Raw genomic sequence first — 115,343 nt, forward strand, 5'->3', positions numbered from 1 at the left:
GGGATCGAGCCCAGCGCCGCCGATCTGAGTCGCGGTCAGGCTGATGGAGTAGGCTCCGACGGTGAGGTTGGAATTGCTGAGATAGCTGCAGCTGGTGCCGGTGTAGGACTCGCTACCGACCATGACGTACGCTGGTTGGGGAACATTGGTGAAAGTGAGCGACGCCGTGGTGCCGTTGGCAGCGGTACAGCCGTAGGTGAGGACGCGGCCGTTGGCGTCGAGGAGCGAGATGTTGACGCGGCCGGGGCCGGTGAGTGCGACCGGCAGGGAGAGGGAGACCGTGAGGTTGCTGGCCCCGCTCAGGCCGAGCTGGAAGTAGTCGCGGTCGCCGGCGGCGCTGAGGGCGGCCGTGAGCGTCTGGCCGCTCGCGAGCGGCGTGGCGGTGGCGATGGTGTTGTTGGGTTCGAAGATGGGATCGAGCCCAGCGCCGCCGATCTGAGTCGCGGTCAGGCTGATGGAGTAGGCGCCGACGGTGAGGTTGGAATTGCTGAGATAGCTGCAGCTGGTGCCGGTGTAGGACTCGCTGCCGACCATGACGTACGCGGTCTGGGGAACATTGGTGAAGGTGAGCGACGCCGTGGTGCCGTTGGCGGCGGTACAGCCGTAGGTGAGGACGCGGCCGTTGGCGTCGAGGAGCGAGATGTTGACGCGGCCGGGGCCGGTGAGTGCGACCGGCAGGGAGAGGGAGACCGTGAGGTTGCTGGCCCCGCCCAGGCCGAGCTGGAAGTAGTCGCGGTCGCCGACGGCGCTGAGGGCGGCCGTGAGCGTCTGGCCGCTCGCGAGCGGCGTGGCGGTGGCGATGGTGTTGTTCGGCTCGAAGATGGGGTCGAGCCCGGTGCCGCCGATCTGGGTCGCGGTCAGGCTGATGGAGTAGGCGCCGACGGTGAGGCTGGAGTTGCTGAGATAGTTGCAGCTGGTACCGGTGTAGGACTCGCTGCCGACCATGACGTACGCGGTCTGGGGAACATTGGTGAAGGTGAGCGACGCCGTGGTGCCGTTGGCGGCGGTACAGCCGTAGGTGAGGACGCGGCCGTTGGCGTCGAGGAGCGAGATGTTGACGCGGCCGGGGCCGGTGAGTGCGACCGGTAGGGAGAGGGAGACCGTGAGGTTGCTGGCCCCGCCCAGGCCGAGCTGGAAGTAGTCGCGGTCGCCGACGGCGCTGAGGGCGGCCGTGAGCGTCTGGCCGCTCGCGAGCGGCGTGGCGGTGGCGATGGTGTTGTTGGGTTCGAAGATGGGATCGAGCCCGGCGCCGCCGATCTGGGTCGCGGTCAGGCTGATGGAGTAGGCGCCGACGGTGAGGCTGGAGTTGCTGAGATAGTTGCAGCTGGTACCGGTGTAGGTCTCGCTGCCAACCATGACGTACGCGGTCTGGGGAACATTGGTGAAGGTGAGCGACGCCGTGGTGCCGTTGGCGGCGGTACAGCCGTAGGTGAGGACGCGGCCGCTGGCGTCGAGGAGCGAGATGTTGACGCGGCCGGTGCCGGTGAGTGCGACCGGCAGGGTGAGGGAGACCGTGAGGTTGCTGGCCCCGCCCAGGCCGAGCTGGAAGTAGTCGCGGTCGCCGGCGGCGCTGAGGGCGGCCGTGAGCGTCTGGCCGCTCGCGAGCGGCGTGGCGGTGGCGACGGTGTTGTTGGGTTCGCACTCCGTTCCGGCCGCACAGGAGTTAACGACGCCCAACTGCGCGCTGCCGGAAATGCCATCGACGGTCGCCGTGATCGAGGCCTGACCGGCCGCAAGTCCCAGGACAACTCCGCTCGAACTGACCGAGGCGACCGACGGGCTACTGCTCCGCCACGTAACCGTACGACCGCTCATCGCACTCCCGATGGCGTCGCGCGCTGTCGCCGTCAGCGTCGCTGAGGCTCCGACTGCGAGCGAGAGCGACGTCGGGGCTACCGTCACGGAAGAAGTGGTCGACGTCAGCTGCACGTTTCTCACGTTGCTGGTGCTCGCCACAACCTGCACCGGACTCTCCGTCTTGTTCGGGAATCCGGTGCGCCGCACCAGGAGCGTGTACGTCCCTGCGGAGATCGCATTGAATCGGTACTCGCCTGCCTGACGAGTTGGCGTGGCCGTTGCCACCGTTGTGTCGGTGGCGATGGGCGTCCCGCTCACCACCCCCGCTCCGAGCCGCAGCTCGACGATCGCACCGCCGACGGGTACGGCGCTCGAGTTTGTGACGGATCCGCCGAGGTTGCCGGCCTGCTGTACCGGCTGCAAGCGGATCGTGCCAACGCTGTTCGTGGCGATCTTGACATCGACGTTAGGCACGCTCGCCGACGTGACCCCTGCCGCTCGCGCTGTCAGGGTGTAGATGCCGGTCGGGACGCCCGTGATGCGGAAGGTGCCGTCCGTAAGCGACTTGCCGATGGCGATGATGGATGCACCCTGCGCGAGCTCGATGTCGGCCCCCGCAAGCGGCGCAGAGGTGGCGGCGTTCACGATGGTGCCGGCGACATCCCCCGTGGGACGAACCGCCGAGGCAACGAAGGAGAGGATCGTCCCAGGGACCGACAGCGTTGTGGCCGATACTGACTGGTTGCCCACGCTTCCACCGAGGGTCCACGTGGCACGCGCACGGCCGTCGACGCCGGTCGGTACCGACGCAGGTGCGACCGTACCGCCCCCGGTCGCCACCGTGAAGCTGATCGGAATGCCAGCGACGCCCGCGTTGTTCTGATCCAACACCCGCGCGACGAGTGATCGAGGGAGCGCCGAGTTGGGGGGACCCGACTGGTTGTTGCCGTCGTCGATGACAAGCCGCAATTGCTGGGTCACGAGCGGTCCGCTGCCATTGCACTGCGGCCACTTCGTCTGGAAGAACGGATCGGCGGGACGATAGGTCCACTGGGCGAGCGCCCAGGAGAAGATCTGCACGTTGAACTGCAGTCCGACGTCGATCGCACTGCTGCATTCGTCCTTGTACGAGTTGTTCGAGATGGTGCGGCTCGCGCGAATGAACGGTTCCGCCCACACCTTGGGCCCAAGCACCTCATACAGGATGAGCTCGGCCTCGACCTTGGCGCCCAATTTGGCCGATGCGGCGAGGGTGGCGTTCGCCGTGAGCGAGGGCGAGAAGGCGGCCGTTGCGTTGCTGAGCGAGGCCCAGTTCCCGCGCAGGTATCGCGCGCCGGCCTTGATAGTGGCCTGGCTCGTGAAACCGGCGTTGACTCCGACTGCGCCGGAGACGTCGGCATCCATTGTCAGCACGTAGTTCAGCTTCACGCGACCAGCGACGGGCCAGGTGCCGATGAACGCGACGAACGGCTTGCTCAAGGTGAACAGCTGCTTCTCGAACGCGAAGAGCGGGTAGGAGCGGTTCATCGTGAGGGCGAGCGTGGCGTCGAAGTTCGCAACGCCAGAGGCCACCACTTCGAGCGAATCCAGCTTCCAGTTCTTCAACTCGGCGCCGAAGGCGAGGCGCGGAGAGAACTTCAACCGCCCGTCCTTGATCAACAGACCGTTCTGCGAGTCGCCCCAGAGCACCACGTTGTCGAACTCGAGCTGACCGTCGGTGGCATTGTAGACCACTCCGGGGACAGCGGACTGCAGGGCCGTCGCGCCCCATCGAATGCCGCTGACACCAGTCGAGATGTTCGAGTTGGCGAGGTCGAGGGTGACGGCGTCCGAGAATCGCCCCGATTGAACGGCGTCCGTGAGCGATGCCTCCGCCGTCTGCACGGTGAGCGTGCTCCCGGATCGCGTGGCCGAAACGACCTTTCGCAGGTAGCCGCCAGCTTCGGTGCCGGCGAGCACCGCTCCGGGCGCTGGCGTCGGCTCGTTGGCGGCGACCTGAAAGACGTACGTTCCTGCTGCCCTCTGACCGCTATCGCTGACGAGCTTGGATTTGGTCGAGTCGAAGACGACCGGGGTCGGCACCAACGGTACGGTCGGCGTCGACGCGCTGGAGAGGCCGGTTGCCGAAGCCGTCAACGAAAAGGTGGGCGCCGCGCCGTTGACGATGATGTTGGAAAACGTCGCCAGACCGTTGACCGGGGTCACCGTCGTCGTGCCGGCCAGGGTGACGCCGGAGACGCCCGGCGCCGGCGCGAGTGTCACCGCCGTCGTCGCGCTCGTGATGACCGCACCGCTTGCATCCTGGAGTTGTACCTCGAAGCTCGGCGCGACCACCTGTCCGGCCACGATGCGGTCGGGGACGGCGCTGAAAACGAGCTTGGTGGCGGTCGGCGCTGGAGGTGGTGGAGGGGGCGGGGGGGGAGGGGCGGGGGGATTGGTCACGCCGCCGGTGGCGCCACCCTTGTCACCACCGCCACCGCACGCCGAAAGAACAGAAAGGGCGACCGCCAGGGCGAAAGTCGCAGAAACTCGCAGGGATTGTGATCGGCACATCGTCGCAGCTCCAACGGCTATCCGGACGGCTCTCCCGTCCGAGATTTCGTGGCGAACGATGCATTCAGCGGCGTCAGCCGTGCGTCACATCCCAGAGGCGCGAGACGGGTTGTCGCTCACCTGCCACACGCTGGCCACTGTCTGCCCCCCTCGTTACCGTAGCCGCTGAGGCCGTCCGCGTTGGACGGCGAGACCCACTCAGCAGGCACCCTCGTGGCCAAGCGATCCACCCGCTCCAAGAAGACCGACACCTCCGCCAACCTCGGCTTCGAAGCCAAGCTCTGGGCCGCCGCCGACGCCCTGCGCAACAACATGGACGCGGCCGAATACAAGCACGTCGTCCTGGGGCTCATCTTCCTCAAGTACATCTCCGACGCCTTCGAGGCGAAGCACGCGGAGCTGGCGGCGCAGGCGGCCGACGGGGCCAATCCGGAAGATCCCGACGAGTACCGCGCCCACAACATCTTCTGGGTCCCCCCCGAGGCACGCTGGCAGTACCTCAAGTCGATGGCGCCACAGCCGACGATCGGGAAGCTGATCGACGATGCCATGGACGCCATCGAGCGCGACAATCCGTCGCTCAAGGGGGTGCTCAACAAGGAGTACGGGCGTCCGGGGCTCGACAAGCAGCGGCTCGGGCAGATCATCAACCTCGTCAGCGACATCGCGCTCGGCAGCGCGGCCGACAAGGCGAAAGACACGCTGGGGCGCGTCTACGAGTACTTCCTGGCGCGCTTCGCATCCGCCGAGGGGAAGAGCGGCGGGCAGTTCTACACGCCGTCGAGCGTGGTGCGCGTATTGGTGGAGATGCTCGCCCCGTACAAGGGGCGCGTGTACGACCCGTGCTGCGGCTCGGGCGGGATGTTCGTGCAGAGCGAGAAGTTCATCGAGCAGCATCAGGGTACGCTCGGCGACATCTCCATCTACGGGCAGGAGTCCAACTACACGACGTGGCGCTTGGCGAAGATGAACCTCGCCATCCGCGGGATCGACGCGCAGATCGGCCACGGCGACACCTTCCACAACGACCGGCATCCCGACCTCAAGGCCGACTACGTCATCGCCAACCCGCCGTTCAACGACAGCGATTGGCGTGGTGAACTGCTGAAGGACGACAAGCGCTGGGTGTACGGCGTGCCGCCGGCGGGGAACGCGAACTTCGCGTGGGTGCAGCACTTCATCCATCACTTGGCGCCGAGCGGCGTGGCGGGATTCGTGCTGGCCAACGGCTCGATGTCGTCGAACCAGTCGGGGGAGGGGGAGATCCGCAAGGCGATCGTGGAGGCGGATCTCGTTGATTGCATGGTGGCGTTACCGGGGCAGCTCTTTTACTCGACGCAGATTCCGGTTTGTCTCTGGTTCATGGCGCGGAGCAAGAAGAACGGGCGGTTTCGCGATCGACGGGGAGAGACGCTGTTCATCGATGCGCGCAAGATGGGGGCGCTGGTCGATCGCACGCATCGTGAGTTAAGCGGGGAGGACCTAACGAGGATCGCCGGGACGTATCATGCCTGGCGGGGCGATCCGGGCGGTGGCGCGTATGCGGACGTGGCGGGGTTCTGCAAGAGCGCGACGCGCGACGAGATGCGGAAGCACGGGCATGTGCTGACGCCGGGTCGGTATGTGGGGGCGGAGGTGGTGGAGGAGGATGGAGTGGCGTTCGAGGAGAAGATGAAGGAGTTGGTGGCGACGTTGCGCGAGCAGATGAACGAGGGGGCGCGGTTGGATGCGGAGATTGTGTCAGCGATTGTGAGGCTCGGCTATGGGCACTGAAGAAGTGCCTTTCTCGCAACTTCTGTCGCATGTCGTTGACAACAGGGGACGGACATGCCCCACATCGGATTCGGGTATTCCGTTGATCGCAACGAACTGCATCGACAACGCGCGCCTGTATCCCTCGTATGAGAAGGTGCGCTTCGTTTCTCAAGAGACGTACGACAGTTGGTTTCGAGGTCACCCGCTGCCGGGTGATATCCTCTTCGTGAACAAAGGCACGCCTGGTCGAGTCGCGTTGGTTCCGGACCCCGTCACTTTCTGCATAGCGCAGGACATGGTCGCGGTCCGTGCCGATCCGGCCCGAGTCTATCCTCGCTACTTGCTGGCCGCGCTTCGATCGGAGGTGGTTCAGGAGCGAATTGGGCAGCTGCATGTCGGTACGATGATTCCACATCTGAAGAAGTCAGATTTCGATCGACTGATGATTCCGATTCCTCCGAGCGATCAGCAGCAGCTCATCGGAGATTCTTACTTCAGTTTCTCCGCGAAGATCGAACTAAACCGCCGCATGAGCGAGACGCTGGAGGCGATGGCGCGGGCGCTCTTCAAGTCGTGGTTCGTGGACTTCGATCCGGTACGGGCGAAGGCGGAGGGACGGGAGACGGGGTTGCCGGAGGAGATTGCGGGGCTGTTTCCGAATGAGTTTGAGGAGTCACACCTCGGAGCGATTCCTGTCGGCTGGGCAGTCCGGGCGCTCGACGAAATCGCGGACTTCACTCGGGGGCGGTCCTACAAATCAGCGGAGCTGAATGAATCTGACACCGCGTTGGTGACTCTCAAGTCGTTTGCAAGAGGCGGAGGATATCGCGCCGACGGACTGAAGCCATTCGTTGGCCAGTACAAGCGCACGCAGGTCGTTCAACCTGGTGAGATCCTCATTGCCTGTACCGACGTGACCCAATCGGCAGACGTCATTGGGCGTGCGGCAATGGTTCGGGAGACATCGAGGTTTCGGACACTGGTTGCGTCTCAGGACACGATGATTGTGCGACCGCGAGATCGGATGACGACACGATCATATCTCTATCTTCTGTGCAGAGACGCCGCCTTCGTGTCGCACTCCCTTTCACACACAAGGGGAACCACTGTACTGCACTTGGGGAGTCAGGCGATTCCCAGCTTTCGGTTCTGCGAACCGCCGCGAGCACTCGTTCAGAAGTTCGACGAGATAGCTGGCAATGTCCTATTGCGAGCGCAGGACGCCCAGTACGAATCCGAGATTCTAGCGGGCTTGAGGGAAATGCTGCTGCCAAGACTGATGACCGGTTCTATCGCGATGACACCATTGCAGGTGCCCTAACAACTGAATCATGACTCAAGTTGAAGCACTCGCAGCGCTTCGAGCGCCGGAGCTAGCAGACGCCCTTCACAGATTGGACAACCTGATAGGTCACGGACAGAAGTGCTTTCTGCTCGGCGCCGGCAGCAGCCGATGCGCCGGACTTCCTCTGACCGCAGAACTCACTGAGGAGCTTCTTCAGAGCGCATCACTTGATGAGCCAAGCAAGCAGTTGCTGAATGCCGTGCGCACGCAGTTTGCCGACGCGAGTAACGCTACTTTCGAGGACTTCCTCAGCGAGATCGTTGATCTGCATGCAATCACACAGAGGCGTGATGCCCGTGCGTCCAGCATCAGAACGGTGAATGTCGGAGGCGTGGACTATGACGGTGCTCTCTTGCAGACGGCGATAGACAAGATCAAGCTCGGCATCTCTGCCATCATCGGAGAGAAGCGTACGATTGAGACGCATCGATCCTTCGTTCGCGCTACACACCGGAACACGCGAGATGGGCGATCCACTGGAGTGGTTGACTATCTTGTACTCAACTACGACACGGTGCTTGAGGATGCGCTTGCATTCGAGCGCATTCCCTACGCGGACGGTATCGACGGGGGCGCCTCCGGTTGGTGGAATCCGCTCGTATTTGACCGAGAGGGCCTCGGAGCCCGTGTGCTCAAGCTGCACGGGTCAATTGACTGGGTCGAACAGGGCGAGGATGTGCTGCCTCGCCGCATCGGTTCCTTCGTTCAGGGCGGAGATGCTAGCTCCCGTCGAATCCTCATCTGGCCCGCGTCGACCAAATACCGTGAAACCCAGCTGGATCCGTACGCTCAGATCTTGGCACGAGCGAGAAGCGTTTTGCGCCCGAACTTTGGAGAGCAGCGTGTGCTCACAATCTGTGGCTATAGCTTTGGTGACGCGCACATCAATGTCGAACTCGACAGAGCGCTAGGTGAGTCTGCTGGCAGTCTCACCGTTCTCGTTCTCACGAGCGAGGATCAGCCGACCGGCCTAGTGAAGCAGTGGCTGGACTCGCCAGCTATTCGGGACCGAGTCTTGGTGTACGCGAAGCGAGGATTCTTTCATGGCGGCCGCTCGCTGACGGTAGACACCGATCTCCCATGGTGGCAATTCGAGGTCTTTACACGTCTGCTTGGAGGGGAAAGGTGAACGCGGAGCGCCTGCCAGGGGAACCGATCGCGAATCTTGCCATCGGTAGAATCATTGAAGTGGACGGCTCTCATATCGTCGCTGAACTGGACAGGGGACTGATGGAACTGTCTCGCCTATTCGAAGGTGAGATCTACCCCATCGGTCAATTTGGTTCGATTCTCCGTGTGCACTTCGGTCGTCGCTTGATCTACGCGTTCGTTTCGCGTCTTCGCATGAAGGCCGAATATGACGCCGAACGGGGCCTCAGTACGACATCCAGTGCCGACGAGCGCATTGTAGAGGCGGACCTCTTCGGCGAGGGCGAGTGGACCCGAGAGTCTAACGGCGCACCGCACCTCCGCTTCGAACGAGGCGTTACGACGTACCCGCTTCCACAGCAGCTCGTCTATCTCACTCCGAAGGCGGAGTTGCGAGCGATCTATGGTGCCACAGATGGGAAGGTAGTCATTCGTCTCGGAGAGCACGTTGGCTCCGGCGGAGCACCGTGCTATGCAGAGATGAATGAGCTACTTGGAAAACACACGGCCGTCTTGGGCTCTACGGGAGCGGGAAAGTCCTCGGCAGTAGCCGCCATTATTCACAGCGTGCTTGATAGGGGGCTGGACGCGCCGCATTCGACATGGTGCCCGAGGATCATTGTGCTGGACCCTCATAACGAGTACGGAGCGGCGTTTCCTTCGCACTCACGTCTGTCAACAGATGATGGAAGTCTCTCGCTTCCCTATTGGCTGCTTAGTTTCCAGGAGACAATCGCGCTTGTGGTCGGCAAGACTGAGTTCGTTGCCACGTCTCAGGCGAACATAGTCAAGAAGGCGCTTCTCGAGGCGCGACTCGAGGGTTGCGATGTTCTTGGCCTGAAGAAGGCGGGCATCACGGTCGATTCACCGGTTCCTTACAAGTTGGCAACGCTGCGAAGCTTGATTGAAGCAGAGAAGAACCTCTTGACGGCGAGCAAGCAAGACTCGCACAACGGAATTCTTCAGAAGCTTGAAGTGCTTGCCGCTGACGCGCGCCTGCAGTTCTTGATGGCTGATTGGAACGGAGCAAGCTCGGATCCTTTCCCCGCCGTCATTCAGAACGTTCTCGGCGATGAGAGGCAACCGCGTGTCATTGATCTTTCGGGTGTCCCCAATGAGGTAGCAGGAATCTCAAGTGCTGCTATCGCGCGATCACTGTTCAACCTTAAGGTGTGGCAGACTCCGGAAGAGCGCGCGTGCGATCCTGTGTTGTTCGTTTGTGAGGAGGCGCATCGGTATGTACCCAATAGCGGCGAGGCGCAGTACGAGGCGGCTCAAGACGCGGTTCGACGTATCGCGAAGGAGGGTCGCAAGTACGGCATCGGTCTGCTGCTTGTGTCCCAGCGTCCGAGCGAAGTCGAAGCCACGGTGCTGTCTCAGTGCAATTCATGGTTGGTGCTGCGCATCACTAACGGGACCGACAGAGAGCACGTGAAGTCGATTCTACCTGACTCGCTGAGCGGCCTGACTAGCATGCTGTCGGGACTGCGACGGCAGGAGGCAATCTTCGTCGGCCAAGCGGCGATGCTTCCGTCCCGCATTGTCATTCGCGACTTGTTGCCGAGCCAGCTACCGAGATCCAACGATGTTGACTTTGATCAAGGATGGCAGAATGTCCCGATGACTGCAGCGCAGCTCGAAGATGTCGCGAGACGTTGGCGCTATCAAAGTAGATAAGGCTGGTGCACCTCTGACCTGGTTGTTGGTGACTGATTGTTGACACTTGGTCAGGAGCATCTGGCGTTCGACACATGCCAGACGACACCGACCGAAACCGAACGCTGACGCTCGCCTGCAGCATCGAATCCGTCGGCCCCCTTAGTGCCCGAACTGCGGCGCATTCACAGCATGGACGCTGATATCGTGAGCACGCTCGCCGCCTCCGGCGAATCCGAGATGCTGGAGTTCAAGCGCTCGACCGGGCAACGCACCGACGTGGCCAAGACCGTCTGCGCCATGCTGAACAATCGCGGCGGGAAGGTCCTCATCGGCGTAGAGCCCGATGGGTCGGTGATCGGGCAGGACGTCGGCGACCAGACCATCGAGCAACTCGTGCAGGAGCTGAACCACATCGATCCTCCTGCCTTCCCCGGCATCGAGCGCGTGACGGTATCGCACGGGCGCGAAGTTCTCGTGGTTTCGGTCGCCGGGGGGCGCAGTCGTCCGTACACGTACCGCGGGCGCGCATATCGTCGCATCGGCAGCACCAATCACGAACTGAGTCGCGACGAGTACAACACCGTCCTGCTCGAGAGACTCCACGGCGAGCAGCGGTGGGAGATCGAGGCGGCGTCGACGTTCACGATCGCCGACCTGGATACGAACGAGATCGTCGTCACCGTGGAGGAGGCGATTCGTCGCGGCCGTCTCGAGGATCCCGGAACGCGCGATCCCGCGAAGTTGCTGCAGGGGCTTGGATTGCTTCGCGCCGGAACGCTGCTTCGCGCGGCGGCGGTCCTGTTCGGTCGTCCGGAACGCTTGGAGACCGACTATCCGCAGTGTCTGCTCAAGGTCGCTCGGTTCCGTGGCACCGATCGCACGGAGTTCCTCGACAATAGGCAGTTTCGCGGCCACGTGTTCGACCTCTTGCGGAGGGCCGAACGCTTCGTGCTGGAGTCGATCCCGATCGCGGGGCATATCGAGCCGGGACGGCTCGAGCGGGTCGACCAACCGCTGTACCCGCTGCTCGCCGTGCGTGAGGCGCTCGCCAATGCGTTCTGCCATCGCGAGTACTCCTGGGCGGCGGGCTCTGTTTCGGTGGGGATCTATGATGACCGGCTGGAGGTGACGTCGTCGGGATCGCTGCACTTCGGGCTGACGCCCGAAGCGCTCTATGATCCGCACGAGTCGCTGCCGTGGAATCCGCTGATCGCTGGCGTGCTCTATCGCCGTGGGATCATCGAACAGTGGGGACGGGGGACGCTCAAGATGTCGGAGCTGATGGCGGCGGCTGGGCTTCCGAGGCCGGAGATCGAGGCGATTGCGGGGGCTGTTCTGGTTCGGTTCAGGCCGGGGCGCTACGATCCACCGTTACGCGTTGGGATCGACCTGAGCGACGTGCAGCGGGCCATCCTTGCCTTGCTGGCACAAGAGCGAGCAGGCGTGTCTCGGCACGACATCGCAGCTCGTCTTCAGCCGCCGGTGACAGCCCGGCAGGTGAAGGGCGAGTTGGCCGCGTTGAAGCGACTCGGCTTGGTCGACTTCTCTGGCCGCACCAATCAGGTTCGCTGGAAGTTGTTGTCATGATGCCACTTGGCCGAGTTGGGCCGAGTTGGGCCGAGTTGGGCCGAGTTGGGCCGAGTTGGGCCGAGTTGGGCTGGGCCGTGCCGATCTAGAGTATGGTGCAAAGAGCGCTCAAAGCCGAGATTGGCACCTTCGCTGCGATGCGCCATGAGCGGCGCAGAATCGAAGGTGAATTGGCGGTCCAGTTTCGCCAGTTCGGGGACACGGGGGGAATCTGGGCGTGACGCGGACTGAGCAACGGACTGAGGAACCGACGTGAACTCCAGCTTCACGGAGTCCGTCGTCGAAGACGCCGCCCTCGCCTGGCTCTCAGCCCTCGGCTACACCGTCGCCCACGCCCCGGACCTTGCCTACGGCATTCCCGGCGCTGAGCGCACCGATCCCGCCTTTCGCGACGTCACGCTCGACGCGCGCCTGCGAACCGCGCTCACCCGCCTCAACGCCAAGCTCCCACCCGACGCCATCGACGACGCGTTCCGGAAGCTGACGCGGACCGAGGCCCCGTCGCTCGTCGAACGCAATCGCGCCGTTCATCGCCTTCTGGTCGACGGCGTCCCGGTGGAGTACCGCCGCCCCGACGGCTCCATCGGCGGCGCGCAGGCGCAGGTGATCGACTTCGACGAGCCCGCGAACAACGACTGGCTCGCCCTCAACCAGTTCACCGTCGCCGACGGACAGCACACGCGCCGCCCCGACATCGTGCTCTTCGTCAACGGGTTGCCGCTGGCGGTGATCGAGCTCAAGAACGCGGCCGACGAAGAGGCGACGGTGTGGAGCGCGTACCAGCAGCTCCAGACCTACCAGGCGCAGGTGCCCGCGCTCTTCGCGTACAACGCGGCGCTCATCGCCAGTGACGGCGTGCAGGCGCGCATCGGCGCGGTTGGGGCGGGGAAGGAGTGGTTCAAGCCGTGGCGCACCATCACGGGGCAGACGGTCGCCGACGGATCGCTCCCCGAGTTGCAGGTGATGCTGCAGGGCGTGTTCGAGCACCGGCGCTTCCTCGACCTGCTGCGCTACTTCATCGTCTTCGAGGATCAGGGGGCGGGAAAGCTCTCGAAGAAGATGGCGGGATACCACCAGTTCCACGCCGTGAACGTGGCGGTGGAGGAGACGCTGCGTGCGGCGCAGCTACCGCGAGCAGTCGCGGGCGCCACCGGGCGCTATTCAGCGAGCCCGCAGCCGGGAGGGACGCCGGGCGACCGGCGCGTGGGGGTGGTGTGGCACACGCAGGGATCGGGGAAGAGCCTGACGATGGCCTTCTACGCCGGGCGCGTAGTGCTGCACCCGCAGATGGAGAACCCCACGCTCGTCGTGCTCACCGACCGCAACGATCTCGACGACCAGCTCTTCGCCACCTTCGCCCGCTGTCGTGAGCTGCTGCGGCAACCGCCGGCGCAGGCGAGCGATCGCGCCGAGTTGCGCGCCAAGCTAGCCGTTGCCTCTGGCGGGGTGGTGTTCACGACGATCCAGAAGTTCTTCCCCGAGGAAAAGGGGGACCGGCACCCCATCCTGTCTGAACGCCGCAACATCGTCGTGATCGCCGACGAGGCGCACCGTTCGCAGTACGACTTCATCGACGGATTTGCCCGACACATGCGCGACGCGCTCCCCAACGCGTCGTTCATCGGCTTCACCGGGACGCCGATCGAGCAAACTGACGCCAACACGCGCGCCGTCTTCGGCGACTACATCAGCGTCTACGACATCCAGCGCGCTGTGATCGATGGGGCCACGGTCCCGATCTACTACGAGAGCCGACTGGCGAAGCTCGAACTCAAGGACGCCGAGCGCCCGAAGATCGATCCGGAGTTCGAGGAGGCGACCGAGGGAGAGGAGGTCGACCGGAAGGAGAAGCTCAAGTCAAAGTGGGCGCAGCTTGAGGCCGTCGTCGGATCGGAGAACCGCATCCAGCTCATCGCCCGCGACCTCGTCGCGCATTTCGAGAGCCGGCTCGAGACGCTCGACGGCAAGGCGATGGTCGTCTGCATGAGCCGGCGCATCTGCGTGGACCTCTACGAGGCCATCGCCGCGCTGCGCCCCGCGTGGCACCACGAGGACGATGAGGGGCGATGAAGATCGTGATGACCGGGTCGGCGACAGACCCGCTCCCGTGGCAATCGCACATTCGCAGCAAGGCGCGCCGAGAAACACTGGCTGGACGCTTTCGTGATCCGAAAGACGGTTTCCGTCTCGTCTTGGTGCGCGACATGTGGCTGACGGGGTTCGACGCGCCATCGCTGCACACCATGTACGTCGACAAGCCGATGCGCGGGCATGGACTCATGCAGGCCATCGCGCGGGTGAACCGCGTGTTCAAGGACAAGCCGGGTGGGCTGGTGGTCGACTACCTCGGGCTCGCCGAGGAGCTCAAGAAGGCGCTGGCGACCTACACGGAGAGTGGTGGGACAGGGAAGACCGCACTCGACCAGGACGAAGCGGTCGCGGTGATGCTGGAGAAATACGAGATCTGCCTCGGCCTCTTCCACGGCTTCGACTGGTCCAAGTGGACGAGCGGGAGCGCGACGGAGCGTCTCGGCCTCCTTCCCCCTGCGCAGGAACACATCCTGGCGCAGGAGGAAGGGAAAGCAGCGCTGTCTGAGGGCGGTCACCGACCTCGGGAAGGCCTTCGCGCTGAGCGTTCCGCACCCTGAGACCATCCGCATCCGCGACGACGTCGGCTTCTTCCAGGCCGTGCGCGCAGCTTGCGAAGGGGAACGCCGACGTCACGCGCAGCGACGATGAGCTGGACCGCGCCATACGCCAGATCATCTCCAAGGCCGTAGTGGCCGACGGCGTGATCGACATCTTCTCGGCGGCAGGGCTCAAGAAGCCCGACATCTCGATCCTCTCCGACGAGTTCCTGGCCGAGGTGCGGCACATGCCGCACCGGAACCTCGCCGTGGAGCTGCTGCAGAAGCTCCTGAAGGGAGAGATCAAGGCGCGCGGGCGGCGCAACGTGGTGCAGGCTCGGTCCTTCTCGGAGCTGCTGGAGCAAGCGGTGCGGAAGTACCAGAACCGCGCGATCGAGACGGCGCAGGTGATCGAGACGCTGATCCAGCTCGCCAAAGACTTACGAGCCGCCAATGCGCGCGGGGACGCGTTGGGGCTCACGGACGATGAAGTGGCGTTCTACGACGCGCTGGCGGCCAATCAGAGTGCGGTGGAGGTGCTGGGTGAGCCGCAGCTGGCGGTTATAGCGAGGGAGCTGGTGGCGACGGTGAAGAAGAACGTCACGATCGATTGGACGATGCGGGAGAGCGTGCGGGCGCAGTTGCGGGTGCTGGTGAAGCGGATCCTGAGGAAGTATGGATATCCGCCGGACATGCAGGAGAAGGCGACGGTGACGGTGATTGAGCAGGCGGAGGTGTTGTCGGAGGGGTGGGTTGGGGTGTAACGGTTCGCCCTCCGCTGCCAATAGAACAGAGCGCGAAACCAGCCGAGGATGGGATTATGCAATACGGTGACGTGAGCAGATGACTTCCTTGATTGCGTTCTACGACAAGCTCGATCCGTTCGTGTTCGTTTACGCCGTGATACTGCTGCTCGCGGCGATCGTATTGGGCTTTCGAGTATTCCTAGAGCAAAGGAGAACCAGGTGGGCACTCGCGCGATTCCAGCAATTCGTGGACGGTCTGGCGAAGCGCACGCCCGCGGACGTTCGACTGCGCGGCTTGACGCTTGGCGCGATCGACGAAGTCAGAGAACTGGTCACGAAGCAATCCTCCGTGACGCAGGAGTGGTGGCAGCGGATTGAGCATGGCCTTCTCTCTTACGCTGGCCCGCGTTCAGAGGCGGGGTACTTCCTGGATCGCCCGGTCGAAGAGTTGCTCGGAGAATCGGTTCTTGTCGAGAACACGATGAATGTGCGCCTCGCTCGCGCCCTCCCTGGCCTCTTAACGTCCGCAGGACTGCTGGGAACGTTCATCGCCATTCTGAATGGACTACTCCCTCTGAAGGTCGTAAACCTTCAAGTGACGAACATTGACACCCTAATCGAAAATCTGGCCGGAAAATTTCTCACCTCGATTGTCGCGATATTCTGTGCAATCGTCCTTTCATCCTTGGAGATCGGTTGGTTCCGTCGCATTCGCGCACTCCAACACGCGATCTATCGCGATGTCGACAGGCTATTGCCGCAGCTTTCGCAGATCGTGCTGCTGCGCGATCTGCAGCATGACGCGCTTCAGCGCACAGTGTCAATTTCAACTATTTCGAGCGAGGTAGTCGATCGCTTCGCGTCTGTATTCTCTACGAGCTTGCTCCCTGCGTTCGCCGAGAACGTCCGCGGCGAACTCGAACCGACTCTCGCACGACTATCTGAGTCAATGGACAGTATGCGCGGGGCCATTCAACGTCTGGAGGGGCAGAAGCAGGAATCGGTGGTTGGCGAATTCCGAATGCTGGCGGCCGGTATCGAGACGACGCTCCGCACGTCCATGGAGCAGATGGGGCGCGACTTCACGGCGTCGCTTTCTGGATCGGCTTCTAGCGAGTTCGACAGCGCCGCCAAAGCCCTCGGCGCCAGCGCCGAAGTCTTGAGCGGACTGAACTCAAGCTTCACCCAGATGCGCGAGTCGCTTGATCAGGTCGTACTCGAAGCTCGGCGGGCGACTGAGGAGCAGTTGACCAACGGCACCCAGCGCGCGGAGGCGCTCAATACCCTGGTGGAGCAGCTATTGCTGCGGTTGAATGATTCGGCGACTGGCAGCGCGGAACGAATCCATCGACTGCTGGCCGAGTCGGTTGGGAACATGCAGATACAGCTCGGGCAGCTGAGTGAGCAACTCGACGGCCGTTGCGGACGCGACGGCCAACGCCACTACGGCGTCCACTTCGGTCATGGAGAGCGCGACAGCGGCGGCGAAGCTGACCGAGTCTGACGCAGCACTGCTCGCCAGCCGGCTTGAGAGCGCTTTGGAACGCATGGAGGGAGCTGGGGATTCCCTCGGCGCGGCACAACGAACAGTTCGGGAGACGATTGACCATAGTGGTGCCGTGCTCAAGCAGTACGAGCACGTCTCAGCTGATTTGCGAATGAGCAGCGTGGCACTCGCAGGCGCAGCGGCGAGCGCTCGTGAGGCGCAGGAGGCGATGCGCGGAACCATGGGCAAAGCCGGGGAGTCGATTTCGCAACTCGACGCTCTTGCTAGGCGCCAGCAGGAAACGTTGGAGCGTCAGGCGGCGACTCTTCAGCAAGTGCACACCATCTTCGATGGTCTGGACGAACAGCTCTCTGCGGTACTTGGGGTCGTGACGGAACGGTTGCAGCAGCACAACCGATCACTAGAGCAGAACTTCGAAGCGATTCTCCGCACAGTAAATAAGGAGGTGCCCAAGGTGAGCAACTCGCTGTTCAGTGCGACTACCGAGTTGTCTGAGCAGGTCTCGGAACTTAGCGGCGTACTGGACCAACTCCGGCAGGCACTTCGCGACAGGGACAAGAAGTGACTGAAGACGAGGAGAGAGGTGGCCTCGGCGCGTCGTTTACCGATCTGATGACATCCCTGGCGGTAATCTTTGTTTTGCTCACGGTCGTTTTCATCAATCGAGAGGTCGGCACAGCGAAGGATGTTCGCGTTAGCGTGGTGAAGGCGCTGCAAGGATCGCTTACGGCTGCTGGCGTTCCTGAGAGCAGTGTCCGCGAAGACTCATCGTCCGTAGTTGTCATTCTACCTGATTCGGCGTTCTTCGGCGTCGATAAGTCAGCGCTCCTGCCGCTGGGTCGGTCGATCGTGCAGCGCTTGATGCCGGTACTCGCCGACACTTTGTGCAATGATTCGTACCGCCCGCTTCTAGAAACGGTCGTAGTGGAAGGACACACCGACGCGACGAAACCAGCGGACAGCACGGAGGCCGGTGGCCGCCTGTACAACTTGGCGCTTAGCCAGCGGCGCTCCATGGAGTTTGTTACTGTAGCGACCAATGCACTGCTGACGCCGCGCGATAGTGGAGACGGGCGAAGAACCAAGGTCTTCGACTGTTTCGTCGGCCTTGCGTCCGCGACCGGTCGAGGGCAGGAGCAATTGCTGAGCGGGACTGGTTTGACAAGAACGTCTGCGGCGCAGCGTCGCGTGATCCTTCGCATTCGTCTGAAGACTGCGCGCGTGGAGTCGGTCGTTGGCGGAGTGCAGGACGCCCTGCCTGCAGCAGCACGGTGAGAGCGAACAGTGTTTGAGAAGCTCTCCGCGGCGATGTCTCGAATGGTGGCCTATCAGGCGACGCTCGCGTCGGATGATCCTTCGAGTCGGTGGCGGACCGAAACCCGGGTTGAAGGCCTCGCCGAAGCAGTACGCGCTCTCGAGGCGAGGGTGAGTGGTCGCCCAGTCGTTGCGCCGGCTGTGGATGTACGGCAACGCGCTCAGCGCGACTGGGAGCGGGTATCGCCAGATTTCAGCGCCCTATCGCGTCGAGCCATTCGCGTGCTGACTTCCGACGCGTCGTCGCTCATGCAGGACGCTTTCTGGGACGGTCTGCGACAATCCGAGATTCTGAAGAGCTCGCGAACACTCGCTGAGCGGCTGCTTGAAGCCTACGACACAGGATGGACACCGCAGCTCGCGGAGAGAATCGGCGCAACGCTTCGTGACGCGCTCGGGGCACACGAGCAATGCTCGGTCAAAGCTAGAGTCTTTCGTGACCAGCGCGGCTTCATCGGATCCAACGCGGGAAACGAGATTGCCGACTTTGTGGTGCGCGAGCGCATCGATCCGGCGGCGTCTCCGGAAGTCCTGCACCTGGCTAAGGATGGCGCGCTGCTCGAAGCGGTGAGGGATAGCGTCCTCTTCAAGTGGGTCGAGCGACTACGACGCGCCCGTACACTCTCCGATCGTCGAACTCTGCTTGAGTACGGTTTTGCAGTGCTTATTAAGGGCACCGGCACTGAGGGGCCGGTGCGCGCCGAGGCACTCACGGCAGCCATCGAAAGTGTGAACGATCATGAGAGCGAATTGATTGCGTTCCTGCGAAGCACGGTGCTCGGCGGCGCGCAATTCGGCGATCCTCGCAAGCCTGCCAACAGCAGCAAGTGGTCGCTAGTCGCGAAGACGGCGGTGCGTCGCTTCGTCCAATGGCTCGCCAAGGAGGACCTCCGGTTCTTCTTCGAAACGGTCATGGAGAACACCCCAGATCCGCATGGCCGTCAAGCGTTCTGGAACGCGTGGCTGGAGCACCCGCGAATGGTGAACTCCTGTGTGGCACTCTCAACCAGAGATCTTCTCTTCCTTCGTTCGCGCGGCGTGCTCCCGAAGGACGCGGCATTCAGTCGTGTGAGCGGCGGCGCAGACGATGTCAGTGCTTTCCTTCTTCGATTCAGTACGGCGACGGGCGATCTCATCGCCATCGAATTTAGCCAGGTCGGGAACGCGGCCTACTTCCACCACGGCGAGGCATTCGACAAACGAGTGGGGGGGCTACACCGTCCGTTGTACGACCTATCGCGAGACTTGAAGAACAAGTCCACCGAGATTCGCCCCCCTCGCGGCCTGTCGGCCCATTGGGATTGGCACACGACCGGCTGGCAGGATCGATTTAGTAGCGCACTCAGTCTCTTGCTTCGATGACGAACTTCGAACTGGGCTCGCTCGGCCCTGTGCACCTTCGTGCGGCCGACGATGGCATTCGGGTTTTCGCCGGGGGGCTCAGCTCCGCTGACCTCATGTCACCGAGCGCGTGGCCCGAGTTAGCCCTCGCAGCTGCCGGCGGAGCCGAATGCGCGATGGACCTCGCGATGCTCGCTGAGTCGGACAGCCTCGACCTCGACGGCGACGAGGTGATTGTCCCGTTTGACGTCGTCCTCCGATTCCTCGTTGAGGACAGAACGCTCGTCACGAGGTGGGCACCAGTAGCCCCGTTCCTGCTTACGATAGATCGATCGGGCGATCTAGCGACTGCCGGGTTCAGTTACCGTGTGGGTTGGCACCTCGGTGCCGATGCGGTCCCGCTTGAGCGCGCGGGGGCGTACGTGCGGTGGCCACCTCGCAATCAGATCTTCCGTCTGGAGCCGAGAACAGCAGCGATCGTGGAAGCGATGGAGCGCTTCAACGCGACGCCGCCATCGGAGCGTACGCGAAGCGCTGCCTGGTCGACATTCGGGAGCGTACGAATGGAGGCAGAGCGACTCGGTGTGGAGCTCGACGCCGCTCTTCGAGCGAACACGGTGGTGGTGCCATCCGCGGTTGCGCTCGAAATGGTGTGGCACCCCGACGCGACACTGAGCTTCGCCCCACGCATTCCCGAGCTCGCGGGCGATGAGTTCCGCACCGCGTTCTTCAACAATCGAGATGTTCAGGAGGTCTACTCGATCTCGCGGCCAGATGGATCGCGAGTTCGGGTCCTGCTCTCGGATCGCCAGCGAGAAGTTCTTCGACGAATGAAGTCGGTCACCGCGCGCCGTGGTGAAGCGGCGAAGAAGCTCGCGACGCAACCGGAGGAGGTGTTCGACGGAGTACTCGGCGACGTTGAGCTTCATTATGGGGCGCGAGTCACGGGAATCGGTCCAATCGATTTTGGTCCGTCTCCGATCGACCCCGCTTCCGGCGGTGTCGTTGGTCGGCTCGCGGGCCCCCGCGAGCAATCGACGACGTCGCCGGAGGAACGCGCCTCACGGACGCCGCCAGATTCGGTCGAGGCGGAGACTGACGAAGGCGAGCGAGTTGTGCTTCCACTATGGTCCGACGGCTCACGCGAAGCGATGCACGAAGCGGTGGCTGCGGCACTTGCCCGAGGAGATACCTCCGCTCAGATCGAGGGACATCGCGTCCGACTCGACGCCGAGCTCCTAGCAAGTCTCTCGTCTGGCGCAGCGCGGAAGCGAGCGACGGAACGAGCATACCTCCTCATTCGCGAGAACGAGGAGGAGGGTGACACGTTTGACTTGGGCGACCTCGCGTCGGCCAAAGGCGACGTCGCGGTAGTGGAAGATTCGCTTCCAGCGGCTCTCGAGGAAAGCGTCGATCTCAAGTCGCACCAGCTCTCCGGCGTGCAGTGGCTGGCACGTTGCGCATCTATCCCAGGTCGTACCGGGGTGCTGCTCGCGGACGACATGGGTTTGGGCAAGACGCTTCAAGTGCTGACTTTCCTGGCCTCCGCCATTGAACACGGACGTACGGACGACTCGGCGAACACAGGACGCGACGGACCCTTCCGTCCGATTCTGATAGTGGCGCCGCTCATGCTCGTCGACACGGGCACGTGGACGCGCGAGATGGAGCAGCGCTTTCGCTGGCACGGAGCCGTCTTTCGTCCATGGCACGTGCTCCACGGACATGGCATCGCCGAAGTACAGCTCGATTCAGACGTGCCAGATCCGCTCGGTCGGGTGCGTCGGGCTCCGAAGAAGCTGATGGGGTTTCGTGTCGTGATCACGACATACGAAACAGTCGTCAACTACCAGCACTCACTTGCGCAGCAGGTTGACGGTCGCCCGATCTGGAGCATGGTAGTGACGGACGAGGCGCAGGGATACAAGGCGATGCGCACGAAGAAGAGTCATGCGATCAAAGCGCTGCAGCCACCGTTTCAGGTCGCCGCCACCGGGACACCGGTGGAGACGCGACTCCTCGACCTGTGGAACATCATGGATGCCGTGCAACCAGGGCTCCTCGGTTCTGCTCGCGAGTTTACGCGCCGATTTGAAACACCTCTCGTCAGCGAATCAGCGGCCGAGAGTACGGTCCTAGCCGAGCTTCGCCGCGAACTCCTTGTCGGACGACCAAACACTTTCCTCCTGCGGCGCGGGAAGGAAGAGCTTACGGACCTGCCGCCGAAGTACGAGCGCATCCTTAACTGTCGTATGGGACCGCTGGAACTGGAGCACGAGCAGCGGCTCATTCGCGATCTCGGCGCTGGTGCAGGGCGACGGTCGCTCGGAGTTCTACAGGAATTGGCGGCGCGCAGTCAGCACCCGCTGTTTGGAGGAGGAAGCCTATCGCTTTCGTCAGCAGACGATCTCGTGTCGACCTCCGTCAAGCTCCGCGAACTCGTTCGCGTACTTCGCGAGATCGCGGCCGCCCGGGAGAAGGTTCTGATCTTCGCCCTGCGCGTCCCGATCCAGCAGATGCTGTCCTACGTCATCGGCAAGAAGTTCGGCATAGACGTTTCGATCATCAACGGAGAGACAGGGCGCGCTGCGGCAGGCAGCTCCACCGGCGCGCACAGGCGACGACTGCTGGATCGTTTTGAGAAGTCAGATGGCTTTGGGGCAATCGTCCTTTCTCCGTTCGTGGCCGGTGTTGGTCTGACCATTACTGCGGCGAATCACGTGATTCACTATGGCCGATGGTGGAACCCTGCCGTGGAAGGCCAAGCGACAGATCGAGCGTATCGGATCGGCCAGGCAAAACCAGTGACGGTCTACTACCCCATTCTCCGTGCTCCAGAGGATGCTCTGCCCGGGGGGACATTCGACGAAGCACTGCACAGCCTCATTATGCGACGCAGGGCGCTCGCGCGAGACTTCCTGCATCCCGAGGCCGGCGAAGGTGAATTGGCTACGGAACTGGCGAGCAGTTTGGCGGGAGGATCACTCGCCGAGGGAGATCGGTCAACGCCACCTTCCGACGTTGCGGCTGCTCTCGCGGCTTGGCACAGGAGGGAGGGTGCCGTACCGCTTCTGGTTGCTGGTGTGGGTCATGCAGGTGCAGCCGCGCTGTTTGTGTATGGTCGCTCCGTCTTGGTTTGGCCCTCCAATCCAGCGCAGATTAGTGCAGCGGTGAGGTGGAGCGCGCTTCTACCGGGTGCAATTGTGCGACGCGCGGAGGCGCTGTCGGTCGTTCATTCGGTCACGGACGGCGATGCAAGGGCAGAGCGAACGCGAGAGATCGACAACCCAGCGATGGTCATCGAATTGGCGCGCAGAGCGATTCGCTAGGGTGATGCACATCGGAAGAAGCAAGGCGTTGGCACTCGCGCGCGAGATTTCCACCGAAACGCTTGCGCTGTGCAAATCTTGATGGGTCAGCGGTGCGACCTCCAGCCTCCGACGGAGCGTCGGAGCTGGGGTGGGGCGCGAGCACAGGCGCGTACTCCATGTCGGTGGTAGAATCGCGCATGTCATAAATGCTCTTTGTCGAACTCACGCCGCCATCATTAAAGCGCGCCGGGCGTGGCGCCGCATCCTTTAGGGGATGCGCGTCCGAAGATCTCGCGCAGAAGCGCAGGCGCACCTCGGAATGCTCTCGGCCGACGGAGGAGAGGCCTCCTGGTAGTCCAACGTCACGTCACCACCGTCGGCCCCTCCCGCCCCGTCAACTCCTTCAACCGCGACAACTCCAACGCTGCCGCGATGTAGCCCCCCAACGCCTCCTGCGCATCCCGGTCCTGCCGTCCGGCATCCGCCTCATACGACTCCACATACAGCCGCAACGTCGCCCCAGCCGTTCCCGTCCCCGACAGCCGGAACACGATCCGCGCTCCGCTGGCAAAGATGACGCGCAACCCCTGGTTGGCGCTCGTGCTCCCGTCGATGGGATCGAGGTACGAGAAGTCATCCACCTGCGCCAGGATGTCGCCGGCGATCGCGGCACCGAGCAGCGCCTGCCCCTTCGACCGCGCCGACTCGACAACCGCCTTGGCCGCAGCCGCGTCGACCTCCTCGTAGTCGTGCCGCGTGTAGTAGTTGCGCCCGAAGCGCTTCCAGTGCGCGCACGATCGCCTCGACCGATTCGCCCCGCGCGGCGACGATGTTGAGCCAGAACAGCACGGCCCACAGCCCGTCCTTCTCGCGCACATGGTTGGAGCCGGTCCCGAACGATTCCTCACCACACAGGGTGACCTTGCCGGCATCGAGCAGGTTGCCGAAGAACTTCCACCCGGTCGGCGTCTCGAACGAGGCGATGCCTAACGCCTGGGCCACGCGGTCGCTGGCGGCGCTGGTAGGCATGGAGCGCGCGACGCCGGCGATGCCGTCCTGGTAGCCGGGGGCCAGCGTGGCGTTGGCGGCGAGGAGGGCGAGCGAGTCGGACGGGTTCACGAAGAAGCGCCGCCCGAGGATCATGTTGCGGTCGCCGTCGCCGTCACTGGCCGCGCCGAAGTCGGGGGCGTCGGCGCCGAACAGCTCCTCCACCAGGTCGTGCGCGTAGGTCAGGTTGGGATCGGGGTGTCCACCGCCGAAGTCGGGGAGCGGGGTTCCGTTGATCACGGTGCCGGCCGGGGCGCCGAGTCGACGCTCGAGGATCTCGGTGGCGTACGGCCCGGTGACGGCGTGCATGGCGTCGAAGCGCATGCGGAAGCTGCCGCTCGACAGCAGCGTCCGAATGGCGGGGAAGTCGAAGAGTGACTCCATGAGCGCGGCGTAGTCGGCGACGGGGTCGACGACCTCCACGGTGAGCGCCCCCAACGTGTACGTCCCCGGGGAGCCTAACGGGATGTCGGGGGCGTCGACCAGGCGATACGCGGTGAGGCTGCGTGTGCGGTCGGCGATGGCGGCGGTCACCTTCTCGGGTGCGGGGCCGCCGTTGGACATGTTGAACTTGATCCCGAAGTCGCCGTCGGGGCCGCCCGGGTTGTGGCTGGCGGAGAGGATGATCCCGCCATCGGCCTTGCGCAGGCGGATGAGGTGCGACGCCGCCGGGGTCGAAAGGAGCCCGTCCTGCCCGACGATCACGCGCCCGACGCCGTTGGCGGCGGCCATCCGCAGCACGGTCTGGATCGCCTCCTTGTTATAGAAGCGACCGTCGCCCCCCACGACGAGCGTTGCCCCCGGCGGGAGCGCCACGGCGTCGAAGGTGGATTGGACGAAATTCTCGAGATAGTGCGGCTGCTGAAAGACCGTCACCTTCTTGCGGAGCCCGGAGGTGCCGGGGGTCTGGCCTTCGAAAGGAGTGGTGGCGACGGTGCGAGGCATGTGTCGGGAAGAGGCGAGCCGTGCGAGCACCCCAGCGACAGCTCGGGTCCACGATTCCGGCGAAGACGCGAGAGAAACTAACGCCACTCCTCCGCATTCGTCGCCGGCCGCCCCGCCACCTTGCGCCCCAGCTCCACGGTCTTGAAGCCGTTCTCCCCCCACCCGATCACGAAGACGCTGAACCCCTGCTTCATCCGCAGCTCGATGTCGCCCAGCCCGGCCGGATAGCCGCAGGCGACGTTGAACTCCTTGCAGGCGGCGAGCACGGACTGGATCGCGGCCTCCCACCCGGCTTCGTCAAATACGCGCTTGCCGGCAGCGTCAGTGGTCGTGAAGACGCCGCGCAGCGTCCCCGCCCCCGGGAAGAGCACGCCGATTCCCTTCACGGCGGCGATCTCCCGAATGCGCGCCAACCCCGCCTTGCTCTCGACGATGCTCCAGTTGACCAGCTCCCCCTTGGGGTTGAGCGGCCAGAGGTCGGCCCTGGCGCGGTACTCCTGCTCGCTCATCCCCCACAGCTTGGGCGCGGCCCCGACATCATCGGGACGCGTGCCGCCGCTCGCCGCGGGACGCATCATCGCCAGCCCCTGCTTCACCTCCTCGGCGCTCTCCACCCCGACGAAGACGATGGTGCTCACGCCGAGGTTGAGCTGCTGCGCGATGCGTGCGCGCGCCTTGATCGGGTCGGGGGCGATCTCGGGGGTCTTCACGACCAGCGGCTGACGCAGGCGGCGCTCGCCACCGCTGGCGAACGGTTCGGCCGACCAGTAGCCCTTGGCGAACTCGGTGAAGCTCGTGTAGCCGGCATCGAAATCGTGCTCCATCCCGCCGTCGAAGATGTAGTCGCTCCCCCCCTGGGCGAGCGCGTCGGCCGCGAGCTGGGCGGGCGACTTGGGAGGCGTCTCGGGCGCTGGCGGAGTACCCGGCCTGGCGGGGGACGACGGTTGCTGGGCGCGTACAACCCGAAGACCGGCTTCCTTGCCGCGAGCAGGTCGACCAGCGGGTTGAGGTGCGGTGCCCCCTGCGCATGGAGGGGAGCGGCGACCGCGGCGGTGACGAAGGGGGCGACCAGGAGGAGGCGACGCATGGGGCGACGGGACGGGAGACGGGAGACGGGAGACGGCAGGGGACAACGTTTCGTCCCACCGCGCCGTTGAAAGGCGTTACGCGCTGAAACCAATTGTATGTAAAGTTGGCGCGTCCGATACGTCGCGTTACCCTTGCCAGTCAGCTACCCGCGGCCGACAATAGCGCGGCTCGGGCATACGGCGGTCGAACCCCTCGGAGGATCGCGGATGAAGGCACTCGCTGCCCTGACGGCAACCGGACTTCTGGTGCTCGTCGCAGGGCCGGCTCAACCGCTCCACGCGCAGGCGCTGTCGGCCCGCCCGATCGGGGCCCGCACCTTTCCGCACGCCACGGCGAAGTCGACCACGAAGGCGACGGCTATCGGCGCCGAGGTGCTCACCGGTGTCGTCAAGAAGACCTGCACCGGCTGCCACTCGCAGACGCGGAAGCTCGGCAACCTGGTGCTCGAAGGGTTCGACGTGGCCCAGGCGGCGCAGAACGCCGAGCTGACCGAGAAGATGATCGGGAAGCTGCAGGCGGGGATGATGCCGCCGCCGGGGCGCGCGCGGCCGGGGGGGGACACGCTGGCCACGCTGCAGGCGACGCTCGAACGGCTGGTCGATACACGCGCCGCCCTCAAGCCCGAGCCGGGGTCGCGCAACTTCCAGCGCCTCAACCGGGCCGAGTACGCGCAGTCCATCAAGGAGCTGCTCACGCTCGACATCGACCCGGGAAAGTGGCTCCCGCTCGATACGAAATCGGCCAACTTCGACAACATCGCCGACGTGCAGATGCCGTCGGCCACGACGCTCGATGCCTACCTCGACGCCGCGAGCGAGATCGCGCGCCTCGCGGTGGGCGACCGCAAGGCCAGCCCCACCTCCGCGACCTACAAGGTCCCGCGCCTCGCTTCGCAGCTCGAGCATGGTGGAGGGGCGCCGCTCGGGACGCGCGGCGGGACCGCGGTCACGCACAACTTCCCGCCGACGGCGAGTACGTCTTCGCCATCACGCTGCACAACATCCCCACCGGGCAGCTCTACGGCTCGGCGGCCCCGATCGACGAGAAGGTCGAGATCGCGGTCAACGGCGAGCGCGTGGCGGTGCTCGAGGTCGATCGCTGGATGTCGCAGGCCGACCCTAACGGGATGGAGCTCAAGTCGCCCCCCATTCGCGTCCGCGCCGGTCCGCATCGCATCTCGGCGGCCTTCGTGAAGACGTTCGAGGGGCCGGTCAACGACCTCATCGCCCCCATCGGGCACTCGATCGCCGACACGCAGATCGGGGCCGACGGCGGGATCACGATCCTCCCGCACCTGCGCGAGCTGGTGGTGCTGGGGCCATATCACCCGACGGGGGTGTCGGACACGCCGAGCCGGAAGCGGATCTTCAGCTGCCGCCCGCTTTCGGCGGCCGAGGCGCGCCCGTGTGCGCAGAAGATCCTCACCTCGTTAGGCTCGGTGGCCTATCGCCGGCCGCTGGCGGCGAGCGACGTGCAGGGGGTGCTCAAGTTCTACGATGAAGGGGCGAAGGAGTCTGGCTTCGAGGGCGGGGTGCGCTTCGCGCTCGAGGCGCTGCTCTCGTCGCCTCACTTCATCTTCCGCGTGGAAGAGAAGCCGGCGACGGCCAAGCCGGGCGATCGCTTGCCGTCTCCGACCTCGACGTGGCGTCGCGCCTCTCGTTCTTCCTGTGGGGGACGCCCCCCGATGCGTCGCTGATCGCCGCCGCCAGGCGCGGGGCGCTGTCGACGACGGCGGGGGTGCAGGCGCAGGCGCGCCGCATGCTGGCCGACCCGCGCTCCGAAGCGCTGGCCACGCGCTTTGCCGCGCAGTGGCTGCGACTGCAGGACCTGGACAAGGTGCACCCCGATGCGCTGCAGTTCCCCGACTATCACCAGCAGTTGGCGGACGACATGCGGCGCGAGACGGAGACGTTCTTTGCGCAGATCGTGCGCGAGAACAAGAGCGTCCTCGACCTGTACACGGCCAACTACACGTACCTCAACGAGTCGCTGGCCGGGCACTACGGCATCGCCGGTGTGACCGGCCCCGAGTTTCGCCGCGTGCAGTACACCGACGACAAGCGCGCCGGGATCCTGGGACACGCGAGCGTGCTGACGCTCACGTCGGTGGCCAACCGCACCTCGCCGGTGCTGCGCGGCAAGTGGGTGATGGAGGTCTTGTTAGGCTCGCCGCCGCCGCCGCCGCCGCCCGGGGTCCCCGACCTCGAGGAGACAAAGGACGCCAAGGAAGGGCGGATGCTGACCACGCGCGAGCGGATGGAGATGCACCGCGCCAATGCGACGTGCAAGTCGTGTCACATGTTCATGGACCCGATCGGGCTGGCGCTGGACAACTTCGACGTCACGGGGCGCTGGCGCATTCGTGAGAATGGGATGCCCCTCGATACGCGCGGCGACTTCTACGACGGGACGCCGGTCTCGACCCCCAGCCAGCTGCAACGTGCGCTCATGAAGCGCCCCACGCCGCTGGTGCGGACCTTCACGCTCAACCTGATGGCCTACGCCACCGGGCGTCGGATGGAGTACTACGACATGCCGGCGATTCGTCGCATCTCCAGCGACGCGGCGGCCAAGGGGTATCGCTTTGCGGACTTCGTGAGCGGCGTGGTCGCGAGCGAAGCGTTCCGTGCCAAGCGCGTGTCGGTGGCCAACGCCGCCGTCAAGACCAACGACTGACCTCTCTCACGAGCGGAGACGCTGACGTGTTTCGATCCCTTACGGCCAAGCCCCTTCCGCGCCGGACGTTTCTGCACAGCATGGGCGCCACGGTGGCGCTCCCGTTCCTCGACGCGATGGTCCCGACGGGGCGCGCGCTGCGGGGGAAGGCGGCGGCCGACCGCACGCGCCTGGTGGCGATCGAGATGGTGCACGGCGCCGCCGGGTGCAACGAGCTGGGGGCCAAGCTCAACCTCTGGTCGCCCGCCGCGGCGGGGAAGGGGTTCGACCTCGCCCCCACCGCCCTGCACTCGCTGGAGAAGTACCGCGACTACCTGACCATCGTCTCCAACACCGACGTGCGGCAGGCGGAGCCGGTGATCCCCAAGGAGATCGGGGGCGATCACTTCCGCTCCAGTGCGGTCTTCCTCACGCACATGCACCCGCGCCAGACCGAAGGGTCGGACGTGCGCGTGGGAACATCGCTCGACCAGCTGTACGCGCAGCGCTTCGGGCAGGACACGCCGATCCCGTCGATGCAGCTCTGCATCGAGAACGTGGACCAGGCGGGAGGGTGCGCGTATGGCTACGCCTGCGTGTACACCGACTCGATCTCGTGGGCATCGGCGACCGAACCGCTCCCCGTCATTCGCGACCCGCGGGTGGCGTTCGAGAAGCTCTTTGGCGTGGGCGGGACGAGCGAGGAGCGTGCCACGCGCCGCCGCTCGCGCCGCTCGATCCTGGACTTCGTCGCGAGCGAGATGTCGTCGCTGCAGCGCATGCTTGGCCCCGACGACAACCACCGCCTGGATCGCTACCTCGAGGACATTCGCGAGGTGGAGCGCCGCATCCAGCGCATCGAGGCGCGCAACACGTCGGGCGAGGTGCGCGAGCTCCCCGAGGCGCCGGCCGGCGTCCCCGATTCGTTCGCCGAGCACGTGCAGCTGATGTTCGACATCCAGGCGCTGGCCTTCGCGGCGGATATCACGCGGGTCTTCTCGTTCAAGATGGGGCGGGACGGGTCGTCGCGGACGTATCCGGAGAGCGGGACCGACAAGCCCTTCCACCCGGCGTCGCACCACGGGGGGACGGAGCGCGGGGTGAAGGACTTCCACATGATCAACAAGTACCACGTGGCGATGCTCCCCTACTTCCTGGACAAGCTCAAGAGCATCCAGGAGGGCGAGTCGAACATGTTGGACAAGACGATGATCATCTACGGGTCGCCGATGGGCGACTCGAACCTGCACAACCATCGGCGTTGCCCCCTGATCGTGCTCGGGAAGGCGAACGGGCAGCTCGCCGGGAACCAGCACATTGTTGCGCCTGACGGAACGCCCATGGCGAATGCGATGCTGACGATGATGCACTCGCTCGGCATGGACGACCTCAAGGAGTTTGGCGATTCCACGGGGGCGCTCAATCTGAGGACGCATGCGTAGGCGCGGGGTGGCGGGGGTCGGCGCCATTGGCGTGGTGGCGGCACTCGGCGCTTTGGGATTGGCGTCCGGGGGGCTCTCTGCGTTGAGCACGGCGTTGACCACAGAGAACACAGAGGGGCGGGAGAACACGGGGGGAGTTGCGTGGGCGCGCGCGTTGGCGTCCGTGGAGGCGCCGGTCGCCGACGCGGCCATGCGGCGGGACTCGTTGCGGGTGCGGGCGCTCATCCGGGAAGGGGCCGACGTCAATGCGGCGCAGGGCGATGGGATGACGGCGCTGCACTGGGCGGCGATGCATGGTGATGCGTCGCAGGCTCGGATGCTCATCAGCGCCGGCGCGCGCCTCGATGCCGTGACGCGCAACGGGAGTTATGCGCCGCTGCACTTGGCGGCCAAGGGCGGGCGGGCTGCCACCGTGGCGGCGCTCGTCGAGGCGGGGGGCGACGTGAACGTCGCGACTGCCAGTGGTGGTGCCACGCCGTTGCACCTGGCCGCGGAGATCGGCGACACGGCGGTCATTCGCGTGCTGCTGTCGCACAAGGCGACGGTCGACATTCGGGAGAGCGCCTTCGGGCAGACGCCGCTCATGTGGGCGGCGGCGGCGAACCGGGTGGAGGCGATGCGCGCCCTCCTCGCGGGCGGCGCCGACCTCAAGGCGACGTCCAAGGTCACCGACATGGCGGCGGAGGAAAAGGCGGCACGTGCGGCGCTGACGCTGCGCACGCGCAAGGTGGCGGCGCTCAAGGCGGCGGAGCAGCCGCCGCGGCCGGCGGGGACGGTGACAGCGACGACGCCAGCGGCCGCCAACGGGGCAGCGAACCCGGCGGCCGATGCCCCAAGGCGCGACGCGTTCCACCGCACCTGCCGCGAGCACCGCGACGGCGGCGCCTAACGCCGCTTCCAGGACCGCCGCCGACACCGTCAAGCGCACGCCGGCCGATTCGGCGCGCCTCGCGGCGGAGAACCGGTCGCTGTCGTACGGAGAACTCGTCGGGAAGTCTGGCGGGCTCACTCCGCTGCTGTTCGCCGTGCGGCAGGGGCACAGCGCATCGGTGCTGGCGCTGCTCGCGGCGGGGGCCGACGTGAACCAGGTGAGCGCGGGGGACCACACGTCGCCCCTCCTGATGGCCACGATCAACGGGCAGTTCGACCTGGCGATGGTCCTGCTGGGGAAGGGGGCCAAGCCCACGCTGGCGAGCGACGCCGGGACGACGCCGCTGTACGCGACCATCAACGTGCAGTGGGCCCCCAAGTCGCTCTACCCGCAGCCCACGGCACAGCTGCAACAGGAGACGGGGCACCTCGCCCTGATGGAGGCGCTGATCAAGGGCGGGGCCGACGTCAACGCCCGCCTCAACAAGCACCTCTGGTTCATGTCCTACAACTTCGACTTGTTAGGCGTGAACAGCGAGGGGGCGACGCCGTTCTGGCGCGCGGCGTACGGGCTCGACATCCCGGCGATGAAGCTCCTGCTGGCCAACGGCGCCGATCCCAAAGTCGCAACGAAGAAGCCCGCCGGCCGCCTGCGTGGCGACGACGCCCCGCCGGCCGAAGGGGCGGCGCCGAAGGACGAGTCTGGGCTGCCGCCCATTCCCGTGGGGGGGCCGGGGGTCTTCCCGATTCACGCGGCCTCCGGCGTGGGCTACGGCGAAGGCTACGCCGCCAACTCGCACCGCCATGCGCCCGACGCGTGGATCCCGGCGGTGAAGTACCTCATCGAGGCGGTGGGGGCCGACGTCAACGCGCGCGACCACAATGGCTTCACCCCGCTGCACCACGCGGCGGCACGCGGCGACAACGCGCTCATCGAATACCTGCTCTCCAAGGGAGCCGACATTCACGCGGTCGCGCGGCGCGGCCAGACGGTGGCCGACATGGCCAACGGTCCGGTGCAGCGCATCCCCCCGTTCGTGGAGACGGTGAAGCTCCTCGAGAAGCTCGGGTCGAAGAACTCCAACAAGTGCAAGTCGTGCTGACGACTGGCCGCTCGCGTTAGGCGCGGGCGGCAGGCGCTACCGCGCGGGGCGCGCCCGGCTCACGGATACGAGGCCCGCCCGCGCGAGCACGCCGTGGCGCCGGATGGCGGAGAAGTTCCCGGCGCCGGTCGCCCCCGGCAGCGTCATCTTGGCCTGGCTCAGGACCGTCGAGTCGGCGACGAGCTCCGCCGGGCCGGCCGGGACGCCGTTGAGCTTGAGGATGTAGGCCACCACATCGGCGTACTCGGTCTTCGCCAGCATCCCCGGGTTGTTGTCGGGCATGGTGGTGCTGATGTTCTTGAACAGGTCGAACGTCGTCTGCCCCCCCCACTTGAGGCGGAAGTCGGCGTTGGACAGGTCGACGCGCTCGTGGCACTCGAGGCAGACGCGGGTGAAGAGCTGCGCCCCTCGCTCGGCCTGGGCGTCGGTGTAGGAGCTGTCGGCAGAGGTGCGCACGGGCGCCGAGGCGTCCTGCGCCTCCGTGGGACGCGCCAGGAGTGAGGCGAAGAGAAGGGCGGTCGCGAGCGGGCGGATGTCGAGTCGCATGGCGGGAGAGGGGGGAAACAGGCAGCCGAAAATTGCCCGCCTGTCGCGCCGCGGGCAACCGGTGCGGTGTGCTCGGTGCCTGCGCCTGCTCTGGTACACCGGAACGACGGAGGGCGGCGCCGACAGGCACCGCCCTCCGTCTCGAACACCGTGCCGGGATGCCTAACGTGCGCTGTTCACGCAGGTCCCCTGGTCGCCGAGCCCCACCGCGAAGCGGAGCACGATGAGCGCATCGGAGGCATCCAGCGCCCCGTTGCAGTTGGCGTCGCCGTGTGGCATCACCGTCAGCGGCGAGGGGAGCTGGATGGCCGCCAGCCCGCGCTGGATGAGCAGGGCGTCGGCCGCGTTCACGATGCCGTTGCGGTCGACGTCGCCGCGAAGGATCGGCGGCTCCGTGATGAGCGGGAGCGTCCAGATCCCGCGACCGTAGGTGCCGGCCACCAGGCGGTTGGACGCCGCGTGGTAGACGAGGTCGGTCACCGGGACGAGCGGGAGCCCCTGCGTGAGCGACCAGCTCACGCCGGCGTCGATGGTCTCGAAGACGCCGAGGTCGGTCCCGGCGAAGAAGCGATTGCGCGACGGGGTGAAGGCGAAGGCGTTGACCGGGACGTCGGGGAGGTTGCCGGTGAGGTTGGCGAAGTTGGTCCCGGCGTCGGCGGTGATGAGGATCTTGGAGGGGCCGAAGCCACCGTGGGTGATGGCGAAGCGCCGCGAGTCGTTGGGGTCGCCGACGATGTCGGTGACGGGACGCTGCACCGCGGTGCCGCCGAACCAGTTGGTGCCGCCGTTAGGCGTCCAGAAGATGAATCCCGCGGTGGTGCCGCCGAAGATGACGTTCGGCGCGCCCTTGCCGATGGCGATGGCATTGATCTCGTTCTGCACGGTGGGGCTGAACTGGACCCACGTGGCCCCCAGGTCCTGCGAGCGCTCGATGGCCCGCGTCCCCGCCCAGAGCGTGCGTGGCACGAGGGGATCGATAGCGAACGGGGTGATGAACGGTGCCTGGAAGTTGAAGCGCGGGGGGATGTACGTGAGCGAGCGTGCGTTCACGTCGAGCCGGCCGAGCTGTCCACCCTGCCAGGACACGAGGACGGTGTTGGGATTGGTATAGTCGATCATGGCGTAGCCACCGTCGCCGTAGCCGACCCCCGACCAGAAGAGCGAGCCGCCGGACATCATGCTGCCGTTGTCCTGGGTACCGCCCACCACCACGGCGGGATTGGTCGGGTGCACCGCGATCCCGGGATAGAACTGGGTCGCCGAGATCCCGTTGTTGAGCGTCCGCCAGCTGCTACCGCCATCCGTCGACTGGAAGATGCCGCCGTCGCAGGTGGCGACGATGCGTCGCGAGTCGGCGGGGTCGAAGACGGCGCTGTGCCAGTCGGAGTGCACGTTGCCGGCGATGACGTTGAACGTGCTCCCGCCATCGCGCGATCGAAACAGGCGCACACCGCCGATGATCAACTTGTTCTCGTCGACGGGGTCGACGGAGAGGACGAGGTTGTACTCGCTCTGCGTGCCGAAGTCGCCCTCGTCGTACTGCTGCTGGAAGGTGATGCCGTTGGCGGCGAGCAGGGCCCACTGGCCGGTGAACTCATCCCAGCGCGCGAGGGTGCGGAAGGCGCGGTCGGACGGGTTGGCGACGATGGCCCAGACCGATCCCGGTCGTGCGGGGCTCACCGCCAGCGCGGTGCGGCCGAGCGAGGACGGGGTGCCGAGCGATTGCGAGATCAGCGCCCAGCTGGAGCCGCCGTTGGTGGAGATGTAGACGCCGTTGGCGGCGGCGCCGAACAGGTTGCCGATCGCGGCGTACCAGACTTCGGGGCGCGTGGGGTGCTGCACCACGTCGGTGGCGAAGCCCTGGAGCACGTTGCTCCACGAGGCGCCGGAGTTGGTGGAGCGGATGAGCCCGAGGTTGGTGGCGGCAAACAGCGTCGTGCCGGTGGCCGATCCGGCGGTCGCCCGATCGATGCTCACATGGTAGACGAAGCCCCCCAGCTGCCCCGCCGGGGCGAGGATGCTGGCGGCGACGCGCGTCCAGCTGTCGCCACCGTTGGTCGACTTGAGGATGCCGCAGCCATCGGTGTAGCCCACCGGATCGAAGGTCTCGCCGGTGCCGGCGTAGACGATGTCGGGGTTGACGGGATCGATGACGATGTGGCCGATGGCGGTGGAGCACTCGGTGTCGCCTAACGCCTGCCAGGACGCGCCGCCGTTCACGGTGCGCCAGATGCCGGCGCTGCCGGCGCCGGCGAGCATGACGCGCGGGTTGCGCGGGTTGATGGCGATGGTCGAGAAGCGCCCTTCGTCCTGCATGGGGGCCGAGGCGTAGCGCGTGTTCATGCTGATGAAGCCCATGGGCCCCATCGGCTGCCAGCGCTCGCCGGCCAGGCTGCTGGAGAAGGCACCGGCGCGCGCGGACGTCCGCATCTCGCGCATCGCCGCGACCTTGTCGTGCGGGACGCGCCCATCGGCGCCGGCCCGCTGCGAGACCCACCACTGGCGGCGCTGGCGCACATCGCCTTCGCGCATCTGCTCGCCGGTGAGCTGCTGCGCCGGGAGCGCGATGGGCCGGGCGCCGAGCGCCAGGAGGCCCAGGACCGCGAGGCGGAGGGCGGCGTGCATCGCGACGCGCGGCGACGTGCGCGGGGGGACGCTCAAGGAGGGGCTCATGGACTCGCTCGTGTTCTCGCTGATGTATTCGCTCATTTGGTCGCTCACGGGATCATCGTCAGTGAGAGCGCATTGCTCGTCCCGTTCGGCGTGACCACCGAGACGGCGAAGGTGCCGGGCGCAAAGGAGGAGGGGCGTCCGCGGGCGGCGGTGTCCGGGTAGGTCAGCGACATGGCGAACCGGATGGTCGCCCCCGCCGAGTCGGCGGGCAGCATGTCGAACGACGCGCGCCCGATGCGGACGGTGTTCGCGCCGACGACGAAGGTCCCCGTACCGCCCGGGACAAAGCCGGACCCGACCAGCGTGAGCGTCGGCGCCTCGCCCTTGCCCAGGCGAATCGTGTCCGGAGTGATGCGCGTGAGTCGCGGTGCAGCCGACGGGGTGCTGGCGGCGACGGGCGTGCTGCCGGCGACTGGGGTACTAGCGGCGACGGGCGTGCTATCGCCAGCTGCAGCGTCTGGGGTGGCGGCCGCCGCACTGCCGGCCGAGTCACCCGCGGTGCTGGTGTCGCTCGTGCTACCGGCCCGCGGGGCACAGGCCGTCGTCGCCGTCAGGAGCACCGTGGCCAAGAGCATGGTGGCCACGGGCGCGTGCTGGAAACGGCGCGTCGAATCGGGACGCATCATGGCTGGCGGCTCCGGTCGGGGGCGACGCGGACGTTCGGCATGCCGGAGAAGAGGGCGGCGCGCGTGTCCTGCACCTCGAGCTTGGGCGTCAAGTCGGCGAGCGCCACGCTGTGCAATTCGTCGACGAGGAGGCCGAGGCGGCGCAGCCCGCGCGGGTCGATGACCTTGGCGCGCACCCGGAAGAGGAGTCCACTGGGGATCCCCTTGGCGGCGGCGCCTGCCACGCGGTACTCGCCGATGATCGGGTTCATCGCGCGCAGGACGTTGTCGCTGACGCTGTCCGGACCCACGACCTGGAGCTGCAACGAGTCATAGAGGAAGCGCGCGGTGAAGCTCCCCACCGCTCCCCCGGTGTCGGCCTTGGCGAAGGCCGAGATCGTGACTTCGGTCCCGGCGCGGGCCAGGGTGTCGGAGACGAGGATCCAGGCGTTGGCAGAGATGGGCGGCGCGGCCGGGCGTGGCGGCGAGATCGTCGCACGTTCGTCGTTGCAGCCGGCGGCGAGCAGGGCGGCGCCGAGCAGCGCCAGTGAGGTGCGACGTGCCGTGCGACGCGCGGTGTGACGCGCGGCGTCACGCGCGGTGTGATGCGCCGTTGGCGCAGGGTGGCGGTCAGGCGTGGTGTGCGACATGGGCAGCAGTCCGGGAATCGGCGGATGGGCGCGCGGCGGGCGTGGCGTGTTGAGACTCGGCATGATCATGGCACCAGCGGGATGTTGACTCCGGTGCTTCGCGCCGCGAGGTTCTGCAGGTTGGTGTCGTACATCTCCAGCGGGTTGATCACGATCTCGCGGTTGAACAGGAAGCCGAGGCCGGCGTTGGAGGTGAGCGTCACCCGAACGATCGGGACGACGCCGCTGAGCCCCGACGGCGCGGTGAGGCTGATGCGCAGCGTGTTGAGCCCCGCGTCGACGCCGAGGACCACGTTGCCGACGAGTCCCTGTGCGTTGATGCTGGCGACCATCTCGTTCGGGATGCCCACGAGGATGGTGGCAGCGCCGATGGTCGTGGACCGCGTGTCGAGGACGATGTCGAAGCCCGCCGTGACGCCGGCGCGCACCTGGATGGGGGCGATCTGTGTCGTGCTGACCACGGGGCCGGTGGGGTCGCGCGGCACGGTCACGTAGACCGAGTCGCGGATGTTGGGCGACCCCGAACCGAAGGCGCGCACCCATGAGCTCCCGCCGGCGACGCCGGTGATGGCGCCGGTCGGGCGCACCGAGGCGGTGTTGGCGTTCATCGAGCTGTAGACCATGGACACCTGCGGCAGCGGATTGCCGAGCAGGTCGCGCGCGACGGCGCTCAGGTTGAGCGTGGCCCCCGGGTCGAGCAGGAAGAGGCGCTGCGCGGTGGTGCCGTACGTGACGCTCTGGACGCCGCTGCCGGGTGCATTCTGGATGTTGAGGTTCCCGGTCACGACGGCGGCCTGCGCCCCACTACTGAATCGCAGGCGTAGGGTCGGCGGGGGGAAGGCGTTGGCCGAGAGGAAGGTCAGCTGTTCGAAGCGCGCGACCCCCTGGTTGTCGGTGATGGCCACGTCGTTCAGCAACTCGCCGTTGGCGTCGAGCACGGTGGCGCGCACTGGGGCGCCGGCTCGGCGCACGACGTTGCCGGACGTATCCGCCAGTTGCAACGCTGGCTGCTGCAGGAGCGGCACGCCGACCGTCACCGTGCCGGACGGCTGCTGGAAGAAGGCGACGAAACGCGCCGGCCCGGCGTCGAGCTGGATGGCCGCACTGGTGACCGGCGCCAGCCCGCCCGTCGTGAAGACGAGCGTGCGCGGCCCGGCCGACCCGATGAGCCGCAACCCGGCGAAGCGCGCGACGCCGACGGCGTCGGTCTGCGCCGCGGCCCCCGTGAGCACACCGCCCCCCGTGGCGATCGCCGCGGCGACCCCGCGTCCGGCATCGGCGACGCCGTTGCCGAAGCGGTCGGTGACGCGCACCACGACATCCGAGGGGAAGGGGATCGTGTTCTCGACGACCGTGGGCTGCGACGTCACTTGCAGCTGCGACGCGTCGCCGGGGGCGAGGGTGATGCTCCCGGTGGTCGCCGACACCTGGTCGGCGGTGAAGCGGAGCTGCCGATTGCCGACGAGCCCTTCGAGGGCGAGCGAGGCGAAGGTCGCCTCGCCGAGCGTGTTGGTCGTGGCGGCGTTACCGGCAATCGCCCCGCTCCCCTGCGCCAGTGTGGCGGTGACCGGCGTCGGACGCGACATCGGGTTGCCGAACGCGTCACTGAGACGGGCAACGACGCCCGGAGCGATGACGACGCCCGCCCGTGCGAAGGTGGGGACGTTCTGCAGCGTGATGGTGGCCGTCGTGCCGGCTTCGAGGGCGACGGGGGGGGCGGCGACGGTCGGAAGGCCGGTGGCGGTGAAGGCGATCGTGCGCGGCCCCGCGCTCACGAGTCCGGAGAGCGTGAGCGCGCTGAAGGTGGCGATGCCGTTGGCGTCAGTGGTGGCCTGCGCCCCGCCCAGCGTTCCCGCCCCGCTCTGCAGCGTCGCGGTGATCACGGTCCCCGGTCGGTTGACGATGTTGGCGTACTGGTCTTTCGCGCGCACGACCGGCGCCGGGGTGACGGGGACGCCCGCACGAATGGAGGCGGGGAGTCCGGTCACCAGCTCGATGGTCGCCGGCGTGGCGGCGGCCGCGGTGGCGACGAGTTGCGCGCTGGCGGAGCCAGCCGTTGCGGTGAGCGTCTGCGACCCCGCCGTTGTCCCTAACGTCCATGTGCCGGCGGTCGCGCGCCCGTTGTCATCGGTTTGGGCAGAGGTCGAGCTGATCGTCCCGGCCGACGTCGTGAACGAGACCGTGGTGCGCGGGACGGGGAGGTTGTCCGAGGTGCGCACCGTGACGGTGATCGTACCCGAGACCGCCGCACCCACCGTTCCCGACGCCGTGCTGCCGGCGTCGAAGGTGACGGAGGCGGGTGTGCGCGTCGGCGGAGGCGTTACTCCTCCACCGCCGCCACCATCGCCCCCTCCGCCGCAACCGGACTGGAGGATGACGGCGACCGCCAGGACCAGGGCGCGTGGCACCCAGAGGTTCGATTGCCGGACTCGCATCGTGACTCGGCTCCCGTGTGCGGCGCCACCTCCCGGACTCGGGGACTGGCGCCTGTGTTCGGTTCACGCGCCGGGCGGCGCGAGGGGGCGGAGTATGCATCCCCAATCGGTAACGCGCGAGAAGTGTCCAATCCGGCTCATCCGGATCGTTACTCGCGGTCGGCTAGCTCGCCGGCGGATACCAGATTTCCCCTTCCAGCCGGGCCACACGGTCGCGCGCCGGACCGAGCGTCCGAAAGGCAGCAGCCGCCCGCCCCATCGCGATCGCCGAGGCCAGAGCATCGAGGGCGTCTTCGGAGGCCGCGGCGGCGTCACGGAAGTGGGCGGGGAGCGACGGGTGCACGCTCTCCAGGAAGTCCGCGCGCCCCTGCGCCTTCCCCTTGGTCACTGCCCCCGTGAGGAGCCGCGGATAGATCTCCACCACCAGCGGCGCCCGCGGAAGGCGCGGCGCGTCGAACGGCCAGATGGCGCACCCCGCCTGCTGCAGCGTCAGCAGGTGCGGCATCCCGCGAATCGCCCCCGTCCCCACCGAGCCGGCGCCGCCGACCTGCAGCGTCGACTTGGGACGAATGCCCGCGACGGACGGAACCTCGCGCTCGGTGCGCCGAAAGTGCTCGGGGACGATTGGGCGGGGACACCCCGGTCGCCCCCAGAACGGATAGGGCGCCTCGGCCAGCCAGCGCTCCCCCTCGCGCGCCGCGAGCGCCCACGCCGCGGGGGCATGGCTCAGCTGATGCTCGATCAGGAACCAGGCGGGAAACGAGAACGAGAAATCGAGCCCGATCACGACGTTGGGATCGCGCGCGACCTCGTCGAGGAGGTGCGCGACCAGCCCCTCCCGCGAGCGGCCAGACTCGAGTCGCACGAGGCGCATGTCGCTTCCGCCTGATGCCGCCCTGCACTCGGCGAGCCAGATCTTGCGCGCGGCGCCGGTCGCGGCACCCGACCAGTCGACCGCGAGGATGCGAGGGAGCATCCGCGGATGCTAAGCGGGGCCCGGTCCCTCGTCCACGACGCGCTGGCCGGAGGCCGACGATGGCCCGCGAGCGGCGGCGGGGTCGCTGCGGTTGGGGACGAGCGGTAGACTCCGCGCCATGTCGAACCCCTTCGCCATCCTGCTCGAGCCGGTCCGCATCGGGCCGGTGACGTCGCCGAACCGCTTCTATCAGGTGCCGCACTGCAACGGCATGGGGTGGCGGATGCCGGAGGCGTTGGCGGCGATGCGCGGGGTGAAGGCCGAGGGGGGGTGGGGGGTCGTCTGCACGGAAGAGGTGGAGATTCACCACACCAGCGACCTGTCGCCGTACTTCGAGGGGCGGCTCTGGGAGCGCGAGGATTCACCGGCGCTCGCGCGCATGGTGGAGGCGGTGCATGCGCACGGGTCGCTGGCAGCGATCGAGCTGGTGCACAGCGGGGCCAACGCGGTGAACCTCTACTCGCGCGCGACGTCGCTGGCTCCCCGGTCGATGTCGGTGCTCGGCGGGAGCGGATACGAGCCGACGCAGGCGCGCGCGATGACCAAACAGGACTTCCGCGATGTGCGCCGTTGGCATCGCGCGGCGGCGCTGCGGGCGCGTGACATCGGCTTCGACATCGTGTACTGCTACGCGGGACACATGCTCACGCTGCCGATGCAGCTCCTCTCGCGTCGCTTCAACGACCGCCACGATGAATACGGCGGGTCGCTGGAGAACCGCGCGCGCCTGCTCCGTGAGCTCATCGAGGAGACGCGGGAGGCGGTCGGCGCGCGCTGCGGGATCGCCGTCAGGCTGGCGGTGGACGAGCTGATTGGCCAGGACGGGCTCACCAGCGCTGGCGAAGGACGCGACGTCGTGGAGATGCTCGCCGAGCTTCCCGACCTGTGGGACGTGAACATCAGCGGGTGGAGCAACGACTCGGCGACGTCGCGGTTCACGAAGGAGGGGTACCAGGAGCAGTACTGCGGCTTCGTGAAGTCGGTGACCAGCAAGCCGGTGGTAGGGGTGGGGCGCTACACCACGCCCGACGCGATGGTCTCCGCGGTGCGACGGGGGGTGCTCGACCTCATCGGAGCGGCGCGCCCCTCGATTGCCGATCCGTTTCTCCCGGCCAAGATCCGCGATGGGCGCTGGGACGAGATACGCGAGTGCATCGGCTGCAACATCTGCGTGTCGGCCGACTTCAAGCTCGTCCCCATCCGCTGCACGCAGAACCCGACGATGGGAGAGGAGTGGCGCCGCGGCTGGCACCCCGAGCGCATCGCGGCCCGCTCGAGCGACGAACAGGTGCTGGTGATCGGCGGAGGGCCGGCGGGGCTCGAGTGCGCGCGGGCGCTGGGGCAACGCGGCTACCAGGTGGTGCTGGCCGAACGACGCGACGAGTGGGGGGGGCGCGTGGCGCGCGAGGCGCGCCTGCCCGGGCTCACCGAGTATCGACGCGTGGTCGACTGGCGACTGGACCGACTACGCGCCCTGCCAAACGTGGCGCTGTATCCGGGGAGCGAGGTGTCGGTCGACGACGTGCTGGAGTTCGGGGCGCCGCACGTGATCGTGGCGACCGGTTGCACCTGGCGACGCGACGGGATCGGGCGCAACCAGTGGCGTCCCGTCCCCGGCGTCGAACGGGCCGCCGTCTTCACCCCGGACGACATCCTCGACGGACGCCTCCCCACGGGGCGGGTGCTCATCTACGACAACGACGGCTTCTACCTGGGCGGCGTGATTGCCGAGCGGTTGGCGCACGCGGGGTGCACGGTCACGCTGGTGACGCCGGCGCCGCTGGTGTCGTACTGGACGCAATACACGCTCGAACAGGAGCGCGTGCAGGCACGCCTGCGTTCGCTCGGCGTGCGCATGCACACGCAGCGCACCCTGCTCGCGCTCGACGTGGGGAGCGCGCGCTTCGCCGACGCCCTGCGCATCGAGGAGGTCGAGGACGAGCACGACGCGGTCGTCCTGCTCACCGACCGCATGCCCTCCGACGCGCTCTACACCTCGCTGTGTCCGCTGGTGGAGGATGGGCGCCTGACGACGCTGCGGTGCATCGGCGACGCCGAGGCACCAGGGATCATCGCGCAGGCGGTCTTTGCGGGGCACCTCGCGGCGCGCGAGTTCGGGACGGTACCGACGGGCGACACGCCATTCCGAGTGGAACGCTGGCCCGGCGGGGTGGGCGCCACGCCGTTCGAGGCCCGCTGAGCCGGGGCTCGAACGCGCGAGTGCAGGGCTGAAATCCTAGCGTGCCGGGTGCGCGTCGCGCTGGCCGGGGGCGACGACCCGTCCCAGCCACGTCGGCAGGGCGTGCAGGTGGTCGAGGTGGTCGGGGGCGCTGTTGCCGGCAAAGCCGATCAGGGTGAATCCGCCGGCACGGATCATCGAAGTCTGCTGCATCCCGTTAGGTCCCCACGCCAGGACGGCCTCACGACTGAGCGCGAGTTCGTGCAGGAGCCAGTTGGCGGTCTCGGTGGTGCTGGCGAAGGTGCCGGGGAAGACCTCGGAATGCGTGACCAGCATCCGCACCTCACCGCGCACCGCCCGTTCGGCAAAGCGGCGCAGCGACTGGAGGTTGGCGGGATCGAGCTGTCCGCTGTCGGCCAGGACGCGCCGGTCGGGGAGGTAGCCGGTGTGGATGCCGTCGAGGATCACGACCCCGCGGATCGACGGGAGCGCGGCGCGATCGGCGAGGATCGCGCGCACCGCGCCGTTGCCGGCGCTGAAGGCGCTGAGGTAGACGCTGCCTAACGTTTGCGGGGCCCCGCGTGCAACGCCGACTTCGTTGGTGACACGATCGAGGAGGGCCCGCCATGCGCCGGCGTCGCGAAAGGGGCGCTCATACGCCGATGACCCCGGCGCGAGATTGACGACCGCGACCACCATCGACGAATCCACCGCTCGGGCGGCGTCGACGGCGAGGTAGGCCGGGCCGAGGAAGTGGATGAGCAGGTCGAACGACCCGGACGGAGGCCCTCCTGTGGGGAGGTGCAGTTCGACCGGTCGGGAGAGGATCCCCTCGAGCATGACACGCCGCGTGGGCAGGACGTGTGGTGCGAGGCGTCCGTGGGCGCGCGTCGTTTCCATCATGGGTGATGGATTCTGCGCGGCGGGGGGCGGCGCGGCACCCGGCGCCGCGATCGGTGCCGGCGAGGCCGAGGGAGTGGTCACGGGTGCGGCCGTCGGCGCTCCAGCGGCCGTCACCGTCGGCGAGGATCGTGTCGTCGAGCAGGCGACCGCGGCGCCGAGGAGTGCGGCGACGCCATGGAGTTGGCGGAGGGATCGGCGGAGGCGTCGGCCGAGGAGTCGTTGAGCGACCGCGGCGGTTGCACGGAGGGTGGTCACGCGACGAAACTGTCCCGCGCGCCGCGCGCTGACCAGTGTCGGCCTTGCGCAGGGCGGCTACTTTGCAGAAGGTCACCGGCGCCGCGCGACCGCGGCACCGGGCACTCGCCTCCCCCGAGCCCGCGACGACACATGAGCATCGAGAAGCATCCGCCGCGCGTGGAGGAGCTGGCCAATGCGCTGACGCACGGCATCGGGCTGCTCGCCAGCCTCGTGGCGCTGCCGATCCTCGTGATCACGGCGCTGCGTCGCGCCGACCTGCTGCAGATCGTTGGGGCATCGATCTACGGCGCGACGCTGATCATGCTGTATGGCGCCTCCACCGCGTACCACGCGGTCCGGCCGTCGCCCATCAAGGCGGTGCTGCGCCGGGTCGATCACTCGGCCATCTACCTCCTGATCGCCGGGACTTACACCCCGTTTGCCCTCGGGCCGCTGCGCGGCGTGTGGGGGTGGGCGCTGCTCGGGGCGGTGTGGAGCATGGCCATCGTGGGGGTGGTGATCAAGAGCGTGAAGGGGATCCGCAAGCCGTGGCTCTCGACGACGCTCTACGTGCTGATGGGGTGGTTCGCCGTCGTCGCCATCGGCCCGCTCGTCTCGCGCGTGGGGTGGAACGGGCTGGCGTGGCTGCTCGCGGGGGGGCTGTGCTATACCGGGGGCGTGGTCTTCTACGCCACCGACCACAAGGTGAAGTTCGGGCACGCGGTCTGGCACGTCTTCGTGATGGCCGGAAGCGTCTGCCACTTCGCGGCGGTGCTGCTGTACGCGGGGGCGCCGACCGCGGCGTGATGCGCGCGCGGCGTGCGGCGCGAGCGGAGTCGCGCGCACGCCGCATCGTCGCGAGGACTGGAGGGGGGGCGAACCGCGCGTAGCTTGTCGTGCTCCATCACCCCGCAACCTCATGAAGCGTCTCGCCCTCTCCGCCGTCGTTGCCGGCGCGGCACTCCTCACCGGCGGTGACCTCCCCGTCGCTTCGGCCACCGCACCGATGCCCTTCGTGTCGCGCGCGCCCTCGGCCGAGGTAGCCTCGCCACGGCGCGAGGCGGTCTCGCCGCGGCGCGCCGTGGTGCAGCGGCTCAAGGTCACCGTCCTCTCGACGATGCTGGCGGGCGATCCCGGGCGGGGAATTGGCGAGTGGGGCTTTGCCGCACTCCTCGAGGTGGATGGACAGCGCCTGCTGATCGACACCGGCGCGCGTCCAGGGACGGTGCTGCAGAATGCACGCGAACTGGGGATCGACCTCTCGACAGTCGGGCACGTGGTCCTCACGCACAACCACGACGATCACACCAACGGGCTGCTGACGCTGCGTCGCGAACTGCGGGCGAAGAACCCGGTCGCGCTGCAGGTGGCCCACGTGGCGCCGGAGATCTTCTACAGCCGCGGGGCGAGCAACGGCGTCGAGCGCAACGGCGTGTTGCGGGAGCGATCGAACTACGAAGCGTTAGGCGGCCGGTACGAAGTGCACCCCTCGGCGACCGAGCTGCTCCCCGGCGTCTGGTTCACCGGGAGCATCCCGCGCGTGCACCCGGAGCGGAACTTCGGCGGCGTCGGGGGGCGCGGCATGGGGACGGTCGAGACCCCCGCCGGCGCGGTCGAGGACAACGTCCCCGAGGATGCGTCGCTGGTGATCAACACGGCAGAGGGGCTGGTGGTCATCACCGGGTGCGGCCACGCGGGGATCGTCAACATCGTGACCAAGGCGCAGGCGATGGTCCCCAACACCACGGTGCATGCAATCGTCGGCGGCATGCACCTGCTCAACGCCAGCGACGAGACGCTGGCCTGGACGGGGGGCGAACTCAAGGCGCGCGGCGTCGACTACCTCCTGGGGGTGCACTGCACCGGGGTGGAGGCGACGTACCGCCTGCGGTCGCTGCTCGGGCTCTCGCGCAGCGCGGCGGCGACCGGCGCGGTGGGGTCGTCGTTCACGCTCGGGGCGGGGATCGATCCGCTCGCCCTCGCCCGTTAGGCGCGCGCATGGCCCTGTCCGCGACGATGTACACGTTCGACATCTCCCTGTCGGACGTCGATCGCAACGTGTACGAGACGCTGGCGCTGCGCGTCGCCTGCCATCCGTCGGAGACGGAGGAGTACCTGTGGACGCGGGTGCTCGCGTACTGTCTGGAGTACACCGAGGGGATCACCTTTTCCAAGGGGCTCTCCACCCCCGACGAGCCGGCGGTGATGGTGCGCGACCTCACCGGGGCGCTGACGGCGTGGATCGAGGTGGGGGCGCCCGACGCGGCACGGCTGCACAAGGCGAGCAAGGGGGCGCCGCGCGTGGCGATCTACACGCACAAGGACCCGCGGCTCGTCCAGCGGCAGTACGCCGGGGAGCGGATTCATCGCAGTGACGCGATCACCCTCCACGCCGTCGATCGCGAGCTGCTCGACGCACTGGTCGCGCGCCTCGACCGGCGCATGTCGCTCGACCTCTCGGTGACCGAGCGACACCTCTACATCACGATCGGCGGGGAGACGCTGAGCGGCGAGGTGGTGGGCCACCCCCTGACGGCGGAGTAGCCCACGCGCCGCCGGCTACAGGTGGTTTCAAAACCCGTCGCCGCGCCGTTGCCGACGCCGTGCGCCGGCGCTGCGGCAACGGGTTTTTGAACCACTCTTAGTCGAAGCGGAGCGCGCGCATCGGGTCGACCTGCGAGGCCTTGAGAGCCGGGACGTAGCCGGCCGCCAGCGCCACGAGCCCCAGGACGATCGCGCCGCCGATCGTGGCGACGAGGTCGAAGCCCTTCACGCCGTACAGGAGCGACTGCGCCCCGCGTCCCATGGCCAGCGCGGCGGCGATCCCGATGAGGCCGCCCACCACCACCATCATCGCCACCTGCCGCAGCACCATCCCGCGGACCATCCCCCCGCTGGCGCCTAACGCCATGCGCACCCCGATCTCGCGCGTGCGCTGTGCCACCGTGTAGGCCAGCACGCCGTACAGCCCCACCGCCGCCAGCAGCGTCGCCAGGATGGCGAAGGCCGCGCTCAGCGTGCTGATCATCCGGTCCATGAAGACGTTCTGGTTCACCTGCTGCGGCAGCGTGCGCAGGTCCTCGACCGGCAGGTTGGCGTCGAGCTTGGCGATGAGCCGCGGGATGCTCTGCAGGAGCTGTTCCGGCTCCGAGGACGATCGCACGTAGAAGTTGAGCGCGCCGATCGTCGAGTCCTGGCGCCAGGGGAGGAAGTACTGCGGCGGGATCGCGTCCTTCACCTGGCTGTACTTGGCGTCCTTCATCAGCCCGACGATCTCGATGTTCAACTCGCCCGTGGGGCCGTCGTCGGAGATGCGCTTGCCCACGGCGTCCTTGCCGAGCTTGAACTTGCGCGCGAACGCTTCGTTGACGATGGCGACGCGTGGGGCGCCGAGGGCGTCCGAGGCCGTGAACTCGCGCCCCGCGAGCAGCGGGATACCTAACGACGACAGGTAGGCGGTCCCGACCTCGTTGAAGCTGGCGCCCGTGTCGGTGTCGGGATCGGCCTGGAACCCCTCGACGCGCACGCTGTTGCCCCAGTTGTTCCCGGCCAGGATCCGCACCAGCCCCGACGAGACCGCGGTCACGCCGGGGAGCGCGGCCAGTTCCTCCTCGACCCGCTGAAAGAGCGCCTTCGATCGTGCGGGTTCGTAGCCGCTGCGACGCGGGGAGATGATGAAGGTGGCGACGTGGTCGATCTTCACCCCCAGGTCGACCTTGCTGATGTTGTCGAGCGAACGGATGAACAACCCGGCGGCGATGAGGAGCGACATCGAGAGCGCGATCTGCGCCGTGACGAGCGAGGTGCGGAAGCGCGTCGCGGCCCGGTGCGAGGAGAGGTTGCCGGCGTTGGAGCGAATGGTCCCGATGAGGTCCGCCCGCGTGGAGTGCAGGGCGGGAAAGAGCCCGAACAGGATCCCGGTCAACACGGCGGTAATGGCGGCGAAGAGCACGACGTTGGCGTCGAGCGAGAGGGTGAAGACCCCCGCCGCCTCGTCGGGGAGCATCCCCGCAATGGCCCCCAGCGTCCAGCGTGCCACCACGAGCGAGGCCGCCCCTCCAATCAGCGACAGCAGCACCGACTCGGCGAGGAGCTGTCGCATCAGTTGCCAGCGCGCGGCGCCGATGGAGAGGCGGACCGCCATCTCCATGGACCGGTTGGCGGCACGCGCGAGCAGGAGGTTGGCGATGTTGGCGCAGGCGATGAGGAGGACGATGCCGGTGATGGAGAAGAGGAGGATGAGCGGGAGTCGGGCCTCGGTGTGCAGGTCGCTCTGCCCCCGCGCCCCCGGCGTCAGCGTGACCTTGCGCGCCTTGAAGCGCTGCAGCGTCGCAGCGCTGATGTTCTCCTGCTGGGGGGCCTCCACGTCGGTGATGATCGGCCCATAGATCGCATTGATCCCCTCGGACGCCTGCGCGAGCGAGCCCCCGTCCTTGAGCCGCCCGAAGACGTACGCCCAGTAGGCGTTGCGGCGATCGAAGTCGCCGGCGTTGCTGCCGAGCGCCCCCCGCATGGTGAGCGGGACGAAGACGCGCGGGTCACTGCCAAGCGTCGTTCCCCTGAAGCCGTCGGGGGCAACGCCGATGATGGTGAGCGACTGCCCGTTGACGACGATCACCTGGTCGATGACGGCCGGGTCGCTCCCGAGCTGCGTCTCCCAGAAGCGATGGCTGAGCACGGCCACGGGGTGCCCGGCGATGTTCCGGTCGTCGGCGGGGCCGATGAGTCGCCCGCGTGCCGCCTGCACGCCAAGTGTAGGAAAGTAGGAGCCGGACACGAGCATCCCCTCACCACTCAGCGTCTGGTTCTTGTAGGCGATGTTGGCCCCGAACGAGCGGTGCGCCGCCAGTCCGCGCAGGACCGTCTGCGATCGCTCGAGGTCGCGGAACATCGCGTACGAGAAGACGTCCTCGCAGGTCCCCGCCTGGTTGCACGACGTCGAGCCGGGCTTGGGGCCGGGCGCCGAGAGGTTCACGAGTTGCTGCGGCGCCGCGACGGGGAGGGGGCGCAGCAGCATCTGGTTGAACAGGGAGAAGATCGCCGCGTTGGCCCCGATGCCCAGGGCGAGCGAGAGCACGGCCACCGTCGTGACGAACGGCGACTTGAGGAGCGTGCGGAGGGCGTACTTGAGGGTCAGCATGTCGCGAGTCGAGTGAGACCGGAGGGGGAGACAGGTCGTTGGACAGCCGCGGACGGACGGGGGTTTGCTCCTCCGGGCCGATGGCGTCGGTCCCGATCCGGCGACATCGTGTTGCGGTCGACGCTCCTGCGGGCGCTCCCCGCCGTCGCGACTCCCCTCATCACACCGTCGCCATGCCCGACATCCTGCACGACTTTCCGGTGCGCGCGCCGGCGCTCCGGACATGGGCGATGTTCTCCACGCCGGTGGGACTGGACGCGTGGTGGACGTTACGAAGCGAAGGAGAGGCCACGTTAGGCGCGACGTACCGCTTGTACTTCGGCCCCGACTACGACTGGCGGGCCCGGGTCACGGCCTGCGAGCCGGGGCGCCTCTTCGAGCTCGAGTTCACCGAGGCGATGCCCGATTGGCGCGGGACGCGCGTTCGTGCCGAGCTGTCGGAGCAGGACGGGGTGACGACGGTGCGCTTTGCCCATCTGGGCTGGCCGGAGCGGAGCGAGCACTTCCGGGTGTCGTCGTTCTGCTGGGCCATGTACCTGCGGCTGCTGCGGCGCCACCTGGAGGTGGGGGAGGTGGTCCCCTACGACCTTCGGCTGGAGGCCTAGCCGGGGGGCTCGGGCGCCGTTTCAGGAGTGACGATGGGACGTCGATACTCCGGAGGGCACCCCCGAACGCCCTCCTCCGACACCCGCCCGCGTGCCGCGCTCGTTGTTCCGTCGCCGCTCCTCGAGAGTCCTCGCGCTCGCCCCACTGCTCGCCGCTGTGCTCGCGTCGTCGCCGGCGGCGCCGCTCGAGGGGCAGATTCCCCGGCAGGCGGAACGGGCTGCCGTCGCCGCTGTCGCAACGCCACCTGCTCGCACCGGCGATTCACTGCCGGACATGTCGGCGGACTCGGAACTCGTCGGGCTGACCGGCGTGGCCCGCGCGCGTGCGCTGGCCAAACGCGTGGATGCAGAGAAGAACGATCGTCCGGCCGAGGCGGTGCTCCACGGGCGGGAGGCGCTCGCGATCCTCGCGAAGTGGCCCGACCCGGCGACCCATGTCGCCACGCTCAACGAGATGGGGTGGGCGTTGATGACGCTCTCCCGCTACCAGGACGCCATCATCCACCTCAACCTGGGGCTGGCGATCGCCGACTCGTCGGGCGACCAGCGCGGGAAGGCGCGCGCGTACAGCAACCTCGGGACGCTCGCGCAACGGCGCGGCGATCCGGAGGTGGCGGTGGAGCGGTTCACTCGCGCCCTGGAGACCCAGCGCCGACTGGGACACGCGCGCGACGTGGCCAACTCGCTCAACAACCTGGGCTTCGTGTACTCGACCGACCTCGCCGAGTACGCGCAGGCGCTCGAGCTGCACCAGGAGGCATTGGAGACGCGCGAGCAGTTGGGGGACTCCAGCGCGATTGCGCTCTCGCTGAACAACATCGGGATCGTGCACGCGCGGCTGCGGCAGCACGACCTCGCGCTCTCGTACCTGGAGCGTGCGCTGGCCTTGCGCCGGGCGCTTGGCGAGCGCGCGCGCATCGCCGCGACACTCAACAACATCGCCGACACGTGGGAGGAGAAGGGCGACTTCGCGCGCGCGCTGGTGGCGCATCGCGAGTCGTTCGTCCTGCGCCGCGAGATCAACGATCCGAGCGCGCTCGCGCAGTCGCATCGCAGCCTTGGCGTGGCGTTCCAGGCACTGGGGGCGCGTGATTCGGCGCGCGTGCACCTGGCGGAAGCGGCGCGCCTGGGCGACTCGACCGGCGACCAGGGGCTCATCGTGCGCAACCTCCTGGCGCTGGCGGCGCTGGAGCAGGTGGAGGGGCGCCACGCCCAATCGGAGGCGCTGAGCCGACGTGCGCTCTCGATCGGCGAGGGGATGGGGGCGCGTGAGATGGTGCGACGCGCGCTGCAGTCGCTCGCCGATGCGCAGGAGGCGGGGGGCGACCATCGCGGGGCGCTCGCCACGCACCGGCGCTTCAAGGCGGTGAGCGACTCCATCTTCACCGACGGCACGGGGCGGCGCGTGTCGGGGCTGGAGCGTCGGTACGCGGCGGTGCGGCGCGAGCGCGAACTCGAGCGCCTGCAGCGGCAGGAGGCGGAGAGCGCGATGACGACGCAGCGGCGCACCGTCCAGCGCAACAGCTTTGCCGCGCTCGCGCTCCTGCTGGCGCTCGCGCTGTGGGTCCTGCATCGCCGGCGCACGGAGAAGGCGCAGCTGGCGGAGACGCTGAGCGTCACCGATCCGCTGACCGGCGTCCCCAATCGTCGCTACGTGCAACGCACCGTCCCGGGCGACGTGGCGGCGGCGCTGCGTCGGCACCGCTCAGTGCCGCTGGGCGAGGTGGCGCGCGACGCGGACATCGTCTTCCTCCTCATCGACATCGATCATTTCAAGCGCGTGAACGACACCTACGGCCACGCAGCCGGCGATCGCCTGCTGGAGAACGTGGCGAAGCAGCTGAGTGCGGTCGTGCGCGAATCGGATGTGGTGGCGCGGTGGGGGGGCGAGGAGTTCCTGGTGGTGTATCGTTTCACCAACCGCGACCGCGTGGCAGAGCTGGCCGAGCGCATCCGGGCCAAGATCGAGTCGCTGGAGACGGTGCTCCCGGGTGGGGCGGTGATCAAGGTGACCTGCTCCATCGGCTTTGCGGCGTTCCCCTTCACGCGCAGCGCTCCGGAGAGCGTGGGGTGGGAGGGGATCGTCTCGATCGCCGACCTGGCCGCCTACGCGGCCAAGCGCAGCGGACGGAACTGCTGGGCGACCTTCCGCGCCGCGACGACCGAGACCGGCGACGCGTCGATGAACGACGTGACGCTGGCCGAGATCGACGCTCGCGTGGCGGAGCGGCGCGTGGTGCTGGAGACCTCGTCGGGGGTGCACCAGACGCCGGGAGCGCTCGACGAGGCCGACGAGCCGACGGCGTTCTGAACGCCCGATCGACGGGCCGCATGCGCCGGCGTTCGCGCTGCTCATGGCGCTGGTTCGGCGCAGGCCCGGCAACGGCTCCGTCGCCGCGGACCCGTCGGTTCCGGCGCTGCCCCCCGCTCCGACCCCAGCTCTGGCCTCGGCTCTGACCCTAGCTCTCCCCCCGGCACCGTCAGCGTTCGGCGCATAGCGGAAGCGCCGCACCCGCTCTATCGTATGCCGCGGCGACGTCTCCCCTGACGGGCGCCCCGCGCCACCTCCGTGGGAGTGGGGTGCCGCGGACTCCGGTCGCCATACGAGGTCGCGTACATCGCGGCCCCACGAGGAGGGTCAGCCTTGGCTCGTCGTCATCGCCCATCGCCGTTTCGCCCGTCGTCCGTGGCCCGTGCCCGCTGTGCCGGTGGGGCCGGTGTGCTCGCGTTGCTCCTGGCGGCGCCGTTCGCACTTCCCGCGCAGCAAGGCGGGGCGCCGGTCAACGATCGCCCCAATCCGTTCACCACGATCGAGGGGTGGGCGAAGATGCCCGAGGGGCGCACGTGGGGATCGACGAGCGCCGTGGACATCGATCCCGACGGGACGAGCATCTGGGTGGGCGAGCGGTGCGGGGCGAATACGTGCGTGGGCTCTACCCTCGACCCGATCCTCAAGTTCGACGCGACCGGGAAGCTGGTCAAAAGCTTTGGTGCCGGGATCATCATGTGGCCGCACGGCATCCATGTGGACCGCCAGGGGAACGTGTGGGTGACCGACGGGCAGGACAACCTGCCGCGCCGTCCGCGCGGCGCCCCGGCCGACGCCCCCCTCCCGCCGGCGCCGGCCAAGGTGGTCGGGCACCAGGTGCACAAGTTCTCGCCCGACGGCAAGCTCCTGCTCTCGCTCGGTGCCCCAGGAGGCGGGCGCGATGCCAACTACTTCTGGCAGCCGAACGACGTGCTCGTGGCCCCGGACGGGAGCATCTTCGTGGCCGAGGGACACGGCGGCGACAACGCGCGCGTCCTCAAGTTTGCGGCTGACGGCAAGTTCCTGATGGCCTGGGGGAAGAAGGGGACCGGGCGCGGGGAGTTCGACCAGCCGCACGCGCTGGCGCTGGACTCGCAGGGGCGCCTCTTCGTCGCCGATCGCTCCAACAATCGCCTCCAGATCTTCGACCAGTCGGGGAAGTGGCTCGACGAGTGGACGCAGTTCTCGCGCATCAGCGGGCTGTGGATCGACAAGAACGACGTGCTCTACGCCGCCGACTCCGAGTCAGGTTCGATCGAGCCGTCGCGCAAGGCGTGGCTGCGCGGGATCCGCATCGGGAGCGCCAAGGACGGGACCGTGCAGTACTTCATCCCCGATCCCGACGTGAACTCCCGCAACACCTCGGCGGCGGAGGGGGTGGCGGTGGACAAGAACGGGGTGATCTATGGGGCCGAGGTGGGGCCCAAGGCGCTCAAGCGGTACGTGAAGAAGTAGCGGGCGGCACGGCCGTCGCCCCGGACTTTCCCCAGCGAATGCTGGGGTCCAGCTGTCGGCGCATCACGGGACCACTACGGAGGACGTTGGCATGACGGGAGCGACTCGACGGGATTTCTTTGGACGCATGGCGACCGCAGCGGGGCTCATCGCGCTGTCGCCGGCGGCGGCGCGCGCGGCGGAGGTGCTCATGGCCCAAGGCGGTGGTCCCGCCTTCACCGGACGCCCCTTTGCGGCTGACGACTATGACAGCTACGCCAAGCTGGCCTCCAACGAGAATCCCTACGGTCCCACCGACGTGGTGATGGCGGCGATGACCGCGGCGTTCAAGTACTCCAACCGCTACGCCTATCCCGACGCCAACATCCTCGAGGAGATCGCGCGCTTCCACAGCGTGCAGCCCGACCAGGTGTTGCTCGGCGCCGGCTCAGGCGAGCTGCTCTCGGTGGCGGCGCTCGCCTTCCTGGGCGAGGGGAAGAAGGTGATCGGCGTCGAGCCGACCTTTCACACCGTCTTCCAGTACGCCACGGGAGTGCACGCCGACCCCATTCACCTGCCGCTGCGCGCCGACTACTCGCAGGACATTCCGCTCATGGTGCGCACCACGCGGCAGAACTGGCGCGATGTCGGGCTCGTGTACCTCTGCAACCCCAACAATCCCACGGGGCGCATCGTGAGCGCGGCCGACGTGAAGGCGCTGCTCGACGGAATCCCCGAGGATGTGCCGGTGCTGATCGACGAGGCGTATCACCACTTCGTGGAAGACCCGAGCTACGCGACGTCGCTGCCGTTCGTCGCCGAAGGGCGGCAGGTCATCATCACGCGCACCTTCTCCAAGATCAACGGGCTCGCCGGGATGCGGCTCGGCTACGCCATCGCCCCCCGCCCGCTCATCGAGCGCATGCGCCCGCACGCCATCGGGAGCATCAACGCCCTGGTGAAACACGCCGGCGCCGCCGCGCTCAAGGACACCGAGGGACAGGCGCGCGTGAAGCAGGTCAATAACGAACTGCGAGCCAAGACAGTGAAGGCGGTGCAGGGGATGGGCTACGAGGTGATCCCCTCGGAGGGGAACTTCTTCATGGTGCACATCAAGCGCCCGGTGGTCCCGGTGATCGCCCAGTTCAAGACGAAGGGCGTGCTCGTGGGACGACCGTTCCCGCCGATGACGAACCACCTGCGCGTCTCGGTGGGGACTCCGGCGGAGATGGAGCGATTCGTGGTGGCGTTCAGGCAGTTGTTCGCGGCATAACCGCGAACAACTGGACGACGAGAAGACGAGAAGACGGGAAGACGAGAAAGTTCGACAGCATAAAAGCTCGACACGGAGGTTCACGGAGGTAACACGGGGGTTCACGGAGGAAATCGGCGCTGCCGAGAAATCCTCCGTGAACCCCCGTGAATCCTCCGTGAACCTCCGTGTCCTGCTTTTGTAGTTGATCTACCTCGTCTTCTCGTCTTCTCGTCTTCCCGTCTTCCCGTCTTCCCGTCTCTACCGCAGCGCCAACGCGGTGAGCGCCGTCGAAGACCCCGCCCCCGACGCAAACACGATGTACTGCTTCCCCTTGTGCATGAACGTCATCGGCATGGCCGTCGTCTTGGCGGGGATGCGGACGGCGCCGACCTGCTTGCCGGTGGCCTTGTCGACGGCGAAGAGCTGCGGCGGCTGGCCGGGGACGCCGCCGTTGCGGCCGGTGCCGTAGATCATCAACGACTTGGTGGTGATGATCTGCGCCTGTCCACGTGCGCCCTGCGGCGGGAGCGCGACGCCGGCAAAGAGCGGGTCCTTGCTGGTGACGGGGATCATCCCGCCGTTAGGTGCCCACCACTTCTTGTCGCCGGTGTTGAGGTCGTAGGCGGTGATGCCGCCGTACTCCTTGGGCTTCGCGATGGAGACGTCGCCCAGGAGCGAGCGCCCGGCACGTGCCGAGAATCCCTCGCCCTGCAGGTCCTTGCGCGGCTGGTAGCCGGCCGGCGTGGGGAGTGCCCCTAACAGGCCGCAGCTGTCGTGCGGCGAGGAGAAGTCGAACTCCGAGCAGGGGTCCTTCTGCAGCGTGATGGTGCTGAGCCCCGTCTGCGAGCCGACGTAGACCATTCCGGTCTCCGGATCCACCGCGACGCCGCCATCGATGTTCACGCCACCCGAGGCGCCGGGGTTGTACCAGGAGCAGGTGAGTCCGCTCTTGCCGCCGTCGGCGGGCTGGCCGGGGATGTAGTACGGCCCCATGCGGCACTTCTGCGCGATCTTGAGCGCCGAGTCCTTGATGGCTGGGGTGTAGTCGATCAGGTCGCTCGCGAGCAGCCCCTGCTGCGAGAACGGGGCGGGCTTTGACGGCACCGGCTGCGTGGGCCAGGCCTGTTCCCCCGGGACCTCGCTGGCCCCGACGGGGGTCTCGACGATGGGCCAGATGGGGGCGCCGGTCACGCGATCGAGGACGTACATCCACCCCTGCTTGGTGGCCTGCGCGACGACCTTGCGCTTCTGCCCGTCGACGGTGACGTCGAGCACGTTAGGCGCGATGGGGGTGTCGTAGTCCCAGATGTCGTGGTGCACGAACTGGAAGTGCCACTGCCGCTTGCCGGTGCGCGAATCGATGGCGACGAGCGAGTTGCCATAGAGGTTCGCGCCGGGGCGATGGCCGCCGTATTCATCCATGAGCGGCATCCCGACCGGAACGTACACCAACCCCAGGTCGGGATCGGCGGCATACGGCGCCCAGGCGTCGACCTTGCCGACGCCGGGGGTCCCGAGCTTGGTCCCGTTCTTCCACGTCTCGGCGCCGAACTCGCCCGGCTGCGGAATGAGGTTGAACTTCCAGAGCGGCTTGCCGGTGCGCACGTCGTAGCCACGAACGAAGCCGTGGATGTTCTTCAGGCGGATGGGATAGTAGCCGTGGATGGACGAGTTGCCGACCACGATCACGTCGCCCACCATCTGCGCCGGGCTGCTGGCGGCAATTTGTCCCTCGCCGGGGTCGATGCCGATGGTGCCGTCGGCGCCGGTCCTGGTCTTCTCGTTCCACGTCTCGCCGGGGCGCGCCTTGCGAGCGGGGGCGGCGTCGGAGATGATGAGCGGGCCCGAGTCGTCGACCGCGAGCGGGACCATCGCGTAGCCCAGCCCTTCCATCAGGTCGACCACGCCGTTCTTCCCGAACTTGGGGTCGGGGATCCCGGTCTTGGCGTCGAGCGAGGCCATGTGGTAGCCTGGCGTCACGACGATCACGCGCTCTTCCTTGCCGTCGGTCCAGTAGGCGAGTCCGCGCCCGGCGAACTGGCGCGGCGCCTTCTGCCATCGGATCCCCTCGTCCAGGCGCCACATCCACAGCGTCTCGCCCGTCTCGGGATCGAGCGCGGTCGTCACGCGACGCGTGGTGGCGACGGTGAAGAGGCGTCCGTTGGCGTAGAGCGGCGTGGTGCGGTAGTACTCGTCAGCGCCAAAGGCCCCCGAGTTCCACGACCACGCCACCTTGAGCGAGTCGAAGTTGCGGGCGTTGATCTGGTCGAGCGCGGAGTAGCGCGTCCCCCAGGCATCGCCGGCCCAGAAGCGCCACTCGCCCGGGACGTTGCCACGCACGAGCGCCTTGCCCTGCGATGCGTCGGAGTCGCCGACGCGGACGAGCGACGCCGCGAGCAGCGCCCCGCCCACCAGTATCGCCGTCCCTAACGAGCGCCGAGTGGTCCATCGTTGGTTCATGGTCGTTTCGATCCTCGAGCGGTGTGGGTCCCACGAGAGCGTCGCCGTGATGGCGGCGCCTGGTTTCGCCTGCCGCCGCGCTGGGCGGCCGTGCCGGACTGCGGGTCGTGCGGGTCGTACTCGTCGTGCCGATCGACCGCCGCGATCAGCGGCCGGTGGTCTCGATGCGGATGCGCCTGGCGGCGGCCGCATCCGAGGGCAGTGCGTCGTCACCCGAAGGGAGGCCGTTGAGGCTGAGGATGTACGCGGTCACGTCGGCGTACTCCTCCATCGTTAGGCTCCCCGGGTTGTTCTTCGGCATCCGTTCCTGCATGTAGGCCAGCAGGTCGGAGAGGAGCTTGCCTCCCCAACTGTTCTTGAAGACGACCCCGGTGTGCGAGGCCGGCGTGTGGCATTCGCGGCACGATCCGACGTAGATGTCCTTGCCGCGCGCCGCTTGCGCGTCGGTGAAGACCCCCTTGAGCGTCGAACGCATCTCGCTCCCTTGCCCCTGCAGCGGCGCGGCGGCGGCCAGGACCGTACCGACCACGAGGGCGAGCGTCCAGCCGGCTGGCTGCGACGGGGACTTCACCAGCCGCGCGACGAGGGCCGCGACCCCCCACAGCACGGCGGCGGCGATCAGCAGGAGCATGAGGGTTCGGAGCAGGGAAGACAGGAGGGCGACGTCCACCGCCGGCCAGCGCACATGATACGCACGGAGCACGCCGAGGCGCTCGGTCATCCAGTGCCACGCCTCATGGGCGACGAGCGCCGAGGCGACGACGATGGCGGCGCGTTCGGATGGCAGGCGGCGCAGGACCCAGGCCAGGACGGGCACCGCGAGCGCGATCGCCAGGAGCTGCCCCAGCTCGACCCCCACGTTGAAGGCCAGGAGCGAAGCGAGCAGGTGCCGTCCGGCAAACTGCAGCGACTCACCGAGCGCGAAGGAGAAGCCGAAACCGTGCACGAGGCCGAAGCCGAAGGCGACGAGCCAGCGCTTCTCCAGCCGAGGTCCCACGATGTTCTCCAGCGCCATGAGGACGATGGAGGCGGCGATGAGGAACTCGATGAGCGGGGGGAACCAGGCGGCGGTCGGCGCCATGCCTAACGCCGACGCGACCAGGGTGAGTGAGTGGGCCGCCGTGAAGGCGGTGACCACGGCGACGAGCGGGCGCAGGCGCCGGAACGGGAGCACCAGGCAGAGCAGGAACAGCAGGTGGTCCAGCCCGCCCAGGATGTGCGCGAAGCCGAGCGAGACGAACTGCCACGCCGCCTGCAGCACCCCCGGATCGAGGCGCACGAGGCCGGGGTTGCCGGTGTACTCGTAGGCGCGCACGCTGCCGTCAGGGGCAACCCAGCGCATCACCGTCGTCGTCGAGACGCCGAGGTGCGCCAGCAACGGGCGCATGGAAAAGCGCGACTCCGGCGACGTGATGGGATAGTCGAGGACGACGTCGAGCATCGCCTGGCGCCAGGGGAGTTCGACGTCGTTGGCGAGCGGCGCCGCGGTGGCGTTGGCGACCGCGAGGTCGAACGATTCGAACGATCGGTCGGACGGCAGCACGATGCGCGTCGCCGCGATCGTCGGGCTCGGGAGGCGGCGCGCCCCCTCGTACAGCTCGAGGTAGCCGGCGATCCAGATGGTCGCGGCCTCGCCGAGTTGCGGCGTGAGGCGCGCGATGTCGAGGTAGGTGCCGCGGAGGAGCGGGATCTCGAGGTCGCGCACCGACTCGAGCGGGACGCGCACGGCCAGGCGCAAGCGTTGCGCCTCGGCACGGGCGATGACCTGTACCGCGACGCGTGCCGGCACCTCGTGCGCGCGTGCCGGACCGGCGACACCGAGCAGGAGCCCGATCCCGAGCACGAGCGCGACGTGGCACGCGCGCATCGCGCGCACGACACGTGCGGACCACGGCGTCGGTTGGCTCGGTCGAGGGAGTCGCGGAGTCATGCGTGGCACGGGTGACGACAGGCCATCTCACCGATGATCGCCGAGCCTCGGCAGCGCCGGGGGCGACGACCGTTGGTGAGAAGGCTTCTACGCAGTGGAGGCCGCCGATGCTGGATCGCGTCCCCTGTCTGGACGGCGGGGCGGCCACCGCCGTACGTTGGTCGCCGCTCGCCGCGCCGACGAACATACACGCCCCCATCGCGCGGGACAGGGGCGACCCACACGACCGGGACAGACGTTCATGACGCGTTCGCGGAAGCTGCTGGCGGCCACCCTGCTCGGGACCACGATCGTCGCCCTGGGGGCGAGCCAGCGAGCGCTGCAGGGGGCCTCGGAAGGGCAGGCGGTCCAGGCGCCGTCGTTCGAGGTCGACCCCTTCTGGCCGCAGCCGCTGCCTAACCACTGGGTCATGGGCTCGGCCATCGGCGTGGGGGTCGACGCGCGCGACCACGTCTTCATCGTGCATCGCCAGCAGACGCTCAACGCCCGCACCGAGGTGCTCTCCGCGGAAGCGGCCAAGAGCGGCGAGTGCTGCGTGGCGGCGCCGCCGGTGCTCGAGTTCGATCCGCAGGGCAAGCTGGTGAATGCGTGGGGGGGGCCGGGAGAGGGCTACACCTGGCCCGAGTCCAACCACGGCATCGCCATTGACCACAAGGACAACGTCTGGATCGGCGGCAACGGCAACGGCGACTCGCACATCCTCAAGTTCACGCACGACGGCAAGCTGCTGCAGCAGATCGGCATCCCGGGGAAGGGGGCCAACAGCAGCGCCACCGATCACTTTGGGCGCGTAGCCAAGATCTCCTTCGACGCGGCGGCCAACGAGGCGTACGTCTCCGACGGCTACAGCAACAAGCGCGTCGCCGTGCTCGACATGAACAGCGGCGCCATCAAGCGCTTCTGGGGGGCCTACGGCAACAAGCCGGAGGACACGAACCTCGGCCCCTACAACCCCGATGCCCCGCTGGCGCAGCAGTTCCGCAACCCCGTGCACTGCGCGGAGCCGAGCAACGACGGGCTGGTGTACGTCTGCGACCGGCCTAACGATCGCATCCAGGTCTTCCAGAAGGACGGGAAGTTCGTGAAGGAGGCGCGCATCGCCCCGCACACGCTCGGCGACGGCTCGGTGTGGGACATCGCCTTCTCCAAGGACAAGGCGCAGAAGTACATCTACCTGGCCGACGGGAAGAACGAGAAGGTCTACATCATCGAGCGGCAGTCGCTGGAGATCCTGACCTCGTTCGGCGATGGCGGACGGCAGCCGGGGCAGTTCTTCGCCGTGCACTCGATCGCCACCGACTCGAAGGGGAACATCTACACGACCGAGACCTACGAGGGGAAGCGCCTCCAGAAGTTCGCCTACAAGGGGTTGGCGCCGGTGACGGGGAAGAACCGCGGCGTCCCCTGGCCGGGGAAGCGGTAGCTGGGCCTCCCGCGGACGAAGCGGATCCCGACGGACGCTCCCACTCGGAGCGTCCGTTCCGTTTTCGGGGGCCTCGCTGGGGGGAGGGGGATGAAACGGGATCGAGGCGGTCGCGTAGTGCAGTCGTCGACATCAGATTGTACGGGTCCCCCAGACGCCCGCGGGGGGCCCGACACCCCGTTGCCCCACGAATCGCGTATGCAGGTTCAAGCTCCGACCCCCCGCGGCGCCCCCCGACGTTCCCGCCGCTCCTTCCCTGCAGGGTCTCGAAGCGCAGGCTCCGGCGACGGCCGGAACGGCGGCGCCGTCGGCCAGCGAGATGTATGAGGCGGCCAAGGCGCAGCGCAACGAGCTCAATCGGCAGCTGGGCCAGCTGGAGGAGAAGCGCCGGGCGATCGCCAGCCGATTGCGTGAAGGGGAGGTGTCGGGGGCCGACAAGGCGGGGCTCGAGGCGCGCCTCACGAACCTCGACGCGCGCATCCTCTCGATGAACCAGGAGCTCGCCGCGGCCGACGCGCGCGTGGCGCAGACCGCGGGCGTCCCCGGTGCGGTGCAAGCGAGTCGGCCGGAGGGAGCTCGCCGGGGGCCGCCGGAAGAGGTCATCGTGATGGGCTTCGTGCTCGCGATGACGATGGTCCTCCCGATTTCCATCGCGATCGCCCGCCGGATCTGGAAGCGCGGAACGCCGGCCACATCGTCTGCGCCGATGTCGCGCGAGATGGACGAGCGCCTTGGTCGACTGGAGCAAGCGATGGACGCGGTGGCCGTCGAGGTGGAACGGGTCGGCGAGGGGCAGCGCTTCGTGACGCGCGTCCTCGGCGCCGGCGCGGCCGAACCGCTCGCGGTGCGTGCGCGCGAGGGGATCGAGGTGCCGCGCTAGCTTTCGCTCGTGCCCTTCACCTTCTCTCACCCCGCTGCCGCCCTCCCCATCTGGCCCCTGATTCGCCGCGGAGTCCTTCCGCTGGCGCCGTTCGTGGTCGGGGCGATGACGCCGGACTTCGAGTACCTGCTGCGATTGGAGCCCCTCTCACTGGTGAGTCACTCGGTGCGGGGGCTCTTTGTTTTCTGCCTCCCGGTCGGGGCGGTACTCTGGGCGCTCTGGGAGTGGTTGGTGCGGCCGGTGGGGCGCGATCTCTTCGCGCTCACCCCGTCGCCAGTCGCCGACGCGGGCTCGTCGGCGCGCGACTCGAGTGCGCGCGCCTCGGGGCCTGGGGGGACGCGCCCCGGCGCATGGCTCGGCGTGGTCGTCGCCCTCCTGCTGGGGAGCGCGTCGCACGTGGGGTGGGATGCCTTCACGCATCGCTACGCCTGGGGGGGCGAGAACGTCCCGTTGTTGCGCGAGACCGCCTTCACCGTGGGCGGGACCGCTGTGCCGTGGTACAACGCGCTGCAGCACGCCAGCACGCTGCTTGGAGGGATGGTGGTCCTCGGCTGGCTCTGGGGCGAACTCACGCGAGGCGGGGGCGCGCTGGGGGCCCTCTGGGCGCCCCGCCGTCTGCGGCGCTGGCTGGCGTTAGGCGCGGTCGCGCTGGCCGTCGGGGCATGGAACGCCCCGCGCCGAGGGCAGATGGTGAACCCGCGCCGACTTCCGCTCGTGGCGGGCCGGCTGGTGGTGGGCGCGATGACCGGCTTCGCCGTAGCTTTGGTGGCGCTCTCGGTGCTGCACCGGATGGGGCGCTATCGTCTCATCGACCCGACGGGGACTCACCATGCGTGACGGTCAGCTGCAACGTTTCACGGTCGTAGCGCTCTGGGCGCTCGCGTTGTGCTCGCTCACGCGTCCGGTGGCTGTGTCGGCGCAGGCCGCGCCCCCCGCAATGCGCTGGTACAAGGGGAACACGCACACCCACACGCTCAACTCCGACGGCGATTCGTCGCCCGACGACGTGGCGCGGTGGTATCGCGAGCACGGCTACCAGTTCCTCGTCCTCAGCGACCACAACTTCATCACCGCTCCCGACGCGCTCAATGCGCTGCTCGGCGCCGACGAACGCTTCCTCCTGATCCCCGGCGAGGAGGTCACCGACCGTGTGCAGGGGAAGCCGCTGCACATCAACGGGCTCGCCGTCGAGCGCCTGGTCGCGCCGCAAGGCGGGACGACGATCGTCGAGGCGTTGCAGCGCGACATCGACGCCATTCGCGCCGCCAACGGAGTCCCGCACCTCAATCACCCCAACTTCGGATGGGCGGTGACGGCGGCCGACATCCAGCGGGTGAGGAACGATCGCCTCTTCGAGATCTTCAACGGCCATCCGATGGTGAACAACATCGGTGGCGGTGGGATGCCGGGGCTCGAGGAGATGTGGGACATCATCCTCTCGTCAGGCAAGCTGCTCTACGGCCTGGCCACCGACGACGCGCACGACTTCAAGCGCCCGGGCGATCCCTCGGCGTCGGGGCCGGGGCGCGGCTGGGTCGTCGTGCGTGCGCCGCGCCTCGGCGCGCGCGAGATCGTCGAGGCGCTGGAGCGCGGCGACTTCTATGCGTCGACCGGGGTGGAGCTGGTCGATGTGCAGCGCTCGACGTCGCGCGTGGAGATCCGCATCAAGCCCGACAGCTGGAGTCGCTACACCACGCGCTTCATCGGGCGTGACGGGCGCGTGCTGGCCGAGACGGCGGAGAACCCGGCGATGTACTCGATCAAGGGCGACGAGGGTTACGTGCGCGCCGTCATCCTCGAGTCCAACGGGAAGAAGGCCTGGGTGCAGCCCGTAATGCTGGGCGAGGGGCGGAAGTAGCGGTCGGTCGGGCGGCAGGGCCGGCGCGCCTGCTCACGCCCGGCGTTCCGCTGATCCCCGCGGGGGCGCGCTTCGTCCTCGGGAGGGGGGCAGGATAGCGCTCCCCTCCGCATGCTAGGGACGAACCGTTCCGTCTCTCCATCCCCCTTTTCTCCCTCGCCCCCGTGAGCCTGGCCATCGAACGCGTAGTCGTCGTGGACGACGAGCGCTTAGCCCGCGTGCGGGTCGCCGAGCGCATCCGCGCCATCGCGCCCAATGTTGCGTTGCAGGAGGCGGCCGACGGCCGCTCGGCGGCGCGACTGATCGATGAATGGAAGCCCGACGCCGTCTTCCTCGACGTGCAGATGCCGGAGATGGACGGCTTCGGCGTGGTGCAGGCGGTCGGCGCCGACAAGATGCCGCCCACCGTCTTCGTGACGGCCTACGACCAGCACGCGTTGCGAGCCTTCGACGTGGCGGCGGTGGACTACCTGCTCAAGCCATTCGACGACGAGCGTTTTGCGGCTGCGTGGGAGCGGCTTCGCAACCGCGCTGCGGCTGGCGGCATCGCCGCCGAGGCGCGGCGCATCGGGGCACTGCTCTCGGCCATTGGCGGGACGGTGCCGCTGGCCGATGCCGCGCCGACCGACGAGGAGGAGAAGGGGAGCACCTATCTGGACCGGATGATGGTGCGGCGCGACCAGCGCACGACGTTCGTGCGCATGGCCGAGGTGCAGTGGATCGAGTCGTCGGGGAACTACGTGATCCTGCACGTGGGGCGCGAGCGGCACGAGGTGCGGGAGACGCTGTCGGCGCTGGAGTCTCGTCTCGATCCCAGGCGTTTCACGCGGATCCATCGGCGCCTCATCGTGGCGCTCGACGCCATCCGCGAGCTGCAACCGTGGTTCGGCGGCGACCAGGTGATGATCCTGCACGACGGGTCCAAGCTGCGCGTGAGCCGGACGCACCGGGCCTCGCTGGAGCGGGCGTTGCGGGGCGGATGAGGGTGCGCGTAAGGAGCGTCGGCTGATGTCGCGCTCGCCCGCGCGCCTCGTCCTGCTGTATGGGTGGTTGGTCCCGGTCGTCGTGGCGACGGTCGGGATGGTGGTCGTCCCGGCGCGGCTCAACCCCGACCTCCCGCTGGCCGGCATCGTCGCCGTGCAGATGGCGATGTGGCTGCCGTGGGCGGCGTGGTCGCAGCTCATCATCGCGGTGGGCGATCGTGTCCCGCTGGAACGCGGCCGTGTGCTGCGGGCCATGCTGGTGCACGTCCCGCTGTGCCTCGTGGTGGTAACGGTGCACATCATCATCGTCGACTGGGCGCAGCGCACCTTTGGCATCGTGCCGCCCCGCAAGCTCGACAGCGTCCTCGCCATCGGGTTGCGGTCGTATGGCGACGTGAACGTGGTGGTGTACTGGGCGGTGGTGGGGGCGCACGTGGCCATGCGGTGGCACGAGGCATGGCGACTGGAGTCGGTGCGCGCCGCGCGCCTGACGAGTGACCTGGCGCAGGCGCAGCTCTCGGCGCTGCGCGCACAGCTGCATCCGCACTTCCTGTTCAATGCGCTCAACGCCGTGGTCGCCCTCGTGGGAGAGGATCCCGCGGCGGCCAAGCGGGTGACCGTGCGCCTGGCGGAGCTCCTGCGGGCCACGCTCGCCGCGACCGAGCGCTCGTCGCTCCCCCTGCGCGAGGAGCTGGAGCTCACGCGCCGCTACCTGGAGATCGAGCAGGTGCGCTTTGGCGAGCGACTGACGGTCGACTGGTCGGTGGACGAGGCGCTGCTCGACGCCGATGTGCCGGCCTTCGTGCTGCAGCCCCTGGTGGAGAACGCGTTGGTTCACGCCATCGCGCCGCGGGCGGCCGGAGGGCGCGTGGAGATCGTGGCGCGGAGCGTGGGCGAGGGTTTGCAGCTCGCGGTGTGCGACGACGGCGCGGGGCCGCAGCCGCGCGCCTCGACCCGCGGGAACGGGGTGGGGCTCCGGAACCTGCGCGATCGACTGGAGCGACTGTATGACGGGCTCGCGACGCTGAACCTGGCGACGCGCAGCGGAGGGGGGGCGGAGGTGACCGTCGTGCTTCCGCTCTCCCGGCCGGCGCCGACGGCGCCCGTGCCCCCGCAGGTGAACGCGTCGTCCGCGGCGCCGTCGATGGTGGCCCGAGCCTAACGCGCGCTCACGGGCGCAGCCGCGGCGGCGCGCTCGCGCGACGGGCGGTGCTCCCCTTCGACGCGGCGACCGTCATCGCCGCCGAGGCGTGTCGCAGGAGTTGCCGCACGCGCTCCTGGGAGAGCGGTGCGACCGAAAGCGAGGGTGGCAACGTGGGCGGCAGCGTCACGGGATCGATCTCGCGCAGCGTCGCGTAGATCACGACCGCCGCCAGCCAGGAGCCCAACGGGGAGGCATGCAATCCGTCGCTGGAGTAGAGGGGCGCCGGTTCCTGCGAGGCGAGCACGCTGTCCCACGCGGCCCCTGCCGGCGCCAGCTTGCCATTGATGGCGGTGGCTGCGTTCTGGTACGACAGGAAGGCGTTGGGCGCATCGCCACGCCGCGACACGTGCGGCCACACTTGATACAGCACCGGCTTGGCACCGGCGGCGCGAACGAGCGGGGCGAAGCGACGCGTCCACTCCTCGAGATGGACGCGACTGGCGGGGAGCGACGACGGCCCCTGCTGCATGACGACGAACTCCCACCGCTGGTCCGTCAGCGCACGCGCGGCCGTCCCCTCGTTCCAGTGGTCCTCGAGGGCGTAGTCGGGGAAGGCGACGCTGGCGGTCCCGATCGACGTGTCGCCCATTTGCCGCGCGATGGCGACGACGAGCCCCGGGACGTCGTTGACATAGGTGAGCGAGTTCCCGATGAAGAGGACGCGCGCCCCGCCCAGCACCGGCGGCACCCGGGGGGCGGTGGGGGAATCGCTGCAGGCGAGGAGCAGCGCGAGGGCGAGGAGTCGGAGTATCGGCATCCCCAAGCATGGCCGGTGCTCCCCTGCCGCGCGCGCCGAACGGGGCCGCCGGTGCCGTCGCGAGTGTCGCCGGTGATGTGCGAGGGGCGACTCGGCGCCGCAGGTCGGCCCACGGCCGCGCGAGGTCGCCGCGTTATCCCGCGGTCGACTCCGCCAGCCGCAATACCAGGGCGATCTGCCCGGCGTGATAGGCATCGTGCATCACCATCCCCGCGACTTGCTCGCCGAGGGTCACGCGTCCCTGCCGGGCATCGAGCCGGGCGCGGGGGACGCGACGCAGCGTGGCCAGCAGTCGCTCGTGGCAGGCGTCGAGGAGCGCGAGATCTGCCGCCCACGCCTGCGCGCGCGCGGCGGCCTCGGGGAGATCGGGGGAGGGGGACCACCATGCGTTGGTCCGCGGGCGCGGGAATCGCGGGCGCACCGACGGGTCGAGGCGTTCGGAGACGATGTGCTTGCCCAGGGCGCAGTGCAGCGCCTGCTCCCAGACGTTAGGGCGCCCTGGCCCGGGGCGCCACAACGCACGCTCGGCATCCACGCCACGCAGCGCCGATTGGACCGAGGGGCCGTGCCACGCCGGACCGCGATACGCTTCGTCGAGCATGCGCTCCAGCGCGGCGCGCGAGGGGAGGGCGGGCTTGGTGCTGGCGGGCATGCGTGCGGCTCCGGGACGAGGACGGTGGCGGGTGCTCTCGCGATGGAGAAGACCCGCCATACGATCCGTCCGCGTGACCGCCGTTCGCTAGACCGCGCCTTGATCCAGCGGGTCGCTGGCCCCCTCGCCCGCGCCGCGCCGCCCCTGTCGCATCACCGCCATCAGGCCGACGGTGAACAGGAAGGGGAGGCCGAGCAGTCCGCCGATCTCGATGAACGGATCGACATAACGCTGCCGGAAGGAGAGCCCTCGCGGTCGCGCCGGGGGCTTGGGACGAGCGGGGAGCGCGCCCGCGCCGCCGGCCGTCGCCGTCTGGGCTGCCTGGGCTGCCTGGGCGGCCTCCGCGGCCGCGGCGCGCTTCCGCTGCGCTTCCTTCCGAGCGGTCTCCTGCCGTTGGTGTTCGTCGCGAATGCGCGCGGCGTAGCCCGTCTTGCCCAGCCCCATCGTCGCCACGCCAAAGACGATCGCGGCGACGGTGAGCACGCCGGTCGGCCCGAGCCACCACAACGTGGCGCGCCCGCCCTTGGGGCCCGCGCCGAGCGTCCCGGAGAGGAATCGCGAGACCGCGGTCACCAGCCACTGCCAGTGCAATCCCAGATGGATGCCGAGCATCACGAGGAGCCAATCGGCGAGGCGCTCGTGCGTCGTTTCCCAGAATGGATCGAGGTTGTGTGGAATGCCCAGCGCCGGGAGGGCGAAGACGGAGATGAGGAGCCCCGAGAGCATCACCACCGTCATCATCGCGTACAGGGCGACGTTCCAGACGAAGCTGAAGCGCATCCTCCCCCGCATCGACGCGAAGAAGCGCTGCGCCACCGAGATCACCCAGTTCCAGCTGTACAGGATGTGGAGTGCGAGGATGACCACGAAGCCGAGCGAGAGCCACTCGTGCGCCGGGACGCGGGTGGCCCGCGGCGCGGAGATGGCGATCATCGACAGCAAGAGGACGGAATTGACGACGAGCTTGGCGCGGAGCGATCCCGCGCGAGGTCCGGCAGACGCCATGGTGGTGTGGGGCTTCAGGAACGACGGGCTGCGATCGACGGCGACGAAACGGCGGACAGCGTGCGCTGGCAGCGCCGTTTGGTGCATCGTACGGTACGATGCGGGAATGAAATCGCCGTGAAAAGGCGACCTCGCTCCCGACTAAACGACGCATGGTGCATCGTTTGAGTCAAAGGGTCGCCGCATGCCGGGCCGACGGTCGCGGCGACCCGTGGCTCAACGCTTCCGAAGACGCACCGCGTAAAGCCACGACGGCCACCTCAGGGTATCGTCTCCCTGCAGGACTCCCCCCCGGACTCGAGAGCGCGCGTACCGTGACTGACAGACTTCCTGCTCAACCCATGGCGCCGTCTGACGCGCTCGCGTCGGCGACCGGCACGCGTCGCGACTTCCTCGCGACGGGGACCGGGGCGATGCTGGCGATCGCCGGCGCCCCGGCGGTATGGACGCGCCGCGACGACTACGACCTGGTGATTCGCGGCGGGACGGTGTACGACGGGGGCGGTGGCGCCGGGCGCGAGGCCGACGTCGCGGTGCGCGGGGATCGGATCGCGGCGATCGGCCCTCGCCTTCGCGACAAGGGGCGCCGTGAGCTCGATGCGCGCGGGCTCGTGGTCGCGCCGGGCTTCCTCGACATCCACTCCCACGGCGAGGGGAACCTGTGGGACGACCCGCGCGGGGAGTCGCTGGTGCGACAGGGGATCACCACGATCGTGGCGGGGCAGGACGGGAGTTCGCGCGCCTGGGGTGAGGGGGCCGCGGCCGGGGCCGAGAGCGGGTCGTTCGCCGCCTGGTTCGCCGCGCTCGACAAGTTGCAGCCGGCGGTGAACGTCGCGGCGATGATCGGGTTGGGCACGGTGCGCGGGAAGGTCGTGGGCGAAGACGATCGTGCGGCGACGCCGGCCGAGGTGGAGCGGATGGTCGCGCTGGTGACGCGCGCCCTGGCCGAGGGGGCGTGCGGGGCGTCGACGGGGCTCGAGTACACGCCGGGGGCCTTCGCCCGCCTCGACGAACTCATCGCCTTGAGCCGTCCGCTCGCGGCGCGCCGGCTGCCCTACGCGACGCACATGCGCAACGAGGACGACCAGCTGCTCGACGCCATCGACGAGTCGATTGCCGTCGCCCGCGGCGCCCGGTGCCCGTTGCAGCTGTCGCACCTCAAGACGCAGGGGCCGCGCAACTGGGGCAAGCTCGACACCGTCTTCGCGCGGCTGGAGGGCGTACGGCGCGAGGGGCTCGACGTCGCCTTCGATCGGTATCCCTACATCGCCTACCAGACGGGGCTCACCAACCTCTTTCCGGTCTGGAGCCGCGACGGCGGGGCGCAAGCCTTCCTGCGACGCCTCGACGACGCGGCGACCGCCGCGCGCATCCGCACCGAGACGTTGGCGAAGGTCGACCTCATCGGCGGGTGGGACAACGTGCTCGTGGCCTCCGTGCGCGCCGCCGAGGACCGTGCCGCCGAGGGGAAACGCCTGGGGAGCTACGCCACGTCGTTAGGCCAGGCGCCGTACGACGTCGCCGTCGCCCTCTTGCGTCGCAACAGCCTGAACGTGGGGATGGTCGGCTTCGCGATGAGCGAGGAGAACCTCGATCGCATCCTCGCGCACCCGCTAGGCATGGTGTGCAGCGACGGTGGCGCCTTCGCCGTCGACGGCCCCACCCGCCGCGGCAGCCCGCACCCCCGCGGCCTGGGCACCTTCCCGCGCGTGCTCGGGCGCTACGTGCGCGAGCGCAAGGCGCTGAGTCTCGCGCAGGCCATCCACAAGATGTCGGCGTACCCGGCATCTCGGCTGGGGATCACCGATCGTGGGCGGCTTGCAGTGGGACTGGCGGCCGATGTTGTCGTGTTCAATCCAGATACCGTGATCGACACCGCGACGTACGAGCAGCCGTTCGCGTACCCGGTGGGGATCGAGGGGGTGGTGGTGAACGGGCGAGTCGCGCTTGCCGCTGGAATGCGCGAGGGGATGGGGGCGGGGCGGTCGGTCAGGCCGGCGTAGCGGGCGCGTCGCGCCCCCTACGCCCGCTCCACGATGCGATCGATCAGGTAGCTCGATTGCTCCAGCGCCTCGCCGGTGAAGTCGCCGAAGAAGGCGCGCACCTCGTCGAACATCGCCGCGAACGCCGCCTGGTCGCCAGATGCAATGATGTCGCCGACCTCACGCGCGGTTGCGGCAAACGCGCCCGTCACCTCGGCGCTGCGCGGGTTGCGCATCTCGATGGGACCGTACAGCGCCGGCGACTGCGCGAAGTGACGCGCCGCCACGTACAACTCGAGGAGGTACGCCGGCGAGGTGAAGCTGAGCGATTCCTCGAGCGGGATCCCCAGGCGCGCGAGCGTCAGGCCGAGCACCTGCGTCTGGAAGTGGTTGAGCACCTGCACCACCGACATCACGCGGTCGTGCTGCACTGGCGTGGTCTCGGTGATCACCAGGCCGCGCGCCACGAACGTATGCGCGACCCAGTCGGCCCACGCATCGCCGCGCGCGCGGCACAGGACGACGCGCTGCCCCTGCAGCGTGTGCACGCTCGGCCCGAACATCGGATGCGTCCCCAGCACGCTCGCGCGCGTCGCGGCCAGCATCGCCGCCACAGGCCCCTCCTTCACGCTCGTCACGTCCATCAAGAGCGCGTCGTCGCGCACGTGCGGTCCCACCGCATGGATCACCTGTTCGGTCACCTCGATCGGGACGCTGATGACGGTCACGTCGGCGGCGGCGGCCGCTTCGGCGGCGCGCAATTCGGTGTCGGTGTCGACCAGCAGGACGCGGTGCCCCAAGTCGGCGAAGAGGCGCGCCAACAACCCACCGATCTTCCCCTTCCCGCCGATGATCGCCACTGTGCGCGCCACCTCGTCCGCAGGAATCTCGGCACGCAGCGCCGCTTGGTGATCGCGACTCGCGCGCAGGAGGAGTCGGAAGATCGACTCGATCTCACCGCGCGGGAGCCCGAGTGCGTCGGCCAGCTGCGCGCGATCCTCGAGCACATCGCGCTCGCGCTTGGGGTCGCGAATCTTGAGGCCACTCTCCCGCTTGGAGGCGGCGACCTCCGCCACCAGCGCCATGCGGCGCGCCACGATCTGCAGCAGATCGCGATCGAGGGCGTCGATCATCGCGCGCAGGAGCGGGAGCGGACGCGGGTGCGTGCCAGGTTCCGTGGGCGGCGTCGGAGGGGTCGTCATGATCGGGCGTCGGGGGTGCATCCGGAATGTACCGCATGCCATGGCACCGGACGACGTGGCTAGCTTTCGCCCCATGCGCCCCCCGTATGGCCGACTCGCCGCGCTCTCGCTCGTCCTCGCCTCGGGGCTCGCCGCCTGCGGACGGCCGGCGCCGCCGGCCGCGCCCCTCGCGCCGGTGCTCGCGCCGGCCCCGGCGGAGGGGGCCAGCGTCAACTTTCCGCCAGTACTCGCCGTCAGCGGCAACGCACCCACGGGCGAGGTCACGTACGGCACCACGCTCGCGCTCAGCGCCTCGTGCCACGATCGCGAAGACGGCGCACTCTCCAGCGTGCGCTGGACCACGGACGACGGTCGCGTGCTCGCCGACGGCGCCGTGTTGCGCCTGATGCCCGAGCCCGGCAGCTACCTCGTCCTGGCCACCTGCACCGATCGCGGTGGGCGCGCGACCACCGCCGCCGCGTCCCGGCGCTTTACGGTTGTCGATCGTTGGACTGCGGCCGACTCCATCCCGCTCGTGGTCACGCTGCCGTACGCCACCAACCGGGCCGGGGCGGTGAGCCCGCGGGCTCCGGCGACGTCATACGGCGGCGCCGCGCGCGATTCGCTGGTGCGAGGAGTCCTCACCGTGAACGTCCCCGCCAGGGAAGGGCGCGCCGCCGGGGCGGGAGAACGCTCACCCTTCGTGCGCTCGGTGCGCGGCAACTTCGCCACAGACGATGCGACGCGCCTCTCCTTCCGCGCAATCGAGGCGGTCGACTCGCTCACACTCTCGACGCGCCTCGGCGAGGCGCTGTCGCAGGGGCCCGCGGGGGATCTCCTGCTGTTCGTGCATGGCTACAACACGCCGTTCGGCGGGGCCGCCGAACGAGCGGCGCGCCTGGCGGTCGAGCTGCAGTATCCTGGCGCCGTCGTCCTCTACACCTGGCCTTCCGACGGTTCGCTGGCGAGCTACCGCGCCGACCAGGGCGACGCGCGCGCGTCGGGGGCGCACCTCGCCCGCTTCCTCCGCGAGCTGCAACTCGCCGCCCCCGGTCGCCGTCTCTCGGTGCTGGCCCACAGCATGGGGAGCGAGGTTCTCGCCAGCGCGCTGCGCCAGCTCGACAGCACCCGGCAGTCGCTCGCCCTTGGTGAGGTCACCCTCGTGTCACCGGACCTGGCAGCCGACGACTTCCTCGAACGCATGCTCCCCTCGTTGCGGGCCCGCGCCGAGCACGTGACGGTGTACGCCGCCAGCGCTGACTTCGCCCTCTGGTCGTCATGGGGGGGCAATCGCGAACGGCGCCTGGGACTCGGCGGGCGGTTCGCCACGCTCGCGCGCGGTGTCGAGACGATCGAGGTCCCCTACGACGCCACCGATGCCATCGGACACAATCCCTTTCTTTCGGAGCCGTTTCGGAACGACCTGCACGCCCTCCTGGTGCTGCGGCTCCCTGCAGCCCGGCGCGCGCTGGTCTCGCTCCCCCGAGACGACGGCAAGGTGATGTGGCGCCTCCCGCTCCCGTAGGTGCTGCGGGTGTTCAGGGCGCCCAGAAGCCCACGAGTTCCACCTCACACAGCTCCGACGGCCGAGCGGGATCGTCGCTGTCGATCACGAGGTAGGCGCGCGCCTCATCGCTGCGGTGGAGCGCCACCCCCTCGACCTTCTCGGCGAAAGGGGGCTCCACCCTCCGCCGTGAGGCGTGCGTGCCGCGGCGCCCCGCCGCCTAACGGTAGCAACCCGATCACCGACCCGGTCACCACCCCGTCGCGCGTGGCATCGGGCGAATCCTCGGCCGTGGCGGTGTACAGCGCGCTGGCATCACGCGACGCCGCGTCAGTGAAGCCTAACGCGATGCCGTCCAGCCTCCCGAGCTCGTACTGCACGATGCGCCTCGGGCGTGGCGGCGCGCCGTCCGGCGCACGAAGCCAGGCGAGGAAGGCCGGTGCGTCCAGCTCGCAGGTCGCGTTGCGGGCCACCTCGCCGTCGCGTGCGGCCCCGTTGCCGCGCCCGAACAAGCGGAGCGTCTCGCCGTGCACCATCGCCCCCTCGATGTTCATGTCGCTCCCGGCAAAGTCCGGCTCCGCGCGAAGCGCGCGGTACAGGACCCCCGCGTCGAGCAATCGGATGCCGGGCGCCGCGCTCAGCGCATCGTCCAGCACCACGAGCTGCTCGCGCCTTCCCCCGGACCCCGATCCGAAGGCCACGAAGGTCTCCCGCTCGCCGTCGGTCAGCACGACGCACGCCTCGAGGTCGAGCTTGTGCGCCTTGTTGCCGCGCGTGTCGTCAAACTGCCGCATGCCGCCCGAGCCGCGGGGGAGGGCGATCGCGCGCGTGGAGGCGTCACGCGGGTCGATGAGGGCGACGAAGTTCGCGTCGTCCTGCACCAGGGCGAGGAACGGACCGAGCCAGGCGAGACTCGAGCCGGCGCGCACGTGCGCCGGGCGATCGGCGTGCGCGTCGGCACCGTCCACGTAGTGGAGCGGGCGCCGCGCCACGATGATGGCACGCCACGTCGGTTCGAAGGAGGCGGTGTAGGAATCGGGCATCGACACGATTCTCGCTCACGTCGCGACGCTCCGCCATATTGCCGCATGCCCCCTACCGCCCAACGTCGCGTCCTCCTTGTCGGGGCCACGGGACTCGTCGGTCGCGAGATCAACGCCCTCCTCGCCGCCGACCCCGGCGTGCGTGAGGTCGTTGCCCTCGTCCGCCAGCCGCTGCCGGCCCAGTATCGGCACCCGCGACTGCGCGAGGTCGTCACCGACTTCGAGTCGCTGGCCCGCGATCCCGAGTCCTTTGCCGTCGACCAGGTCTTCTGCGCCCTTGGGACCACGATCAAGAAGGCGGGGTCGCAGGCGGCCTTCCGGCGCGTGGACCACGACTATCCGCTGGAGGTCGCGACGTTGGCGCGCGGGACAGGGGCGCGGCACTTCCTCCTCGTGAGCGCCCTTGGCGCCGATGCGCAGTCGCGCGTCTTCTACAATCGCGTGAAGGGTGAACTGGAGCAGGCGGTGCGCGCGCTCGCCTTTCCCTCGCTCACCATCGCGCGCCCGTCCCTGCTCGAGGGCGATCGTTCCGAGGTGCGCCCCGGGGAGATCCTCGGCGCGAAGCTCGCCTTCCTCGTGCCGGGGCGATGGAAGCCGGTGCACGTGCGTCAGGTCGCGCGCGCGCTGGTGCAGGCCGCTGCGGACGAGCGGGTGGGTGAGCATGTGCTCGAGAACGTGGAGCTGCGGCGGTTCGCGCGCTGAGCGAAGGTCTCGCGGCGTGCCGCGAGCGACGCCGAGCCCCCTGAAAACCATCGCGCCCGCCGTCCCCGGCATCGGGGCGGCGGGCGCGAGGTTTTGTCGCGTGACTCGTCAGGCAGTGACCAGTGCCGAGCGGGTGAGGTACGCCAGCACGTCGGCGGCGCTGTAGGTGTCGCGCCCCTGGAGGAAGCGGGTGATGTTCACCACGTCGTCACCACTCGTGACCAGCGGCGGTTCGACGTAATCGTCGCGCTGCTGCCCCATGCCGATCCCGGCCATCAGGGCGTTGCACAGGCACTGGCGTCCGTCGGTATCCGGCTGGAGGCCGCCCTTGGCGATGAAGGTGTCGATCGGTTCGGCTGCGCAGCGGTAGGTGATGCGCCCGCCTTCCTCGTGGTGCGCCGAGCGAAGGTAGCCCAAGTCGCAGACGCGATTGCGCGGCGTGTGCAGCACGGGGAGCCCATCGACCATCGCCAGCTTGAAGGGGAAGCCGGTGGGCGATGCGCGCACGTCGGTGCGCACCGTCAGCCGCTCCTCGACCGCGGCGGCGATCACCGCGCGCTTGATCTCCGGGGAGAAGCCGCCTTCCTCGCTGTAGGCAAAGAGCGTCCCGACCTGGATCCCCGCCGCACCCGCGGCGAGCGCCTCGTCGAGACCATCGGGCGAGCCCGAGCCGCCGGCGAGCCAGAAGGGGAGTCCGATTTCGCGCATGGCGGCCAGGTCGACGACATCGCGCTCGCCGTACACCGGTTCACCACCCTCCGTCAGCTTCAACGGGCCACGCGGCGGCGCGTTGTGTCCGCCGGCCGTCGGACCCTCGACGACGAAGCCGTCGACGCGCCCGTTCGACTTGCGCACCAGGTTCTGCGCCAGCGACGCCGCCGAGACGATGGGGAAGAAGAGCGGACGGTCGAGTGCAGCACCCGCCGTCGCGTTATGCGCGCGCGGATCGAAGGTGAGCTGCGCCGTCTGCCCCGACGGCATCCCCTCGACGTCGAACTTGATCGTGGCGGTCTCGTGCTGCGCCATCGCGTCGAGCGCCCCCGGGATGTCGCGCGGAATGCCCGCTCCCATCAGGACGACGTTGACCCCGGCCAGCATCGCCCCGTACAGCGTCGGGAGATTCGGCATCTGGACCTTGGTGAGGAGGTTGATCCCCACCATGCCGTCGTGCCCCTCCTTGGCGAGCGAGACCTCCACGAATGCCGCCAGCATCGTGATCTGCTGGCGCAGGGGGCTCATCGTCTGCTTGTACATCGGCAGGAGGCGATACTCCTCGCCGACGCCGCGGCCGTCGGGCTTGAAGAAGCGACGCATCACGTATGCGGTCACGTCTTCGAGCGGGAAGCGCGACATCGCGCGCCTCACGCTGCCGCACTGGTCGCCATCCTGAAGGCGCCTGACGAGGACGCTGTCGATTGCCGTGCCGGAGACGACGCCAAGCTGTCCGGCTGAGGCAACGGCGCGCGCCAGTCGCCAGTTGGAGACGGCGATGCCCATCCCCCCCTGGATGATCTGCGGAAGTCGAGTGCGTTCAGACATTGAGGCAGGTTAAAGTCGGAGAAACTGACTCACAATTTGTATTCCCTGACAGCCCTGTGGTGACCCCCCCACCGCAAAAGGCTGGGGCCACGGGCGATGTGACTGCAAGTCCAAATGGCGCTTTCCTCCACGCCGCCGCATACTGCCCCCCCCAACAACCCGCCGCACGTACTACCCCGTCGCTCGTCCCACGACGCATCATCTCGTGCCTGTCGACTCGCCGGACGACATCCTTCAGTCCTAGCGGGGCACGCCCATCGAGTCGCTGCTACGCTGCCACAACCTCGCCGAGCCGCTGCCGCCCTCGACCGGTCATGCCCACCTCCTTGTAGCCATGTGCATGGATCACCGCAAGGAGTTCGTGATTCCTAACGAGTTCGCCTACGTCCTGCGTTCGGCCGGAGGGAACCTCCGGGACAGCGAGTTCGAGGTCGCGTACGCCATCGCCGCAGGAGGCGTCGATACCCTCGCCTTGCTGGCCCATACCGACCGCGGAATGTCGCACGTGCTGTCCAAGCGCGAGCCGTTCATCGAGGGGTTGGTTCAGCGCGCGGGGTGGACACCGGAAAGTGCGGCGGAACACCTCGACGACGACGCCCATCGCCACCATATCGGCGACGCCGTCACCTTCGTGGTCGACGAGGCAGCGCGCCTTCGGACACTATTTCCCGCCGTTCGCGCGGCGGCACTCCTCTATAGGGTCGATTCGGACCGGCTGACGCAGGTCGCTGACGGGTAGGGATCGCGAGGAAAGGGGGAGGGAAGCGGCGCGGGAGCGCAGGAAGACTTTCGTTGGCGCCCTCTCACGTAAACGACGGACAGTCGGCAGGTTGGACCACGCCAACAGGAGGTAGCATGTTCGCGTTCGACCGCCGGCGTTTCCTTGCCGAATTCAGTGCCCGAAGCGGCGTCACCCTCACGCCGGCACGACAGCAGGCACTCACCTTCCTCCTCGATTCTCTCGAACGCGACGCGGGGTTCACGTTGCTCGGCGAGATCGCGTACGTCCTCGCGACCATTCACTGGGAAACGGGGCGCACCTTCGCTCCTGTGAAGGAACTCCGCGCCAGCGAGTCGCGCAATCCAAAGTTGTACGCCCGCCAACAGCGCTACTGGCCGAGCGGTTACTATGGTCGGGGCTACGTCCAGCTCACGTGGGACTACAACTACAAGAAGGCCTCGGAGAAGTTGGCAGGGGAAGCGTTCCCCATCGGGGGGCAGGCCGTCACGATCACCCCGACCATGCTCCTGGAGCGCCCCGACTACCTGTTCGAACCCGCCATCTCCTATCGCGTCGCCGCGCAGGGGATGCGCGAGGGGTGGTTCACCGGGAAAAGGCTGTCGCAGTACATCTCGGCGGCCGGCGCCGACTACGAGAACGCGCGCCGGATCATCAACGGGGTCGATTGCGCCAAGGAGATCGCCGCGATCGCCGTGAAGTACGAGACGCTGCTCACCGCCTGCCAGGTGGGCGCGACCCCGCGGTCCACTGGCGCTGCCGCCAGCCTGGGCACCGGCCGTTCGATTCCGCCGGCGCCGCCACGGCCGCGTGCTCGCGCGATGTCGATGGGGCGCTCCGCTCCCCCTCCGACGGCGAGTCCGGTCGAAATGGTCGCGAGGCCGACCTCGAAGAAGGTCGCGAAGCCGACCCCGAAGAAGGGCGCGAAGCCGGCCGCGAAGAAGGGCGCGAAGCCGGCCCCGAAGAAGGGCGCGAAGCCGGCTTCCAAGATGTCCTCCCCAGCGCGTTCGGCTACTGTGCGACCGGCTTGACCGTCGGGTACTTGATCCCGAGCTGCTCGAGGTAGGTCGGGTACTTCTTGGCGTCGTAGTAGAACGGCTTCATCAGCGGGCGGTACTTCGCCATGATGTCCTCGTTGAGCCAGGTCGGCGGGCCGTCGTTAGGGCCCAGGAACGACTTGTACTTGGTCGTCTTGGTCTGGACGTTGGTGAAGTAGTCCCAGGCGTCGGCGACGAGCTTGGGCTGCAGGAGGATGTCCAGGAGCGTCGCCGCCTGCACCTTGGCGCCGGCCACGCCGCCCTTGTGGGCAATCGGCGTCGCCATCGAGATCCCGTTGGCCCAGTTGTGGCCGGGGAGTCCGGGGATGTTGGACGGGTAGCGCAGGGTGACCGTCGGGACGTTCCACGAGACGTCGCCGATGTCGTCGGAGCCGCCGCCTAACGAACGCGCGAGGTCGACCGGGCCGCCCAGCGTGTCGACCTTGGTCTCCAGCCCCGCCTGACGCGACCCGAGCTCCTTCTGGATCCCCTTGGCGAGGGCGATGTCGTTCTCGTCCCACTTGGGATTCCCGATGCGCTCGATGTTGGCCTGCGTCGCCTGCGCGATCGCCTTGTTGAAGTGCCCGCTCCACGCCGAGCCGAGGATCATGACCGTGTCGAGCTTCGTGTCGGTCATCATCGCCGCCCCTTCGGCGATGCGCTTGGCGGCGGCGAAGTTGGCCTGGACGCGATCGTAGTCGCGCTCGCGGATGTAGAACCAGATGGACGCCGTCTGCGGGACGACGTTCGGCTGGTCGCCGCCGTCCTTGATGACGTAGTGCGAGCGCTGCGCGGGCTCCAGGTGCTCACGCTTGAACTCCCACCCCTGGCCCATGAGCATCACCGCGTCGAGCGCCGACTTGCCGCGCCACGGGGCGCCGGCCGAGTGGGCCGTCTGCCCCTTGAACTTGAACAGCGCGGTGACGATCGCGTTGGACCCCGACTGCCCCCACGAGACGCCGAGGTTGTTGCCGACGTGGGTGAAGAGGGCGACGTCCACGTCCTTGAAGACACCGGCCCGCACCAGGTGCGCCTTCCCCGCCACCTGCTCCTCGGCGACCCCCGGCCAGATCTTGAGCGTCCCGACGATCTTCTCGCGCTCCATGATCTCCTTCACCACGAGCGCCGCGGCGATGTTCACCGCCTGGCCGGAGTTGTGTCCTTCCCCATGCCCCGGGGCCCCCGCGACGAGCGGCTCGAAGAAGCCGAAGGCCGGCTTCTGGTTGGACTGCGGGATCCCGTCGATGTCCGAGCCTAACGCGATGACCGGCTTCCCCGATCCCCACGTGGCGACGAAGGCGGTCGGCATCCCCGCGACGCCGCGCTCGACCTTGAAGCCGTTCTGCTCGAGTAGCCCGGTCAGGTACTTCGAGGTCTCGAATTCCTGCATGCCGAGTTCGCCGAAGGAGTAGACCTGGTCGATGATTTCCTGCACCAGCTTCGCGCGCTCGTCGATCTTGGCGATCGCTTCGAGCTTGAGCTTCTCGAGGCGCGGGTCGGGCTTGGGGGCCTTCTGGGCAGCGACGGGCGGGGCGCCGGCGACGGTGGCCAGGGCGAGGGCGGTGAGGATGTGACGGAGCGTCATGGAGGACGGGAAGACGGGAAGACGAGAGAACGACAAGGCGAGGACGGTCGTGCGTGCAAGAGGTTGTCGGCGGTGGACCCCGGAGGCAAGACAGGGACGAAACGGATACGTGGCGTTCCGGTGTGGCGTTGGGGAAGGGGAGCTCGGCGACGAATCACGGAAAGTTCGACGATTTCATCGATTCGTAATCCCTGACGAGCGTCATCCTACTTGTCGTGGGCTCCGTGAAACGGAACAATCGCGTGGTGGGCTCGCCGGACGCGGTCGCCAACGAGAATTCGTGCGCCCACCGCCGGCGTGGGACCGTCTCGACGGAGTATGCAGATGCGACTGCGGAGCATGGGGGCGCCGACGCTCGTCGCGCTCATCGCGTGGGGGGCGGGGACAAGCGCTGCGCAGCAGGTGCGCGACTCCTCGGGCGTCCGGCTCGTTCGGTACGACGCGCGCGATCGCCCCGCTGCCGAGTGGCGCGTCGACTCGTCGCCGATGTTCGCCGTCGGTGGGGGCGAGGGCGAGGGGGGCGCATCGTTCTCCAATGTCGCGGGGGTGCTGCGACTGCGTGACGGGCGCGTGGTGGTCGGAGACGCGGGCGCGAACGAACTGCGCGTCTTCGACAAGGCAGGGGGCTTCGTGCGCACCTTGGGGCGGAAGGGGCGCGGCCCCGGCGAATTCGACGGGCTCTTCAAGCTGGTGCGCGTGGCCGATACGGTGGGGGCGGTCGATCGTTCGGGGCGGCTGCAGGTCTTTGCCCCTGACGGTTCGCTCGCGCGGTCGGTCGCGCGCCCTGCGTTTCGCGTCGGGGCGCTGAGCTTTCAGGGAGGCTACTTCGCCGACTGGACGTTGCTCGCGTTCGGCTATCCAGAGCCGCCGGACATGACGCGTTCGCGCATCCTCGCGCTGATGACCGTCGGGCTCGTCTCGCCGGACGGGCGCGACCAACGCGTCATCGACACGCTTCCCGGGGTCGAGGTGGTGCGCACCGGCGGGGGGCCACCGCTCCCCGTGCAGTTCGGGCCGCAGTCGTATCTCGCCGTCGCGGGCGATCGCGCTTGCGGCGGATACCCGATCAGTTGGGAGGTGAAGTGCTATGATCGTCGCGGGCGCCTGGTGTCGCGCACCGTGCGCGACGTGGTCCGCGCGCCACTCCCGGCGGAGGCCAGGCGCTTCTACGAAAGCGAGACGCTGCGCGCGGTGCGGTCGCTGTCGTCGGCGCAGCAGGACCAGGTGAAGGAGATGCTCCGCCTGACCCAGTACGCGCCAATTGCGCCGGCGTATGGCCGCCTGGTGGGGACGGGGGCGGGTGAGCTTTGGGTCGCCCCCTTCGACTATCGCGCGGCGATCATGACGGCCGTCCTGCACCCCACGGGGGCGGCGCCGCAGCGCTGGAGCGTCCTCGGGCGCGATGGGCGCTGGCTCGCCGACGTGCAGCTGCCGGCCCGCTTCGCCCTGCTGGACGCCGGAACCGACTACGTCGCCGGCGTCCAGCGCGACGATGACGACGTCGAGCGCGTCGTCGTGTATCGCCTGCGCCGGTGAGAATCGGAAGACGGGACGCCGAGTCGTTGAATCATCTCGTCTTCCCGTCTTCCCGTCTTCCCGTCTTCGGCTCTACTGCACCGCCGGCTTCAACGTCGGGTACTTGTACCCCAACTGCTCCAGGTACGTCTTGTACTTCGTCTGGTCGAAGTAGAACGGCTTCATCAGCGGCCGCCACTTGGCCATGATCTCCTCGTTGAGGAAGGTCGGCGGTCCGTCGTTAGGGCCGAGGAACGACTGGTACTTCTTCTCCTTGGTCTGGACCGTGCGGAAGTAGTCCCACGCGTCCGCCACGACCTTGGGGGTGAGCAGCAGGTCGAGCATCGTCAGCGCCTGCACCTTGGCCCCGGCCACCGCCCCCTTGTGCGCGATCGGCGTGGCCATCGCAATGGCGTCGGCCCAGTTGTGCCCCGGCGTCCCCGGGATGTTGGACGGATACGAGAGGGTGATCGTGGGGACGTTCCACGACACGTCGCCGATGTCATCGGAGCCGCCCCACACCACGTTGTCGGGCGGCGGGGCCGCGAGGTCGGAAACCTTCGTCGCCAGGCCGCTGTCGGGGGCCCCCATCTCCTTCTGCAGCGACTTGGCCAGCAACTGGTCGTTGTCGTCCCACCGCGGCAGCCCGACGCGCTTGATGTTGGCGTGCGCGGCCTCGGCGACGGCCTTGTTGAAGTGGATGTCCCACGCTGAGCCGATGATCTGCACCGTATCGAGCTTCGTGTCGGTCATCATCGCTGCGCCCTGCGCCACGCGCTTCGCGGCGTCGAAGTTGCGCATCACGCGCTCGTGGTCCCGCTCGCGGAGAAAGAACCAGATCGACGCCGTCTGCGGGACCACGTTCGGCTGGTCGCCGCCGTCGCGAATGATGTAGTGCGAGCGCTGCTGCGTCTCGAGGTGCTCGCGCTTGAATTCCCACCCTTGCGCCATGAGCATCACCGCATCGAGCGCCGACTTGCCGCGCCACGGGGCCCCAGCGGAGTGCGCCGTCTGTCCACGGAACTTGAACAGCACCGAGACCATCGCCTGCGACCCCGAGCGCCCCCAACCCACGCTGAGCTCGTCGCCCACGTGCGTGAAGAGCGTGACGTCGACGTCCTTGAACACGCCGGCCCGGACGAAGTGCGCCTTCCCCGCCAGCTGCTCCTCGGCCACGCCGGGCCACAGGATGAGCGTCCCGGGGATCTTCTCGCGCTCCATGATCTCCTTCACCACCAGGGCCGCGGCGATGTTCACTGCCTGGCCGGAGTTGTGTCCCTCGCCGTGCCCGGGGGCCATGGCGACGATGGGGTCGCGATAGGCAAAGGCCGGCTTCTGGTTGGCCTGCGGGATCCCGTCGATGTCCGAGCCTAACGAGATCACCGGCTTTCCCGACCCCCACTTGGCGAGCCACGCCGTCGGCATCCCCGCCGTGCCGCGTTCGAGCGTGAAGCCGTTCTGCTCGAGCAGCCCGGTGAGGTACTTCGACGTCTCGAACTCCTGCATCCCGAGTTCGCCGAACGAGAAGACCTGGTCGATGATCTGCTGGATCATCGTGGCGCGCGCGTCGACCTTGGCCAGCGCTTCGACCTTGAGCTTCTCGAGGCGTGGGTCGGCCTTCGCCGCCCCTTTCGCTGACTGGGCGATGACGGGGAAGGGGAGGGCGGCCGTCACGGCGAGGGCCGTCACCATCGCGCGCACTCGGCGGGAAACACGGTTCATGCGGAGCTCCAGGGGAGTCGGGATTCGTCACACGGCGGGAGGGCGGCGGCGCGTTGGCCACGCCACTCCGTGCTCGCGCGGCAACGTTGCGCAGCGAGCGACGCCGGGGCAAGCGCGACGCGCCTTCGCGTCGCCGACGGCTCAGCGTCGCGGACGCCCGCGTGGGACGCTCGCGCCCGCGTGCTCGGCCAGGATCGCCGCCTGCTCCCGCGCCGGCATCTTCTCGATCGCGTAGCGCAGCGCCTCGCGACGCACCTGCGCGAGGTGTTCCCGCAAGAAGGCGAGTGTGGCCGCACGGTCGGCGAGCGAGAGCTCGCGCAACACCCACCCCATCCCCAGCTGCACGAAACGGTCGGGGCGCTGCACGAGGCGCGCGCAGATCGTGAGCACGACGTCGGTGTGCGCCCCGTGTCGGGCGCTCTTGACGAAGGCCACGGCGGCGGCGCGTTGCCGCCATGGGTTCGCCGCTCGACTCCAGGCGGCCACGCGCGCGATGCATGTGACATCGCGCGCCATCAGCGGGTGCAAGACGCGCCCGGCGATCCCGTCGCAGGTGGCCCAGTCGTCGACCGCCTCGTCGAAGACCGACTCGAGTCGCGCCAGCAGCGACGACGGCCACCGGCGCTTGATACGCTCGAGCAGGAGGACCGCCAGCTGCTTCTCCTCCATGTGCGGCGCACGCAGCAGCGCGAGTGCGGCGTCGACGAGCGTGTCGGTGGGGAGCGTGCCGTGGTCGGTGTACAGCGCCCGCGCGACGTCGCGCACGCGCGGCGCCTTGACGCCGATGAACGGGATGACCCCCTTGAAGTACCGTTCCCCTCCCGCCTTCACCGCGGGATCGGCCATCGCCTCGAGTCGCGCGCGGGCGTCGGCGGCGATCGCCGCGGCCGCGTCTGCCGTGACGGCGGAACTCGCCGAAGGCGCTGTGGCGCGCTCGGCCGGCGAACCCCGGTGGGAACCGTTACCGCCTCGAGTGGTGTACACTGGTCACGCTCGATCGACGAAAGGGGACGCCCGGGGATGCACGCGGCCGACGCCGACGCCCCCCGGTTTCTTGCGCGGTACTGCGCGAGGCGGTGAGATTGCACCGCGCTCCCCCCGGAATCCTAACACTCGACAACACACCCGCATGCTCACGTCCCGTCTCCGTACCCTCGCGCCCGTTCTCGCGTTCTCCCTCGTCGCGACCGCCCCGCTGGCCGCGCAGTCGAACCTGAAGGCCGGTGCGAGCGGTCGTGCCACCACGGTCGTCACCCTCTCCGCGCCGCGTGTGCAGGGGCAGCCCGCGCCCAAGGCGCTCAAGCTCGTGATCGACTACGGCGTCCCGGTGGCGCGTGGCCGCGCCGTCGCCGGCGCCCTCGCCGATGACCTCGGCAAGGTCTGGCGCCTCGGCGCCAACGAAGCGACCTCCTTCACGACCGACGTCGATCTCGTGATCGGTGGCGCGACCGTCCCGAAGGGCTCGTATACGCTCTTCGCCGAGACGACGAAGGGGGCGTGGAAGCTCATCGTGAACAAGAAGACGGGCGAGTGGGGGACCGAGTACGACCAGACGCAGGACCTCGTGCGCATTCCGCTCAAGGAGAGCACGCTCGCCAGTCACGTCGAGGCACTCGTCATCCAGCTCATCCCGTCGAACGCCGGCGCCAAGGGTGAGCTTCGATTCGCCTGGGGGACGCTCGGACATTCGGTGGAGTGGTCGGCGAAGTAGGGCTGATCGTCGACACTGTACTATGCACGAACGCCCGGCCACCTGTTGGCCGGGCGCTCTGCTTTTCAGGGGTTTTCCCAGACTCTGGGGGCGCCGGGCGTCGCACGGGACCGACGGGAGACCTCCAAGATTGCCCGCTGTTCGATTTCTTGATTCCCGTCTCCCGTCTCCCGTCTGCGTCCCAAATGCCCAATCGTCTCCAGCATCTCTACGACGCCGGCCAGTCGGTGTGGCTCGACTACATCGATCGCGCGATGCTGCACAACGGAGCACTCGCCCGCCTCATCAAGGACGACGCCCTCATGGGCATGACGTCGAATCCGACGATCTTCGAGAAGGCGCTGGCCGAGGGGAAGGAGTACGACGAGCAGATCGGGGCGGTGACGGGGGAGCACACGCCGTGGCAGCTGTTCGAGCTCATCGAGACGGACGACGTCCGGGCGGCGTGTGACATCTTCGCCGACGTGTATCGCGAGACGAACGGGATCGACGGCTACGTGTCGATCGAGGTCTCCCCCGGGGTGGCCGACGACGCCGCCGCCACGGTCGCGGAGGGGCAGCGTCTCTGGGCGACGGTCGATCGCCCGAACGTGATGGTGAAGGTCCCGGGGACGACGGAGGGGGCCATCGCGGTACGCCGCCTGATCGCCGACGGCATCAACGTGAACGTCACGCTCCTGTTCTCGATCGATGCGCACGCCCGTGTGATCGAGGCGTATCTGGGTGGGCTCGAGGATCGCCTGGCGGCGGGCAAGCCGATCGACCGGCTGGCGTCGGTGGCGTCGTTCTTCGTGAGTCGCGTGGACTCGGAGATCGACAAGCGCCTCGACGCGATCGCGGCGAGCGCCGGCGAAGGGGTGCGCGATGGGATCCTCGCGCTGCGCGGTCGCGCGGCCGTGGCCAACGCCAAGCTCGCGTACCGACTCTTTACACAGTTGTTCTCGGGCGAACGCTGGGAGAAGCTGGCGGCAGCGGGGGCGCGCGTGCAGCGTCCGTTGTGGGCGAGCACGAGCGCGAAGAACCCGGCCTACCGGGACGTGCTCTACGTGGAGACGCTGATCGGGCCGCACACGGTCAACACCATGCCCCCGGCCACGGTCGACGCCTTCCGCGATCACGGGGAGACGGCCCGGACGGTGGACACCGAGTGGACGGCGTGCGAGCAACTCTTCCACGATCTCGAGCAGGCTGGTATCTCCATGCAGGACGTCACGGACAAGCTCCTCGCCGACGGACTGGCGTCGTTCCAGAAGTCGTTCGACACGCTCATCGCGGGCCTCGAGCGCAAGGCGACCGCGCTCGGGAAGTCGCTCGTCCAGAGCTGACGCGGGGTGCCTTGCGAGGAAGGGAGTGGGTCGAGCTTATTCCATAGGTAACGTTTACACCGGCTCCGCCTCACTCCCCCTCGTTCCCGATCGATCTTGTCCTCCAACATCCGCATCTCGCGCACCAAGGTCGTCTGCACCCTCGGTCCGGCCACCTCGACGGCCGAGACGATTGGCGCCCTGATGGACGCCGGGCTCAATGTCGCCCGGATCAACTTCTCGCACGGCACCCACGAGCAGCACGCCCGGACCATCGCGCTCGTACGGCAGATGTCCAACGAGCGCGATCGCCCCGTCGCCATCCTCGGCGACCTGCAGGGGCCGCGCATCCGCATGGGCGAGCTGGCGGCGCCGGTCACGGTCGTGGAGGGACAGGACATCGTCCTCTGTTACGAAGAGCTGGCCACGGGAGATGACCTCCCGGTCACGTATGACCACATCGCCGACGACGTGAAGGCGGGGGATCGCATCCTCGTCGACGACGGTCTCATCGAACTGCTCGTGCTCGAGGTCGAGAAGCCGAGGGTCAAGGCGCGCGTCGTGTACGGCGGGACGATCAAGCGACACAAGGGGCTGAACCTCCCCGGCGTCGCGGTCTCGGCGCCGTCCATCACGGAAAAGGACAAGGCCGATGTGGAGTTTGCCGCGGCCCAGGGGCTCGACTACATCGCCCTGAGCTTCGTGCGCCGCGCCGCCGACATCGCGCAGCTCCGCTCGATGATCCCGCGTGGCATGCTGATCGTGGCGAAGATCGAGAAGGACACCGCCCTCACGTACATCGAGGAGATTCTCCGCTCGGCCGATGCGGTGATGGTCGCGCGCGGTGACCTTGGGGTCGAACTCCCCTTCGAGGAAGTGCCGCTGGTGCAGAAGCGGATCATTCGCTTGGCCGGGCAGCTCGGTCGCCCGGTGATCACGGCGACGCAGATGCTCGAGTCGATGATCCAGAACCCGCGCCCCACACGCGCCGAAGCGAGCGACGTGGCCAACGCGATCCTCGATGGCACCGATGCGGTGATGCTCTCGGCCGAGACGGCGTCGGGGGCGTACCCCAAACTCGCCGTGCAGGCGATGCAGCGCATCATCGCCGAGATCGAGCAGCATCACCACACGCCCAAGCGTGAGGACCGACGCTTTGCGGTGGGGACGTCGACCACCGAGGAGACCATCGCCGCCGCCGTCGTGACGGCGGCCCGCATGCTGGGGACGCCGCTCGTCATCGTCTTCACCAAGAGCGGCTTCAGCGCGCGCATGGTGTCGTCGCATCGCCCCGGGGTCCCGATCCTCGCGCTCACCGACGTGACCAAGACGTACAACCAGCTCGCGCTGGTGTGGGGGGTGGTCCCGCTCCTGGTGCCGCCGGCCGACACCTACGAGAAGATGCTGCAGAGCGCGCGCGAGGCGCTGTTGCGGCTGGGGATGGCCCGCGAAGGCGACAAGGTCATCGTCACCGCCGGCGTGCCGTTCGACGTCCCCGGCACGACGAACCTGCTCAAGATCGAAACCGTGTGACGCGTTCGACGTGAAGCTGACCTTTCTCGGCACCGGCACGAGCTTCGGCATCCCCATCATCGGTTGCGGCTGCGCGGTCTGTCATTCGGCAGACCCGCGCGACCGCCGCACCCGGATCGGGGCGGTGATCGAGAGCGACGGCGGCACGCGACTCCTCATCGACACCCCGCCCGAACTCCGGTTGCAGCTGGTGCAGGCGGGGATCGGGAGCGTCGACGCGGTCTTCTTCACCCACGATCACGCCGACCATATCCACGGCATCGACGACGTGCGGGCGATCACCGTGCGGCAGCATCATCCGCTCCCGATGTACGCGGAGCCGGCGGTGCTGCAGCGACTGGCGACGCGCTTTCCCTACATCTTCGATGCCGACATGCGCCCGCTCCCCGGGACCTCCAAGCCCGAAGGGGAGGGGCGCCCCATCTCTGACGGCGACGTCGTCCAGGTGGGCGACGCCAGCATCGAAGCGATCGCCGTCCCCCACGGGCGCATGCGGGTGCTGGCCTTTCGCGTGGGGCCGCTCGGCTTCGTCACCGACGCCAAGACCGTCCCTCCCGAGGCGATCGCCCGGCTGCGCGGCGTACGGGTGCTGGTGCTCAACGCCCTGTTCCGGCGCGAGCATCCCACGCACCTGAGCATCGGTGAGGCGGTGGCGGTGGCGGCCGAGATCGGCGCCGAGCGCACGTACCTGATCCACCTCACGCACGAGACGTCGCACGCCGAGCTGGAGGCCGAGCTTCCCGCCGGCGTGCAACCCGCCTACGATGGACTGGTCGTCGAGATCTGACCCCGGCGCCATCGTGGGGAGCGGCACTCCCGTGCGCGTTGCCTGACGAGTACCACCCGACCTGCGCATTCGCGCGATCACTCTGCGAACCCGAGGCGACCCATGCCCCTCTCGCTCGACTACACCTTCATGCTCTCCGATGCCGTCTCCGGGGGCGTTGCGCCTGGCGACCTGCTCGCGGCGCAGGCGGCCCTGGCCGCCGCCCATGCCTCGGTCGCGGCGCGGCGCGCCTCGGGTGAGCTCGGCTTCTTCGACCTCCCCCGCAACCGCGAGTTGGCGTCGCAGGTGCTGGAGTTCGTCGCCGGTGTGCGCGGCGCCTATCGCGACGTCGTCCTCCTGGGGATCGGCGGGTCGGCGCTGGGCCCCATCGCCCTGCGCAACGCCCTGCGTCCACCGCAGTGGAACGGGCTCGACGACACCGCGCGTGACGGACTCCCGCGCCTGCACGTGCTCGACAACGTCGATCCCACGACGATCGCCGCCGTCCTCGAACGGGTTCCGCTCGCCTCGACGCTCTTCCTCGTCGTCTCCAAGTCCGGCGGGACAGCCGAGACGATGGCGCAGTACCTCGTGGTGCGCGCGCGGCTCGAGGAGGCGGGGCTCCCGCTGGCGCGCCACCTGGTCTTCGTCACCGACCCGCAGAAGGGGGCGCTGCGTCCCATCGCCACGGCCGAGCGGCTCCCGGCGCTCGACATCCCGGCCAACATCGGCGGGCGCTTCAGCGTCCTCTCGCCCGTGGGGACCCTTCCTGCGGCCCTGATCGGCATCGACATCGAGGCGCTGCTCGCCGGCGCCGGCGACATGGTCGAGCGCTGCCAGTCGCCCGACCTCGCGACCAACCCCGCGGGGGTCTTCGCCACCTTGCAGTGGCTGGCCGACACCAACGGCGGGAAGCGGGTGCACGTGCTCATGCCGTACTCCGATCCGCTGCGCGACATGGCGGCGTGGTTCGTCCAGCTGTGGGCCGAGAGCCTGGGGAAGGTGCGCGCCACCAACGATCACGTGGGGCCCACGCCGGTCCCGGCGCTCGGCGCGACCGACCAGCACTCGCAGGTGCAACTCTTCATGGAGGGGCCGATCGACAAGACGGTGACCTTCCTGGCGGTGGAGCGCCCCGAGCGCGACGTGACGATTCCCGGCGCGCACGCCGACGTTCCCGACCTGGCCTACCTGGGGGGGCACTCGCTGTGGGAGTTGCTCAACATCGAGCGGCGAGCCACGGCGGGGGCACTGGCCACCCGCGGGCGGCCGAGCATGACCATCACGCTGGGGCAGGTCGACGCGTGGCACCTCGGGTCGCTGATGATGTTCTTCGAGATCGCGACCGCGTACGCGGGGGCGTTGTACGGCGTCAACGCCTTCGATCAGCCCGGGGTCGAGCTCGGGAAGCGCTTCACGTACGGGATGATGGGGCGCCCCGGCTTCGAGGCGGCGCGTGGGGAGTTCGAGCAGCTGCCGCGCCCCAATCCCGCGCGTGTGATCGGGTGAAATCCCCGGCGTGATGTCCCGTCCTGCGCGATGCACGACGGGGGTGAACACGGTATCTTGTCCGAGCCGCAGGCTGTCCCTCCCTTTCACGTACTTCCCATGTCCGCACCCGCCTCAACCATCGCTCACAGCGCTCTCGGCGATGCCGTCACGCGCGTCGATTCCACCGTCGCCGTGCACGATGCGTCGGTGCTGGCCTCCGACAAGCTGGACGGCCTCGTGCGCGACGCGGTTTTCGGCGAAGCCGATGCGCGCGACTACGCGCGCTGGCTCCTCTGGGAGATCGGGCAGGCCGTGGGCGTACGCCCCGCCTCGATCCACGAGCTGTACGCGGCGCGTGGACGTGGCGAGGTGAAGGGGGGCTTCACCGTCCCGGCGATGAACATCCGCGGCGCCACGTACGACACGGCGCGCTCGATCTTCCGCGTGGCCAAGCAGATCGATGGCGGCGCCTTCCTCCTCGAAATCGCGCGCTCCGAGATTGCCTACACCGAGCAGCGTCCGGCGGAGTACGTGGCGGTGCTGATCGGCGCGGCGTTGCGCGAGGGGTTCCGCGGTCCGCTGTTCATCCAGGGCGACCACTTCCAGGTCAACCACAAGAAGTATGCGGCCGATCCGGTGGCCGAGGTGAACAACGTCAAGAAGCTCGCCGACGAGGCGATCGCCGCCGGCTTCTACAACATCGACGTCGACACCTCGACGTTGGTCGACCTGTCGCACGCCACGCTCGAGGAGCAGCAGCGCAAGAACTTCGAGGAGTGCGCGGCGATCACTGCGTACATCCGTGCGCAGGAGCCCAAGGGGGTCACCATCTCCATCGGGGGCGAGATCGGCGAGGTGGGCACGGAGAACTCGACCGTGTCCGAACTGCGGGCCTTCATGGACGGCTACAACAAGACGCTGGCGCAGGTCGCGCCGGGGGCGGCCGGGCTCTCCAAGATCTCGGTGCAGTCCGGGACGTCGCACGGTGGGATCGTCCTCCCCGACGGCTCCATCGCCGCGGTGAGCCTCGACCTCAAGACGCTCGAGGATCTCTCCAAGGTTGCGCGCGACGAGTACGGGATGTGTGGCGCGGTGCAGCATGGCGCCTCGACGCTGCCTGACGAGGCCTTCCATCACTTCCCGCGCACCGAGACGGGAGAGATCCACCTCGCGACCAACTTCCAGAACATGCTGTACGATCACATCCCGGCCACGCTGCGGGAGGAGATCTACGGCTGGCTGCGCACCAACGCCGCCGAGGAGCGCAAGCCGACCGACTCCGACGAGCAGTTCTACTACAAGAGCCGCAAGAAGGCGATCGGGCCATTCAAGAAGGAACTGTGGGCGCTGGACGCCGACACCAAGGCCAAACTGGCCGCAGCGTACGACGCGAAGTTCGCCTTCCTGTTCACGCAGCTCGGGATCGGCGGCACCAAGGCGGCGGTCAAGCAGACCGTCAAGCCGCTGGCGATCCACCGCCCGATGCCGGGAACCCCCGGGCACATCGTGGTGGAAGCCGCGCCGGACGACGCGTCGCTCAGCGACTGATCGCGCACGAGTCCCACGCCGGGCGAGAGCCCAGGAGGGTACCATGGCACGCACCGACTTCGACGATGATCGGGTGATCATCGAGCGCCGATCCGGTTCGACGATGACCGCGCTGCTGGCGGGGATCGCGATCGGCGCCGGGCTGGCGCTCCTCTTCGCCCCGGCGAGTGGCGAGGAGACACGGCAGCTCATCCGTCGCAAGGCCAAGCGCGCCCGCCGCCTGGCGGGCGACTACGGGCGTGACCTCCGCGATCGCGCCGACGACCTGCGCGATCGGGCGTCGACGCTGGTCGATGACACGCGCGAGCGTGGACGCGACCTCATCGACGGGGCGCGCGAGCGCCTCGACGACAAGGTGGGCGAGACGCGTCGGGCCATTCGTGACAAGCGCCGGGAACTGTCGCGGGCGGTGGAGGAGGGACGGGCCGCGGCGCGCGACGCGCGACACGAACTGGAACGGCGCCTTGCCGACGCGCAGCGCACGTCGCGTGACGGCGCAGCCCAGGAGCCCGACGCCACTGCCGACTGAGTCACCCGCGCCCCCGTCGACGCTCCGCGCGCCGCCCCGGGCGACGCTCCACGCGTCGCCCGCGGTCGTCGTGGGGCGTATCTGGGACGCCTTCCGCGACTATGTGCGGCGCGTCTGGGTGAACAGCAGCGAGGACGACATCTTCTTCCTCGCCGGGGGGATCGCGTTCAACATCCTCCTCGCCGCCCTCCCGTTCGTTCTCCTCGTCATCACTGGGCTGGTCTACGCCCTGAGCCTCACCCCCGACGCCTCGGTGGTCGAGGTGCGGGCGCTCATCAATCGCTTCATCCCGCCGCACACGGCGGCCACCGAGGAGGCGCTCACCCGCATCCTCACCGACGTCATCGCGTCGCGCGGCGCGATCGGGATCTGGGGGGCCATGACCTTCGTCTGGTTCTCCACGCGTCTCTTCGGATCGCTGCGCACCGTTCTGGCCGAGATCTTCGACATCGAGAGCGCGCGCGGCATCATCTCGGGCAAGTGGTTCGACGTGCAGATCACGGTGTACGCGAGCGTCCTGCTCGTCGTGTACTTCGCGCTCAGCACCTACCTCGCCTTGGCCTCGTCGCGCGGCTTCTCCCTCCTGGTGGAGGTCGGCCTGCGCGAGGACGTCATGGGGCAGGTGGAGTACTACGTCGGTCGACTCATCGCTCTCGCGCTGATGGTGGCGACCTTCTTCGCCCTCTACAAATACCTGCCCAACCGTCGCATCCGGTGGCAGCAGGCGCTGGTCGGGGCGATCTCGTCCGGGATCCTGCTGGAGATTGCGCGTAACCTGTGGGTCGTCGTCACCCGCTCGTTCGACCCCGGGTCGCTGTACACGGGGACGCTCTACGTGATCGTCTCGCTGGTGTTCTGGGTGTACTACGCGGCGTTGCTGTTCATCATCGGCGGGGAAGTGTCGCAGGCGCATGAGCTGCGGCGCGTGCGGAGGCTGCAGCGAGAGACGTTGGAGGGGTGACGCGACTCGGAAGACGGGAAGACGGGGGGGGGGGAGGCGGGGGGGGGGGGGGGACCCCTCGGCGCGGCACTCGGCGACGCACCCCTTCGTGAGCGGTCACTCGTCTTCCCGTTCCCGTCTTCCCGTCTTCTCGTCTTCTCGTCTTCGGGTCTTCTGAGGTACCTTGCGTAACGCCCATCACACTCGCGCCTTCGACATGACGATAGACATCCGCTCCGATACCGTCACCAAGCCGTCGCCTGAGATGCGCCGCGCCATCGCCGAGGCCGAAGTCGGCGACGACTTCCTCGATGGCGACCCGACCACGCGTCGCCTCGAGGAGGCGGTGGCCCAGCTGCTCGGCAAGGAGCGGGCGATCTTCTTCCCCTCGGGGACGATGGCCAACCAGTGCGCCATCTGGACGCTGTCGGAACGCGGGACGGAGATCTACGCCGACTACGGATCGCACATCAACGACTGGGAGATGGTCGGGGCGGCGGCGATCGCCGGCGTTCAGCTGCGCACCGTGCAGGGCGAAGGACCGATGATGGACGCGCAGTCGCTGGAGCGTGCCTTTCGTGCCCCGTCGTCGAGTGCGCCGCGCGCGTCGCTGGTCTGCCTCGAGAACACGCACAACGGCGCCGGTGGACTGGTGACGCCGCTGGCCGGGATTCGCGCCATGCACGACGTGGCGCGCAACCACGGCTGTGCCGTACATCTCGACGGCGCCCGCCTGTGGAACGCCTCGGCCGCGTCGGGGACGCCGTTGCACGAGTTCGCACGCTTTGCCGATACCGTGATGGTCTCCTTCTCCAAGGGGCTGGGCGCGCCGGCCGGTGCCGCGCTCGTCGGATCCGAGGAGGTCATCGAGCGGGCCAACGAGCATCGCAAGCGCCTGGGCGGCGTGATGCGCCAGAGCGGGATCCTGGCGGCCGGCGCGCTCTACGGGCTCGAGCACAATCGCGACCGGCTGCACGTCGACCACGAGCACGCCACCGAGTTCTCGTTCATCGTCGACCGGGCCATCGCGGCGACCGTGGTCCCGCCGGACAGCAACATCGTGATGATCGACCTGACCCCGGGGCTCTCGGCGCACGACGTGGTACGCCGCGTGGCGGAGCATGGGGTGAAGGTCGGCGTCTGGACGCCGACGCGTGTACGGGCCGTGATGCACCTCGACGTCACGCGCGAGCAGGTGGAGCAGGCGGGCGAGGCGGTGCTGGAAGGGCTCGACGAGGCGTGGCGCGCCCTTGGCGATACGAGCGAGTGGCCGGCGGTTCCGCGGAAGTAGCTTTTCCGCGGGCGGTTGTCGCGACGGGAGACGGTCACTAGACTTCTCGTCGCTCCAGGTCCCGAAGGGCGAAAGCGCGCCAACCCCGTGAGGACCCCGAAGGTAGCAGCGGTACGCGATGTCTTGCGTTGCTTCGTCAGACCTGGAGTATTCGCGCGGGCGCTCGTCAGAGCCCCGCGCGTTTTTTTGTTGCCCCACTCCTGCCGCCCGCCACTCCCGCCACCGAGCGATGCGGGCCAATTTGAGACAGGCGAGTTGAGCGTCATCCCTCGCCACTCCAGGAAGACGCGTGTGATGCTGCCGTCACGCGTCTTCTCGTCTTCTCGTCTTCCCGTCTTCCCGTCTTCCCGTCTTCCGCCTTTGATCGCTCTCGCCCGGAAGTACCGTCCCAGGAACTTCGCGACGGTCGCCGTCCAGTCACACGTCTCCAACACGCTCAAGGGGGCTATCGCCCGTGGGCGGGTGGCGCATGGCTACCTGTTGTGTGGGCCGCGCGGCGTGGGCAAGACGACGCTGGCGCGTGTGCTGGCGATGGCGCTCAACTGCGAGAACAAGCGCGACGACGGCGAGCCGTGCGGGGCGTGCCAGAGCTGCACGCGCATCTGGAGCGGCGGGGCGTCGCTCGACGTGGTGGAGATCGACGCGGCGTCCAACCGCGGCGTGGATGACGCGCGCGACCTGCGTGAGCGGGCGATGTACGCCCCGTCGGGCGAGGGGCGCTACAAGGTCTACATCGTCGACGAAGCGCACATGCTCACGCGCGAGGCGTGGAATGCGCTGCTGAAGATCCTCGAGGAGCCGCCGCCGCGCGTCGTCTTCGTCTTCGCGACAACCGAGCCGCAGAAGATCGCGCAGGCGGCCGCCCCGGTGCTCTCGCGGCTGCAACGCTTCGACTTCCGCCGCATGGGGCCGGGGGACATTCGCGATCGCGTGGGGGCGGTGCTGGGCGAGGAAGGGGTGGCGTTCGAGCCCGAGGCGCTGGGGATGATCGCCCGGGCCGCCGACGGCTCCATGCGCGACGCGCTGTCGCTCACCGACCAGGTGCTCGCGTTAGGCGATGGCGGCGTCACCGCGCAGCGCGTGCGCGAGGCGCTCGGGCTGGTGGCCGAGGACGAGTACATCGCCCTGCTCGACGTGATCGGCGAGCGGCGCGCGGGCGACGTCTTCGGCCTGGTGGGGCGTCTCGTCGACCTTGGCGTCGACCTGGGGCAGTTCCTGGCGGGGCTGGGCGACATCCTGCGCGCCCAGCTGGCGCTGGCGTTAGGCGCCCGGGAGGTCGAGGTGAGCGCGGCGGCGCGCGAGGCGCTGGAGGCACGGAAGGAGCGCCTGGCGCCGGGCGACATCCTTCGCATGCTCAACGCCGTCGCCGAGCTCGAGCCACGCTTCCGGCGGAGCGGACAGCAGCAACTCCTGCTCGAGACGCTCCTCGTGCGGTTTGCCCTGCTCGATCGCACGCTCGACCTGGAGTCGGTGCTGCGCGAAGTGGGCGGTGGTGGCGGCGGTGGTGGTGGCGGCGGGGGAGCGGGCGGGGCGGACCGCCGCGCCCTCCGTCCGCGTTCCGCCCGTCGGGGGGAGTCGCGCGGGGGATACCGTGCCGCTCCACCGGTCGCTGGGGACTCTGCCCCGCGCGCCGACATCTCGGGGCGTCGCGAGACGCCGGTCGACACCCCGCGGGTGCAGGAAGGGCGCATTCCCCCGCCGCGAGGGGAAGGGCCGCCGCCGCGTGGTGGTCCGCCATCGCGCGGCGACTCCGGGGGCTACGGCGCACGGATGGAGGCCGGCCCGGGGCTGGAACGCGAGGTGGGGGCGACGGCGACGATGTCGCCACCCACCGCGGTCGCCGAACGGCTCTCGCCGGTTGAACCCGTCCGTCGGCCGGTCCCGGCGACGTCGGGGGCCGGCGCGCCGCTGGCCACGCTCGACATCAATCATCTGGTGGAGCGCTGGGATGACATCGTCGTCGCCATTCGCCGTGATCGCCCGATCGTGGGGACGCTCGTGGAGAAGGCGATTCCGACCGCGGTGACGTCGTCGGGGGTGGTGTCGCTCCAGATCGAAGACATGGGGGCGTTCGAGAGCCTGGCCGCCAAGGCCAAGGAGCTGAGCACCGCCATGTCGCAGCACATCGCCGGGCTCACGCGCGTCCAGCTCCTCCCCCCCGATTCGGCCAAGGACAACAGCCCGCGTCGCATGACGGCGGAGTCGATCAAGTCCGAGACGCTGGTGGCGCTGCGCAAGCGTGACCCGGTGCTCGCCGCCGCGATCGACGAACTCGATCTGGACCTGATCAACTAGCACACGCAGGCGTTCACGACCGACGGAGCCGTCGGGAGCTCGCGAAGGGAAGGCCGACTCCCCGACGCCGAGTGGGGTCGCGTAAACTGAGGCATCACAAGACTTTCAGAGCCATGGCCGACATCTTCAAGATCCTGCAGCAGGCGCAGCAGATGCAGTCCAAGATGCAGGAGATGCAGGAAGAGCTGACCCAACGCTCCGTCACCGGGAGTTCGGGGGGTGGGATGGTAACCGTCGAAGCGGACGGGAAGGGGACAGTTCGCAAGGTGAAGCTCGACCCCACGGTCGTGAACCCGGCCGACGTCGAGATGCTGGAAGACCTGATCGTCATCGCCGTCTCCGACGCCCAGAAGAAGGCCAACGACCTGGCCCAGGCCGAGATGGGGAAGCTGGCCGGGGGGCTCAACCTCCCGTTCAAGCTCCCGTTCTAGGGGGGCGCGGCGTGTCGGCGATCGACGATCTGGCGGGCGAACTCGCCAAGCTCCCCGGGATCGGGCGCAAGACGGCGCTGCGGTTGACGTACCACCTGCTCAAGCAGCCGCGTGAGCGCAGCGTCCGGTTGGCGCATGCGCTGGAGACGCTGGCCGAGCGCGTCCACCCCTGTCCGGTGTGCTACAATCTCACCGAGGACGAGGAATGCGGGATTTGCCGCGACCCAAGACGTGACGCGGGAGTGATCTGCGCCGTCGAAGAAGCGGCGGACATCGGCGCGATCGAACGTGCCGGCGAGTTCCGGGGGCATTTTCACGTCCTCGGAGGGCGCATTTCTCCGCTCGACGGGGTGGGACCGGAAGATCTCACCGTGGCTGCTCTCGAACGCCGGGTTGCCGGCGGGGCTGTGAAGGAAGTGATCGTAGCGACCAATCCGAGTGTCGAAGGCGAGGCGACCGCCCTGTACCTGCAGCAGGTGCTGGTGCCGCTGGGCGTGCGCGTGACGCGCATCGCCCGGGGGCTTCCTGTGGGCGGTGACCTGGAGTACGCCGACGGGATCACGATCGCGCAGGCGCTGTCGGCGCGGCGGGAGATGGCCTGACGTGCGCAAGGGATCGCTGTTGTCCTTTGGAGTGCTCGGCGGATTCGTCGCCGGCTTCGCGTTGTGGAGTCGTCAGCAGCGCGTGGATCGCCAGAGCCTCTTCAGCCGCAACCCGATGCGCCGCCTGGCGGCGCTCGGCTACCTGAGCTCGCAGGCCGATGAGCAGACCGTGGCGCTCCTGCGCGAGTACCTCGCGTGGGAGTCCAAGCCGGAATTGCGCCGTCGTGCGCGCCGGCTGCTGCGCCGCGTCGAACGAACGCTCGCCTGAGCCAGGCCGATACTCATGCGCATGCCCATTGGAGCCTCGAGCTGGTCGTTCACCGAAGAGGACTACAGCGCCCTCACGCAGGTGCTGCAGCGCTTCCTGTTCGACAGCAACGCGCGCTGTGCCCTCCTGGTCGACCGGAGCGGCCAGCTGGTGACGTTCGCGGGGGATCGCCCCACGTTCGATGTCACCGCCTTCGCGACGCTCACCGCCGCCGACTTCTCGGCCAACGACCAGCTCGCGCGCCTCATTGGCGAGAGCGACTTCAACACCCTGTTTCACCAGGGGGAAAAGGAGTCGATGCTGCTGGCGGATGTCGCGCGTCGGGTGATCCTGGTCGCCCTCTTCGACAACCGGACGACCCTCGGCCTGGTGCGCCTCAAGATGCGCGCGATCGTCGACGAACTCGGACGCCTCATCGAGCGCTCGCTCCAGCGCTCGCAGCTCAGCAATCCGCAGCGGCAGCCCCTCCTGGGCGATGTCGATGACGAGATCGATCGTCTCTTCCAGTAATCGCAACGGACGAGAGAGACGCCGATGTCGATGATCAACTACGCCTCGCGCGAGATCAACTGCAAGATCGTGTACTACGGGCCGGGACTCGGCGGGAAGACCAGCAATCTCGAACACGTCTACAAGAAGGTGGCACCGAGCACGCGCGGGAAGCTCATCTCGCTGGCCACCGAGAGCGAACGCACGCTCTTCTTCGACTTCCTCCCTGTCGACCTCGGGACGATTCGGGGCTTCAAGACGCGCTTTCACCTGTACACCGTCCCCGGACAGGTCTACTACAACGCGTCGCGCAAGCTCATCCTGAAAGGGGTCGATGGGATCGTCTTCGTGGCCGACTCGCAGGTCGACCGCATGGAGGCGAACCAGGAATCGATGCAGAACCTGTACGACAACATGGTCGAGTACGGCTACGACCTCACGCGCATGCCGTTCGTCGTCCAGTACAACAAGCGCGACCTGCCGAACGCCGCGCCACTCGCCGAGTTGCAGTCGGCGCTGAACCCGGGGTGGGAAGTGACCGAGCCGACCCGGCAGCGGCTGACCCCCGACACGTGGCACGCCGGCGAGAACCTCATCGAGCAGCTGCCGACTGGCGAATGGGTGGAACGGGCCCCTTATTTTGAGGCGGTCGCCGTGACCGGCGACGGTGTCTTCGATACCTTGAAGGCAGTCTCCAAGCTCGTACTGAAGTCCCTGTCGTAGCGAACCCTTGTGTCGCTGAACCTCCCGAACGCGATCACCGCCGCCCGCATTGCCAGCACGCCGTTGATCGCCGCCCTGGTGATCAGCGCGGGGTGGCAGTTGCGCCTGACGGCATGGTGCCTGTTCATCATCGCGGCGGTGACCGACTACTTCGACGGCAAGCTCGCCCGTGACCGCAACCTGGTCACCAACCTGGGCAAGCTGCTCGACCCGCTCGCCGACAAGATGTTGCTGCTGGCGACGCTCGTCCCCATGTACTGGCTCACGCGCGACGTGGCGCTGTGGGCCTCGCTCCCCAAGCCCGACGCGTGGGCGGCCGGGGCCACCATCGGCCCCGTCCTCGCGGGGGCGCGCGTGGCCTACCCCTTCGTCACGCCGCTGGGGCTCGTGGGGCTCCCATTCTGGATCATCGCCGTCGTGCTGGGGCGCGAGCTCTTCATGACGGTATTCCGTCAGTACGCCGCGCAGCGCGGCGTGATCATCTCGGCCATCGGCCCGGCCAAGTGGAAGACGACGTTCCAGTGGATCTGGGTCGGCGCCGCCTTCTTCTGGTTCTTCGCCTCCTCGGCGGCAGCCGAGCATCGCTGGACCAGCTCGGCGTGGAACGCCTTTGCCATGTTCAACGGCATCGTCGGCGTCCTCTCGATGATCGGGGCCGTCGCCCTGACGCTCTACTCGCTGTGGCTCTACCTGCAGCGCTACGGCGGCCTCCTGGTCGGCTCCGGCGGTACGCGCGGCACTGCAGGGTAGCGCCGAGTACCGCGTGAACCTCGAGATCGTCACGATCGGCGACGAGCTCCTGCTCGGCCTCACCATCGACACCAATGCTGCGTGGCTCGCCCGCGAACTCGCGGCCGACGGCGTGAGCATCGTGCGTCGGGCCTCGGTCGGCGACGACGCGGCCATGATCGCGGATGCGGTGCGCGATGCCCTCGATCGCAGCGGGGCGGTGATCACCACCGGCGGGTTGGGGCCTACCGCCGACGACATGACCAAGCCCGCGATCGCGGCACTGTTCGGGCGCGAGATGGTCTTCGACGCCGAACGGTGGGAGGCGCTCAAGCAACTCTGGCGCGAGCGCGGACGTCCAGGCGAACTCCCGGAGTCCAACCGCCAGCAGGTGATGATCCCGGCTGGGGCGCACGTCCTCACCAACCGGCATGGGACGGCGCCGGCGATCTTCCTCGAGGATGCGCGCGGTCGCTGGGTGGCGATGCTCCCCGGCGTTCCGCGCGAGATGCGGGGGATCTTCCATGAGGAGCTGCGCCCGCTCATCCAGGGGCGGCTGGGTTCGGCGCGCGCCGTGGTGCGCACGCGCACGGTGCGCACCACCGGCGTCGCCGAGTCGCAGCTCCCCACGCTGCTGGGTGACGTGGCCCGCGGGGTGGACGGAATGTCGCTCGCCTACCTCCCCGGGCAGGAAGGGGTCGACTTGCGGCTGACGGTGCGCGGCGCGGCGCCTGACGAGGCCGATGCCCGCCTCGCCGCTGGCTGCGCCACCCTCGCCGCGCGCGTCGGCCCGTACGTCTACGCCGACCAGGCCGCGACCGACCTCGCCGAGGTGGTCCTGGCCGGCTGCCGGGCCCGCGGGTTGCGGCTGGCGGTGGCCGAGAGCTGCACTGGCGGGCTGCTCGGGGGGCGGATCACCGCCATCCCCGGCTCGAGCGATGTCCTCCTGGGCGGGGTCATCGCCTACGACAATGCGGTGAAGCGCGAGCAGCTCGGCGTCTCGCCGGAGACGCTGGCACGCGTCGGCGCGGTGAGCGAGGAGGTCGCCCGGGCGATGGCCGCCGGGGTACGGTCGAGGTTCGGCGCCGACATCGGGGTCGGCATCACCGGGATCGCTGGCCCTGGCGGAGGGACCGACGACAAGCCGGTCGGGACGGTCTGGATCGCCGTCGATGTGCGCGGCGAGGTGCGCACCTTTGGCGGGCGCCTCATCGGCGACCGCGCCGAGGTGCGCTTTCGCGCCACACAGGCCGCGCTGGAGATGATCCGTCGCGCCCTGCTCCCGAAGTAGGCCGCGCCCTCCGGCGTTGCGCGGTGACTCGAGCGCCGAAGCCCCCGGCGGCGCTGCCGAAGTGGCGCACGCGGCCCGGCACGGCCGTTGCCCCACACCAACGCGCGGTCGAGATTTGAGAGAGCGGCTGCGCCGCTCGCACCAGACGGAAGCGAGCGCGCGGCGCCCCGCGTGAAACCCATCCCGGCACAACCAAGTAGGCCTGAGCCATATGGACGACCGACAGCACTCCGAGCAGTCCGCTCCCCCCGCGAGCGAGCACGATGCCCCGACGGCGGCCGATGCGGCGCACAACGCGTCGGGCGACACGGCGACGCTCACGACGCACGAGGAGCTGCATCGTGCCGTGGACGAGCAGCGGGACAAGTACCTCCGCCTCGCCGCCGAGTACGACAACTTCCGCAAGCGCACCGTGCGCGAGCGGCAGGAGTCGGGGTGGCGCGCGCAGGGAGATCTCGTGGCCGGGCTGATCGACGTCCTGGACGACCTGACGCGCTTCGCGCACGTCGACCCGGCGACGACCGATGCCCGCACCGTGGTGGAGGGGGTGGGGATGGTCGAGAAGAAGCTCTTCAAGTCGCTCGCCGGACACGGGCTCGAGGTGGTGAACCCCGTGGAGCATCCGTTCGACCCCGCGCTGCACGAGGCGATCACGACCACCCCCGCTCTCAGCGAGGAGGAAGACCACATGGTGGCGCAGGTCTTCCAGCTCGGGTACGTCTTTCGCGGGCAGCTGCTGCGTCCGGCGCGCGTGGTCGTGAAGCAGTGGAACGGGTGAGCCGCCGTTAGGCACGCATGGCACCCACCAAGGACTACTACGCGGTACTCGGCGTCCCGTCGACGGCGTCGGCCGAAGAGATCAAGAAGCAGTATCGCCGCCTGGCCAAGAAGTACCACCCGGACGCGAATCCCAACGATCCGAAGGCGTCGGACCGCTTCAAGGAGATCTCGGAGGCGTACCAGACCGTAGGTGACGCCGAGAAGCGCAAGCAATACGACGAGATGCGCCGACTGGGGGCCTTCACCGGGTACCCGCCCGGCGGCACGCGCCAACGTTCCGGACCGCGTCCCGGCGCAAGCAGCAGTGGGACGACCGGTTCGGCGGGGGCCCAGGGGGGTGACGTCCGCTTCCAGGACTTCGACGTCGGCGGTCTTGGCGGGTTGGGCGATCTCTTCGGGAGCATCTTCGGCGGCAACGCGACCGGCGGGCGCGGACGGCAGCGCCCCTCGGAGCAGGGGCAGTCGGTCGAGACGACGCTCGAGGTTCCGTTCCGCACCGCGGCGACCGGGGGCAAGGTCCCGATCGAGCTGGAGGTGACCGAGGAATGCGCCAGCTGCAACGGGAGCGGCGCAGCCCCGGGGGCGACGGTGAAGGTCTGTCCCGAGTGCACGGGGCGGGGGACGATCTCCTTCGGCCAGGGAGGGTTCGCGGTGAATCGTCCGTGCCCGATGTGCATGGGGCGCGGGCAGGTGCCGAGCGAGCGCTGCCCGACGTGCAACGGGGCCGGTGACGTGCGCACGCGAAAGAAGGTGCTGATCACCGTCCCCTTCGGGGGCCGACACCGGGACCAAGATCCGGCTCAAGGGGCAGGGGGGGCGCGGGGCCAACGGCGGCCCGCCGGGCGACCTCGTGATCACGCTGCAGGTGCAGGACGACCGCTTCTACAAGCGCGAGGGGCTCGACCTCCTGGCCACCGTCCCGCTGAACATCGCGCAGGCCACGTTAGGCACGAAGATCTCCGTCCGCACGCTCGACGGGAAGAAGGTGTCGATCCGCATCCCGGCGGGGACGCCGAGCGGGAAGCGATTCCGCATTCGCTCGCAGGGGATCGAGAAGGAGGGGCACGTGGGGGACCTGATCGTGGAGACGAGCATCATCGTCCCCGACAAGCTGACCGAGGAGCAGGAGCGCCTGCTGCGGGAGTTCGCGGAGGCCGGAGGGCTCAAGTTCTAGGGGCGTCAGGCGAGACCAATCGCACGCGAGTGAGGGTGTCGCCGGAGGACTCGGGGGCGCCCGCGTTCGTCTCCCCCGGCCGGAGTCTCGAGCACGTCACGGCTGCATCGGGCGCGAGCGGGCGGGCGGGGGACGGGTTATTCTCTGGCATGATGCGCACACCCTCGGAAGTCCTGCGGCGGTTCGCAGGCGTGTTGCTGCTGGCGGGATGCGCGAAGGCGCCAGAGTCGGCGTCTCGCATCGCGCAGGCGCCCGTCGCGGCGCGCTCCACCCCGCTCATCATCGCGCACCGCGGGGCTAGCGGGCATCGGCCGGAGCACACGCTGGCGGCCTACGGGCTCGCCATCGAGCTGGGGGCCGACTTCGTCGAGCCGGACCTCGTCATGACCCGGGACCGCGTGCTCGTGGCGCGGCATGAGAATGAGATCGGCGGGACGACGAACGTTGCGGCGCGGTTTCCCGAGCGCCGTCGCAGCAAGGTGATCGACGGCGACACGGTGACCGGGTGGTTCACCGAGGACTTCACGCTGGCCGAACTCAAGTCGCTGCGGGCGAAGGAGCGGCTGCTGCAGCGCTCGCATGCCTGGGACGGCGAGTTCGAGATCCCCACCTTCGACGAAGTGCTCGCCTACGTGCGCGAGCGCGAGCGCGCCACGGGGCGCACGATCGGGGTGTATCCCGAGACGAAGCACCCGTCGTACTTCCGGGCGATCGGGCTCCCCCTCGAGGACTCGCTCCTGGCCGTGCTCGCGCGCCACGGCTATCGCCAGCGTGGTGATGCCGTCTTCATCCAGTCGTTCGAGGTCGGGAACCTCAAGGCGCTGCGCGCGCGCACGACGTTGCGCCTGGTGCAACTCGTCAATCTCGACGGCGTCCCCCCGGACGTTGCGGCTGCCGGAGGGACGACGCGCTACGCCGACCTGATCACCCCCGAGGGGCTGCGTGGGGTGGCGCGCTACGCCGACGCGATCGGGGCGCACAAGTGGCTCGTCCTGCCACGGGCCGTCGCCGGCGACACCTCGCGGGCCACCTCGCTCGTGCGCGATGCACACGCGGCGGGGCTCCTCGTGCACGTCTGGACCATGCGGTCGGATACGCCCGACCTCGCGCTCGGCTTCCTCGGCGACGCGGCGGCAGAGTGGCGCGCCTTTCGCGATGCCGGGGTGGACGGGATGTTCGGTGACTTCCCCGACGTGGGTGCAGCGGCGCTGCGCGGGGCCGCACCCGCCCGTCGTTAGGCTCTCGTCGCGCGCTGGGCGCGGCCGCGGGCCGTGCGCGGCGGCTGCCGGGGCGGCGACGGCTGGGCGAAGCGGGGCCGGGCGCGACGACCGCTGGGCGACGCAGCCGCCGGGCGCGATACAGCGGAGGCGGGGCGGTGCCATGCCACGCGTCCCCGCTCCGCCGCGGGCCGGAAATTGGCCCCATGCACCGGGTCGAATTGGCTCTCTACAAAGGACCATTCCGCACGTACGATTCACGCATGCCTGCGCCCTCCGCCAGTCGTCGTGCGTCGCGCGCCCGCGCCATCGCCGTGCTCACCAGTCCCGAGCGCGATGGGCGGCCGCTCTACGTGCAGCTTCACCAGCAGCTGCGCGAGCACATCCTGCGCGGCGACCTCGCCCCCGGGAGCCGGCTCCCGTCGGCCCGCACGCTCGCCTCCGACCTCCAGGTCTCGCGCAACACCGTGGAGGCGGCGATCGGGCAGCTCTGCGCCGAGGGGATGGTCGAGCGTCGCGTCGGCGTCGGGACGATCGTGGCGAACCTGGGTGCGGTCGCCCCGTTCGCGCGCCGAATGCGACTCGCCGCTGCGGGATCGCCGCCGCCGCAGAAAGGGGGACCCGCGCGACGGCGGGAGCTCTCGCCCAGGGGGGAGCGCCTTGCGGCCGGAGGGCAGGCCGAGCTCGATGCCGACGCGCGCACCGGTCCCTGCATGACCGATGTAGAGATCTTCCCGGCGCGCACCTGGCACCAGCTCCTCGCGCGCGTGGCGCGCGAACAGGACAACGGGTTGCTCCGTACCGGCGACGTGCAGGGCGATCCGTCGCTGCGGCGGGCCATCAGCGAGCACGCGCGCCTCACGCGCGGCGTGCGCTGCACGGCCGACGAGGTTGTCATCGTGCACAGCACGCAGCAGGCGCTCGACCTCACGAGTCGCCTCCTGCTCGCCGACGGCGAGAGCGTCTTGATGGAGGAGCCCGGCTACCGCAGTGCGCGCGCCGTGTTCACCGCGTCGGGCGCGCGCGTGATCGGGATCCCCGTCGACGACGATGGACTCCAGGCCGAGCGACTCCGCCTGCATCGTGACGCGCGGCTCCTGTACCTCACGCCGTCGCACCAGTACCCGCTGGGCGTCACGCTCGCGCTGCGGCGCCGGCTGGAGACGCTCGCCTGGGCACGCGACGCGGGGGCGTGGATCGTCGAGGACGACTACGACAGCGAGTTCCGCTACACCGGGCGCCCCATCGCGGCGATGCAGGGGCTCGACGACGCCGAGCGCGTTCTCTACCTGGGGACGTTCAACAAGGTGCTCTTTCCCGGCATTCGCCTGGCGTACCTCATTTTGCCGCGGGCGCTGGTGTCGGGCTTCCGGGCGGCGCGGCGCCTCACGGACGGCGCGCCGTCACCGCTGGTGCAGGCGGCGCTGGCGCGCTTCCTCTCCGAGGGGCACTTCGCCGCGCACCTGCGCAAGGCGCGCAAGCTGTACGAGGGACGCCGCAACCTGCTGGTGGAGCGGCTCGAGCAGCGGCTGGGCGCGCGTGGACGCGTCGGCATGAGCCAGACGGGATTGCACCTGGTGGTCCTGCTGCCGCCGGAACTCGACGACCAGTCGTTGGCCGACGCCGGCTCGGGCTTCGGGCTCGGCGTCGAGCCGCTCTCGTCGTTCTACGCCGGCGGACGCGAGGCGTCTTCGCAGCCCCGCGGGCTTCTGCTCGGCTTTGGCGGCGCCAGCGAGGCGGCGATTCGTCGTGGGGTCGATGCCATCGCCCGCGCCATGCCCGCTGTCACCACCGACCGCCGCCGCGCCTAACGGCGCACCGTCATCCCACGCCCGCGCCAGGCGCGTGGGCAACTCGTGTTCACCCGTCCCTTCCTTCGATGCCCGCATCCATCCTGGCTCGCCCCGCCGCCGACGAACACATCCCGTACTTCGGGCGGTACACCGCGCTCGTCCCACCCGGTGACCTCATCGCCCACGCCGAGGCGCAGGTGCTGGAGCTGCGCGCCCTGCTCTCGCCGTTGTCGGCGGAGCAGTCGCGCCATCGGTATGCCGAGGGGAAGTGGAGCATTCGTGAAGTGGTGGGGCACCTCACCGACGTCGAGCGGGTCTTCGCGTATCGGGCCACCGCGTTCTCGCGTCGCGATCCTGCTCCGCTCCCCGGGTACGATCAGGCGGCATGGCTCCCGATGGGCGAGTACGACGATCGGGCCCTCCCTGACCTCCTGGACGAATGGGAGTGCGCGCGTCGTGCGATGATTGCGCTCATGCGGGGGATGCCGGCGTCGGCACTCGGCGCGCGCGGCATCGCCAGCGACGCCGAGATCAGCGTGCTGGCCTTGCTGACGATCCCGGTGGGGCACGTCGCGTACCACGTGCAGCTGCTCGCGCGCGACTACGGCGTGGGCGCGGATCGTTAGGCCGTGCCACGACCGGTGGTCACGCTGCTCGACGTCGCGGACGCGGAGGCTGCCGAGACGGTGGCGCAGGGAATCCGGGACTTCAATGCGCAGCGCTGTGGCCCATCCCGCTCCGTCCCGCTCAACGCGATTCTGCGCGTCGACGAGCGCGTGGTGGGGGCGGTGCTCGGGCGCACCGTCTACGGCCACTGGCTCATCGAGGCCGTGTGGGTGCACGAGGGGCACCGCGGGCGAGGGGTCGGCCGCCAACTCCTCGAAGCGGCGGAGAGCGAAGCGCTTCGTCGTGGCGTGCGCGGGGCACAGGTCGACACGCTCTCGTTCCAGGCGGTCGGCTTCTATGCGACCTGTGGCTTCCGGGAAGTCGGGACGATCCCGGATTTTCCGCCCGGGCATACGAAACACTACCTCTTCAAGTCCTACGCGGACGCTTGAGGTGCGGGCGACGCGTTAGGCGGCGAGGACCGGGAGCGGGCCGCGGGCGCCGGCCGCGCGCTCGATGAAGCCACCGCCCAGCACGCGGCTGCCATCGTAGAGCACCAGCGACTGGCCCGGGGTGATGGCGGCGACGGGGTCGTCGAGGGCCAACTCGATCTCGTCGCCGTCGAGCCGGATGATCTCCCCCGCCGCGGGCGGCGCGCGATGCCGCACTTGCACCTGTACCCGGCTCCCGACGGCCGGCGCATCGACGAGCCAGTTGACCTCACGGGCCACGACGCCGCGCCCGAGCAGCGCCTCGCGCGGCCCGATGACGACGGCACGTGCCTCGGGGCGAATCGCCACCACGAACATCGGTTCGGCAAACCCACCGGGGATACCGCGGCGCTGCCCGATCGTGTAGCGCGCGTAACCCTCGTGCTCACCCACCACGCGGCCGTCCTCGAGCAGGATTGGGCCGCGCGCGAGCGCAGGGGCGTCGGCGCCCAGGCGCTGGCGGATGATCTTCGTGTGGTCGCCGTCGGGGACGAAGCAGATGTCCTGCGACTCCACCTTGTCGGCGACAATCAGCCCTAACGAGCGCGCCACCTCGCGCGTCTCGGCCTTGGTCTGGTGGCCGACGGGGAGCAGCATGCGCGGTACCACCTCGCGGTCGATCCCCCACAGGAAATAGGTCTGGTCCTTCGAACCGTCCACGCCGCGATGGAGGGCCCCGTCGAGCACGCGCGCGTAGTGCCCCGTGGCGATGTACGGCGCGTCGATGGCGTCGGCCTTGCGCAGCAGGTCGCGGAACTTCGTGAAGGTGTTGCAGCGCACGCACGGGATGGGGGTGCGCCCCGCCGAGTACTCCTGGACGAAGTTGTCGACCACGTCGTGCCCGAACGCGCTCTCGAGGTTGAGCACGTAGTGCGGGACCCCCAACGATTCGCAGATGCGTCGCGCGTCGTTGATCGAGTCCAGCGAGCAGCACGGCTTGTCAGGGACCTCGTCGCCGTAGCAGAAGAGCTTCATCGTCGCCCCCACCACGTCGTACCCCTGCGCGTGCAGGAGCGCGGCGGCGACGGAGGAGTCGACGCCGCCTGACATGGCGACCAGGACGCGCGGGCGGGATGACATCGGCTACTGGGGAGACGGGAGACGGGAGACGGGAGACTGGAGTGGCGACGCGATGGGCGCGTCGGCGGAGCTCCCGATCTCACTTCCCCCTGACGAACGCCGGTGCGCCACGATTCGCTCCCGGCTCAGCCGTGCTGGCCGCTCAAGCGACGGGCCTTCTCGATCAGGGCCGGGAAGAGCTCGGTGACGCGGGTGATCCCCTCGTCGGTCGACAGGGCGCCGAGCGACATGCGCACGGCGGCGGCGCCAAGGTCGGAGCGAACGCCTAACGCCGTCAGCACGTGCGACGGCGTCACGCTCCCGCTCTGGCAAGCCGATCCGGCGGAGCAGGCGACCCCCTGCATGTCGAGCGCCATGAGCAGCGACTCGCTGTCGGTGCCGGGGACCGACAGGTTGAGGATGTGCGGCGCGCGCGGCCCACCACGGCCGTGCACGATGGCGTCGGGGATGCGCGCGAGCAGCGCCGCCTCGAGACGGTCGCGCATCGCTTCCAGCGCCGCCCACGACGCCTCGCGCTCCGCCACCGCGAGCTCAGCCGCCTTGGCCAGCCCCACCGCCATCGCCACGTTCTCCGTCCCGGGGCGGCGACCGCGATCCTGCGTGCCACCGTACATGAGCGGCTCGAGCGGGGTGCCACGGCGAATGAAGATCGCCCCGATCCCCTTGGGGGCGCCGATCTTGTGCCCGGAGATGGTGAGCGAATCGAAGGGCACCGCACGGGCGTCGATCGGCACCTTGCCGAACGCCTGCACCGCATCGGTGTGGAACATCGCGCCAGCGGCCTTGGCACGCGCCACGAGCGGGGCGAGATCCTGCACGACCCCCATCTCGTTGTTCACCCACATCACGCTGCAGAGCGCCACCTGGTCGTCGACGAGCGCCTCGAACGACTCGGGGCGCACGCGCCCGACCGAGTCGACCTCGAGCATCCGTTCCTCGCCTCCCTCGCGCGCGATTTCGTGCACCGCGGCCAGCACCGCCTTGTGCTCGATGGGGGTGGAGACCACCGCGCGGCGCTGCTCGCGCACGGCGCGCCAGCTCCCGAGGATGGCGAGGTTATCGCCTTCGGTCCCCCCGGAGGTGAAGCAGATCTCGTCGGACTGCGCTCCGAGCGAACGAGCGACGCGCTCGCGCGCCTCGTCGAGCGCCGTGCGCGCCTCACGCCCCCACTTGTGCACGCTCGAGGGGTTCCCGAAGCGCGGGCCGAAGAAGGGGAGCATCGCCTCGAGCACCTCGGCGCGAACCGGGGTCGTGGCGGCGTGGTCGAGATAAACGGGAATTCGCATGGTCGGGGGAAGATACGGCGTTCGGACCGGAGTCTGAACCCGTCCGGGGTCGCGCGGGGTCTGTCGGGGGGCGGGCGATCAGTCCAACGACAGGCGGCCGCGCCTGAAACGCTGGATCGCGAGCAGGTTGAGGAGGACGGCGATCCCCCCGATCGCCGCGGCGATCCGGAAGGAGAGCGCTTCCAGCCCCATCGTCCCGACCCTCGCCAGCACGCGCACCTGAAAGTCGGTGGAGGTGAGCTGGACGAACAGGACCGGGGTCATCATCAGGACGAGGATGATCACCCCGAAGGTCTGCTGTGCCTGCCGGACCGTGGCCGCGCGCAGGGAGACGAAGACCCCGAGACCGGCAATGAAGAACGAACCGGCGACGATCAGCGCGAAGAGCGACGCGACGCGCGGGAGCGGGATCCAGAGCAGTTCTCCCGCGTAGTGGCGCACGTTCACGACGGTCCAGCCGATCGCGAGGTTCAGCGCGGCGAAGGTGAAGCCGTACAGCACAGCGGCCAGGATCTTCCCTGAGATGATGGCCGCATCGGGGAGTCGCGAGGCCAGCAACGTCTCGAGGGTATGGCGTTCGCGTTCGCCGGCAATCGAATCGGCGATGAGCGTGGACGTCATGCTCGAGGTGAGCAGCGGCCAGTAGAAGAACATCAGTGGCGACGACAGCCAGGTCGTTCCCATCTGCAGCGGCGAGATGACGCCGAGGAAGAGCACGACGAGGAGGATGGACCACCCGCCGCGCTTGAAGCGCAGCAGCTGGTCGATGATCTCGAGCCATTCCTTGCGGGCGACGGTCAGGACGTCCTGGATCATCGCCCCTCGCGCGCCGGCGGCGTGTGCGCGCGGACGCCGGGTGGAGTGCCGTCGCTGGAGACGAGTTCGAGGAAGACGTCCTCGAACGAGAGGTGGTCGCGGCGCACCTCCTCGATGCCCACGCCTCGCGCCACCAGCCAGGCGACGATGGCGGGAACATCGCCGTCAGGGGCAATGCGCACGACCACGCCGCTGTTGTCGCGCTCGAGCGAGGCCACCGGCGTGATGCCGGCGAGGTCGGCGAGCAGGGCGTCGTCGAGGCCGTGGCCGGCGATGTGGACCACCGGGGCGCCGCGTGCGCTGCGCAGTGCCGTTGGCGCACCGAAGTCGAGCAGCTTCCCGCGGCGAATCACCCCCACGAGCGCGCACAGCCGTTCTGCTTCGGCGAGGTTGTGCGTGGTGAGGAAGATCGTGACCCCCTCCTGCTGCGCGAGCCGCATCAGGTCGTCGCGCAACGACGCCGACGCGACCGGGTCGAGCCCCGCCGTCGGCTCGTCGAGGAAGACGAGCGGGGGACGGTGCAGGACGGCGCGCGCGATGGCGAGCTTCTGCTTCATCCCGCGGCTCCAGTCTCCCACGGGTTCGTCACGCCGCTCCCAGAGTCCAAACTGCGACAGCAGGTCGCGAATGCGGGCGTTGCGGTCGCCGGCATTCATGTGCCATGCCCGCGCGTAGAACTCGAGGTTCTGCACCGCCGAGAGCCGCTCGTACACGCCGTTGTGCTCGAGCAGCGCGCCGGCGCGCGCGCGCACGGTGCTCCCGTGCCGTCGCGGGTCGAGGCCAAAGACCTCCGCGCCGCCCTCGGTGGGCTCGAGGATCCCCAGCAGGACGCGGATCACCGTCGTCTTGCCGGCACCGTTCGGCCCCAGAAAGCCGAACACGATGCCCGGGGGAACGTCGAAGGTGAGGTGGTCGAGCGCGCGGACCTTGGGAAAATCGCGCACCAACCCGGCTACCCGGATGGCCGGAACGGTCATGCGCGCGGTGCAGGGGAGAGCGCGCGCAACGCCGCGCGCACGGGGGCGGCGTCGAGTCCGTCGATGCGAAGGGGGAGGGCGACGAGTTCGTACTCGCCGGGAGTCACCGCGCCGAGGTCGAGATTCTCGAGGACGTACGCGCCGCCGGCAAAGATCCGGTGGTGCACGTCGAGCGCCTTGCTCTCGCGCTCATCGACCGACGGACAGTCGACGGCGAGGAGTCGGAGCCCGCGGCGGAGCAGGGCATCGACGCACGAGGTCGTGAGCACGGGCCAGGCGCGCGGGAATGCCCCGTCGGCGATCGTGTGTCCGGTCTGCAGGAGCAGGCGCTCGACGCGCACGTCGTCGGAGAGTCCGAGCTGCGGAAAGCTGATCGCCCCTTGGCGTGCGCTCACGTCGACGACGAGGCAGCGTCCCACGAAGACGTCGAGGGGGAGGGCATGCGACGCCGGCCAGCCGTCGCGCACGTGCAGCGGCGCGTCGGCGTGCGTCCCCACGTGCGGGCTCCCCGAGATGCACGAGAGGTTCACGCTCGCTCCATCGCCGACTCGAGCCGTCCAGCGGCAGTCGTACGGGGTGTCCCCCGGCCACTCCGGCGTCCCCGGGCGAAGGAGGATGCTGATGTCGTGCAGCGTCCCGTCGGTCGCGAATTCGTGGCCCATGATCAGAACGTGGATACCTGGAGCGACGTGATGTCGTCGACGCGCATGGTCTCGGTCGTGTAGAACGGCTCACCGTAGCGCGTACGAATCAGCGAGCCGTAGTGCGCCGCCTGGTGGCGGACGATGTCGTAGAGCGATTCCCCGTTGGGGTACACTTCGCCCGCCTGCACTGCGTCATCGAACTGCGAGCGATAGCAGCGGATGGCGGCCAGCTTGTCCTCGAAGGTGTCGCTGATATCGACGACGAAGGTGGGCTTGAGGTGATCTTCCCGGTACGCGATGCAGTGCACGACCTTGCGCGGGCGAAACGGCTCGAGGTCGTCCTCCAGCTTGCGCAGCCCCGCCACGAAGACGGCATCACGAATGAGTTCGGCGGCGGCGCGGTGGTCGGGGTGGCGCCCGTACGGGGCCGGCGCGGGGGCGAGGACGACCTGCGGCCTGAAGCGGCGAAGGGCGCGCGCCAGGAGGCGGCGCGTTTCGGGGGTGTTGACGATCCCCGAGTCGGGAAGGCCGAGCGTCTCGCGGGCGGCGATCCCCAGGATCGCGTTGGCCTCGGCGGCTTCGGCGGCGCGAATGGCGGCGGAGCCGCGCGATCCCATCTCGCCGGCGGTGAGGTCGAGGATCCCGGTGCGCCGCCCGGCCCGCGCGGCCTTGATCAGCGTCCCGCCGCAGGTCAGTTCGGCGTCGTCGGGATGGGCGACGATCGCGAGGAGGTCGAGGGGGGCGAGGGAAGACATGGCGGGAATTTACGGCTCGGAACGCCCCCGGACAGCAGGCCAGGATGCTGGGGCGAGCCTCCGCGCCGTTCCCCGCGCGTTGTCTCGACGGCCCGTCTTCCGATCCGGACTACTCGTACCGCAGCGCCTCCACGGGATCGAGCCGCGCCGCCCGGCGCGCCGGGATCAGTCCGAAGACCAGCCCAATCGAGATCGAGACTCCCACCGCGATGAGCGTGATCCCCACCGGTGTCGGCGCTTCCACGTCCAGCAGCAACGCGGCCCCGCGGCCCACCGCGAGCCCGGTCACCACGCCGATCAACCCGCCGATCCCGGTCAGCGTCGCCGCCTCGAAGAGGAATTGCAGCATGATGTCGCGGCGCGTCGCGCCTAACGCCTTGCGTACCCCGATCTCGCGCGTGCGCGAGGTCACCGAGACCATCATGATCGCCATCACCCCGATCCCCCCCACCAGCAGCCCGACCGAGGAGAGCGAGACCATCACCAGGAAGAAGGCCCCGGTGAGCCGATTGAAGATCTGGAGGATCTGGTCCTGCGTGACGAAGTCGAAGTTGTTCTTGTCGGCCGGGCGCAGGCGCCGCATCTCACGCAGCGTCACCATCACCGCCTCCTGCGCATCGGCGACCGCCACCGCCTTGCGCCCCTTCACGGCGATGAAGACCGCGTTGGCCTTGTCCAGCGTGAACTGCTGGTCGGCCATCCTGAACGGGATGATCGCCGACGTCTCGGCTCCCGGCGGCTGGAAGATGTTCGACGCCGCTTGAAAGAGCCCGATCACCTGCGCCGGCCGCCCGCCGACCTTGATGGTCTCGCCGAGCGGGTTGCGCCGCCCGAACATCTCGCGCGCCAGGTCCTCCGGAATCACCACCACGTTGGCGCCGCTCACCAGCTCGGCGCGCGAGAACCAGCGCCCCAGCACCAACTCTCCCCCGATGATCTCGCTGAAGTGATCGTCGGCGCCGTAGATGCGATTGGGTTGGGTGCGGACGTCGCCATACTCCAGTCGCCCCTGGATCACCGCCCACATGCCGGCGTACGCAATCTCGGGGAGCTCGGCGATACGTTCGGCCTCGCGCACCTGCAGGTCGGGGCGGATACGCATCCACGCGGGGAGCGCGTCGGGATTGACTGGCGTCCCGCTATACGCCTTGAAGACGTAGAACACGGTGGGGCCGGCCTGCTCGATCGTCGTGACGATCTGCGATTGGATCCCGTTGACGATCGTCGCCATCGACATGACCGAGCTCACGCCGATCACGACGCCGAGGATCGTGAGGCCGGCGCGCATCTTGGAGGCGCGGATCGCGTCGAGCGCGATGCCGATGTTCTCCCCTACCTGGTCGAGGATGCGCATCGCCTACTCCGCCCGCAGGGCGGCGATGGGATCGAGGCGCGCCGCGCGCCGCGCCGGGTACACGCCGAACAGGATCCCCACCCCCGCCCCAAGGGCCAGCGAGAGGAGCACCGACCACGCCGTCACGCGTGCCGGCAGCGGCGACGCCGCGGCGATGGCCAGCGCAAAGAGCCACCCGGCACTCACGCCGATCACACCGCCTAACGTGGCCAGCACGACCGCCTCGCCAAGGAACTGGCGCTCGATGTCCTCGGCGCGCGCCCCCACCGCCTTGCGAATCCCGATCTCGTGCGTGCGCTCGGTCACCGCCATCAGCATGATGTTCATGATGACGATCCCGCCCACCACTACGCCGATGGCCACCACCGCGGGGATGATCGCGAAGAGCAGGCGCGTGACCGTCTTCCAGAACGCGACGAGGGCGTCCGACGTCTCGATCGAGAAATCGTTGTCGTCGCCCGGTCGCAGCCCGCGCGCCACGCGCATCGCCTCCTCGGCGCGCTGCATCGCCGGCTCCACCGCGTCGGCCTCGGCCATCTTCACCGAGATCACCGTCGTGCTGCGTCGTCCGAACAACATCTCGAAGCGCGTGGACGGCATCAGCGCATACGTATCGAACGACTGCCCCAGCACCTGTCCCTTTCCGGCGTTCACGCCAATCACCTCGAACTGCTCGCCGAGGATGCGCACCGTCTTGCCGACGGCGGTCAGGTTGGGGAAGAGCGCGTCGGCGATGTCGCGTCCGATGACGATCACCGCGCGTCGCTGCGCCACGTCAACATCGCTCAGCGAGCGCCCTTCTTCGGCGCGGTAGTCCTGCACGATCTGGAACTGCTCGGTGACGCCGAAGAGGATGACGTCGGCAACGCGTTCGTTGCGCCAGACGAGGTCCACTCGCGGGGTAGGCCACCCGGACTGGAACGAGACCGCGTCTGCGTCGGGGATCGCCGACCGCACCGCCTCGGCGTCGCGCGGCGTGATCTTGGGGCGCCGGTTGATGCGGTTGATCTCGTCGTCGCTGATGCGCCCCACGTTGATCGGGGTGCGCCGCACCTGGAAGGTGTTGGCCCCGATCATCGCGTCGGCGATGTTCTCCTTCACGAAGGCGTTCATCCCCTGGATGATCGCGATGACCGCCACGAGGAAGGCGACCGAGACGATGATTCCGAGCAGCGTGAAAAACGACCGCAGCTTGTTGGCCACAATCTGGCCGAGCGCGGTCGTCATCACATCGGAGAAGCGCATTTCCTGTGGGGAGGAGAAGACGGGAAGACGGGAAGACGGGAAGACGGGAAGACGAGATGAAACCCCGTCCCTTGTGAATCAATTCACGAGGAGGGGGGCAAAGCAAGCGGAACTCCCCCCGGCGACGTCCCAACTCGTCTTCCCGTCTTCCCGTCTTCCCGTCTTCGGACCTACTCGTACCTGAGCGCTTCGACCGGGTCGAGGTTTGCCGCGCGGGCCGCAGGGGCCATCCCGAAGAGGATCCCGGTGAGCGCGCTCGCGACCAGCGAGGCGACGACAGCCGGGAGGGGGACGGCGGCGGGGATGCTCGTCCAGCTCCGAATCCCGATGGCCAGGAGGGCACCGGCGCCCAGCCCCACGGCGGCACCGATGCTGGTCAGCGTGGCCCCCTCGACGAGGAACTGCCAGAGGATCGTGCGCCGTGTGGCCCCGAGCGCCTTGCGCACCCCGATCTCGCGGGTGCGCTCGGTCACCGAGATCATCATGATCGCCACCACCCCGACCCCGCCCACCAGGAGCCCAACGGCGGAAAGCACCAGCATCACGAGAAAGAGGGCGCCGAAGACCTTGTTGAAGGTCTCCGCGATCTTGTCCTGGCCGACCAGGTAGAAGTTGCTGCGTTGCGACGGGCGCAGCCCGCGCAACGAGCGCATGGTCGCGGTGACCTCGTCCATGGTCTCCCCGCGCGTGACGCCGGCGCGCGGCTTGACGTTGATCATCATCCCGCGCATCCAGACGTTGAGCCGGCGGCGCGCGGTCTCGGCAGGGACGATGATCTTCGGAGTCTCGGGTCCGCGACCGTCGAGCGACTTGAGGAACCCTCCCCGCGTCTGGTAGATGCCGATGACCGAGAACTGCTGTCCATCGATCATCACGTCCTTGCCGATCGGGTCGGATTGCCCGAAGAGCTGCTTGGCCAGGGTGTCGTTGAGGATCGCGATGGGGGCGGCGTTGCTCGCTTCCTTGGACGTGTAGTTGCGCCCGGGGTAGATGTCGCCGCCGTCGGTGAGGAGCCACTCGTCGCCGTAGGCCTCGAGGTTCACCGACTCGATGGCGACGTTCATGTAGCGAATGCCGGAGTTGCCGAAGAGCCACGGCGAGGCGGCGCCGACGGAGGGAAGCGCCTTGATGGCACGCCATTCCTCCATGGTGATGGTCGGGTTGCGCCTGTCGGGACAGTTCTCGTCGGTCCCGTCGCAGGCGTTGATCCCGACATCCTGGCGCCGTACCATGAACGCGTCGCCGCCGAAGGCGTCGAGGTCGGACTGGAACGAGAGGGTGACGCCGTGGATCGTCGCGGCCATCGCCACCACCACGAAGACGCCGACCGCCACGCCGAGGATGGTGAGCGCTGCCCGCACGCGATTGGCGCGAATGGCGTCGAGGGCGATGAAGATCCCCTCGAGGGTGGCCTGCAGCGAGGCCGTGAGCGAGGGCTTCATTCCTGACGCAGTGCGGCGATGGGATCGAGGCTCGCGGCGCGGCTGGCGGGATAGAGTCCGGCGACGATGCCGACGCCGGCGCCCAGCAGGACGGCGGCCGGGATCGACCAGAGCGCGACCCCCGCGGGCAGGGGAGAGAAGGCCGCGATGAGCTTGGCCATCCCGACGCCCAGCGCAATGCCTAACGCGGCGCCGAGCACGCTCAGCGACGCCGACTCCACGAGGAACTGGCGCATGATGTCGCGCCGCCGGG

At 68.5% G+C, this 115,343-nt stretch carries 88 protein-coding genes, 1 other RNA gene and 3 pseudogenes (1 of these 92 running past the window's edge); 60 read left to right on the plus strand and 32 right to left on the minus strand.

Features of this window, described 5'->3' with window-relative positions:
* Nucleotides 1-4,239: carboxypeptidase regulatory-like domain-containing protein (locus IPN47_16145; protein ID MBK9409545.1), on the minus strand; the 4,239-nt coding region annotated here is incomplete at its 3' end.
* A gap of 324 nt (nt 4,240-4,563) precedes the next feature.
* On the opposite strand from IPN47_16145, the gene IPN47_16150 reads away from it, so the two are divergent.
* The 11 genes and pseudogenes from IPN47_16150 (at nt 4,564) to IPN47_16200 (ending at nt 22,709) form a co-directional block, all read left to right on the plus strand.
* Nucleotides 4,564-6,123 (plus strand): SAM-dependent DNA methyltransferase, encoded by a 1,560-nt coding sequence (locus tag IPN47_16150; protein MBK9409546.1) that lies wholly within the window; start codon nt 4,564-4,566, stop codon nt 6,121-6,123.
* Nucleotides 6,113-7,426, plus strand: coding sequence for a restriction endonuclease subunit S (locus IPN47_16155; protein MBK9409547.1), 1,314 nt, complete (start codon nt 6,113-6,115; stop codon nt 7,424-7,426). The genes IPN47_16150 and IPN47_16155 overlap by 11 nt, the downstream gene beginning before the upstream one ends.
* 10 nt (nt 7,427-7,436) lie before the next feature.
* On the plus strand, nt 7,437-8,579 hold the full coding sequence (locus IPN47_16160; GenBank protein MBK9409548.1) for an SIR2 family protein: 1,143 nt from the start codon (nt 7,437-7,439) through the stop codon (nt 8,577-8,579).
* Complete coding sequence (locus IPN47_16165; GenBank protein ID MBK9409549.1) at nt 8,531-10,276, plus strand: DUF87 domain-containing protein; 1,746 nt, start codon at nt 8,531-8,533, stop codon at nt 10,274-10,276. The genes IPN47_16160 and IPN47_16165 overlap by 49 nt, the downstream gene beginning before the upstream one ends.
* Nucleotides 10,277-10,447: 171 nt before the next feature.
* On the plus strand, nt 10,448-11,845 hold the full coding sequence (locus IPN47_16170; GenBank protein MBK9409550.1) for a putative DNA binding domain-containing protein: 1,398 nt from the start codon (nt 10,448-10,450) through the stop codon (nt 11,843-11,845).
* A gap of 252 nt (nt 11,846-12,097) precedes the next feature.
* Nucleotides 12,098-15,236 (plus strand): annotated as a pseudogene (locus tag IPN47_16175) (type I restriction endonuclease subunit R).
* Nucleotides 15,237-15,315: 79 nt separating this feature from the next.
* The gene (locus tag IPN47_16180; GenBank protein ID MBK9409551.1) at nt 15,316-16,722 is read left to right on the plus strand and encodes a hypothetical protein; all 1,407 of its coding nucleotides are present in this window, start codon (nt 15,316-15,318) and stop codon (nt 16,720-16,722) included.
* Nucleotides 16,682-17,290, plus strand: coding sequence for a hypothetical protein (locus IPN47_16185; GenBank protein MBK9409552.1), 609 nt, complete (start codon nt 16,682-16,684; stop codon nt 17,288-17,290). Before IPN47_16180 ends, IPN47_16185 begins: the two co-directional genes overlap by 41 nt.
* Entirely contained in the window at nt 17,287-18,000 is a 714-nt protein-coding gene (locus IPN47_16190; GenBank protein ID MBK9409553.1) for a hypothetical protein, read from the plus strand. The genes IPN47_16185 and IPN47_16190 overlap by 4 nt, the downstream gene beginning before the upstream one ends.
* 42 nt (nt 18,001-18,042) lie before the next feature.
* Nucleotides 18,043-19,401, plus strand: a complete 1,359-nt coding sequence (locus tag IPN47_16195; protein MBK9409554.1) for a hypothetical protein — start codon at nt 18,043-18,045, stop codon at nt 19,399-19,401.
* Between the two features lie 167 nt (nt 19,402-19,568).
* Nucleotides 19,569-22,709, plus strand: a complete 3,141-nt coding sequence (locus tag IPN47_16200) for a DEAD/DEAH box helicase (GenBank protein ID MBK9409555.1) — start codon at nt 19,569-19,571, stop codon at nt 22,707-22,709.
* Between the two features lie 344 nt (nt 22,710-23,053).
* On the opposite strand, the pseudogene IPN47_16205 reads toward IPN47_16200, so the two are convergent.
* Nucleotides 23,054-24,683: pseudogene (locus IPN47_16205) on the minus strand (alpha-D-glucose phosphate-specific phosphoglucomutase).
* A 77-nt stretch (nt 24,684-24,760) separates the two neighbouring features.
* Nucleotides 24,761-25,507, minus strand: coding sequence for a hypothetical protein (locus tag IPN47_16210; protein MBK9409556.1), 747 nt, complete (start codon nt 25,505-25,507; stop codon nt 24,761-24,763).
* A gap of 471 nt (nt 25,508-25,978) precedes the next feature.
* On the opposite strand from IPN47_16210, the gene IPN47_16215 reads away from it, so the two are divergent.
* The 6 genes from IPN47_16215 to IPN47_16240 all read left to right on the plus strand — a co-directional run bounded on the left by IPN47_16215 (nt 25,979) and on the right by IPN47_16240 (nt 31,842).
* Nucleotides 25,979-26,965 carry a DUF1587 domain-containing protein gene (locus tag IPN47_16215; GenBank protein ID MBK9409557.1) on the plus strand — a complete coding sequence of 329 codons (987 nt, stop codon included), beginning with the start codon at nt 25,979-25,981 and terminating at the stop codon, nt 26,963-26,965.
* On the plus strand, nt 26,875-27,468 hold the full coding sequence (locus tag IPN47_16220) for a DUF1595 domain-containing protein (GenBank protein ID MBK9409558.1): 594 nt from the start codon (nt 26,875-26,877) through the stop codon (nt 27,466-27,468). The genes IPN47_16215 and IPN47_16220 overlap by 91 nt, the downstream gene beginning before the upstream one ends.
* Nucleotides 27,414-28,448, plus strand: coding sequence for a DUF1592 domain-containing protein (locus IPN47_16225; protein ID MBK9409559.1), 1,035 nt, complete (start codon nt 27,414-27,416; stop codon nt 28,446-28,448). The genes IPN47_16220 and IPN47_16225 overlap by 55 nt, the downstream gene beginning before the upstream one ends.
* A gap of 80 nt (nt 28,449-28,528) precedes the next feature.
* Nucleotides 28,529-29,869: a DUF1552 domain-containing protein gene (locus IPN47_16230; protein MBK9409560.1), complete on the plus strand. Its 1,341-nt coding sequence runs from the start codon at nt 28,529-28,531 to the stop codon at nt 29,867-29,869.
* Between the two features lie 163 nt (nt 29,870-30,032).
* The gene (locus tag IPN47_16235; GenBank protein ID MBK9409561.1) at nt 30,033-30,758 is read left to right on the plus strand and encodes an ankyrin repeat domain-containing protein; all 726 of its coding nucleotides are present in this window, start codon (nt 30,033-30,035) and stop codon (nt 30,756-30,758) included.
* The gene (locus tag IPN47_16240) at nt 30,697-31,842 is read left to right on the plus strand and encodes an ankyrin repeat domain-containing protein (GenBank protein MBK9409562.1); all 1,146 of its coding nucleotides are present in this window, start codon (nt 30,697-30,699) and stop codon (nt 31,840-31,842) included. Before IPN47_16235 ends, IPN47_16240 begins: the two co-directional genes overlap by 62 nt.
* Before the next feature lie 36 nt (nt 31,843-31,878).
* Here IPN47_16240 and IPN47_16245 read toward each other — a convergent pair whose 3' ends face one another.
* The 6 genes from IPN47_16245 to IPN47_16270 all read right to left on the minus strand — a co-directional run bounded on the left by IPN47_16245 (nt 31,879) and on the right by IPN47_16270 (nt 39,727).
* A complete protein-coding gene (locus tag IPN47_16245) occupies nt 31,879-32,388 on the minus strand; it encodes a c-type cytochrome (protein ID MBK9409563.1) in 510 nt (169 codons plus the stop codon).
* 162 nt (nt 32,389-32,550) lie between these two features.
* A complete protein-coding gene (locus IPN47_16250) occupies nt 32,551-35,061 on the minus strand; it encodes a hypothetical protein (protein MBK9409564.1) in 2,511 nt (836 codons plus the stop codon).
* 44 nt (nt 35,062-35,105) lie between these two features.
* Nucleotides 35,106-35,687 carry a hypothetical protein gene (locus tag IPN47_16255; GenBank protein ID MBK9409565.1) on the minus strand — a complete coding sequence of 194 codons (582 nt, stop codon included), beginning with the start codon at nt 35,685-35,687 and terminating at the stop codon, nt 35,106-35,108.
* Nucleotides 35,684-36,385, minus strand: coding sequence for a hypothetical protein (locus tag IPN47_16260; protein ID MBK9409566.1), 702 nt, complete (start codon nt 36,383-36,385; stop codon nt 35,684-35,686). Before IPN47_16260 ends, IPN47_16255 begins: the two co-directional genes overlap by 4 nt.
* Nucleotides 36,382-38,724 (minus strand): Ig-like domain-containing protein, encoded by a 2,343-nt coding sequence (locus IPN47_16265; protein ID MBK9409567.1) that lies wholly within the window; start codon nt 38,722-38,724, stop codon nt 36,382-36,384. Before IPN47_16265 ends, IPN47_16260 begins: the two co-directional genes overlap by 4 nt.
* Nucleotides 38,725-38,914: 190 nt before the next feature.
* Entirely contained in the window at nt 38,915-39,727 is an 813-nt protein-coding gene (locus IPN47_16270; GenBank protein ID MBK9409568.1) for a hypothetical protein, read from the minus strand.
* 118 nt (nt 39,728-39,845) lie between these two features.
* Between IPN47_16270 and IPN47_16275 the strand changes: the two genes are divergently transcribed.
* Nucleotides 39,846-41,927, plus strand: a complete 2,082-nt coding sequence (locus tag IPN47_16275; protein MBK9409569.1) for an FAD-dependent oxidoreductase — start codon at nt 39,846-39,848, stop codon at nt 41,925-41,927.
* Between the two features lie 36 nt (nt 41,928-41,963).
* Here IPN47_16275 and IPN47_16280 read toward each other — a convergent pair whose 3' ends face one another.
* Nucleotides 41,964-42,890: a hypothetical protein gene (locus IPN47_16280; protein ID MBK9409570.1), complete on the minus strand. Its 927-nt coding sequence runs from the start codon at nt 42,888-42,890 to the stop codon at nt 41,964-41,966.
* A 306-nt stretch (nt 42,891-43,196) separates the two neighbouring features.
* On the opposite strand from IPN47_16280, the gene IPN47_16285 reads away from it, so the two are divergent.
* The 3 genes from IPN47_16285 to IPN47_16295 all read left to right on the plus strand — a co-directional run bounded on the left by IPN47_16285 (nt 43,197) and on the right by IPN47_16295 (nt 45,590).
* The gene (locus tag IPN47_16285; protein MBK9409571.1) at nt 43,197-43,853 is read left to right on the plus strand and encodes a hemolysin III family protein; all 657 of its coding nucleotides are present in this window, start codon (nt 43,197-43,199) and stop codon (nt 43,851-43,853) included.
* Nucleotides 43,854-43,965: 112 nt separating this feature from the next.
* Entirely contained in the window at nt 43,966-45,036 is a 1,071-nt protein-coding gene (locus IPN47_16290) for an MBL fold metallo-hydrolase (protein ID MBK9409572.1), read from the plus strand.
* A gap of 8 nt (nt 45,037-45,044) precedes the next feature.
* Nucleotides 45,045-45,590, plus strand: a complete 546-nt coding sequence (locus IPN47_16295) for a YaeQ family protein (GenBank protein ID MBK9409573.1) — start codon at nt 45,045-45,047, stop codon at nt 45,588-45,590.
* 97 nt (nt 45,591-45,687) lie between these two features.
* Here the strand turns inward: IPN47_16295 and IPN47_16300 are convergent, their stop codons facing one another.
* The gene (locus IPN47_16300) at nt 45,688-48,186 is read right to left on the minus strand and encodes an ABC transporter permease (protein ID MBK9409574.1); all 2,499 of its coding nucleotides are present in this window, start codon (nt 48,184-48,186) and stop codon (nt 45,688-45,690) included.
* Nucleotides 48,187-48,359: 173 nt separating this feature from the next.
* On the opposite strand from IPN47_16300, the gene IPN47_16305 reads away from it, so the two are divergent.
* The 4 genes from IPN47_16305 (at nt 48,360) to IPN47_16320 (ending at nt 53,806) form a co-directional block, all read left to right on the plus strand.
* Nucleotides 48,360-48,791, plus strand: a complete 432-nt coding sequence (locus tag IPN47_16305; protein ID MBK9409575.1) for an SRPBCC domain-containing protein — start codon at nt 48,360-48,362, stop codon at nt 48,789-48,791.
* Between the two features lie 91 nt (nt 48,792-48,882).
* On the plus strand, nt 48,883-51,102 hold the full coding sequence (locus tag IPN47_16310; protein ID MBK9409576.1) for a GGDEF domain-containing protein: 2,220 nt from the start codon (nt 48,883-48,885) through the stop codon (nt 51,100-51,102).
* A 516-nt stretch (nt 51,103-51,618) separates the two neighbouring features.
* On the plus strand, nt 51,619-52,554 hold the full coding sequence (locus tag IPN47_16315; protein ID MBK9409577.1) for a hypothetical protein: 936 nt from the start codon (nt 51,619-51,621) through the stop codon (nt 52,552-52,554).
* Nucleotides 52,555-52,645: 91 nt separating this feature from the next.
* Entirely contained in the window at nt 52,646-53,806 is a 1,161-nt protein-coding gene (locus IPN47_16320; GenBank protein ID MBK9409578.1) for an aminotransferase class I/II-fold pyridoxal phosphate-dependent enzyme, read from the plus strand.
* A 240-nt stretch (nt 53,807-54,046) separates the two neighbouring features.
* On the opposite strand, the gene IPN47_16325 is transcribed toward IPN47_16320, so the two are convergent.
* A complete protein-coding gene (locus tag IPN47_16325) occupies nt 54,047-56,248 on the minus strand; it encodes a PQQ-binding-like beta-propeller repeat protein (protein ID MBK9409579.1) in 2,202 nt (733 codons plus the stop codon).
* Between the two features lie 145 nt (nt 56,249-56,393).
* Nucleotides 56,394-58,115, minus strand: a complete 1,722-nt coding sequence (locus IPN47_16330) for a HupE/UreJ family protein (GenBank protein ID MBK9409580.1) — start codon at nt 58,113-58,115, stop codon at nt 56,394-56,396.
* Nucleotides 58,116-58,476: 361 nt separating this feature from the next.
* On the opposite strand from IPN47_16330, the gene IPN47_16335 reads away from it, so the two are divergent.
* From IPN47_16335 to IPN47_16360, 6 genes are all read left to right on the plus strand, one after another.
* Nucleotides 58,477-59,601 (plus strand): hypothetical protein, encoded by a 1,125-nt coding sequence (locus tag IPN47_16335; protein MBK9409581.1) that lies wholly within the window; start codon nt 58,477-58,479, stop codon nt 59,599-59,601.
* A gap of 319 nt (nt 59,602-59,920) precedes the next feature.
* Nucleotides 59,921-60,481, plus strand: coding sequence for a hypothetical protein (locus IPN47_16340; protein ID MBK9409582.1), 561 nt, complete (start codon nt 59,921-59,923; stop codon nt 60,479-60,481).
* A gap of 9 nt (nt 60,482-60,490) precedes the next feature.
* Entirely contained in the window at nt 60,491-61,318 is an 828-nt protein-coding gene (locus tag IPN47_16345) for a DUF4184 family protein (protein ID MBK9409583.1), read from the plus strand.
* The gene (locus IPN47_16350) at nt 61,311-62,339 is read left to right on the plus strand and encodes a PHP domain-containing protein (protein MBK9409584.1); all 1,029 of its coding nucleotides are present in this window, start codon (nt 61,311-61,313) and stop codon (nt 62,337-62,339) included. Before IPN47_16345 ends, IPN47_16350 begins: the two co-directional genes overlap by 8 nt.
* Nucleotides 62,340-62,503: 164 nt before the next feature.
* The gene (locus IPN47_16355) at nt 62,504-63,322 is read left to right on the plus strand and encodes a response regulator transcription factor (GenBank protein MBK9409585.1); all 819 of its coding nucleotides are present in this window, start codon (nt 62,504-62,506) and stop codon (nt 63,320-63,322) included.
* A 25-nt stretch (nt 63,323-63,347) separates the two neighbouring features.
* On the plus strand, nt 63,348-64,484 hold the full coding sequence (locus IPN47_16360) for a histidine kinase (protein ID MBK9409586.1): 1,137 nt from the start codon (nt 63,348-63,350) through the stop codon (nt 64,482-64,484).
* A gap of 7 nt (nt 64,485-64,491) precedes the next feature.
* Here the strand turns inward: IPN47_16360 and IPN47_16365 are convergent, their stop codons facing one another.
* From IPN47_16365 to IPN47_16375, 3 genes are all read right to left on the minus strand, one after another.
* Nucleotides 64,492-65,283, minus strand: coding sequence for an SGNH/GDSL hydrolase family protein (locus IPN47_16365; GenBank protein ID MBK9409587.1), 792 nt, complete (start codon nt 65,281-65,283; stop codon nt 64,492-64,494).
* A gap of 133 nt (nt 65,284-65,416) precedes the next feature.
* Nucleotides 65,417-65,935, minus strand: a complete 519-nt coding sequence (locus IPN47_16370) for a DinB family protein (GenBank protein MBK9409588.1) — start codon at nt 65,933-65,935, stop codon at nt 65,417-65,419.
* An 87-nt stretch (nt 65,936-66,022) separates the two neighbouring features.
* Nucleotides 66,023-66,940 (minus strand): DUF4405 domain-containing protein, encoded by a 918-nt coding sequence (locus IPN47_16375; GenBank protein MBK9409589.1) that lies wholly within the window; start codon nt 66,938-66,940, stop codon nt 66,023-66,025.
* Nucleotides 66,941-67,281: 341 nt separating this feature from the next.
* Here IPN47_16375 and IPN47_16380 point away from each other — a divergent pair, with 341 nt between their 5' ends.
* Nucleotides 67,282-68,943 (plus strand): D-aminoacylase, encoded by a 1,662-nt coding sequence (locus IPN47_16380; protein MBK9409590.1) that lies wholly within the window; start codon nt 67,282-67,284, stop codon nt 68,941-68,943.
* 17 nt (nt 68,944-68,960) lie between these two features.
* On the opposite strand, the gene tyrA is transcribed toward IPN47_16380, so the two are convergent.
* Complete coding sequence (gene tyrA / locus IPN47_16385) at nt 68,961-70,124, minus strand: bifunctional chorismate mutase/prephenate dehydrogenase (GenBank protein ID MBK9409591.1); 1,164 nt, start codon at nt 70,122-70,124, stop codon at nt 68,961-68,963.
* Between the two features lie 55 nt (nt 70,125-70,179).
* On the opposite strand from tyrA, the gene IPN47_16390 reads away from it, so the two are divergent.
* Nucleotides 70,180-71,628, plus strand: a complete 1,449-nt coding sequence (locus IPN47_16390) for an alpha/beta hydrolase (GenBank protein ID MBK9409592.1) — start codon at nt 70,180-70,182, stop codon at nt 71,626-71,628.
* 104 nt (nt 71,629-71,732) lie between these two features.
* Here the strand turns inward: IPN47_16390 and IPN47_16395 are convergent, their stop codons facing one another.
* On the minus strand, nt 71,733-72,650 hold the full coding sequence (locus tag IPN47_16395; protein ID MBK9409593.1) for a hypothetical protein: 918 nt from the start codon (nt 72,648-72,650) through the stop codon (nt 71,733-71,735).
* Between the two features lie 45 nt (nt 72,651-72,695).
* On the opposite strand from IPN47_16395, the gene IPN47_16400 reads away from it, so the two are divergent.
* The gene (locus IPN47_16400) at nt 72,696-73,352 is read left to right on the plus strand and encodes an oxidoreductase (GenBank protein MBK9409594.1); all 657 of its coding nucleotides are present in this window, start codon (nt 72,696-72,698) and stop codon (nt 73,350-73,352) included.
* A 108-nt stretch (nt 73,353-73,460) separates the two neighbouring features.
* On the opposite strand, the gene IPN47_16405 is transcribed toward IPN47_16400, so the two are convergent.
* Entirely contained in the window at nt 73,461-74,849 is a 1,389-nt protein-coding gene (locus IPN47_16405; GenBank protein MBK9409595.1) for a nitronate monooxygenase, read from the minus strand.
* 247 nt (nt 74,850-75,096) lie between these two features.
* Between IPN47_16405 and IPN47_16410 the strand changes: the two are divergent.
* Nucleotides 75,097-75,630, plus strand: a pseudogene (locus tag IPN47_16410) (carbonic anhydrase).
* A gap of 116 nt (nt 75,631-75,746) precedes the next feature.
* On the plus strand, nt 75,747-76,661 hold the full coding sequence (locus IPN47_16415) for a hypothetical protein (protein MBK9409596.1): 915 nt from the start codon (nt 75,747-75,749) through the stop codon (nt 76,659-76,661).
* On the opposite strand, the gene IPN47_16420 is transcribed toward IPN47_16415, so the two are convergent.
* On the minus strand, nt 76,642-78,252 hold the full coding sequence (locus tag IPN47_16420) for an amidohydrolase (GenBank protein ID MBK9409597.1): 1,611 nt from the start codon (nt 78,250-78,252) through the stop codon (nt 76,642-76,644). The genes IPN47_16415 and IPN47_16420 overlap by 20 nt on opposite strands.
* Before the next feature lie 318 nt (nt 78,253-78,570).
* Here IPN47_16420 and IPN47_16425 point away from each other — a divergent pair, with 318 nt between their 5' ends.
* On the plus strand, nt 78,571-79,788 hold the full coding sequence (locus IPN47_16425) for a hypothetical protein (protein ID MBK9409598.1): 1,218 nt from the start codon (nt 78,571-78,573) through the stop codon (nt 79,786-79,788).
* Nucleotides 79,789-79,860: 72 nt separating this feature from the next.
* Here IPN47_16425 and IPN47_16430 read toward each other — a convergent pair whose 3' ends face one another.
* A complete protein-coding gene (locus IPN47_16430; protein MBK9409599.1) occupies nt 79,861-81,489 on the minus strand; it encodes an amidohydrolase in 1,629 nt (542 codons plus the stop codon).
* Nucleotides 81,490-81,630: 141 nt separating this feature from the next.
* A complete protein-coding gene (locus IPN47_16435) occupies nt 81,631-82,335 on the minus strand; it encodes a DNA alkylation repair protein (GenBank protein ID MBK9409600.1) in 705 nt (234 codons plus the stop codon).
* A gap of 283 nt (nt 82,336-82,618) precedes the next feature.
* Between IPN47_16435 and IPN47_16440 the strand changes: the two genes are divergently transcribed.
* The 23 genes from IPN47_16440 to IPN47_16550 all read left to right on the plus strand — a co-directional run bounded on the left by IPN47_16440 (nt 82,619) and on the right by IPN47_16550 (nt 105,452).
* A complete protein-coding gene (locus tag IPN47_16440; GenBank protein MBK9409601.1) occupies nt 82,619-83,200 on the plus strand; it encodes a DUF2911 domain-containing protein in 582 nt (193 codons plus the stop codon).
* A 185-nt stretch (nt 83,201-83,385) separates the two neighbouring features.
* Nucleotides 83,386-84,525, plus strand: coding sequence for a transaldolase (tal, locus tag IPN47_16445; GenBank protein MBK9409602.1), 1,140 nt, complete (start codon nt 83,386-83,388; stop codon nt 84,523-84,525).
* 114 nt (nt 84,526-84,639) lie between these two features.
* Entirely contained in the window at nt 84,640-86,037 is a 1,398-nt protein-coding gene (pyk, locus tag IPN47_16450; GenBank protein MBK9409603.1) for a pyruvate kinase, read from the plus strand.
* Between the two features lie 10 nt (nt 86,038-86,047).
* Nucleotides 86,048-86,824 (plus strand): MBL fold metallo-hydrolase, encoded by a 777-nt coding sequence (locus tag IPN47_16455; GenBank protein MBK9409604.1) that lies wholly within the window; start codon nt 86,048-86,050, stop codon nt 86,822-86,824.
* Nucleotides 86,825-86,926: 102 nt separating this feature from the next.
* A complete protein-coding gene (locus tag IPN47_16460; protein MBK9409605.1) occupies nt 86,927-88,312 on the plus strand; it encodes a glucose-6-phosphate isomerase in 1,386 nt (461 codons plus the stop codon).
* A gap of 99 nt (nt 88,313-88,411) precedes the next feature.
* Nucleotides 88,412-89,842 carry a class II fructose-bisphosphate aldolase gene (locus tag IPN47_16465; GenBank protein ID MBK9409606.1) on the plus strand — a complete coding sequence of 477 codons (1,431 nt, stop codon included), beginning with the start codon at nt 88,412-88,414 and terminating at the stop codon, nt 89,840-89,842.
* A gap of 43 nt (nt 89,843-89,885) precedes the next feature.
* On the plus strand, nt 89,886-90,371 hold the full coding sequence (locus IPN47_16470; GenBank protein ID MBK9409607.1) for a YtxH domain-containing protein: 486 nt from the start codon (nt 89,886-89,888) through the stop codon (nt 90,369-90,371).
* 70 nt (nt 90,372-90,441) lie between these two features.
* Nucleotides 90,442-91,332 carry a YihY/virulence factor BrkB family protein gene (locus IPN47_16475; GenBank protein MBK9409608.1) on the plus strand — a complete coding sequence of 297 codons (891 nt, stop codon included), beginning with the start codon at nt 90,442-90,444 and terminating at the stop codon, nt 91,330-91,332.
* 196 nt (nt 91,333-91,528) lie between these two features.
* Nucleotides 91,529-92,602 (plus strand): aminotransferase class I/II-fold pyridoxal phosphate-dependent enzyme, encoded by a 1,074-nt coding sequence (locus IPN47_16480; GenBank protein ID MBK9409609.1) that lies wholly within the window; start codon nt 91,529-91,531, stop codon nt 92,600-92,602.
* A 53-nt stretch (nt 92,603-92,655) separates the two neighbouring features.
* Nucleotides 92,656-92,752, plus strand: an RNA gene (gene ffs / locus IPN47_16485) — signal recognition particle sRNA small type.
* Between the two features lie 210 nt (nt 92,753-92,962).
* The gene (gene dnaX, locus IPN47_16490; protein ID MBK9409610.1) at nt 92,963-94,897 is read left to right on the plus strand and encodes a DNA polymerase III subunit gamma/tau; all 1,935 of its coding nucleotides are present in this window, start codon (nt 92,963-92,965) and stop codon (nt 94,895-94,897) included.
* A gap of 113 nt (nt 94,898-95,010) precedes the next feature.
* Nucleotides 95,011-95,328 carry a YbaB/EbfC family nucleoid-associated protein gene (locus IPN47_16495; protein MBK9409611.1) on the plus strand — a complete coding sequence of 106 codons (318 nt, stop codon included), beginning with the start codon at nt 95,011-95,013 and terminating at the stop codon, nt 95,326-95,328.
* Between the two features lie 11 nt (nt 95,329-95,339).
* Entirely contained in the window at nt 95,340-95,930 is a 591-nt protein-coding gene (gene recR, locus IPN47_16500) for a recombination protein RecR (protein MBK9409612.1), read from the plus strand.
* A 1-nt stretch (nt 95,931) separates the two neighbouring features.
* Nucleotides 95,932-96,198 (plus strand): hypothetical protein, encoded by a 267-nt coding sequence (locus IPN47_16505; GenBank protein ID MBK9409613.1) that lies wholly within the window; start codon nt 95,932-95,934, stop codon nt 96,196-96,198.
* Between the two features lie 15 nt (nt 96,199-96,213).
* The gene (locus IPN47_16510; protein ID MBK9409614.1) at nt 96,214-96,708 is read left to right on the plus strand and encodes a roadblock/LC7 domain-containing protein; all 495 of its coding nucleotides are present in this window, start codon (nt 96,214-96,216) and stop codon (nt 96,706-96,708) included.
* 24 nt (nt 96,709-96,732) lie between these two features.
* A complete protein-coding gene (locus IPN47_16515) occupies nt 96,733-97,410 on the plus strand; it encodes a gliding-motility protein MglA (GenBank protein ID MBK9409615.1) in 678 nt (225 codons plus the stop codon).
* Between the two features lie 9 nt (nt 97,411-97,419).
* Entirely contained in the window at nt 97,420-98,160 is a 741-nt protein-coding gene (locus tag IPN47_16520; protein ID MBK9409616.1) for a CDP-alcohol phosphatidyltransferase family protein, read from the plus strand.
* Between the two features lie 13 nt (nt 98,161-98,173).
* A complete protein-coding gene (locus IPN47_16525; GenBank protein MBK9409617.1) occupies nt 98,174-99,430 on the plus strand; it encodes a competence/damage-inducible protein A in 1,257 nt (418 codons plus the stop codon).
* Between the two features lie 211 nt (nt 99,431-99,641).
* The gene (locus IPN47_16530; protein MBK9409618.1) at nt 99,642-100,208 is read left to right on the plus strand and encodes a nucleotide exchange factor GrpE; all 567 of its coding nucleotides are present in this window, start codon (nt 99,642-99,644) and stop codon (nt 100,206-100,208) included.
* A gap of 17 nt (nt 100,209-100,225) precedes the next feature.
* Nucleotides 100,226-102,622, plus strand: a complete 2,397-nt coding sequence (locus IPN47_16535) for a DnaJ domain-containing protein (GenBank protein ID MBK9409619.1) — start codon at nt 100,226-100,228, stop codon at nt 102,620-102,622.
* Nucleotides 102,623-102,864: 242 nt separating this feature from the next.
* Nucleotides 102,865-104,412: a PLP-dependent aminotransferase family protein gene (locus tag IPN47_16540; protein MBK9409620.1), complete on the plus strand. Its 1,548-nt coding sequence runs from the start codon at nt 102,865-102,867 to the stop codon at nt 104,410-104,412.
* A 68-nt stretch (nt 104,413-104,480) separates the two neighbouring features.
* Nucleotides 104,481-105,020 carry a DinB family protein gene (locus tag IPN47_16545; protein ID MBK9409621.1) on the plus strand — a complete coding sequence of 180 codons (540 nt, stop codon included), beginning with the start codon at nt 104,481-104,483 and terminating at the stop codon, nt 105,018-105,020.
* A gap of 3 nt (nt 105,021-105,023) precedes the next feature.
* Nucleotides 105,024-105,452: a GNAT family N-acetyltransferase gene (locus IPN47_16550; protein MBK9409622.1), complete on the plus strand. Its 429-nt coding sequence runs from the start codon at nt 105,024-105,026 to the stop codon at nt 105,450-105,452.
* Nucleotides 105,453-105,467: 15 nt separating this feature from the next.
* Here the strand turns inward: IPN47_16550 and mnmA are convergent, their stop codons facing one another.
* From mnmA to IPN47_16600, 10 genes are all read right to left on the minus strand, one after another.
* Nucleotides 105,468-106,571, minus strand: a complete 1,104-nt coding sequence (gene mnmA / locus IPN47_16555) for a tRNA 2-thiouridine(34) synthase MnmA (GenBank protein MBK9409623.1) — start codon at nt 106,569-106,571, stop codon at nt 105,468-105,470.
* Between the two features lie 125 nt (nt 106,572-106,696).
* Nucleotides 106,697-107,857, minus strand: coding sequence for a cysteine desulfurase (locus IPN47_16560; GenBank protein ID MBK9409624.1), 1,161 nt, complete (start codon nt 107,855-107,857; stop codon nt 106,697-106,699).
* Between the two features lie 78 nt (nt 107,858-107,935).
* Nucleotides 107,936-108,673 (minus strand): ABC transporter permease, encoded by a 738-nt coding sequence (locus IPN47_16565; protein MBK9409625.1) that lies wholly within the window; start codon nt 108,671-108,673, stop codon nt 107,936-107,938.
* Entirely contained in the window at nt 108,670-109,650 is a 981-nt protein-coding gene (locus IPN47_16570) for an ABC transporter ATP-binding protein (GenBank protein ID MBK9409626.1), read from the minus strand. The genes IPN47_16565 and IPN47_16570 overlap by 4 nt, the downstream gene beginning before the upstream one ends.
* On the minus strand, nt 109,647-110,312 hold the full coding sequence (locus tag IPN47_16575) for a cyclase family protein (protein MBK9409627.1): 666 nt from the start codon (nt 110,310-110,312) through the stop codon (nt 109,647-109,649). Before IPN47_16575 ends, IPN47_16570 begins: the two co-directional genes overlap by 4 nt.
* A gap of 2 nt (nt 110,313-110,314) precedes the next feature.
* Nucleotides 110,315-111,049, minus strand: a complete 735-nt coding sequence (gene bshB1 / locus IPN47_16580; protein ID MBK9409628.1) for a bacillithiol biosynthesis deacetylase BshB1 — start codon at nt 111,047-111,049, stop codon at nt 110,315-110,317.
* 109 nt (nt 111,050-111,158) lie between these two features.
* Complete coding sequence (locus IPN47_16585) at nt 111,159-112,403, minus strand: ABC transporter permease (protein ID MBK9409629.1); 1,245 nt, start codon at nt 112,401-112,403, stop codon at nt 111,159-111,161.
* Nucleotides 112,404-112,406: 3 nt separating this feature from the next.
* A complete protein-coding gene (locus IPN47_16590) occupies nt 112,407-113,630 on the minus strand; it encodes an ABC transporter permease (protein ID MBK9409630.1) in 1,224 nt (407 codons plus the stop codon).
* A gap of 188 nt (nt 113,631-113,818) precedes the next feature.
* Nucleotides 113,819-115,090 carry an ABC transporter permease gene (locus IPN47_16595; protein ID MBK9409631.1) on the minus strand — a complete coding sequence of 424 codons (1,272 nt, stop codon included), beginning with the start codon at nt 115,088-115,090 and terminating at the stop codon, nt 113,819-113,821.
* A protein-coding gene (locus tag IPN47_16600) for an ABC transporter permease (GenBank protein MBK9409632.1) crosses the window boundary here: on the minus strand, nt 115,087-115,343 show its 3' end. Its footprint extends 982 nt past the window's final position; only the last 257 of its 1,239 coding nucleotides appear in the window; its start codon lies beyond the right edge, outside the window — the gene reads right to left on this strand; it ends in the stop codon at nt 115,087-115,089. Before IPN47_16600 ends, IPN47_16595 begins: the two co-directional genes overlap by 4 nt.

The organism is Gemmatimonadota bacterium, assembly GCA_016719105.1.
GTDB lineage: Bacteria > Gemmatimonadota > Gemmatimonadetes > Gemmatimonadales > Gemmatimonadaceae > SCN-70-22.

Coding starts and splice junctions, on each gene's coding strand:
- IPN47_16510 (MBK9409614.1), top strand. CDS start 96,214: ATGCGCATGCCCATTGGAGCCTCGAGCTGGTCGTTCACCGAAGAGGAC.
- IPN47_16155 (MBK9409547.1), top strand. CDS start 6,113: ATGGGCACTGAAGAAGTGCCTTTCTCGCAACTTCTGTCGCATGTCGTT.
- IPN47_16305 (MBK9409575.1), top strand. CDS start 48,360: ATGCCCGACATCCTGCACGACTTTCCGGTGCGCGCGCCGGCGCTCCGG.
- IPN47_16565 (MBK9409625.1), bottom strand. CDS start 108,673: ATGATCCAGGACGTCCTGACCGTCGCCCGCAAGGAATGGCTCGAGATC.
- IPN47_16495 (MBK9409611.1), top strand. CDS start 95,011: ATGGCCGACATCTTCAAGATCCTGCAGCAGGCGCAGCAGATGCAGTCC.
- IPN47_16270 (MBK9409568.1), bottom strand. CDS start 39,727: ATGCTCCCTCGCATCCTCGCGGTCGACTGGTCGGGTGCCGCGACCGGC.
- IPN47_16560 (MBK9409624.1), bottom strand. CDS start 107,857: ATGCGAATTCCCGTTTATCTCGACCACGCCGCCACGACCCCGGTTCGC.
- tal (MBK9409602.1), top strand. CDS start 83,386: ATGCCCAATCGTCTCCAGCATCTCTACGACGCCGGCCAGTCGGTGTGG.
- IPN47_16530 (MBK9409618.1), top strand. CDS start 99,642: ATGGACGACCGACAGCACTCCGAGCAGTCCGCTCCCCCCGCGAGCGAG.
- IPN47_16540 (MBK9409620.1), top strand. CDS start 102,865: ATGCCTGCGCCCTCCGCCAGTCGTCGTGCGTCGCGCGCCCGCGCCATC.
- IPN47_16220 (MBK9409558.1), top strand. CDS start 26,875: ATGTCGCAGGCCGACCCTAACGGGATGGAGCTCAAGTCGCCCCCCATT.
- IPN47_16320 (MBK9409578.1), top strand. CDS start 52,646: ATGACGGGAGCGACTCGACGGGATTTCTTTGGACGCATGGCGACCGCA.
- IPN47_16185 (MBK9409552.1), top strand. CDS start 16,682: ATGGAGAGCGCGACAGCGGCGGCGAAGCTGACCGAGTCTGACGCAGCA.
- IPN47_16465 (MBK9409606.1), top strand. CDS start 88,412: ATGTCCGCACCCGCCTCAACCATCGCTCACAGCGCTCTCGGCGATGCC.
- IPN47_16260 (MBK9409566.1), bottom strand. CDS start 36,385: ATGATCATGCCGAGTCTCAACACGCCACGCCCGCCGCGCGCCCATCCG.
- IPN47_16425 (MBK9409598.1), top strand. CDS start 78,571: ATGCAGATGCGACTGCGGAGCATGGGGGCGCCGACGCTCGTCGCGCTC.
- IPN47_16350 (MBK9409584.1), top strand. CDS start 61,311: ATGCGTGACGGTCAGCTGCAACGTTTCACGGTCGTAGCGCTCTGGGCG.
- IPN47_16590 (MBK9409630.1), bottom strand. CDS start 113,630: ATGACGACCGCGCTCGGCCAGATTGTGGCCAACAAGCTGCGGTCGTTT.
- IPN47_16515 (MBK9409615.1), top strand. CDS start 96,733: ATGTCGATGATCAACTACGCCTCGCGCGAGATCAACTGCAAGATCGTG.
- IPN47_16375 (MBK9409589.1), bottom strand. CDS start 66,940: ATGGCGTCTGCCGGACCTCGCGCGGGATCGCTCCGCGCCAAGCTCGTC.
- IPN47_16210 (MBK9409556.1), bottom strand. CDS start 25,507: ATGGAGCACGATTTCGATGCCGGCTACACGAGCTTCACCGAGTTCGCC.
- IPN47_16360 (MBK9409586.1), top strand. CDS start 63,348: ATGTCGCGCTCGCCCGCGCGCCTCGTCCTGCTGTATGGGTGGTTGGTC.
- IPN47_16370 (MBK9409588.1), bottom strand. CDS start 65,935: ATGCCCGCCAGCACCAAGCCCGCCCTCCCCTCGCGCGCCGCGCTGGAG.
- IPN47_16435 (MBK9409600.1), bottom strand. CDS start 82,335: ATGGCCGATCCCGCGGTGAAGGCGGGAGGGGAACGGTACTTCAAGGGG.
- IPN47_16595 (MBK9409631.1), bottom strand. CDS start 115,090: ATGAAGCCCTCGCTCACGGCCTCGCTGCAGGCCACCCTCGAGGGGATC.
- IPN47_16545 (MBK9409621.1), top strand. CDS start 104,481: ATGCCCGCATCCATCCTGGCTCGCCCCGCCGCCGACGAACACATCCCG.
- tyrA (MBK9409591.1), bottom strand. CDS start 70,124: ATGACGACCCCTCCGACGCCGCCCACGGAACCTGGCACGCACCCGCGT.
- IPN47_16570 (MBK9409626.1), bottom strand. CDS start 109,650: ATGACCGTTCCGGCCATCCGGGTAGCCGGGTTGGTGCGCGATTTTCCC.
- IPN47_16400 (MBK9409594.1), top strand. CDS start 72,696: ATGCCCCCTACCGCCCAACGTCGCGTCCTCCTTGTCGGGGCCACGGGA.
- IPN47_16250 (MBK9409564.1), bottom strand. CDS start 35,061: ATGAGCCCCTCCTTGAGCGTCCCCCCGCGCACGTCGCCGCGCGTCGCG.
- IPN47_16395 (MBK9409593.1), bottom strand. CDS start 72,650: ATGCCCGATTCCTACACCGCCTCCTTCGAACCGACGTGGCGTGCCATC.
- IPN47_16290 (MBK9409572.1), top strand. CDS start 43,966: ATGAAGCGTCTCGCCCTCTCCGCCGTCGTTGCCGGCGCGGCACTCCTC.
- IPN47_16165 (MBK9409549.1), top strand. CDS start 8,531: ATGGTGGCAATTCGAGGTCTTTACACGTCTGCTTGGAGGGGAAAGGTG.
- IPN47_16300 (MBK9409574.1), bottom strand. CDS start 48,186: ATGCTGACCCTCAAGTACGCCCTCCGCACGCTCCTCAAGTCGCCGTTC.
- IPN47_16405 (MBK9409595.1), bottom strand. CDS start 74,849: ATGGGCATCGCCGTCTCCAACTGGCGACTGGCGCGCGCCGTTGCCTCA.
- IPN47_16160 (MBK9409548.1), top strand. CDS start 7,437: ATGACTCAAGTTGAAGCACTCGCAGCGCTTCGAGCGCCGGAGCTAGCA.
- IPN47_16365 (MBK9409587.1), bottom strand. CDS start 65,283: ATGCCGATACTCCGACTCCTCGCCCTCGCGCTGCTCCTCGCCTGCAGC.
- IPN47_16315 (MBK9409577.1), top strand. CDS start 51,619: ATGCCCGAGGGGCGCACGTGGGGATCGACGAGCGCCGTGGACATCGAT.
- IPN47_16170 (MBK9409550.1), top strand. CDS start 10,448: ATGGACGCTGATATCGTGAGCACGCTCGCCGCCTCCGGCGAATCCGAG.
- IPN47_16460 (MBK9409605.1), top strand. CDS start 86,927: ATGCCCCTCTCGCTCGACTACACCTTCATGCTCTCCGATGCCGTCTCC.
- IPN47_16195 (MBK9409554.1), top strand. CDS start 18,043: ATGGTGGCCTATCAGGCGACGCTCGCGTCGGATGATCCTTCGAGTCGG.
- IPN47_16180 (MBK9409551.1), top strand. CDS start 15,316: ATGACTTCCTTGATTGCGTTCTACGACAAGCTCGATCCGTTCGTGTTC.
- IPN47_16330 (MBK9409580.1), bottom strand. CDS start 58,115: ATGCGCGCGTGCCACGTCGCGCTCGTGCTCGGGATCGGGCTCCTGCTC.
- IPN47_16215 (MBK9409557.1), top strand. CDS start 25,979: ATGAAGGCACTCGCTGCCCTGACGGCAACCGGACTTCTGGTGCTCGTC.
- IPN47_16255 (MBK9409565.1), bottom strand. CDS start 35,687: ATGATGCGTCCCGATTCGACGCGCCGTTTCCAGCACGCGCCCGTGGCC.
- IPN47_16200 (MBK9409555.1), top strand. CDS start 19,569: ATGCTCGCTGAGTCGGACAGCCTCGACCTCGACGGCGACGAGGTGATT.
- bshB1 (MBK9409628.1), bottom strand. CDS start 111,049: ATGTCTTCCCTCGCCCCCCTCGACCTCCTCGCGATCGTCGCCCATCCC.
- IPN47_16440 (MBK9409601.1), top strand. CDS start 82,619: ATGCTCACGTCCCGTCTCCGTACCCTCGCGCCCGTTCTCGCGTTCTCC.
- IPN47_16380 (MBK9409590.1), top strand. CDS start 67,282: ATGGCGCCGTCTGACGCGCTCGCGTCGGCGACCGGCACGCGTCGCGAC.
- IPN47_16285 (MBK9409571.1), top strand. CDS start 43,197: ATGAGCATCGAGAAGCATCCGCCGCGCGTGGAGGAGCTGGCCAATGCG.
- IPN47_16470 (MBK9409607.1), top strand. CDS start 89,886: ATGGCACGCACCGACTTCGACGATGATCGGGTGATCATCGAGCGCCGA.
- IPN47_16325 (MBK9409579.1), bottom strand. CDS start 56,248: ATGAACCAACGATGGACCACTCGGCGCTCGTTAGGGACGGCGATACTG.
- IPN47_16535 (MBK9409619.1), top strand. CDS start 100,226: ATGGCACCCACCAAGGACTACTACGCGGTACTCGGCGTCCCGTCGACG.
- IPN47_16480 (MBK9409609.1), top strand. CDS start 91,529: ATGACGATAGACATCCGCTCCGATACCGTCACCAAGCCGTCGCCTGAG.
- IPN47_16415 (MBK9409596.1), top strand. CDS start 75,747: ATGTTCGCGTTCGACCGCCGGCGTTTCCTTGCCGAATTCAGTGCCCGA.
- IPN47_16420 (MBK9409597.1), bottom strand. CDS start 78,252: ATGACGCTCCGTCACATCCTCACCGCCCTCGCCCTGGCCACCGTCGCC.
- IPN47_16340 (MBK9409582.1), top strand. CDS start 59,921: ATGTATGAGGCGGCCAAGGCGCAGCGCAACGAGCTCAATCGGCAGCTG.
- IPN47_16585 (MBK9409629.1), bottom strand. CDS start 112,403: ATGCGCATCCTCGACCAGGTAGGGGAGAACATCGGCATCGCGCTCGAC.
- mnmA (MBK9409623.1), bottom strand. CDS start 106,571: ATGTCATCCCGCCCGCGCGTCCTGGTCGCCATGTCAGGCGGCGTCGAC.
- IPN47_16240 (MBK9409562.1), top strand. CDS start 30,697: ATGCCCCAAGGCGCGACGCGTTCCACCGCACCTGCCGCGAGCACCGCG.
- IPN47_16230 (MBK9409560.1), top strand. CDS start 28,529: ATGGGCGCCACGGTGGCGCTCCCGTTCCTCGACGCGATGGTCCCGACG.
- IPN47_16575 (MBK9409627.1), bottom strand. CDS start 110,312: ATGGGCCACGAATTCGCGACCGACGGGACGCTGCACGACATCAGCATC.
- IPN47_16430 (MBK9409599.1), bottom strand. CDS start 81,489: ATGAACCGTGTTTCCCGCCGAGTGCGCGCGATGGTGACGGCCCTCGCC.
- IPN47_16295 (MBK9409573.1), top strand. CDS start 45,045: ATGGCCCTGTCCGCGACGATGTACACGTTCGACATCTCCCTGTCGGAC.
- IPN47_16245 (MBK9409563.1), bottom strand. CDS start 32,388: ATGCGACTCGACATCCGCCCGCTCGCGACCGCCCTTCTCTTCGCCTCA.
- IPN47_16275 (MBK9409569.1), top strand. CDS start 39,846: ATGTCGAACCCCTTCGCCATCCTGCTCGAGCCGGTCCGCATCGGGCCG.